The following is a 111,388-nucleotide window of genomic DNA, read 5'->3' on the forward strand; positions in this document are numbered from 1 at the left end:
ATGCAGCAGGAGTTTTATTGCAACTGCGTTACGGTCGGCAGCCGGCAGTCATATCGGCCGGCACGATGCCGGGGGAAATGTTGCATACCAGATACAGACCATTGTCACCTGTTCAGCGACGGAGCGCCGCCGGGTGGCGCGGCGTCGGCAGCAAGCCCTGGCTCAGCAGGTGCCAGATCAGCCATAGCAGCGCCAGCGCGCCGATGACGGCGGCGGCGCCGACCAGCAGTTTCAGCAGCGGGCCCAGGCCGGCGCCGCCGTCGGTCGAGATTTCGGCGGCCGGCGTTTCGGCCGGCGGCGGGGGCGTCGATGGGGGCTCGGCGTGCGCCGTCGCCGGGACGGCTTCGGCCGGGCTTGGGGCGGGGATGGCCGAGCCGTCGCCCGACGGCGGCGCGCTGGCGGCGATGCCGGCCTCGCCCAGCAGCGCCAGACGGCGGACCAGCGGGGCGAACGGGCGCAGCGGCGGCAGCGGCGGCAGCTTGCGCCGCTGCTCGCGTATGATGCGGCTCTCCAGCAGCACGAAGACGGCGCCCAGCAGCGGTGCGAGCAGCGGCAGCGCCGGCGCCTGCGCGGCCACCCAGTCCCCCCACAGCGCGTCGCCGACGGCGAGGCCGCCGGCCAGCCAGCCCAGCGCCGCGGCGCCGGCCGGAATCAGCAGCGGATAGCCGTCCATCAGCCGCGCCAACAGCAGGCTGCCGTACATCAGCAGCGGCACGCTGAGCAAGAGGCCCAGCAGCAGGAAGGCCAGGCTGCCCTGGGCGGCGGCGGCCAGCGCCACCACATTGTCCAGGCTCAGCGCCAGATCGGCGCCGACGACCAGCATCACGGCGTTCCACAATTGCCGGCTGTGGCCGGCCTGTTCGGACAAGCGCGCGGCGTCCGGCTCGCCGTGTTCTTCCAGCAAAAGCTGGATGGCGATGGCGAACAGCACGGCGGCGCCGGCCAGCTTCAACAGCGGCACCGACAGCAGCGCGCCGGTGACGGCGGCCAGCAGCAGCCGCAGCAGGATGGCGAAGCCGGTACCCCACAGCACGGCGCGGCGGCGCAGTTCCGGCGGCAGCGAGCGGCAGGCCAGCGCGATCACCAGCGCGTTGTCGCCGCTGAGGATCAGGTCGAGAAAGGAGACCTGAAAGGTCAGGCCGAAGGCGCGGGCGAGGCTGTCGGGTTCCATGGCGATTCCTGCGTGTCAGTCCAGGCTGCCGGCGATGCCGGCGTACAGGCTGAAGCCGGCCGCCAGCAACAGCAGCGGCGCCAGCATCATTTTGTAGCGGCGGCTCAGCCGCAGCGGCGGGGGCAGCGCGTCGCCGCCGGCCAGCCAATACAGGCCGGCCAGCATCGCCGGCAGCAGCAGCGCGTTGGCGACCGAGGTGGCGATGGACAGCTTGACCAGATTGACGCCGGACGAGACCAGCGCGCCGGCTCCGGCCAGCATCGCGGCGAAGCCGCCGTAGAACCACGGCGCCTGCAGCGGATGTTTTTCCAGCGAGTCGCGCTGTCCCGCCAGCTCGCCCAGCGTCCAGGCGCTGCTGAGGCAGACCACGATGGTGGCGACCAGCGCGCCGCCGGACAGCGCCAGCGCGAACAGCAGCCGGCCGCCGGTCGGGCCGAGCAGGCGGTCGAAGCCGCCGGCGATCTCGGGTATGGTGTCCAGGCTTTGCCCGCCGGCGCCGTTGCCGAAGGCCACCGCGGCGGCGATCAGGATGCCGGCGGTGATCGCCTGGCACAGTATCGCTCCCAGCAGCGTGTCCAGCCGCGCCGGCCGCAGATCGTCCAGCGTCAGGCCCTTGTCCAGCAGCGCCGACTGCTGGTAGCAGATGGTCCACGGCATCACGCAGGTGCCGATATTGGCGGCGGCCAAGAGCAGGAAGTCGTGATTGCCCATCGGCAGGCTGGACAGCTGGGCCAGCATCTGGCCGGGATCGGGCTTCGCCAGCCAGGCTTCGGCCAGGAAGGCCAGCTCGAACACGCCGAGGGCGATGGCGACGCGCTCGACCGAGCGGTAGCCGCCGCTGCAGACCATGGCCAGGATCAGCGCGCACAGCAGCGTCATCGTCCGCCAGGCGGGGATGCCGAACATCTGTCCGACGCCGGCCAGACCGCTGAGCTGGGTGGCCAGCGCGCCTAGGCAGCTGAACAGCAGCAGCGCCGCCGAGGCCTGTTCCGCGCGGCGGCCCCAGCGCCGCCGGACCAGCTCGCCGTAGCTCAGGCCGGTGCCCAGCGCCAGCCGTATCGTCAATTCCTGCACCAGGTAGAGGAAGGGGATCAGCAGCAGCAGCAGCGGCAGCATCCGATAGCCCCAGTGGGCGCCGCTCTGCGCGGCGGCGATGACGCTGCCGGTCTCGGTGTCGGCCAGCATCACCACCAGACCGGGTCCGACCGCGGCCAGCAGGTGGCGCAGCCGACGCAGCGGCGGCAAGGGCATGTCGGCTCCGTTCATGGCCTGGCCCCGGACGGGCCGTTCCTCAGGTCGCGCAGCAGCGCCGAATCCGGGGACAGCAGCAGCGTCGGGGCCGAGTCGGCCAGCGACTGGCGGTAGGTCTGCAGCGAGCGATAGAACTTGTAGAACTTCGGATCCTTGCCGAAGGCCTGCGCCAGCACGCGGCCGGCCTCGGCGTCGGCCTCGCCGTGGGCGATGGCGCTCTGGCGCTGCGCCTCGGACAGTATGACGGTGCGGTCGCGGTCGGCCTTGGCCTGGATCTGTTGCGCCCATTCGGCGCCCTGGGCGCGCAATTCCTTGGCCTCCTGCTGGCGCGCCGACTTCATCCGGTCGTAGATGGCCTGGCTGGTTTCCAGCGGCAGGTCGGCGCGGTGCAGCTGCACCTCGGTCACCTCCAGGCCCATCGGCCGGGCGCGTTCCATCACTTCCTGCTGGATGCGCTCGACGATGCTGCGTCGGCGTGGCGACAGCAGGTCGGACAGCGGCACCTTGCCCAGCTCGCGCCTGAGCGAGGTGCCGACCAGTTGCGCCAGCTGCGCGCGCGCCTGCTCTTCGGTGCGCAGCGCCTGGTAGAAGCGCAGCGTGTCGGCGATGCGGTAGCGGGTGTAGGTTTCCACCTCCAGCCGCTTCTCGTCGCCGAGTATCACCTGCTCCGGCGGCGGCGCCAGCATCTGCAGCCGGGTGTCGTAGTACTGCACGCTGTCGACCAGCGGCAGCTTGAATTTCAGCCCCGGTTCGCCGTCGACGTCGACCGGCGCGCCCAGCCTGACCACCAGCGCCTTCTGTCCCTCGTTCAGCGTGTATTGCGCCGACAGCGCCAGCCAGACGACGGCGATGCCCGCCGCCCAGCCGATTCCCCGCCATTGCCTGTCCATCAGCGGTTCTCCCTGGCGGTTTTCGGTTTGTCCTGCAGTTGCAGCAGCGGCAACACCCCGGCGCCATTTTTGCCGCTGCCGTCTATCACCACCTTGCTGGCCTTCTTCAGCATGTCGTCCATGCTCTCCAGGTACAGCCTCCAGGCGGTGACGTCCTTGGCCTGGACATAGGTCCGGTACACCGAGTCGAAGCGCTTGGCCTCGCCCTGGGCCAGGTTGACCACCTGGCTGCGGTAGGCCTCCGCCTCCTGGCGTATCCGCTCGGCCTCGCCGCGCGCCTTCGGCAGGATGTCGTTGCTGTAGGCCTGGGCCTCGTTGCGGGCGCGTTCCTGGTCGGCGCGGGCGCGCTGCACGTCGTTGAAGGCGTCGATCACCGCCGCCGGCGGATCGACGCGCTGCAGCTGAACCTGGGTGATCAGGATGCCGGCCTGCTGGGCGTCCAGCCTCTGCTGTATCAGGCCGCGGGTCTCCTCGGCCACCTGCTGGCGGCGGTTGGACATCGCCGCCTGTATCGGCGTGCGGGAGACCACTTCGCGCAGCGCGCCCTCGGCGGTGACCCGCAGCGCCTCCTCGGGCTTGCTGGCGCGGAACAGGAAGCGGCCGGCGTCCTTGATGCGCCAGAACACCGCACAGTCTGCCTCGACGATGTTCTCGTCGCCGGTCAGCATCTGCTTCTCGCGCGGATCGGCGGCGTCGGGCGGCCCGCTTTCGTACAGATTGGCCAGTTTCAGCTGTTTGATCTGGGTGACCTTGGGCAGCTGTATCGTTTCCACCGGCCAAGGCAGGTGGTAGTGCAGGCCGGCCGAGGTGGTGTCGGTCCAGCGGCCGAAGCGCTGCACCACGCCCTGTTCGTCGGGCTCCACCCGGTAGACGCCCGAAGCCAGCCACAGCAGCGCGGCGCCGGCGCTCAGGAGCGCCAGCCCCTTGCCGCGCATGCCCAGCAGCTCCAGCGTGTGGTCCAGCCGGCGGCGCAGCGGGAGGTGGGGCGGCTCGGAATGGGGGGGAAGCTGGCTGCTCATGGCGGACTGGTCCTGGTTTTAACCATACTGTTAGTTGGGTTTAACGCAGCGGCGCTCAAGCGGATGACATCCATTGCGGATTTCGCGCATGGCGAAGCGTTTTCCGCAGCGAGTGTCCGTGATGAAGGATATCCCAATTGCATGAATGCTCGCCGCAGGACTATGCTGACCGCGGGCAGATGGCCGGCGGAGCGCCGCGTCACCGTTGCCGATCACGAGGACATGCCGCGATGCAGCCGCTGACGCGATTGTTGCTGAAAATCGGAGGCGCCGCGCTGGCGCTGGTTCTGCTGTTCAATCTGCTGGAAAAGACTGTGCTGAGCTGGACGGTGATCAATCCCGGCTACACCGGCATCAAGATCAACCGCCTGATAGACCGGGGCATCAGCAAGGAAGACGTCGTCACCGGCTTTGTATTCTTCAATCCTATCCAGAGCGTGGTCGTGGTCTATCCGACCTTCGTGCAGCGCGAGGTATGGACCCGGTCGGCGGCCGAGGGCGGCGCTGCCAACGAGGAGCTGAGCTTCAACACCAAGGACTCGGTGCCGGTGACGATAGACGTGGCGGTGTCCTATCTGTTGGACGCGCGCAAGGTGCCGGATTTCTACACCCGTTTTCGCGCCGACGACATTTCCGGCTGGACCCACGGTTATCTGCGCGATACCGCGCGCAACATCGTGGTGGCCACGGGCTCGGAATACAGCTTCGACGACGTCAACGGCGTCAAGAAGGAGGAGTTCCTCGGCCGGGTGGCGGCCGAGCTGAACCGGCGCACCCAGCCTATAGGCGTGACGATCCAGCAGTTCGGCCTGGTCGGGGCGCTGCGGCCGCCGCCGGAGCTGGCCAATGCCGTCAACGCCAAGACCAAGGCCATCCAGGATTCGATCCGCGCCGAGAACGAGGTCAGGGCGGCCCAGGCCGAGGCCAGGAAGAAAGTGGCGATCGCCGAGGGGGAGGCCGCCGCCAACCGCGCGCTGGCCTCGTCGCTGGACGACAGGCTGCTGGCCTGGGAGCGGCTGAAGCTGCAGCGCGCCTACATCGACAAGTGGAACGGCCAGACGCCCAGCGTGGTCAGCGGCGAGGGCGGCGGCATGTTGCTGAATATTCCGGTTCCGGCCGGACAGAAGTGAGGAAGCTGAGGCAGATCAAGCGGCGCGGCCGGCTACGTGGCTAGCATGGAGGCATGGACCGGCGCGGCCGGTCCGGACACCCCACCGAAGGAGGCCGACGATGTTTCCCGAATACCGCGATCTGATCACCAGGCTGAAAACCGAAGATTCGCATTTTTCCAAATTGTTCGATCTGCACAATCGGCTCGACCAGCGCATCCGCAATATGGAGGCGCGCATCGTGCCGGCCGGCCCGCAGGAAATCGAGACGCTGAAAAAGGAAAAGCTCAGGTTGAAGGACGAGTTGTACGCCTTGTTGAGGACGCACGTCAGCTAGGCGCGCGCCGCGGCGGCCCGGCCAGGGCGCCGGACTTTTGCGCCGGTCGTCGATTCCGGGCTGCATCCCGCGACAGTTGCGACTAAAACTAAAAAACGACTTGAGCAACCATGCCGACGGGGAAACCTTCCATGCATTTCGATGAAGTCCACAGCAAGCATTTTGTCACTCTCAGCCGCACGCCGCTGCCGCACACCTTGATGGAGCAGGCGCTGGTGTCCATGGGCGGCGGCGGCAACGACGGCATGAATTTCCGCAAGCAGGCGCTGGCCGCGGCCGGCTGGTCCTATGACGGCTTGGTGCCGTTCGCCAAGCATCCGGACAAGGCGGCCGAGGCCTTCAACCGATTGCGCGAGGCGTTTGCCGGCGCGAACGGCCCGGAGGCGCTGCTGCAGGCGCTGGAGAAATACGCCAACTGAGCGCCATTGCCCGCCGGCGTTCCGCCGCGCGGCCCGATCAAACGCTCCCCTCGGCGAACGACGCCGCGGCGGAGCGTTTTCGCGTCCGGCATCCTGCGGAAGCGGCCGATGCCGCAGTTGCATCTCAGACCGACGGCTCTTCCAGCAGACGGTGGCCGTAGGCGTTGTCTATCGCGCAGCGCCAGGCGCCGTCCTGGTCCTGGGCGAAGACGTAGGTGGCGTCGCGGCAGGCCTCGTCCAGCGTGTCGGCCCGCAGCCGGGTTCGCGCCAGCGCCAGCGCGGTGGCGCCGTTGTGCAGGATGTGCAAGGCGTCCTGGCTGACCTGCAGGCTGTGGTTGAAGTGTGCCGAGACGGCGGAGAAGGCCTGGCGGATCTGAGCCTTGCCGCAGGCGTTCAGGCCGGGGCGCACCACCAGCACCGCGTCCTCGGCATAGAAATCCATCAGCCGGTCGAAGTCCCCGGCATTGATGGCGTCATCGGCGGCGGCGATCAGTCGGGCTACGGGATGGTCTTGCATCGCATCCTCCTGAGGGAGAAACAGTTGTTACTGTACACCGCAGGAGGGAGAGGCGACAGCTGGTAGAACACCTGAGCGGAGCGCGGGGCAGGGGCGGGTTTCGATCGGCATGGCCGGGCGCCGAGTGTCAGTCGTCGCGATAGTGGCGGCGTATCGCCTGCAATCTGCCGTCGGCGCCGACGCGCTCCAGCGCCGCTTGCAGCTTCTTGGCCCAATCGGGCGGCGAGCGCGGATTCAGCGCGAACCAGTATTGCTGCTTGCCGTCCAGCAGCCAGGCCGGCTCCAGCGTCGAGGCGGGCAGGCCCTGCTGGCGCAACTGCCATTGCATCGACCAGTCCAGCATCGCCACCAGGTCCACCCGGCCCAGTTGCAGCTTTTTCAGATCGGCGTCGTCGCTGCGGCCGAGGTCCAGCTGTTCGCCCAGGCCCAGTCCGGCCAGTTGGCCGGCGGCGGCCGAGCCGGCCAGTGCGCCGTTGCGGTAGCGGGCCAGGTCGGCCAGAGAGGAGACGCGGATGTCGCGGCGCTCTCTCAGTCGGTACAGGTAGATGCGGCGCGGGCTGATCGGGCCGACCCATTGGAACTGCGACTCCCGCTCCGGCGTGCGCACCAGGGTATAGAGCAGCGTGCCGGGCGTGTCCTTCACCTTGGCGTAGGCGCGCAGCCACGGCAGCACCTCTATCTTCACTTCCAGGCCGGCCTCACGGGCCAGCAAGCGCAGCAGCTCGGTGGAGAAGCCCTTGACCTGTCCATTCTCCTGATAGTTCAGCGGCGGCACATCCTCGGTGTAGGCCAGGATGGGCGCAGCGGCGGCGGCGGCGGACAGGCAGCAGCATATCGCGGCCAGCAGATGGCTGTAGTTGAGCACTGTGTTCCCGTTTCACGATGCCGTTACCATGTCTTGATAGCGTACAGGATTCCTGTTGTCGGATAATGATGGAACGAGAAAAATATTTGCGAGGACGCGAACGGGCTCTCAGCCCCTGCGGAAGCTCAGCAACAGCACGTCGCGGCTGCCTTCGCGGCCGGGGTCCAGCTGGGCGATCGGCGTGACGCCGTGCAACACCCGCTCGTCGTTGACCAGCGCGATGTCCAGCGGGTCGCTCAGCGTGAATTCGGCCAGCGGTTCGTGCTCCAGATCGTATAGCTCGGTGGCGCCGTTGACCAGATTGTGCCGCTTGACCAGCATCATCAGCAGGAAATGGACGCCGTCGCGGTGTATGCCTTCCGGCGTCGGCTTGCCCTGTTCCCGGTTGCGCGCCTCGATGCGGAACTGGTGCGCCTCGATGTGCCAGCGGGTGTACGGCGCCAGCTTGCCGAACACGGTGCAGGCCAGGCCAAGCACCGCCTGCATCGTCGGGCCGTGCAGTATCGGGTTGGGTATCGGTTCGAAGTGGCGGGGTACGCCGCCGTTCAGCGGATTGTAGCGGCGGCTCTGGTAGTGCGGCCGGTGGGCCTCGGGACGGGCGCTGCGCGCCGACGGCGCGGCGCTGAGGGTGGCGTGCAGACGCTTGCGGTAGCGGCCGCCGTCGGCCATGAACCGGTCCAGCTGCAGATGGTTCCAGCTGTCCTGGAAGGCGGTCCAGTCGTCCAGCGCCGCCGGGTCCCGCAGCAACAGCAGGCGGCGGGCCTGTTCCGCCGGCAGCAGGCAGAAGTCCTGGCTTGCCAGCTGCCGGCAGGCCGGCTCCAGCAGCGCGTCGTAGTCGGCGGCTGCGGTGGGCGTCGAAGCGGTTGCCGAAGTCATGCACTCTCCCCCTTTGATTTTTATGCTTTGGATTCTGTGATATTTGTCATATGAATGCAAACGTATTTATTCATATTGAATTTATGGGCGACAGGCCGCGCCGGCGGCGAGCTTGGCGGCGGCCGGGCGATGCGGCAAGATGGCGCTGCTTCCCGCCTGCCGGGATTTCATGCAACAGATCGCAAGAGGAGTGCATTCGTCCCATGACCCTGTTTTCCATCGCCCGTCGCTCTTTCGTGCTGCGCATGCTGCTGGCCCGGCCCAGGCTGGTGTGTTCGGCGCTGTTCGGCGCGCTGCTGATCGTCTGCCTGCCGTTGCTGGCCACCATGCACGACGTGACCCGCTACATCATCGGCTGGAACGCCGGCGCCGGCCTGTACCTGGTTCTGGTCGCCTGGATGATGTTCGGTCCGGGTCGGCAGCAGATACGCCATTGGGCGAGGCTGGAGGACGAAGGACAGTGGCTGGTGCTGCTGCTGGTGGTGCTGGCGGCGGCGGCCAGCCTGGCCGCCATCGTGATGGAGCTGGCGGTGGTCAAGGACATGCACGGCTGGTTCAGGGCGGCCCACATCGCGCTGGCCATCCTGACCCTGCTGTCGTCGTGGGCCTTCACCCATGTGATGTTCGCGCTGCACTACGCGCGGATCTTCTATTCGCAGGAGGCGCGCGGCCTGCCCGGCGGACTGGAGTTTCCCGGCACCCGGCAGCCGGAATACAGCGATTTCCTGTACTTCGCCTTCATCATTGGCACATCGGGCCAGACCGCCGACATCAGCTTCACCGACAGCCGGCTGCGCCGCACCGGCACCGTGCACTGCGTGCTGGCCTTCTTCTTCAACGCCACGGTGCTGGCGCTGATGATCAATATCGCCGCCGGGCTGATCTGAGGTCGCCGGCGCAGACGCGAAAACGCCACCGTTTCCGGTGGCGTTCTGCCGTCGAGATCAGGCCTGCGGCGGCTCGGTGTCGATGAAGGACTGCCGCGCGGCGAGCCGCTGCAGCAGCGCGTCCAGATTGGGGTGGGCGGCGCGCCAGTCCAGGTCCGGCGCGCGGAAATCCAGATAACCCAGGCAGCAGCCGACGGCGATGTCGGCCAGGCTGTAGCCGTGGTTGGTGCACCATGGCTTTTCGCCCAGGTCCTCCGACAGCGTGGCGAGGCCGCGCGTGATCTTGCCGCGCTGGCGGGCCACCACTTCCTCCATCTGCTTCTCCGGCGGCCGCCGGCGTTCCAGCACGATGGCCACCATCGCGTCTATGATGCCGTCGGCCAGCGCTTCCCAGCGGCGGGTGAGGATGATCTGTCGATTGTCCTGCGGCAGCAGCCGGGATACCGGCGAGCTGTTCTCGAGGTATTCGACGATGACGCGGGAATCGTACAGCGTGGAGCCGTCGTCCAGCTCCAGCACCGGCACCTTGCCCAGCGGATTGTACTCGGCGACGCGGGTATCCGCGTTCCAGGGCACGTCCTCCTCGAGCGGGCAGTCGATTTTCTTTTCAGCCAGCACGATGCGCACCTTGCGGGCGTAGGGACTGGTCAAAGAGGCGATCAGTTTCATGTTCGAAGCGATGGAGATATGGAGTAGAGGGGGCGGCCGACGCGGCCGGCAGTGCTTACTTTAGCGCAAGCCGGCCGGTGCCGAAAGCCTTACTTGAGTTCCACCTTGCCGCTGACCTGCAGTTGCAGCTGGCTTTGTCCCGGCTGCAGATCGGGCTGGCTGACATTGGCCTCGGCGCCGGCCATCGCCGCCTTCATCATCATCACCGGCGGACGGAAGCCGTGACTCTGTTGGCCGATGTCCAGCTGCTGGATGCTGACCACGTTCTTGCCCAGCGCGCGCGCGGCCACTTCGGCCTGGCCCTTCAGATTGGCGATCGCTTCCGGAATCATGTCCTGCTCGGCCCGGCGGCGCGCCTGGTCGGACACGCCGTATTGCACGCCTTCCAACAGCATCGTCTGTTGCAATTTGGCGATCAGCTCGGCGGCCTGGGTGAAGTCCTTGCTCTTCAGCAGGATTTCCGAACGGCCCTGCCAGCCGCTGATCTTGCCGTTCTTGTCGTAGCTGGGCCAGGTGCTGTAGCTGCCGCTGGACAGTTCGACATGGTTGTAGGCGCGGCCCTGGGCCAGGCCGCTGGCGGTGATCCGGTTCAGGCGGTCGGCCAGCGTCGCGGCCTGGCTGTTGCTTTGCTGCACGTACAGCGTGGCGGTGATCTGGTCGTTGGCGATGTCGCGCTGGGCGTTGGCCGACAGATTCAGCTGTATGCCCTCCGCGGCGGCGAGCGGGGCGGCGCCGGCCAGCAGGCAGCACAGCAGGGCGGGCTTCAGGCGGGATGATTTCATTTCGGCTCCTTGGCTGGATATCGCAGAGAGTAGACTCCGCTTCGATCCGCTTGGCAAGCCGGGGTTCCATGCCGTTCGGTCTGGTCTGTACGGGTAAAAATGCCAAACGGCCCGCGAAGGGCCGTCCGGATCGGGCGCGAAGGAGGGTCAGTCCAGGTATTCGTAGCCCGGCAGCGTCAGGAACTCGACGAAGTCGTCCGAGGTGGTCAGCAGGTCGAACATCCTGGCCGCGTCCTCGTATTGCTGGGTCCAGCGGACGCCGTACTCGCTCTTCAGCTTGGCCACTTCGGCCGCCTGCAGTTCGCGGAACAGCGCCTCCGTCACCTTGCGGCCGTCGTCGAGCACGCCCTTGGGCGAGCGTATCCACTGCCAGATCTGCGAGCGCGAGATTTCGGCGGTGGCGGCGTCCTCCATCAGATTGTGTATCGGCACGCAGCCGTTGCCGGAGATCCAGGCGCCCAGGTACTGGATGCCGACATTGATGTTCATCGCCAGGCCGGCCTCGGTGATCGGCGCTTCCGGCTGGAAGTTCAGCAGGTCGGCGGCCGCCACCTGCACGTCCGGGCGCTGCTTGGCGATCTGGTTCGGCCTGTCGCCGAGCACCGCGCTGAACGCCGCCTCGGCGATGGGCACCAGGCCGGGGTGGGCCACCCAGCCGCCGTCGTAGCCGTCGGTGGCGTCGCGGTCCTTGTCGGCCTTGACGCCGGCCAGCGCCTTTTCATTGGCGGCGGCGTCGTTCTTGATCGGGATCAGCGCCGCCATGCCGCCGATGGCCGGCGCGTTGCGGTGGTGGCAGGTCTTCAGCAGCAACAGCGCGTAGGCCCGCATGAAGGGCACCGTCATCGTGATCAGCGCGCGGTTGGCCAGGCAGAAGTCGCGGTTCTGCTTGAACTTCTTGATGCAGCTGAAGATGTAGTCCCAGCGGCCGGCGTTCAGGCCGGCCGAGTGCTCGCGCAGCTCGTACAGGATTTCGTCCATTTCGAAGGCGGCGAGTATGGTCTCGATCAGCACCGTGGCCTTGATCGTGCCCTGGGGCACGTCCAGCTCGTCCTGGGCGAAAACGAAGACCTCGTTCCACAGCCGCGCCTCCAGATGGCTTTCCATCTTGGGCAGGTAGTAGTAGGTGGCGCTGCCCCTCTCGCGCAGATAGCGGATGTTGTGGAAGAACGACAGGCCGAAGTCGAACAGGCTGCCGGACACGATGTCGCCGTCCACCTTGACGTGCTTTTCCATCAGATGCCAGCCGCGCGGGCGCAGCAGCAGGGTGGCGACGGTATCGTTCAGCCGGTACTGCTTGCCTTCCGGGCTCTGGTAGGAAATGGTCTTGCGGTAGGCGTCGCGGACATTGATCTGGCCGGCGATCTGGTTGTCCCAGCTCGGGCAGTTGGAGTCCTCGAAGTCGGCCATGAAGCTCTTGGCGCCGGAATTCAGCGCGTTGATCATCATCTTGCGCTCGACCGGGCCGGTGATCTCGACGCGGCGGTCCAGCAGATCGTCCGGTAGCGGCGAAATCTTCCAGTCGCCGGCGCGCACGGCGGCGGTTTCGGCCAGGAAGTCCGGCAGCCTGCCGGCGTCCAGCTCGGCCTGGCGCGCGGCGCGTGCGGCGATGCGCGCCCGGCGGGCCGGTTCGAAGCGGCGGTGCAGCTTGGCGATGAATTCCAGCGCCTCGGGCGTGAGGATTTCGGCGTAGGCCGGCGTGATGTCGGCGAGGATCTCCACGCCCTGCGGAAGCGAGACTGCCATGTGCGTGCTCCTTTGTAGAAGAGGGGATGACATGATGCTGCAATGCAATGTTTGACAGTCTATTCGCCATCCTAGTAAAAAGGAATGGCATGAATTGCATAACATTTTTTACTTTTGAGTAGCTAATGAGCGAGTTGAAGCAGCTGGAGACCTTCGTCGCGGTGGCCGGGCTGGGCAGCCTGTCGGCGGCGGCGCGGCAGCTGGGCGTCGTGCCGGCGATGGTGGGACGGCGTCTGGACGCGCTGGAGGAGAGGCTGGGCGTGCGTCTTCTGGTGCGCACCACCCGCAGCGTGACGCCGACGCAGGAGGGCGAGGCCTTCTACGACGATTGCCAGCGGATACTGGCCGATCTGACAGAGGCCGAGGCCGCCATCGCCTCCGGCCGCGGCAAGGCGCGCGGCCATCTGCGGCTGTCGGCGCCGGCCGGTTTCGGCCGCCGCCACGTCGCGCCGCACGTCGCCGCCTTCCAGAGCCTGCATCCGGAGGTCAAGGTGACGCTGGACCTGTCCGACCGGCTGGTGGACCTGCAGCGCGACCGCGTCGATTGCGCGATCCGCATCTCGGACCTGTCCGACTCCAGCCTGGTGGCGATACGCCTGGCCGAGAACCGCAGGGTGGTGGTGGCGGCGCCGGCCTATCTGGCCGCCCATGGCACGCCGCGCGCGTTGGACGATCTGCAGCATCACCAGTGCCTGTCGCTGGGCGAGAGCCAGAGCCGCGGCTGGAGCTTCGTCGTCGACGGCCGGCCGCTGAACCTGAAGGTGGCCGGCGCGCTGGAATGCAACGACGGCGCGGTGCTGCACGACTGGGCGCTGCAGGGCCTGGGCCTGGCCTGGCGCTCCTTGTGGGAGGTCAAGGACGATCTGTCCGAAGGCCGGCTGGCGACGGTGCTCGACGATTTCTCGTCGCCGGATTACCCGGTGTACGCGGTGGTGCCGCAGCGCAAGCTGCTGCCGGCCAGGGTGCGGCACTTCATCGACTATCTGCGCGCGGCGTATGCCGCGCCGGGCTACTGGGATTGAGCGCGGCGCCGGTTTGCCGCGCCGGTCGCGGCTTGCTAAGGTAGGGCCTCGCCGCGCAGGGGCCGCGCGCACAAGAAGACGAACAACGTGAACAAATACCATCAAATCTATTCCGACATCGTCGCCGACATCGACAACCGGCGCTACGCCCAGGGCGAGCGCATCCCGTCAGAATCCGAGCTGATGCACAGTTACGACGCCAGCCGCGGCACCGTGCGCAAGGCGGTGGACATGCTGCAGGAGCGCGGCTATGTGCAGAAAATCCACGGCAAGGGCATGTTCGTGCTCAAGCCGGGCAATATCGAATTCCAGCTCAGCGGCATCGTCAGCTTCCAGGAAATGAACGAGCGCATGGGGTGCAAGGTGGTGTCGCGGGTGGCGGAGCTGGCGCAGCTGCCCGCCGACGCGGTGCTGGCCCAGGCCACCGGCCTGGCCGAGGGCACCTCCATGGTCAAGATCAAGCGGGTGCGCAATATCGACGGCGAGAACGTGATCCTGGACATCAACCACTTCGTCGCCGGCCTGATCCCCGGCCTGACCGAAGACATCGCCGCCGGCTCCATCTACCGCTACATCGAGCAGGATCTGGGGCTGACCATCAGCTACGCCCAGCGCATCATCGAAGCCCAGCCCTGCAGCGACGACGATCGCCGCTACCTGGACCTGAACGGCATGGACCACGTGATCGTGGTCAAGAACCTGACCCACCTCTATGACGGCCGGCTGTTCGAATACACCGAGTCGCGCCACCGCTTGGACAAGTTCTACTTCACGGATATTGCGAGGCGTTAGCTTTTGCCATCAGGGCTTGCGCAATTGGAGTCATCATGGCGTAAGCCCAAGAAGCCGGGCTTACACATCATCATTCCAAGTCGCAGCCTTGCATTTGCAAGCAAGTGAACCGCCTTCAGCTAGGTATGACGCATGCGCATCTATCACGCGTATGACTTTGCCTAATGTTTGAAGTGATGGAAGACCGTAGCGAGGAGAGAGCCGAAAGTAGCCAGCTCGTCAGCTACTTTGGGCGTCAGACTGGAACACTCAGTTAGGATGTTTTGCCAAACGATGCATCCATTACCTCTCTGTCATATCCAAACAGAAACACACTATATTTTCTGTACAGCGCAGACAAAATAGCAAAATCACCTATGATGTCCATGCCTCTATCATCGTATGGGTGCGCCAAGACACCATCCGTCAAACTGTAAATATAAATCGATCCGCGCATTGATGGCTTGATTCCAAGGTCCATCGCCACAGCACCCCAAATGAACTTTCTGATGTCGGATTTTGAAATTGAAAAAATAACGAACACTCGATACGATCGATCTGGTTCAGTTGATACCCAATAGTCACGTTCACACGGAATGGATATTTCGCACGTCTTCAATTCTCGCAGCACGGCTCTCAATTCAAATGGAGAGTACGAATAGTATGAACTTACACAAACTTGCAGGTCATTTGAAGCGGAAAAGATATCATTGACTATTAGTTCTGCTTTCGATAGGGCTTCAATAAACATATCCATGTATGAGCCCCCAGTTGAAAGTTCAAATCTGATTGCATCTTGATATTTATAAAATAGTGCGTGTTCAAAGGCGTTGAGCCCGAATTTTTCAAATACGTCATTTCGTAACAGCGACATGGTTAAAAAGTATCCTAACGTTCAAATTTAGAGGCCCTGAGGGGGGGCGCTGGAATGCACCACGTACCTCGGATACTGCCATGATTTCGGCGACTAGGCTGAAGTCCCGGCCTCGCCGGGATTCCGCCCTACAGCAGGCGGTTTTGTAGGGTGGATGCCCCGCAGGGGCGATCCACCGTTGATTGCAAAGCAGATCAATGAGTCAGGCCCGGCGCGGAGTGATCCGCCCGGGCCTTCTCTTTGCCGCTGTTGCGAAATGGCGGCAGTCGGTTTGACTTTTCGCAAACTCGTACAGACGAGTGTTGACCAACTTGTATGTACGAGTTAACTTGCCCTCGGTTGCCATGCAGACAATCACCACAAACAGGCGGATTTCGGGCATCGTGAATTGACGCTGACCCGCCGCCGCAACAAGGGACAGGGAGGGACGATGAGTCAGAACTATCAAGCGATCGCCGAGCGGATACTGGAAAACATCGGCGGCGCGGCCAATATCCGCCAAGCTGCGCACTGCCTCACCCGGCTGCGCATTTCATTGCTCGACGAATCCAAGGTCAACGGCGACGCGCTGCGGCAGGTGGCGCTGGTGAAGGGCCACTTCAGCAATGCCGGCGTGTTCCAGATCGTCATCGGCGCCGGCGACGTGGACCGCGTCTACGCCGAGATGGTGAAGCAGGGCGGCGTGGCCCGCGCCACCATCGCCGACGTCAAGGCCAGCGGCGACGCCAAGCAGAATCGGCTGCAGCAACTGGTCAAGGTGTTCTCCGACGTGTTCATGCCGATATTGCCGGCCATCGTCATCGCCGGCCTGCTGATGGGCGCCAATAATCTGCTGGGCGCCAAGGGCATGTTCATCGCGGGCCAGAGCCTGCTGGACGCCTATCCGGGCCTGTCCGGGCTGTGGGGCCTGATCAATATGATGGCCAACACCTCCTTCGTGTTCCTGCCGGCGCTGGTGGGCTGGTCTGCCGCCAAGCGCTTCGGCGGCAGCGAGATTCTCGGCATCGTGCTGGGCCTGCTGCTGGTGCATCCGGACTTGCTCAACGCCTGGAACTACGGCAAGGCGGCGGCCGGGCTGGACGGCGCCTCGGTGCCTTACTTTGATCTCTTTGGCCTGCATATCGAGAAGGTGGGCTACCAGGGCCAGATCCTGCCCATCCTGGCCGCCGCCTGGGTGATGTGCCGCGTCGAGCTGTGGCTGAAGCCGCGGGTGCCCAACGCGGTGCAGCTCTTGGTGGTGCCCATCGTCACCATCGCGGTCAGCGGCTTCCTGGCGCTGGCGGTGATCGGTCCCTTGGCGCGCCACCTGGGCATTGCCGTCACCGACGCGCTGGTTTACGTGTTCAACCTGGCGCCGTGGCTGGGCGCGGCGCTGTTCGGCGCGCTGTACGCGCCGCTGGTGCTGACCGGCATGCACCATATGTTCATCGCGGTGGACCTGCAGCTGATTTCCAGCCAGGGCGGCACCTTCATCTGGCCGATGATCGCACTGTCCAATATCGCCCAAGGCAGCGCCGCGCTGGCGATGTTCTGGCTGGCCAGGAACGCCAACGACAAGAACATGGCGTCCACCTCGGCGGTGTCGGCCTTCTTCGGCATCACCGAGCCGGCGATGTTCGGCGTCAATCTGCGCTACAAGCTGCCGTTCTACGCGGCGCTGGCCGGCTCCGCCTGCGCGGCGGTGCTGATCAGCCTGGGCCACGTCAAGGCGTCGGCGATCGGCGTCGGCGGCCTGCCGGCCTTCATCTCCATCATTCCGCAGCACATCCCGCTGTTTCTGGCGGGCACCGTGACGGCGCTGGCGCTGCCCTTCGGCCTGACCTGGCTGCTGGCGTGCCGCCAGTCGGCCGCGGCCGCTCAAGAGGAGGCCGCGCAAAATGTCTAAGGACATGAAACAGGCGGTGGTGTACCAGATCTATCCCAAGAGCTTCAGCAGCCATCGCAATCAGGCGACGGGCGATCTCCTGGGCGTGGTGGACCGGCTGGACTACCTGGCCTGGCTGGGCGTCGACTACCTGTGGCTGACGCCGTTCTACCGCTCGCCGCAGCGTGACAACGGCTACGACGTCAGCGACTACTACAGCATCGACCCGGCTTATGGCGAGATGGAAGACTTCGAATTGCTGCTGGCCGAGGCCAAGCGGCGCGGCATCGGCGTGATGCTGGACATCGTGGTCAACCACACCTCCACCGCGCACGCCTGGTTCCAGGAGGCTCGCAAGGGCAGGGACAATCCCTACCGCGACTTCTACATCTGGCGCGACGCGCCGAACAACTGGCAGTCCAAGTTCGGTGGCAGCGCCTGGGAGTGGGACGAGGCCAGCGGCCAGTACTACCTGCACCTGTTCGACAAGACCCAGGCCGACCTCAACTGGGAGAATCCGGCGGTGCGGGCCGAGGTGTACAAGATGATGCGCTTCTGGCGCGACAAGGGCGTGGCCGGTTTCCGCCTGGACGTGATCAACCTGATCTCCAAGGACCCGGCCTTCTCCGAGGACGACAGCGACGGCCGCCACTTCTACACCGACGGTCCGCGCGTGCACCAGCATCTGCAGGAGATGCACCGCGAGGTGTTCGACGGCCATGACTTGCTGACCGTGGGCGAGATGTCGTCCACCTCGCTGGAGCACTGCATCGCCTACAGCCGGCCGGACCGGCGCGAGCTGGGCATGACCTTCAATTTCCACCACCTGAAGGTGGATTACCCGGATGGCGAGAAATGGCGGCCGGGGGCGGTGGACTTCATCGCGCTCAAGCGCATCCTGTCCGACTGGCAAACCGGCATGCATGCCGGCGGCGGCTGGAACGCGCTGTTCTGGTGCAACCACGACCAGCCGCGCGCGCTGTCCCGCTTCGGCGACGACGGCCGCTGGCGGACCGAATCCGCCAAGATGCTGGCCTCCGCGCTGCACGGCCTGCAGGGCACGCCCTATATCTACCAGGGTGAGGAGATCGCCATGGCCAATCCCGGCTTCGCCGACATCGGCCAGCTGCGCGACGTGGAAAGCCTGAACGCCTATCGCCAGTTGCTGGCCGATGGCTTCACCGCCGCCGACGCGATGGCGGTGATACGCCAGCGCTCGCGCGACAACGCCCGCACGCCGATGCAGTGGGATGACGGCCCGAACGCCGGCTTCAGCGCCGCCGAGCCCTGGATAGGCGTGGCGGCGGACGCCGGCAGCGTCAATGTCGCCACGGCCATCGGCGACCCCAACTCCACGGCGCACCACTACCGCCGCCTGATCCAGCTGCGCAAGCAATACCGGGTGTTCGCCGACGGCGACTACCGCTGCCTGACGCCCGATCATCCCAGCCTGTGGATTTACACCCGCCGCTGCGCCGACGAAATGCTGCTGGCCATCAGCCACTTCGGCGCCGACGACAGCCATTACGCGCTGCCGGCCGACGCGATGCCCGAGGGCTGGACGATGGAACTGCTGCTGTCCAACTACCCGCCGCAGCCCCCTGGCCGATTGCGGCCCTGGCATTCGCTGCTGTACCGGGCGACGCCGCCGGCCGCGACCTAAACGCGCCCATACCCGAACACCTCCTCATGCCGGTCGACAGGCCGGCAGGGCGGAGCTTTGCCTGCGCGACGGGCGTGAACATGCATTGGGACAAGGAGACAAGAATGAGGACGAAAACGATAAGCTGGCTGTGCGTGCTGCTGCCGCTGGGGACCGGCCTGCCGGCCTGGGCCGACGAGACGCCGGCCGCCGCGCCGGCGCCGCAGCTCAGCGGCGAGCAGTTGAGCGGCGCGGTGAAAAAGGCGCTGGACGAGATGGGCTTCCAGTTCGACGGCTATCTGCGCAGCGGCTTCTACGCCAGCGCCGGCGACAATCTGCCCAAGGGCCAGTACCAGCTGGGCGGCGATCTGCAGCACTTCCGCCTGGGCAACGAAGGCGACACCTATATCGAGTTCGGCGTCGGCAAGAAATGGACGCTGGGCAACGGCGTCAGCTGGGGCGCTTACGCGATGCCTACCATTTACAATGGCAAGACCAGCGCCTCCCAGGTCTACGGCTACATCAGCGGGCTGGCGTTCGCGCCCAACCTGACGCTGTGGGCCGGCCAGCGCTACCACCGCATCCAGGACATCCACATCCTGGACAACTGGCTGATGCAGGACGGCGACAACTACGGCGCCGGCGTGGACGGCATCGCCGTCGGCCAGGCCAGGCTGAACCTGTCCATCTCCTCGTCCGGCAGCTACGCCAACGACAACGCCACGCCCAACAACGCGCGCCGAGCCAACTTCCAGCTGACCGGCATAGAGACCAATCCCGGCGGCAAGCTGACGCTGACCGGCGCGGCGATAGGCGGCGACTTCGCCATCGGCAAGCCCGGCGCGGCGCTGGGCCTGTTGCACAATCAGAAGGACTTCCTGGCCCAGGGCGTCAACAACTCGCTGTTCCTGCAAACGTCCACCGGCCACGCGTCGCTGTCCGGCCAGTTCTACAACCTGGACAGCAAGGGCGCGGCGCAGGCCGGCGCGCGGCAGAGCCGCGTCGCCGACGTGGTGGACTGGCAGCGCGGGCGCTTCGGCGGCCAGGCGGTGCTGGGCTGGCAGAGCGTGGCGCCGGACAACGCCGGCAAATACCGCGATGCCACCCTGGGCGGCAGGCTGTCCTACGGCGTGGCGGCCAACGTCAAATTGCTGACCGAGATCGGCCTGACCCGGCGCAATGCCGACGATCAGCCGGCGCAGCAGCTGAACAAGGCGACGCTGGCGGTGGCGTTCGCGCCGAACGCCGATTTCTGGACCCGGCCCGAGCTGCGGGTGTACGCCAGCCACTATAACTGGAACAACGCGGCGGCCCAGGCCAATCTGAGCACCTTCGCCGCCGGCGGCCGCACCCACGCCAACACCTTCGGCGTGCAAATAGAGGCGTGGTGGTAGGAATTTTCCTGCTTCCGTCTTTTTAAAAGTGCCGCGACTGCCATCGCGGCACTTTGTCGTTTGGAGGCAGTCTGTTCGGGTATCGGATAGAAAAGGAGAGGGCGATGAGCGGTTTGCTGACGGGCGGCCTGGCCGCGCTGCTGCTGGTTTCCGGCTTGGCCTGGGCGGACATCGGCGATTCCGCGGCATCGGCGCCCCGCGTCCGGCTGGAGTGCCTGCCCGACGGCGACGGCGCCGACTGGCATGGCTGGCTGTCCGCCCGGCTGGCGCTGCGCGGCCTGGAAGAGGGGCCGCCGCCGGGCTGGCGCCTGTGTTTCGCCGAGGAGCAGCGTCAGCAGTGGGTGGACCAGCCTGTGGATTGGCGCTATGACGGTTACTGGCGTCGGCCGCCGTACCGGCTTGAGCAGTGGATCGAGTTGAGCCTGACGGTGAAGGGCGAAGACGGAACCGTATTGTGGAGCGGGCGCGAGCGGCTGGGCGACGGCGACAACCGGCGCGCCAGGTTGGAACAGGCGGCGCGCAGGCTGGTGGACAGGATGCCGCTGCCGTAATCGGTCCTTGTTATGACTATTGATTATTTGCTTGTAAGCTATTGGTGTTTTCCCGTATTGTGACCGTGGCTTCCTACGGTAGTATCGATGGCCTCCGCGAGCATGGCCTGCACATGGCAGACAAGACAGGACAGCCGCAGAGGGACAAATCAGATCACAACAGCCGAATCCGAGTATGAGGCGCCCGCCTGGACAGCGGGCGTCTCGTCGTTTCAGCGCCGCCGCCATGCACGGCGGCGCGGGCCGGTGCCGGCGATATACGGGATAGTAGACAATGAGTTTGATGCGCAAGAAGAGCGTGCAGGGCATGTTGGCCACCGCTCAGACTTCGCGCGGGTTGCGAAAAGAGCTCTCCGCGTTCGACCTGACCATGCTGGGCATAGGCGCCATCATCGGCACCGGGATTTTCGTGCTGACCGGCACCGGCGCCACCATCGCCGGCCCCGGCCTGGTGCTGTCCTTCGTCATCAGCGCCTTCGCCTGCGGCTTCGCGGCGCTGTGTTATGCCGAATTCGCCTCCATGCTGCCGATTTCCGGCTCCACCTACACCTATGCCTACGCGACGCTCGGCGAATTGATCGCCTGGATCATAGGCTGGGACCTGTTGCTGGAATACCTGCTCGCCTCGTCGGCGGTGTCGGTCGGCTGGTCCGGCTACTTCCAGAGCCTGCTGTCCGGCTTCGGCGTCAAGCTGCCCGAGGCCTTGACCGCCGCCGCCGGCTCGGCGCCGGGCAAGGACACGCTGTTCAATCTGCCGGCCTTCTGCATCGCGATGATCATCACCGCGCTCTTGGCCTTCGGCATCAAGGAATCGAAGCGCGTCAACAATGTGGTGGTGCTGATCAAGGTGGCCGTGGTGCTGCTGTTCATCGCCATCGGCGTCTGGCACGTCAAGCCGGCCAACTGGCAGCCGGCGCTGCCCTTCGGCTTCTCCGGCGTGTTCCACGGTGCCGCCATCGTCTTCTTCAGCTTCATCGGCTTCGACGCCGTCACCTGTGCCGCCGAGGAAGTGAAGAACCCGGCCAAGGACATTCCGCGCGGCGTGATCTGGTCGCTGGCCGTGTGCTCCATCCTGTACGTGGTGGTGGCCGCCATCATGACCGGCATCGTGCCCTATATGAATTTCGCCGGCGTGGACCACCCGGTGTCGCTGGCGCTGCAAGTGGCCAAGCTGGACTGGTTCGCCGGCTTCGTCGATCTGGGCGCCATCCTCGGCATGATGACGGTGATCCTGGTGATGACCTATGGCCAGACCCGCATCCTGCTGGCGATGTCGCGCGACGGCCTGCTGCCGAAGATCTTCTCCGACATCAACCCGAAATACGGCACGCCGTACAAGGCCACCTGGCTGATCGGCACCATCATCGCGCTGCTGGCCGGCTTCGTGCCGCTGCACACGCTGGCCGAGCTGGTCAATATCGGCACGCTGGCCGCGTTCACGCTGATCGCGCTGTCGGTGATCGTGCTGAGGAAACGCGAACCGGACCTGCCGCGCAAATTCGTCTGCCCGGCGGTGCCGACCATTCCGGCTTTGGCCATCCTGTGCTGCGGCTTCCTGATGACCCAGCTGTCGCTGCTGACCTGGACCTGCTTCGCCGCCTGGCTGGTGATAGGCCTGCTGGTCTACTTCGGCTACTCGCGGCGCAACTCGCTGCTGCACAAGCCGGCCTGATCGGCGGTAGCGAACGGCAAAGGCGGAGCCCATGGGCTCCGCCTTTTTGCTTTTTGCCCGCCGTGGAGAGGCTCAGACCGGCGCGCCGCGGCGGCGCAGCAGCAGATGGCAGGCCCTTTCGCCTGCGATCTGCTCCACGCATTCGTAGCCCAGCGCCGGCAGGTCCAGGCCGGTGAACAGCGCCTCGCCGTCGCCGAGCAGAGCCGGCGCGACGGCGAGGTGCAGTTCGTCTATCAGTCCGGCGCGCAGATACTGCCGTACGGTGTCGACGCCGCCGCCCAGTCTGACGTCCCGGCCGCCGGCCGCCTCCCAGGCCCGCTCCAGCGCCGCGTGGATGCCGTCTGTCACGAAGTGGAAGACCGTGCCGCCCTTCATTTCGAGCGAGGGACGCGGATGGCGGGTCAGCACGAAAACCGGGGTGTGGTAAGGCGGCTCGTCCCCCCACCATCCCTTCCATTCCAGGTCCGGCCACGGGCCGCGTATCGGGCCGAACATATTGCGTCCCAGTATCCAGGCGCCGACATGGTCGAAGCCCCGTTCGATGAAGCCGTTGTCGACCCCGGCCTCGCCGCCGTCGCCGCCGAACAGGCGCTGGAAGGCGGCGGTGGCGAACGCCCAGCGGTGCAGCGCCTCGCCGCCTACGCCAAGCGGCTGCGCCAGGCTCTGGCCGGGGCCGGCGCCGAAACCGTCTATCGACAGGGAAAAGCAGGCTACGCGCAGTTTGCTCATCGCATTCTCCGGCTGTAGGGGCATGACGCCATGCTCGATTTATAGATGAGGACGTCTGGCGGTTTCTTGCGTACAGTGCCGTCTGGCACTTTCTCAAATGACGGAATGACGCTTTGTCCATGAAAAAACTATTGGCGCTTTTAATCCTGATGACCGTTCCCGCTCTGGCGACCGCCGACGGATTGCCTAAGTATAACTATGGGGTGTTGGAGACCAAGGGATCGGATCCCTTCATTTTTGTCGGCGTGGATTTGCCCGATGGCGACGGCTTTGCCCTTTATCCGGCGCCGTCCGGTGAGGGCGTCGACCAGGCGGGAATTGACGCACTGATACCGTATCTGGGACAGCGGGTGCGTTTTACCGTCAAGGAGGAGCGCTCGACCTATATACGGGGGCGGGCGATGATATTGAAGGACATCGAGGTGCTGCCGGCCAGGTGAGGCCGCAGCAGCGCCGGCGCATGAAAAACGCCGCCTCTCCGGTTGGAGGGGCGGCGTTTGATTTGGCGCGGCGGCGGCTCAGTCGGTGCGCAGCGCGATGTAGAGCACCGCGTCGCCGCGCTTGACCAGCAGCGCGGCATGGCCGCCGGCGCCGGCCAGCGCCTTCTCGAAGGCGGTGATGCTGGTGATGTCGCTCTGCAGGCCAGCCTTGGCCGCTGGGCCCTTGGGATCGATGCGCGCCACCAGCGTACCGCCCGAACACGGCAGGTCGAACGAATGCACCAGTTTCTGTGCCACTTCCCGAATATTGATGCCGCAGCTGGCTGCGGCTGGCTTGGATCTACTTTGCTGTCTGGTTGGTGATCGGCCTGCTGGTCTATTTCGGCTACTCGCAGCGTAACTCGCTGCTGGACAAGCTGGCCTGACGGACTGGCCAACTTGCTCCGGTGGATTTAGAGAGGAGGCAAAACCGATGTAGGTTTCGCTTTCTTGGGGCATGGGCTTGAGAGGTCATGTTTTTAGTCATTTCAATAAGGGTATTATCTCTTGTGAGAGTTTTACGAACGACTCCATTTAGTACCAATGGAAATTATACATATAAGTATTGATAGTTGTTTTACAGGTGCTTTAGTATAGGATTGTGTGGTAATTATTCACGGTGACATTTTTTTTGTGATTTTTTTGTATATTGAGAATATAATTGCGCTGGTTAATTTTTTTGTGGCTCTGTGTGATGAGAAGTAAGTGTGTAGTCTTGTTGTTAGTTGGTATTTTGAGCGGCTGTGGTGGTGGAGGCAGTGGTGGAGACGGTTATTTTCCTGCTGATAAGCAGAGCGGAGGAGGCTTTTCAGCCAATCGAAAGCAGGTGGAAAGTCAAATTATACCTGAAGATCTGAACTGTGAAAGGCGGTTGATATATCCGATACGGCAATGGCGGATAGTATGTTCTTTACCTGAAAGTCAGTCAGCTAGTGGCCCAGAAATTTATCAGCTAATCAATCCTATTTCTCCAAAAGGGATGTCACTACCTCCACTTGCTGATGTGATGGGGTGGCAACAGTTCTCAATTTATAATTCTGAGCAAGAGTTGTTTGTTATTCAGACTAGAATAAATATTGAAAAAGATGGTGCGGGAGATATTGAAAAAATAGCGTCGATTGGTATGGCTGAGTTGGCCAAGACGAAAAGAGAAGAAATCGACCTGGAAGATCGAATGGTTTTACGCGCATTTCAGAATGCAGAGAGATATGGCCGGTTGCAGAAAGTATTGAAGAAAAGTACCTCGACCAATGTTGATGGGTTGAGTGAGGTAAAGCGATATGCTGTTGGCGATAAGCGAGTTTGGCATGACTTGCTTGGTGATAGTGATACCACTCTTTTGGCGATAAGAGCATTGCCGGGTGGGAAGGGAAGTGCTTACGTTTGGGCTCAAGATGGTTTGAAAAGTAATCTGTCAAATATAAAAATATCAACCAAACAGGCTGATGCGTTTGCTGAGAGGTTTGTCAATAGTGTATATCCTATTGAGTCAGCTTTGGTGGGAGAGCCTTGGGGGGAGGTTGATACTAGTTGGGGTTCTTATGTTATGCCACCAGATTCGTCGGATATTAATATAGTTATTAGCCGGCTTAATAGCTTTGGAGGTAAAACGCTCGGGTATACTAGATGGATTAATATGCTATTGCCTGGTGCGGAAAGGGTTGTGTGTGTTAATGAGCCAGAGCAATGCAATGCTGTTGTTAGAAACTCAAATCAAGCATTGGCATTGTTTGTTGATATTGATAACTTTATAGATGTAGGTAGTTCTGATTGGACAGTTCAGGGGAAGGGCCCGAGTTTGGCACTGTCTACGATGGCTCATGAATATTTACATCTTATATATAGCTATAATAAAACTTTACGACGTCCAGTAGGCGCGCTCCCTCCATCTGTGTGGGAAGGGGAAGTGGCTGCGCAAACGATGGCATATTTGGTATCTGCGGATACTTTCACTGGAGGGCGGGGAGATGAGGATAATTCACATCCAGACTTACGGCCAAACGGAGATTTTAGCAGTTTTATTAGTCAGCGGCCACGATGTATTTTGCGTCGATGGGGGATAGGTGGGGCTTGTTATCCCTTTGCTTTAGGTCTTGGTATGATGATGTTGCATCAGTATGGTGAAGGTGTATTGAAACCATGGATCGTCGGGAGTAAAATAAAGCAGGAGGCTATCGATGATGGAATATATCTGTCTGGTGGGAAGAATTTTGCTGATTTAAGACAGCAGCTTGCAATTGCGTGGTTCTATGGAGTTTTTGGTAGTGGATACACATTTCCTGCGAAATCTATTTCGTTACCTACTAGTCATTATCTGCCTAATGGTAAAGTAATAAATCTACCAGCGGTAAGAATAGGAAAAGGGGAGGTGAGTTTAAACAAAAATCAAATAGATAGCCCGGCGTATGATGAAGATTCTTGGCAGTTTCTGTTGCGGGGAGTGCCTCGAGGTGAGTCGGTTTTTCAAATGAATGGAAACTACTCTGTAGTTATTGTAAAGCCATGAATAAATTATTGGTGTTTTTAATTTTGATGGCAACTTCTGCCTTGGCGGTAGCTGGTGAGTTGCCAAAATATAATCACGGCGTGCTGGGCACAATGGGAGCGGAGCCTTTCATCTATATTGGAGTGGATTTGCCCGATGGCGACGGCTTTGTCCTTTATCCGGCGCCGTCCGGTGAGGGCGTCGACCAGGCGGGAATTGACGCGCTGATACCGTATCTGGGACAGCGGGTGCGTTTTACCGTCAAGGAGGAGCGCTCGACCTATATACGGGGGCGGGCGATGATATTGAAGGATATCGAGGTGCTGCCGGCCAGGTGAGGCCGCAGCAACGCCGGCGCATGAAAAACGCCGCCTCTCCGGTTGGAGGGGCGGCGTTTGATTTGGCGCGGCGGCGGCTCAGTCGGTGCGCAGCGCGATGTAGAGCACTGCGTCGCCGCGCTTGACCAGCAGCGCGGCATGGCCGCCGGCGCCGGCCAGCGCCTTCTCGAAGGCGGTGATGCTGGTGACGTCGCTCTGGTTCAGGCCGATGATGATGTCGCCGCTCTGCAGGCCGGAGCGGGCGGCCGGGCCCTGCGCCTTCTGGATCAGCAGGCCGCCGCGTATGCCGAGGTCGGCGCGCTGGTCCGGCGTCAGCTCGGACAGCGTCAGGCCCAGCTTGCCGAACTGGTAGCCCTGCGGCGTGTTGTCGCTGGACGGTTTGGCGGCGGCGCCGGCGTCGGGCGCCTGCTCGACCAGCGTGGCCTCCAGCGTCTTCTCGAAGCCCTTGCGCCATACGACCAGCTTGATCTTGGTGCCGGGGCCGAGCGCGCCGACCAGCATCGGCAGGTCCTTGGAGCTGTCTATCGCCTGGCTGTTCAGCTTCAGGATGATGTCGCCGGCCTGCAGGCCGGCCTTGGCCGCCGGGCCCTTGGGATCGACGCGCACGACCAGCGCGCCGGCCGGACGCGGCAGGCCGAACGATTGCGCCAGCTCCTGCGTCACTTCCTGGATATTGATGCCCAGCTGGCCGCGGCTGACCTTGCCCTTGGTCTTCAACTGGTCGGCCACCTGCATCGCCAGATCGATCGGAATCGCGAAGGAGATGCCCATGAAGCCGCCGGAGCGGCTGTAGATCTGCGAGTTGATGCCGACCACTTCGCCGCGCAGATTGAACAGCGGGCCGCCGGAGTTGCCGGGGTTGATCGCCACATCGGTCTGGATGAAGGGCACCAGCGTCTCGTCCGGCAGGCTGCGGCCCTTGGCCGAGACGATGCCGGCGGTGACGGTGTTGTCGAAGCCGAACGGCGCGCCGATCGCGGCCACCCATTCGCCGACCTTCAGGTCGGCCGGATTGCCTATCTTGGCCACCGGCAGATCGGCGGCCGCCACTTTCAGCAGCGCGACGTCGCTGCGCTTGTCCAGGCCGACCAGCTTGGCGCGCAATTCTCGCTTGTCGGTCAGCGTGACGCGGATCTGGCCGCCGTCGGCGACGACGTGGGCATTGGTCAGGATGAAGCCGTCGCTGCTGATGATGAAGCCGGAGCCGTAGGACACGCTTTCCTCGGGACCCTGCTGGTCCTGCTGAGGCGGCTGGTTAGGCATGAAGCGGCGGAAGAAGTCGTACAGCGGATCGTCTTCCGGCACCGGGAAGGGCATATTGTTGCTGCTCTGCTGCGGGGTGGCGCTTTCGCGGCTGGCCTGGATGTTCACCACCGCCGGGCCGTCGCGGCTGACCAGCTGGGTGAAGTCGGGCAGCAGCATGGCGACGCGGCCGTCCTGCTGCGCGGGAATGGCGACTGGAGCCGGCTGGTTGCCGCCCTTGACGAACTGCTCGATCCTGTCGCAGCCGGACAGTAACGACGCCGCGAGCAGCGCGCCGGCCATGATGCGAAAACTCGTTGTCACTGGCGATCCTTTAAGCTGGCTGATTTTCGAAGGTAGGTGGGGGCGCGCTCTGATTTTGCAAGCGTTTTCTTTTGATTGAAGCCCGGTTTCCCTCTGAGTTTTCATCATAACGGTTTTGCCGGGTATTCGCAGAGGTCGGCGATGGCGCAGCGCGGACACTCCGGTTTTCTGGCCTTGCACACATAGCGGCCGTGCAGGATCAGCCAGTGGTGCGCGTCCAGCCTGAATTCGGCCGGCACCATCCTGACCAGCTTGTCCTCGACCTCGCGGACGTCCTTGCCCGGCGCGATGCGGGTGCGGTTGGCGACGCGGAAGATATGGGTGTCCACCGCAATCGTCGGCTGGCCGAAGGCGGTGTTCAGCACCACGTTGGCGGTCTTGCGGCCGACGCCGGGCAGCGCCTCCAGCGCCTCGCGCGTCTGCGGCACCTCGCCGCCGTGCTTTTCCAGCAGCAGCCTGCAGGTGGCGATCACGTTCTTGGCCTTGGTCTTGTACAGGCCTATGGTCTTGATGCATTCGGCCAGGTTTTCCTCGCCCAGCGCCAGCATCGCCGCCGGGGTGTTGGCCACCGGGTAGAGCCGGCGGGTGGCCTTGTTGACGCCGACGTCGGTGGCCTGTGCCGACAGCAGCACCGAGATCAGCAGCTCGAACGGCGTCGAGTACTCCAGCTCGGTGGTCGGGTGGGGCGTGGCTTCGCGCAGCCGCTCGAAGATCTGTTGGCGTTTGGCGGCGTTCACTGTTGGTCCTCGTCGGTGTCCTGTTGGGCGGCGCGCATCGCGGCGGCGCGCTCCATCGCCGCGCGTATCACCGCCATCTTGTCGGACGAGGCGGTGGCGGCCACCGGCGCCTGCTGCTTGGCGCGCTCCATCGCCTTGCGTATCAATTCGTTCTTGTCGACTGCTGCCGACGGGGCGGACGGAGCCGCCGCCGTGCCGGCCGAGGGCGCGGGCGCGGGCACCGCGGCCCGTTCGGCCAGTCGTCTGGCCTTGTCGGCCGCGTCGCGCGTCTTGCGCGCCTGGCGGGCGTCGTGGCGTTTGCGCGCCAGCGCGGCGCGGGCCATCACCTGTTCGCGGCTGCCGTCGTCGGGGCGGTCCACCGGCACCAGGTCTATGCAGTCGACCGGACAGGGCGCCAGGCACAGCTCGCAGCCGGTGCATTCGTCGGCGATCACCGTGTGCATCTGCTTGGCCGCGCCGACGATGGCGTCGACCGGGCAGGCCTGGATGCACAGCGTACAGCCTATGCAGCTGTCTTCGCGTATCACCGCCAGCGCGCGCGGCTTAGGCTGCGGGCGGTCCGGCTCGAACGGCAGCGCCGGCAGGTCCAGCAATTGCGCGAGCGCCCGCACGCCGTCCTCGCCGCCGGGCGGACAGCGGTTGATCGGGTCTCGGCCCGCCGCCAGCGCCTCGGCGTACGGACGGCAGCCGGCGTGGCCGCACTGACCGCACTGGGTCTGGGGCAGGAGGGCGTCGATCCGTTCGACGAGTGTGATGACGGCCATGCTGTCGGATTCCGCTTCAAAAACCGCTAATTATCGTCTTTAGCCGTATCGGCTTCAACCGCGATCTGGGTGGACGCGCCGTCCAACAGGATGTGACGCAATCGTTCCGCGGCATCCGGCAGCGGCGTCTGCGCCCGCCACAGCGCCAGTTCCAGCCTGGGCAGCGGCGGCAGGCCGGCTGCGGCAGGGTCCAGCGGCCGCAGGTCCGGCGGCAGGCCCAGGGTCGCGCGGGCGCTGATGCCCAGGCCGGCCCGCACCGCCGACCACAGTCCGGCCAGGCTGCTGCCGCTGACCGCCACCCGCCACGGCTGCCCGGCCTGGTCCAACGCGTCGCAGGCCTGGCGCCGCACCAGGCACGGCGCATCGAACATCGCCAACGGCAGCGGCCGGTCGGCCGACGGACGAGGCGAGGCGGCGCCGGCGATCCAGTACAGCGGCACCTGGCCCAGCTGGTCCTGGTGCGGCCATGGCGAGCCGTCGCCCCACAGCAGGGCCAGATCGAGCTCGCCCTGGCGCAGCGCCCGCTGCAAGTCCAGGCTGCGGCCCACCCGCACTTCCACATGGACGTCCGGACAGGCGCGGGCGAAACGGCCCAGCGCGTCGGGCAGCAGGCCCTCGCCGAAGTCCTCGGCCAGCCCCAGACGCACGCTGCCGGCGAGGAAGGTGCCGCGCACCGCCTGCACCGCCTCGTCGTTCAGTTCCAGCAGCCGACGGGCGTAGGACAGCAGGATTTCGCCGGCCGGCGTCGGCTCGAGGCCGCGGCCGCTTTTCTGCAGTATCGGCGCGCCGGCCTGCTGTTCCAGCTTTTTCAATTGGGCGCTGACGGCGGAGGTCGAGCGGTTCAGCCGCTCGGCGGCGCGGGCGAAACCGCCCAGTTCGACGCCGCAGGCGAAGCTGCGCAGCGCGTCGAGGTCCAGCAAGGTGCGACGCATGATAATAGTCCTGATTTTTGGGATGGTTTGTGAAAATATATCCGATATTCAGTATCAATTGCCAGCGCTACAGTACAGGCACCGATACCCGACCCGTCAGGAGCCCACGATGTTTTCCGCAAACGAAGCCTTGCCCCGGCTGACGCCGAAGCTGGACCGACTGACCCGCGACGTGCTGTTCGGCGATGTCTGGCAGGGCGCGGCGCTGACGCCGCGCGAACGCAGCCTGATCACCATCGCCGCGGTGCTGGCCCAGTCCCGGCCGGCCGCGTTGGATTTCCATCTGCGGCGCGGCCTGGACAACGGCCTCGTCGCCGAAGAGCTGGCCGAGGTGCTGACCCACCTGGCCTTCTATGTCGGCTGGCCGGCTGCCACCGCCGCGTTGGAGCAACTGGACGCCGCACTGGCCGACTCATCGATATAAAAAGGAGCGCACCATGCCTTACGCCCGTATTTCTCTGCACCGGGGCAAGTCGCCGCAGTATCTGCGCGCGCTGGCCGACGGCATCCACCAGGCGATGGTGGAGTGTTTCGCCGTGCCGTCGGCCGACCGTTTCCAATTGATCCACCAGCACGAGCCCGGCGAGATGATTTTCGACCGCGATTACGCCGGCGGCCCGCGCTCCGATGATTTCACGCTGGTGGCGATACAGACCGGCCGGCCGCGCAGCGCGGAGGCCAAGGCCGCGCTGTACGCCAGGATGGCCGAGCTGCTGGAGGCGTCGCCGGGCCTGGCGCCGGCCGACCTGCTGGTGGTGGTCGTAGACGGCAAGATGGAGGACTGGTCGTTCAGCCACGGCCGCCAGGCGTCCCAACTGCCGCCGGAGGCGCTGCGACCATGATCGCGATGCGATACCGGATCGCGCTGCCGGCCGATTACCCGATGGAAATCATAGAGCGGCGCATCGCCGAGCGCGGTCATCTGACCGACGGCCTGCCGGACCTGGGCTTGAAGGCTTATCTCTATTGCCGCGCCGGCGAGCATGGCGCGACGGCGAACGCCTACGCGCCGTTCTACCTGTGGCGGCGCGCCGAAGGCCTGCGGGATTTCCTGTCCGGGCCCGGTTTCGCCGCGCTGTGCGCATCGTTCGGCCGGCCGGCGGTGGAGAGCGCCGCGGTCTGCTTCGGCGATTGGCGGGACGAGGTGGCCGAGGCCCGTTACGCGACGGTGGAGACGCTGCCGATCGAGGCGGGAACGGAAATGGACGCGTTGCGGCGGGAGCAGGAGGGTTGGCGTGCCGGTCAATGGGACGAGGGCGGGGCGCTGGCCGTCGCCGCCGCTTTCGATCCGGCGAACTGGACCCTGCGCCGCCTGGTCCTGTCGCGGCTGGCGCCTGAGTCGCGAAAGCACGGCGCCGTCGAGTGCTATCGGGTCGGGAGGGTTTCCATCGGCGCGTCGATCTGAGCGGAAGATTGTAAAAAATGGACAAGGCGGTTTGGCCAAATGCACAGGTGCTCTATGGTAAAAAGACCTAAGTTATATCGAGAGCCGCCGTCATGAAGATCGCCCATAAAGCCGGCCTGATTTCCGCCTTGGTGCTGGCCGCCACCTTGTCCACCTTGTCGTGGCTGCAATATCTGAGCGTTGCCAACAGCATACGCACCGGCAAGGAGCAGGAGGTGGTCCAGAGCAGCCAGGTGCTGGCCGGACAGATCGCCAACTGGTTGAACGGCAAGCTGGCGCAGATCCAGCTGATGTCGGAAACGATAGACGCCAATTTCAGCGGGGAACGCATCCTGGAGGTATTCCAGCGGCCGATGCTGAAGAACGAGTTCAAGCTGGTGTTCGGCGGCCTGGACAGCGACGGCAAGAAAATCTCCAACGACCCGTCGTGGAATCCGCCACCGACCTGGGATGCCCGCAAGCGGCCGTGGTACCCGGTGGCCAAGGCGGCGGCCGGCGTCGGCCTGACCGATCCGTATCCGGACGCCGCGTCCGGCGAAATCCTGATCTCGGTGGTGGCCAAACTGACCGACAAGGGCGCGTTCAAGGGCGCTTTCGGCGGCGACCTCAGCCTGAAGACGGTGTCGGAGGCGCTGAATACCGCCACCTTCAACGGGGCCGGCTACGCCTTCCTGTTGTCGGCCGACGGCAAGATCATCAGCCATCCGGACGCCAAGCTGAACGGCAAGAGCATCGCCGAGTTGTTCGGCGGCACGGCGCCGGCGCTGGACGACAAGGTGCAGGAAGTGGAAGTCAACGGCCAGCGGCTGATGGTGGCCTTCCATCCGCTGGAACATCTGCAGGCGGCCAAGTGGCTGGTCGGCGTGGTGCTGGACGAGGACAAGGTGATGGCCGAAGCGCGGCAGATAGGCTGGCGCGGCTTCTGGGGCGCGGTGATAGGCGTGGTGCTGAGCATGGCGATACTGAGCACGCTGATGCAGCAGATCCTGCGGCGGCCGCTGCAGCAATTGAAGCATTCGCTGGCCGAGCTCAATAGCGGCAACGGCGACCTGACCCGCCGCGTCGACGAGTCGTCCAATGACGAGTTCGGCGAGGTGGCGCGCGAGCTGAACCGCTTCATCGCCTATCTGCAGCGGCTGATCGGCGACATCCGCCAGATCGCGACGCGGGTGTCGCAGGGCACCGAGCAGAGCGCCGGCGAGGCGCGGCAGAGCAGCGGCGAGGCCAGCCGCCTGCAGCAGGAACTGGAGCAACTGGTGACGGCGATCCGCCAGATGGCCGAGGCAGCCGGCGAGATGACGTCGAACGCCGGCGCGGTGGCCGAGGCCGCGCGGCTGGCGCACGAGGAGACCGGCAGCCGCGTGGCGCTGGTGACCCAGTCCAGCCAGGCGATACGCCGGCTGGCCGACACGCTGGACGAGACCTCGCACTCGATGAATGAGCTGGCCGAGTTCAGCAAGAACATCGAATCCATCGTCCGGGTGATCACCGGCGTCGCCGAGCAGACCAATCTGTTGGCGCTGAACGCGGCGATCGAGGCGGCGCGGGCCGGCGAGATGGGACGCGGCTTCGCCGTCGTCGCCGACGAGGTGCGCAAGCTGGCGTCGCAGACCCAGGAGGCGACGCAGGAGATTCGCACGATGATAGAGCAGCTGCAGCGCGGCGTCGGCGAGGCGCGGCAGAAGATGGACGAAAGCCGCGAGCGCGCCAGCAGCACGGTCAAGGACGCCGAGCAGATAAGCGACATGCTGTTGCGCATCCAGGACGTGATCTCCGACATCAACGCCAAGAACGGCGAGATCGCCGGCGCCGTCGACCGCCAGAGCCGGATGACGCAGGAAATCAACGACAGCGCCGGCAATATCCAGCACATAGGCCAGCGTGTCAGCGACGCGGCCCAGGTGCAGTTGCAGCACTGCAACGATACCGCCGCCGACGTCGCCGAGCAGGACAAGATGATAGGACGGTTCCGGCTGGAGTGAGCCGTTCCGCTGCCGCCATGCCAAGCCGGGACGGATGTCCCGGCTTTTGCTTTCTGGACGGCGCGGCGGGAAGGCGGCTCAGATCGGCACGAACAGCGACAGCCAGGCGTTCCAGCCGGCCGTGCGGTTCTTCGCGTCGAATTCGTCGTAGGCCTTCAGATTGGCGTACCACTTCTTCTTGCCGACCGGGAAGAAATAGCCGATCTGCGGGCCCAGGCCGGCCACCCGCGATTTCAGGTCCTGCCGGCCCAGGCCGGGGCCGGTGTCGTTGTCCAGCTGGTGGTAGGCGTAGCCGACCAGGCCGATGTGGAAGTCCTCGTTCAGGAACTGCGACAGCGACACGTCCAGATGGGCGTCGGTGCCGTTGCGGTAGCCGGTGTCCGGGTTCTTCTGGTTGAAGGTCAGCCCGAGCACGGCGGAAAACTCCAGGCCGGACGCGGTGTTCAGATAGCTGTAGCCGCCGCCGGCGTCGTAGGACCAGTGGTTCAGGCCCAGATTGGCGGCGCGGTTCGGGTCGTAGGCGCCGACCGGCACCCCCATCGTCGCGTAGGCCAGATAGTTGTGCTTGCCGCGGTTCCATTTCAGCGTCGCCATCGGATACAGATCGCCGAAGCCGTCCCGGCGGTCGTCGCTGCTGGCCGAACGCGTCCGGCCGCGCGCCGACGTGGTGGCTACGCTGTCGTAGACGTCGGTGCGCCCGTACAGGCCGGTCAGCGATATCGCCGCCTGCGCGCCGGCGACCGGCGTCGCGAAGGTATAGGTCGGCGCGATGAACAGCGTGTCGCTGGGCGTGCTCAGCTGGGTGTCGGTCACCCGGCCGCGGCGGTTCCGGCTGCGGGTCTCCGAGTTGGCGTAGGCGTGGTAGCCGCTGAAGGTCCAGGACCAGGCGGGGTCGTTGGCGACGGCGGCGAAAGTGCCGAGCTGGCCGGGCAGCCAGAAACTCAGGCCGCCTTCGTCGGCTTGGGCCTCGGCGGCGGGCAGGGCGGCCGCCAGGCAGAGCAGGGCGGAGACGGTCTTTTTCATGGCGGGGACTCTGGTATGGCAGGGTGGCATGCTATTCGAGTGTCGCACAATATCGCGGCAGCGAGTAGCGGTCGGAGGGCGTGAAAAAGCCGGAGTCGCGTCGCGACTCCGGCCCGATGGCAGCCGGCTTACAGCGTCTGCTGCAGCTGTTGCAGGATCTGCGGGTTTTCCAGCGTGGAGACGTCCTGGGTGATGGCCTCGCCCTTGGCGATCGAGCGCAGCAGACGGCGCATGATCTTGCCGGAGCGGGTCTTGGGCAGGTTGTCGCCGAAGCGGATGTCGTCCGGCTGGGCGATCTTGCCGATCTCGTGGGCTACCCAGTTCTTCAGCTCGGCCGCCACCGTCTTGGCATTGTCGCCTTCCGGACGCGCGCCCTTCAGCACGACGAAGGCGACGACGGCCTCGCCCTTGACGTCGTGCGGCTTGCCGACCACGGCCGCCTCGGCCACCAGAGGGTTGGCCACCAGCGCCGATTCGATCTCCATCGTGCCCAGCCGGTGGCCGGACACGTTCAGCACATCGTCGATGCGGCCCATGATCCAGAAGTAGCCGTTCTCATCGCGGTGGGCGGAGTCGCCGGCCAGGTAGTAGCGGCCGTTGAACTCTTCCGGGAAATAGGTCTTTTTGAAGCGCTCCGGATCGTTCCAGATCGTGCGGACCAGGCTGGGGAACGGCTTCTTGATCACCAGGAAGCCGCCGCGGCCCGGCTCCACCTGGGCGCCGGACTCGTCGACGATGTCGGCGATCACGCCCGGCAGCGGCAGCGTGCACGAGCCGGGCTTGGTGGCGACGGCGCCCGGCAGCGGCGCGATCATCGCCGAGCCGGTCTCGGTCTGCCACCAGGTGTCGACGATGGGGCAGCGGCCGCCGCCGACGGTTTCGTAATACCAGATCCAGGCCTCGGGGTTGATCGGTTCGCCGACGGTGCCGAGCACGCGCAAGGACGACAGGTCGAACTGCTTCGGCAGCTCGGCGCCCAGCTTGATCAGCGAGCGTATCGCCGTCGGCGCGGTGTAGAAGATCGACACCTTGTGCTGTTCTATCATCCGCCAGAAGCGGCCGGCGTCGGGGTAGGTCGGCACGCCCTCGAAGATCACCTGGGTGGCGCCGTTGGCCAGCGGGCCGTAGCAGACATAGCTGTGGCCGGTGATCCAGCCGACGTCGGCGGTGCACCAGTAGACGTCGTTGGGCTTGTAGTCGAACACCCAGCGGAAACTGTTGATCGCGCCGAGCAGGTAGCCGGCGGTGCTGTGCTGTATGCCCTTGGGCTTGCCGGTGGAGCCGGAGGTGTACAGGATGAACAGCGGGTCCTCGGCGCTCATCCATTCCGGCTCGCAGGTCTCGCTCTGGCCCTCGATCAGCTTGTGCCACCACACGTCGCGGCCGTCCACCCAGGCGGCGCCGGCGTTGGTGCGCTGATAGACCACCACGTGCTTGATCGATTCGGTGCCTTCCAGCGCCAGCGCCTCGTCGACGGTGGACTTCAGCGCCACGCTCTTGCCGCCGCGCAGGCCCTCGTTGGCGGTGATCACCACGCTGGCGCCGGCGTCCTGGATGCGGTCGCGCACCGCGCCGGCGGAGAAACCGCCGAACACCACCGAGTGGATGGCGCCGATGCGGGCGCAGGCCTGCATCGCCACCACCGCCTCTATGCCCATAGGCATGTAGACGACGACGCGGTCGCCCTTGCCGACGCCGAGCTCCTTCAGGCCGTTGGCGAACTGGCAGACGCGGCGGTGCAGCTCGGCGTAGGTGATGCGGACGACTTCGCCGTCGTCGGCCTCGAAGATGATGGCGATCTTGTTGGCGTCGGTGGCCAGGTGACGGTCCAGGCAGTTGTACGACGCGTTCAGCACGCCGTCGTCGAACCACTTGAAGAACGGCGCCGCGCTGTCGTCCAGTACGCGGGAGAACGGTTTTTTCCAGCTGATCAGTTCGCGCGCCAGATCCCCCCAGAACGACAGGTAGTGGTCGTCCGCCTGTTCGCACAATGCGTGGTAGGCCTCGATGCCGCTGATGGACGCCTTGCGGCGGAACTCTTCCGACGGGGCGAAGCTGCGGGTTTCCTTGAGGATGGAATCTAGCGTCGACATGCGTTTCTCCAAAGTCTTTGATGTTGTCGCCGCGCGTGCTCGGCCGCGCGGCGCGTCAATGATGATGACATTTAATGTTTGTTGGCGCCACTGGCCCCGATGCCGGTCATCGCCCTGACGTACTGGGCGTCGAACTTGGCTTTTGCCTCCGAGGCCTGGCGCGAGGTGTCGAGGACCGAGACCAGCCAGGTGACGACGAAGGCCAGCGTCATCGAGAAGATGGCCGGGTTCTTGTACGGGAACACCGCGTGCTCGTGTTTCAGCACCTCGACCCATACCGCCGGTCCGAGCACGATCAGCACCACCGCGGTCAGCAGGCCCACCAGGCCGCCGACCACCGCGCCGCGGGTCGTCAGGCCCCGCCAGAACATCGACAGGAACAGCACCGGGAAGTTGGCGGAGGCGGCGATGGAGAAGGCCAGGCCGACCATGAAGGCGATGTTCTGCTTCTCGAACACCAGGCCCAGCACGATGGCCACGACGCCCAGCACCACGGTGGTGATCTTGGAGACGCGGATTTCGTCGGCCTCGTTGGCGTGGCCATGCTTGATCACGCTGGCGTACAGGTCGTGCGACACTGCGGAGGCGCCGGACAGCGCCAGGCCGGCCACCACCGCCAGGATGGTGGCGAAGGCCACGGCGGAGATGAAGCCGAGGAAGATGTCGCCGCCGACGGCGTTGGCCAGATGGACGGCCGCCATATTGCTGCCGCCGACCAGCTGGTGCACTTCCTTGCCGTCCTTCATCACCGTCTCCATCATGCCCGGCTGGTTCAGCACCAGCATGATGGCGCCGAAGCCGATGATGAAGGTCAGGATGTAGAAGTAGCCGATGAAGCCGGTGGCGAAGAACACCGACTTGCGGGCCTCCTTGGCGTCGGCGACGGTGAAGAAGCGCATCAGGATGTGAGGCAGGCCGGCGGTGCCGAACATCAGCGCCAGGCCCAGCGAGATCGAGTCTATCGGGTCGGCCTTGCCCGGCGCCATGATGGCGGCGCCCTTGCTGTGCGCGGCCACCGCCTTCTCGAACATCACCTCGGGATTGAAGCCGACGGTGGCCAGCACCATGATGGCCATGAAGGTGGCGCCGGACAGCAGCAGCACCGCCTTGATGATCTGCACCCAGGTAGTGGCCAGCATGCCGCCGAACAGCACGTAGCAGACCATCAGCACGCCGACCAGCAGCACCGCCGAGCCGTAGCTCATGCCGAACAGCAGTTGGATCAGCTTGCCGGCGCCGACCATCTGCGCGATCAGGTAGATGGACACCACGACCAGCGTCGACAGCGCGGCGAAGCTGCGCACCGGAGCCTGGCCCAGCCGGTAGGAGGCGACGTCGGCGAAGGTGTACTTGCCGAGGTTGCGCAGCCGTTCGGCCACCAGGAACAGGATGATGGGCCAGCCGACCAGGAAGCCCATCGAGTAGATCAGGCCGTCGTAGCCCTTGTCGAAGACCAGCGCGGAAATCCCGAGGAAGGACGCCGCCGACATGTAGTCGCCGGCGATGGCCAGACCGTTCTGGAAGCCGGTGATGCCGCCCCCGGCGGCGTAGAAATCCTTGGCCGACTTGGTCCGGCGCGCCGCCCAGTAGGTCACGCCCAGCGTCAGCGCGACGAAGAGGAAGAACATGATGACGGCGTGCCAGTTGGTCGGCTGTCGCTTGACGTCGCCTTCGATCGCGCCGGCCGCCCAGCAAAGCGCCGGCGTCAGCGCCGCCATGCCGGCGGCCAGTTGCAGTTTGAGCTGTCGCATCATTTGGACTCCTCGACGATCTGCTGGGTCAGCGGGTCGAACTCGCGGTTGGCGCGGCGGACATAGATGCCGGTCAGCACGAAGGCCGACAGGATGATGCCGACGCCGATCGGAATCCCCACCGTCATCGTGGCGCCGTCGTACAGCGGCTTGCCCAGCAGCGACGGGTCGAAGGCCAGCACCAGAATGTAGCCGTAGTAGATGACCAGCATCGCGATGGCCAGCGTCCAGCCCAGGCCGGTCTTTTTGTGGACCAGTTCCAGATACTTCGGATTGGACTGGATTTTCTTCAGCATCTCCTCGTTCATGACGTCCTCCTCCTTTTATTGTCGGGTACGTGCGCGTGTGACGGCGCTGCTTACACGATACGAGGGCGGCGGCGGACGATCTAATCGTATTTTTTGATGCGGCGAATTCGTCGTGGCTATGGTTTGTTGTTAAAAACTATTCATATCAATGGTTTGCATTGGAATTTTTGCTCGAAAAAATCGTGGAATATCGAAATGGACGGTGCTGGCGCTATTCAATCCCGGCAACCGTGTCGCGCTGCAACATAATGACATTGGGAAAGTCGGCGGATGAGCGGGGGACTGCATGCAAACCCTTTATCGGCGCGGCTTTGCGCGCGCTCCTACGGCGGGGCGGGGTTGTCGGATTGCGCGCGCCGGCGGTCAGGCCGGCTTGTCCGGCTTTGCCTGAAAGCGCATGCAGGGCTGGCCGGAGGCCTCCAGCACGTCGAGGCAGGGCGCGCGCTTGCTGGAAAAACCCATCGCCCGGCAGCCGTAGGGAAAGTTCGGGTCGTAGGTGACGAAGTGGTGCAGGCAGCGGCGGCACAAGGGCGCGCCGCGCCGCGGGGACGGGTCTGCTGGCATGGCGATGGCGGATGCGGAAACTCCCGCCAGCTTAGCAGCGGCGGGAGCGGAGCGGCGGGAAAATCGCCGGGTCAGGCGATGGCGGGCGCCGGTGCCAGGAACAGCGCCTGTTCGGCCTGCCGGCGTTTGAGCAGGCCCGGCAGCGCCTGGCCGCCGGCCTTGTCCCACAGCGGGAACTGGCCGGCGGCGCCGCGGTAGTCGCCGGCATTGAGCAGGCGCAGCAGCGTCGAGTTTCGCAGATTGCCCAGGCCGAGGTTGTAGCTGAAGCTGACCAGCGCGTCGAACTGGTTCTGGTTGACGGCCACCGCCACCAGCCCGGAGACGCCTTGTTCGAAGCGGGCCAGATCGTCGCGCAGCAACTGATCGGCCTGCTGCCGATCTATGGTCAGGCCGGCATGCACGTCGGCGCCGGTGTGGCCGTAGCCTATGGTCCAGACGCCGACGACGTCCTGGTAGGCGGCAAGACGCAGGCCTTCGAATTGCTGGATCAGATTGATGCCGTTCTGGCTGGTTTGCATGGGGGCTCCTGTCGGGAATGGGGCCGCCGCAGCCGGACGGCGGCGTGGCGTTGGAAGGCATTAGGCCTGTTATTTGGTGCAGTTTTGATTGCCGCTTCGGACGATAGCGTTTGACTTTGGTATTTTTATCGCAGCATGGAGGCGTGAGCGCAGGTTTTCGCCAGTCTATCGACGGACAGCGATGTTTGTTTACTAATGTGAAATAATAAATTTGTTGAAGCGGGCTATTTCAGGCAAGGAAAACCGCTTACAGTCAGCCTACCCGGTTGCGCCTGCCGCGCGCGGCCGGACGATTCCCGAACACCGCTTACCAGGGGCCGCCCATGCCGCAAACGCGTTACACCGCCACCGCCATCTTCCTGCACTGGCTGATGGCCATCGCGCTCGTCTGTCTGTTCTGTGTCGGCTTCTACATGCACGGCATGTCGCTGTCGCCGCTGAAGCTGAAGATCTATTCCTGGCACAAGTGGTCGGGCGTCACGGTGTTTCTGCTGGTGTGGCTGCGGCTGGTCTGGCGCTTCGGCCACCGGCCGCCGGCGCTGCCGGCCGGCATGGGCGCCCTGATGCGCGCGCTGGCGCACGCCGGCCATGCGATGCTTTATCTGCTGATGATCGCGATCCCGCTGTCCGGCTGGCTGATGAGTTCGGCCAAGGGCGTGCAGACCGTGTACTTCGGCGTGCTGCCGTTGCCGGACCTGATCGCGCCGAATCCCGAGCTGGGCCACCGGCTGGCTTCGCTGCACTCGGCGCTGAATTATCTGCTGGCCGCGGTGGTGCTGGGCCATGTCGGCGCCGCGCTGAAACATCATCTGATAGACCGCGACGACGTGCTGACCCGCATGCTGCCCTGGCGCGTCCGTTCCTGAACCCCATTGATCCGGAGAGACGAACAATGAACATCAAACGCATCGCGCCGCTGTTGCTGGCCGCCGCCCTGGCCGCGCCGCTGACGGCCCAGGCCGTCGAGTACACGGCTATCCAGCAGGACAAGAGCAATATCGCCTTCGGCTACAAGCAGATGGGCGTCGGCATGCTGGGCCATTTCAAGAAGTTTTCCGCCCAGCTGAATTTCGACCCCGCCAAACCGGCCGCCGCGAAGGCGCAGCTGGATGTCAGCCTGGCCAGCATCGATACCGGCTCGGCCGAGGCCAACGAGCAGGTGGCCGACAAGGACTGGTTCAATACCAAGCAGTATCCGAACGCCCGTTTCGTATCGAGCGCGATCAAGCCCTTGGGCGGCAACCGCTTCCAGGTGGACGGCAAGCTGACGATCAAGGGCCGCACCCAGGCGGTCAGCACCCTGGCCACGATGACGCCGCAGGGCGCGCAGGCCGCCTTCGACGGCGCTTTCACGATCAAGCGCGCCGACTTCGCGATCGGCGAGGGCGACTGGAAGGACTTCGGCACCGTCGCCAATGAAATCCAGATCAAGTTCCATCTGCTGGCGCGCGCCAAATAAGCGCTGCCGCGTTCAACCAAGGAAAGAAGCCATGAACAAACTGACCCGCCTCACCCTGGCCGCCGTGGCCGTCGCCGGTTTCAGCAGCGCCGCGCTGGCCAAGCCGGAAACCTATGTGATCGACGGCACCCACACCTTCCCGCGCTTCTCGTACAGCCACCTGGGCTTCTCCACCCAGCTGAGCCGCTTCGACAAGACCAGCGGCAAGATCGTGCTGGACAAGGAAGCCAAGACGGGCTCGGTCGACGTGACCATAGACATGAAGTCGGTCGACACCGGCTACCCGGTGTTCAACGGCCACATCCAGGGCGCGGACTTCTTCGACACCGCCAAGTACCCGACCGCCACCTTCAAGTCGACCAAGGTGTTGTTCGACGGCGACAAGCCGACCGCGGTCGAGGGCAATCTGACGATCAAGGGCGTGACCAAGCCGGTGACGCTGACGCTGTCCAGCTTCCTGCAGCAGCCGCATCCGATGCTGAAGAAGGACGCGATCGGCGCCAACGCCAGCACCAAGATCAAGCGCACCGAGTTCAACGCCGGCAAGTACGCGCCGTATGTCGGCGACGACGTCACCATCGACATCGCGGTGGAAGCCATCCACGAATAAGCCGCAGGGCTCAGCCCGCGCGGGAAGCCGTCGTCCGAAGGGGCGGCGGCTTTTTCGCGTCCGGCGGAACGATCCGGCGGCGCGCGAATGTGTATCCAATGTAAATTGAATATTAATTTTTAAGTAATTAACCATAGTGCAAGAAAACTGATCCAGCCTTTGCCGCTTCCTTCACCCACCAAAGGATGTCCGATGAAAGCCTGGCGTTTTCTGCTGTGCGCGGCGGCGCTGCTGCCCGTCGTCTCCCATGCCGCCTATCCCGACGATCTGAAACTCTCCACCTGGAACGCGATGCTGTTGCCGCAGGCGCTGTATCCGAACTACGGCCAGATGCGCCGCGTCGAGCTGATGGCGGCCTCGTCGGTGGCGCAGCGCCAGGACGTGATGGTGTTCCAGGAACTGCAGGACAATGCGGCGTCGGAGCATCTGCTGGCGCTGCTGAAGCCGCGATTCCCGTACCAGACGCCGGTGATAGGCCGCACGCAGCAGGGCTGGGACGGCACCGAGGGCTGGAACGGCATGAAGCCCGAGGACGGCGGCGTCGCCATCGTCAGCCGCTGGCCCATCGTCGAGCGGCGCCAGTATCTGTTCCAGACGCCCGGCTGCAGCTGGGACGGCCAGGCGCTCAAAGGCTTCGCCTATGCCAGGATCGCCGCCGACGGCGGCTTCTACCATGTGATCGCCACCCATCTGCAGTCGGAGGACAGCGGCTGCGCCAATCATGCCGACATCGCCGTGCGCCAAGCGCAGCTGCGCGAAATGTCGGCCTGGATCCGCTCGCGCCAGCTGCCGGCCGACGAGCCGGTGATCGTCGCCGGCGACATGAACATCGACCGCAACAAGAGCGCCGAGTACCGCGCGCTGCTGGACATCCTCGGCGCGAGCGAGCCCCGCTACGCCGGCGCGGCTTACAGCTTCGACACCGCGGCCAACGGCATCGCGCTGGAGCGCTACGGCGCGCGCAGCGGCGACGCGCCGGAGTACCTGGACTACATCCTGGCCCTGAAGGGCCACCGCCAGCCGGCGATGTGGCACAACCAGGCGCTGGACGCGCCGGCGCCGCAGTGGACGGTCCAGTCGGCGGTGGCCAGGCAGACCTACGCCTATGCCGATTTCAGCGACCACTACCCGGTGCAGGCCTTCGCCTGGGCCGACGCCTCGACGCCGACCCGCTCGCTGACGGCGCCGGCCGGCAGCTACCGCGGCCTGACGCTGCAGAATGTCGGCAACGGCCGCTATGTCCAGGCGGCGGACGCCAATGACGGCTGGCTGAAGACCGACGCCGCGGCGCCCGGCGTCCGGGCCCGTTTCAATCTGTCGAACAATTTCGCCATGCGCGACAACGGCTGCGTCCGCTCCGGCGAATACGTGCGCCTGGAACGAGCCGACCGGCCCGGCTGGTTCTGGACCTGGTCGGGGACGGTCGGCGGCAACCAGTACGCCTACCACACCGTCCAGGGGCCGCTGAACCGCTCTCCGGAGCTGCGGCTGCTCAACCACAGCCGGCCGGACGGCTGCCTGCAGGACGGGGACGTGGTGTCGTTCAAGGATTGGGCGCGCGCCGCCGACTACTATGTCACCGCCTGGAGCGGCGGCAGCCATGCCGAGCAGCTGTATCTGTGGCAACCGGTGGCCGGCGACGGCGAGCGTTTCCGGGTCCGGTTGGGCGCGGCGCCGCAATACCAGGACTGGTCCTCGCAGCTGGTCTACGCCAAGCGGCGCTAGCGCCGTTCATGATCTTGCTCGGGCATCCCGCGGCCGAAGCCGGCGGATTGGGGACGCGAATTTGTAAAAACTCCTTTCCAAACAGTTATTTCTGTCAGTGTCTCGGTGTTTTTGACCGGGATTGTCGAGCATAAGATAAGAAGGCGCCGCACAAGGCGCCGTTTCTTTTTTTGCGAGCGAAAGGAGTGGCAAATGCAAGCCAGCGTGCAAGAAGCGGTTGTGGTGGTCAAGCCCCGTAACCCGCGTCCGGTCCTGGTACCGGTTCACCTGTAAGCCGACCTGGCAGGGACCGCCGTTCGCGGCGGAGTGCCCTGACTGAGCCGGGGCCGAGCCGCCGGGATTTCCGGCGGCCGGCGCGACTTGCGAGGAGGATGTGCGATGCCCCAGCACGAGCAGCTGCGCTATTGCCTGAACGGAGACGTGATTTCGAATCAGCCGCTGGTGGTGAGGACCGCCGGCGAGGAGGAGTTGGAGCTTTCCGCCGGCCAGGCCACCGAGGCCGAAGTGGCGGAGCTGGTGCGGCGGCTGGCCGCCGGCTGCACCCAGCCTGAGGTGGAGAACGCCCTGCCGCGGCAATCGTCCGAAAGCGTGCGCCGCCTGCTGGCCAGCCTGGAGAACTACGGCGTGATCCGCCCGCTGGCGCCGGCCGAAGGGCAGACCGGCATGCAGACGCTGCTGGAGATCGAGGACCTGTCGAACCAGCTGCTGTACCGGACGCTGTACCGCAACGAATTCTGGGTGCGATGCCAGAACGCCGCCGGACCCGGCGACATTCCGGAACGGGTGTTCCACGGCATGGTGATAGAGAACTACCACTTCCTGTTCCGCGAAAGCTATTTCGACGCGCCGGTGCTGTCCTACGTGCCCAACACCCGGGTGAGGCTGGCGATGAACGCCTTCTTCGCCGAGGAGTACGGCCACGACGAATTGCTGCTGCAGGCGCTGAACCGCATAGGCGTCAGCCGCGAGGACCTGGCGCACACGGTGCCGCTGCCGCAGACGATGGCGCTGTGCAACGCGCTGGCCTACTGGTCGCACAACGACCCGCTGTTCTTCTTCACCACGCTGGGCATTCTGGAAGGCAAGGACATCCGGCAGGATTCCTTCCTGGACGCGGCCTACCGGCTCGGCGTCGACGAGGCTTTCCTGAAGCCGGTCAAGGCGCATTCCGACATCAATCTGAAGGGCGAGCATGGCAGCCTGACCCGGCAGATCTTCTCGCAGATCGACGTGGTGGATCTGGAAACCGTCCGCAGGCTGCGCGCGCAGACCCATCTGTTCGTCGAATTGTACGACGCCTTCTACAGCGCGGTATGGCGCCATTATTCCGGCGACGGTCCGCTGCTGAGGCGCATCGAGAACTATTGAGCGAGGAGGGACGACATGCATGCCCCAGCCACCCAAGACCTGTTCCGCCGCCCCGCGCTGCGGCCCGGCGTGGAGATCGAGGAGCAGCGGGACGGCATCGCGCTGCTGTACCGCGAGCAGTCCTGCGATCTGGACGTGTCCGACGCCGGCCGGCGCGAATTGCTGGCGCTGCTGCGCGATCTGCAGAGCGCGCCGGCCAGCGTAGTCGAACTGAGCGCCGCGCATCCGTCGATGGCGGCCAGCCTGCCGGGCCTGCTGGAAGAGCTGGACAGGCTGGGCCTGGTCACCGAAGCCGGTTTCGAGCTGCCGGCCGACGCCGTGTCGGGCCGGGAATTCAACGCCCGCCTGCGCAATCTTGCGCAACGGACGCTGCGCAAGAGCTCCCGTTCGCGGCTGTTCGGCCTGCTCAGCGACTGCGCCGCGCCGCGCAATGTGCTGATCGGCTACGCGCTGGAATACTACTGCCTGGTGCGCGCCGCGCCCGGGCTGATCGCGTCGGCGCTGTCCCATGCCGACAGCCGGCAGAACCAGCGTTCGCTGCAGCGTTTCCTGATGTCGGAGCTCGACCACGACCTGATGCTGGCCGAGAGCCTGGCCAGCGTCGACATGGAGGTGGACGGGCTGGACCATCTGCTGCCGCTGCCGTCGACCTTCTCGCTGTGCTCGGCGCTGGGCGTGTTCGCCCGCCAGCATCTGCTGTCGTTCAAGAGCGTGCTCTTCCTGTTCGAGATGCCGGGCGAACAGTTCAACCAGGCGCTGGTGCGCTGTTGCGAGGCCCAGGGCCTGTCGAAGGCGTTCTGGGAGCCGCTGCTGCGCCACGCCCACATCAACGATGCGATGGGCCACGATGACATCAGCGGCGAGCTGCTGGAGGACATCAGCGCCATCGGCCGAGAGGAACAGCTGGTGGTGGAAAAGAACCTGGTGCTGATGATGGAGACCATGGCGCTGCAGGACGAGGAAATCGTCGACTACTACAGCCGCGAAGACGCCTTGATTCCGCGGCTGCACCTGTGAGAGGAGGCCGGACATGGAAGCCTGGGGCATCAGCCACTACCGTTCGCCGCATCTGGTGCCGTTCCACGCCCACCTGGCGCAGGACGGCCAGACCGTGGTGCTGGCGGCCGACGAGAACGAGTACGAGATCAATTTCAGCGGCGTGGACGGCGGCCACGTGCTGGACAGCGTCTTGGCGATGGCCAATCCCGGCGCCGAAATCTGGTTCGACATCCACGAGGGATCGGCCCAGCCGTGGCAGCTGTCGCTGGCGCGGCAGCTGGACGAGCTGTCGCTGATCCGCGACGCGCCGGCTGACGGCTCGGCTTTGGAGCTGCGGCGGCTGGAGCTGGAGAGCCTGGTCCGCCGCTGCGTCGACAAGCTGCTGGCCGCGACCGCCGCCGACCGCGAAGGGCACGCTTCCATCGTGCTGGCGATGCAGAAGCTGCTGGACGAGCCGGCGCCGCAGGCCGACGCCTTCACGGTGGACGACGTCGCCGCGCCGCAGTGGGCCGGCAATTTCGCGCTGCAAACCTTCTATCTGCAAAAGATCTATCTGGCCGACAATCTGCCGCAACTGCTGCCGCTGTGGCGGCGGGTGCTGCAGGATTTCGCCGACGAGGCCGGCTACGCCGGCCTGGGCCGCCGCGCCGCCGAATCGCCGCGGCTGGCGCGGCCGGACAGCCTGGGCTTTTATTGCCCGGCCCAGGTCGAGGCCTATCTGCTGTGCCTGGTGGACTTGCTGCTGCAGGCCGCGCGTCCCGAGGCGCGGCGGCGTCTGAAGCGTCCGACGCTGGTGGCGGAGCCGGATAGCGGCGTCAATTTCATGCGCCGCGCCGAACAGTTCGCGCTGGCGGGGCTGGCCGAGCTGGGCGAGTCGCGCTACGTCGGCCGGGTCAACGCCGACGGCGCCGGATTCGGTCCGGTGGTGCAGGGCCTGTTCATCGAGCAGTACCATGTCACCCAGCGCTTCGTCGAAATCATCGCGCCGTTGATGACCAAGCGGCTGCGCACGCCGCTGAAGCAGCGCGTCTACCGCTATTTCCAGGAGGAACTGGGGCACGAGGCCTTCGAGCGCGCCACCTGCGAGGCGCTGGGCGTGCAGGCCGCCTGGCTGGACCAGGCGCTGCCGCTGCCGCTGTTCCAGGCCTATGTCGACGCCTTCACCGTGCTGGGCCGCTACGATCCGATAGGCTATCTCGGCTCCATCATGGTCACCGAGGGCATGCCGGGCATGGACAATCCGGTGCATGCGCGGCTGGAGGCGCTGGTCGAGGACCGCGCCGAATACCGCCGGGTGGCCAAGCGGCATGACGATCTGAACGTCGAGCTGAACCACGCCGCGTTGTCGCGGCTGTTCTTCCGCGAGATATCGGTGCTGACGCCGCACGCCCAGCAGCGGGCGCTGGCCAATCTGTCCTATCTGCTGGAGCTGAACGTGCGGGCGATGGACCAGGTGGCCGATTTCTACGGCGCGCAGACCGAGCTGCGGATCTGCGCGCTGGACAGCTATCCGGCCGGCCATGTCTGAGGACGAGGAGCGCTACGACCGCTGCGTCAACCCGGCCTGGCGCCAGGTCTTGGGCCTGTGCGGACTGGACGAGCAGCCGGTGGCGGCCGACGGCTGCTGGCTGCGCTTCGCCGACGGCCGGCGCATGCTGGACTTCGTCTGCGGCTACGGCGCGGCGGCGCTGGGCCACAATCCGCCGCCGCTGCTGGCCGCGCTGGCCGGGGCGCTCGGCGAGCCGGAACCGAATCTGCATCCGCTGGGCCTGTCCAGGCACGCCGGCCTGCTGGCCGAGCGGCTGCTGGCGCTGGCCGGCTTCGCCGACGGCAAGGCCGTGTTCGCCAGCGGCGGCGCCGAGGCGGTCGAGGGCGCGCTGAAGCTGGCGCGCATGGCCGGCGGCAAGACGCGGCTGATCGCCTTCGACGGCGGTTTCCACGGGCTGACCCAGACCGCCACCCAGTTGGCCGGCGCCGAATTCTGGCGCCTGGGCCTGGCCGACGATCCCGCCTGCCTGAGGCTGCCCTGGGGCGAGCTGGAGCCGGTGGCCGCGCAACTGGAGGCCGGCGACGTGGCGGCGGTGCTGCTGGAGCCGGTGCAGGGCACGGCCGGCGCGCGCGCCTGGCGCGGCGACCGCCTGGCGGCGCTGTCGGCGCTGTGCCGTCGCCACGGCGCCTGGCTGGTGTACGACGAGGTCCAGTCCGGCCTCGGGCGCTGCGGCGCATGGTTCGCCTACCAGGCGCTGGGCGCGCCGCCGCCGGACATGCTGGTGCTGGCCAAGGGGCTCAGCGGCGGCATGCTGCCGGTGTCGGCGCTGCTGTGCCGAGACGCCGTCCACCAGGCGGTGTTCGGCCGGCCCGGCTGCGCCAAGATCCACGGCTCCACCTTCGGCGGCAACCGGCTGGCGCTGCAATGCGGGCTGGCGATGCTGCGGCTGCTCGGCGAGATGGACGCGCCGGCGCGGGCCGCCGCGCAGGGCGAGGCGCTGCGCCGGATGCTGCCGCCCGGACCGTTCGCGCTGGAGGGAACGGGCCTGATGCTGGCGCTGCGCGCGACGCCGCAGGCGCATCGGCTGTATGGCGAACAGGCCGCCGGCGCGCTGTGGCTGCAATTGCTTGAACAGGGCGTGTTGACGGCGCCGGCGGCCCACGACGCGGACGCGTTGAGGCTGCTGCCGCCGCTGACGGCGGGCGCCGACGAGCTGGACTTTTTCGTGCAGGCATACCGGCGCGCATTGGCGGCGCTGCAAACGGAGGCGACGACGGCATGAAGATACGACACGTGTTGCTGGCCATCCTGGTGGCCGCGATCTGGGGCCTGAGCTTCATCGTGGTCAAGATAGGCCTGACCCAGTGTCCGCCGCTGTTGCTGGCGGCGCTGCGCTTCGTCGTGGTGTTCGCGGCGGGGGCGCTGCTGTTTCCGCCGCCGCCGCTGCCTTGGCGCTTGTATCTGCGCGCCGGCCTGTGCCTGGGCGTGATCCAGTTCGCCGGGCTGTTTTCCGCCATCCATCTGGGCATGCCGGCCGGCATCGTGTCGGTGCTGGCCCAGGTGCAGGTCTTCGTCACGCTGTTGCTGGCCAGCCTGGTGCTGGGCGAGACGCGCAGCGTCCTGCAGAAGGCGGTGATGGCGCTGGCGCTGGCCGGCGTGCTGCTATTGGGCTACGCCCGCTATCAGGACGCCTTGCCCTTGTGGCCGCTGCTGCTGGCGCTGCTGGGCACCGCCGGCTTCGCCTGGGGCAATATCGAGCTGAAGCGCGCCGGCAAGGTGGACATGTTCGCCTTCACCGTGTGGATGAGCGTGGTGCCGCCGCTGCCGTTGCTGCTGCTGTCGTTCGCGCTGGAGGGCGGGCCGGCGGCGGCGTGGAACGCGCTGACGCACTTCTCCCTGACGGCGCTGGCGGCGCTGCTGTTCCTGGCGCTGGTCGGCACGCTGTTCGCGCTGGGCAGCTGGGGCAAGCTGCTGACCTTGTATCCGGCCACGCTGGTGGCGCCGTTCTCGCTGCTGAGTCCGGTGTTCGGCCTGCTGGGCGGCTACTTCATCCTGAACGAGCGTTACGACACGCTCAGCATCGCGGCTTCGCTGCTGATCGTGACGGCGCTGGCCGTCAACACCTATGCCGGAAAACTGGCGGCGCTGCTGCCGAAGCCGCCGCGTGCCGACCTGAGAGCCAAGGGACCCGCCCGACGATGAACGAAGACACGCTGAGCCTCTCCACCGACAAGAGCCTGCTGGACATCGGCCTGATCCACGCCTTTCTGCACGACCACGCCGCCTGGGCCAAGGGCATTTCGCGCGACACGGTGGAGCGGGCGATAGCCGGCTCGCTGTGTTTCGGCGCCTATCTGGGCGGACGCCAGGTCGGATTCGCACGGGTCGTCACCGATATGGCGACCTTCGGCTATCTGTGCGACGTGTTCGTGGTGCCGGAATGCCGGGGCCGCGGCTACGCGCGCCGGCTGATGGAGCGCGTGGCCGAGGAGCCGGCGCTGGGCAGGCTCAGGCGCATCGTGCTGGTCACCTCGAACGCCCACGGCGTCTACCTGCCGTTCGGCTTCGCCGCGCTGGAGCATCCGGAGCGCTATATGGAGCTGCACCGGCCCGACATCTACCGCGCCGGCTGAGGGCGGCGGCGTCGCTGTCCGCAGGCGCGTCACGCGGCGCGGCCGCTGGCGTTCATCCGATGGCGGCGCGGGCCTGTCGGCGTCGGCCCGCCGGCGGCTTCCTTTTTCCGAACAATCCTGTCGTTGAAAATACTTATAAGTATTTTGTGCGGCTCGCCGCGCCGAATTCGCCGCTAGTGTGAAAGAGTGGTTCGCCAATTGACGCGCCGCATCGGTACGCTATGGAGAACGCGATGGCGAATCCCGGAAACAGTCCGGTACTGGACGACGGCTACATGGTGGCGGACCGCGAGGCGCCCGCCGCCGCCGGCGGCAAGGGCAATCCGGTGATCGGATGGTGGATGGGAGCGGCCATCGCCGGCTGCTGCGCGTTGGGCTCCTACGGTCTGGCGGTAGGCCTGAAGCTGCCGTTTCTGCTGGGGGCCATCGCCGGCGGCGTGACGCTGTTCGCGGTGCTGCTGGCGGCGACGCCGTACTTGCGCTTCGTCGATCATGGCTGGTGGACGCGCTACGACGAGTTCCGCAACCAGCTGTGGGGCGAGGCGCTGTCCAAATACCTTTGGCATTTCCGGCACCGCCGCGCCGAGGCGGCCGGCGCGCTGGAGTCCTGGGGCCAGCCTGCCGCCGAGCCGCAGCGCGAGCGCGCGGCCTGCCTGTTCCGCACCATCTACAGCGAGCAGTACGGCCGCTACGCTTTCGTGCCGCCGCTGCTGCTGTTGCTGGCGGTGGTGTTCTTCGAGAGCAATTACATCGTGCTGGTGCCGTTGCGGCAGGTGTTGCCGGGCGGGAATCTGCTGTCCGGCTATCTGTCGCAGTTCGTCCATTTCGATCTGCAGATCAGCGCGATGTGCGGCGCCTATATGTTCGTCGTCGGCGACACGGTCAACAATGTGCGCAAGCGCTGTCTGAACGTCGCGGACGTGTACTGGTACGCGCTGCGGATGGCGCTGGCGGTGCCTATCGCCTATGCCCTCACGCAGGTACTGCCGAAGGATGCGGCGGTCAGCGTGGCCTTCGCGCTGGGGGCCTTGCCGATAGACACCATCATCAAGATGCTGCGGCGGCTGGTGAACGCCAAGCTGAATACCGGCGAGGCCGAGCAGCCGGACCAGCTGGTGAAGCTGGACGGCGTCACCACCGCCGTCGCCGCCCAGCTTGAGGCCGAGGGCGTGTCGTCGATAGATCAGCTGCTCGGCATCGATCCGGTGTTGCTGGCGGTCAATACCGGCCTGTCGTTCAAGTTCGTCCTGCGGCTGGTCGGACAGGCCATCGTCCGGCGGCATCTGGGCGACGCCGCCTTCTCGCTGTCGGCCATCGGCCTGGCCGACGCCACCTCGGTCTATTGCCTGATGCAGGATTTGAAGCGGGCGCGGCAGCAGGGGAGCGTCGACAGCCCGGCGGACGCCATCATGGCCGACGCCTGCCGGCTGCTGCAGTCGGTGTCGAAGAACGCCTGGCCGGACCGGCAGACGGTGGAGTTCGCCTTCGGCAATATCGCCGACTACGCCTACACCGGCCTGCTGATGTCGGCCGGTTTCGAGCGCGCGGAAAAGCCGGCGCGCTGAGGCGGGCGCCGATTGCGCATCCGCTTCTAGCCCCGCGCGGCGGCCGGACAGGGCGCGTGGACCTGCATCCGCAACTGACGCGGGCTCAGCCCCAGCATCTGCCTGCATAGCCGGGTCAGCGCGCTCTGGTCGGAAAAGCCGCAGCCGGCGGCGATGTCGGCCAGCGGGCGGCGGCTATGCAGGATGGCGTGGCTGGCGGCCTCCATCCGGGTGCGGCGGATGAAGTCGCCGACGCTCTGGCTGAACACCCGCTTCATCCTCCTGTCCAGCTGGCCCGTGCTGAGGCCGGACAGATCGCATAGCTCCTCCAGCCGCAGCGGCCTGTGGTAGTGCGCCTGTATGTGGTCCACGCAGGCGGCGAAGCGCGCGTCCAGCAGTCTTTCTCGGGTCAGCTCGGCGAGGTCGCGCGAGATGCAGACCAGGCCCAGCAGCCGTCCGTCGGTATCGTGCAGCGCCTGCTTTCCGGTCAGGCACCAGCCGGGCGCGCCATCCGGGTAGACGGTCAGGTCCAGCCGGTCGCGCAACGGCCGCCGCTCGGCGAACAGCGTCTGGTCCTGCTGGCGGTAGCGGTCGGCCATCGCGCCGGGAAACAGCTCGTGCGCGGTGCGTCCTTCGGCCTGCAGGCGGTTGCGCAGCGCGCAGCGGCGCACGCAGCCCTCGCTGATCGCCAGGTAGCGGCCGTCCGTGTCCTTGACCGCGAACACCACGTCCGGAAGATGATCGAACAAGGCCGCCATCGCCCGCGCGGCGGACAGGTCGCTGACGATGTGGGGTTGCAGCAGCTGCGTCAACATGGCGCGGGTCCTTTGATTGTTCATCAAATTGACTGATTTATTACATTGTCATTTGTTGAAAACAACATGGACCATGCCGATGTTTTTGGCAAGGGCGCGACGGCGTTCGGCGGTCGCGCCGGACGTTTCGGCTAGTCGTAGCTGGCGCTGAGCGTCACATTGGCGTACGGCTGCCTGGCCTGCAGCGTCAGGTAGTACCAGTGGCCGGCCTGCGGCGCGGCGACGGTCACCGACTCCTCGTTGCCGGCACTGGCCGACGAATAGTCGTAGCTGGCGCTGCTCGGGTAGCGGTCCATCGCCACGTAGAGATCGACGTCGCCGCTGCCGCCGCCGGTCCACAGCTTCAGATTGCGCGCGCCGGCCGGCATCCAGATCGCGGCGTAGTAGGCGCCGGACGAGGACAAGCCCGTGATCGAGCAATTCTTGCCCAGGCGGTTCGGATAACCCTCGTTGCAGGCAGGCAGACCGGAGGCCGGCGGCAGCGGCGGCTGGCCGGCGGTGGTGGCGCTCTGCGCCCAGTTGGCGAACTCCGCGTCGTAGCGGCTGCCGATCTGCCGCATCATGCCCATGTAGCCGCCCGCATAGTCTCCCTTGCGGAACAGCGGCAGCATGGCGTCCACGTCGGCGCGGTGGCGCTCGAACATGAAGCGGGTGGCCATATAGCCCCAGCGGTAGGCGCGGGTGACGTAGTCCGGCATGTCGTAGGTGTTGCCGAAGATCTGGCTCAGCTTGTAGTTGCCGGTCTTGGCGACGTCGATGGCGGTCTGGTTGTCGTTGCGCAGCGACAGGTATTCGGCCAGACCCTCTATCCACCACACCGTCGGCTGCTGGGTGGCGGCGGCGAAGTCGCCGTACATGTCGAAGCGGCCGTCCAGGTAATGGATGTATTCATGCTCCAGGTTCCATACCTTGAACACCGGGCGCAGCCAGGAGGCCTCGTGGGCGATGAAGCGGGCCTGGTTGTTCGGATCGGCCGGATTGCCTTCCAGATACATGCCGCCGTTGTCGGTGGAGATGCCGTAGATCACGCCTGCGTACTTGGAATAATTGTTGTAGTCGTCGAACACCACCACTTCCAGCGAGGTGTTGTTGTCGTTGGCCACCGGCTGTTTGCGCGTCTGCAGCATCTGGTGGAAGTAGGATTCCTCGTTCTGCAGCAGCGCGCAGGAGGACTGCATCTGCTCGGTGCTCATTTCCTGGGCACGGATATGAATGGTGGGGCTGCAGGTGTAGCGGTTGACCAGGATGGCGTCGGCGAGCCGGGTTTCGAAGTTGCAGGTGCCGTACTCGGCGCAGCTGGCGTTGTCGTAATACTTCACGGCTTCCGCCGCCGCCAGCCACAGCTCGTTGTCGGCGCCGGTCATGCTGCTGCCGGCCAGGATGGCCTTGGCCTGCGGCTTGATCGCCGGCTTCAGCGCAGGGTACTGCATGAAGCGCAGGCCCTCGCGGGTGGCGTCGCCGAGCTGGAAGGCGGTCTCGGTGCCCAGCAAGCCGGCCTTGTCGGCCTGGACGAACTGGGTCAGCGCGGCGGAGTAGCTGCCGTCGTTCTGCAGCAGCGGCGCGGCGTTGGCGCGGCCGTGGGCGTAGAAGAACACGGTCAGCGCGCCGGTGAAGCCCTGGCTGGCCGTCGTCTCGCGCAAGGCCTGCGCCGCGTTCGGGCTGGCCGCGGTATTGGTGTAGCGCTGGACGATGGCGCGCATCGACGGCAGGTAGTAGGCCTCGTCCGCCATATTGGTGATCAGGGTCATCACCTCGCCCGCGGTGGTCGGCGCCTGGGCGTTGGCGGCGAACAGCGCCGTTCCGTCCGCCAATTGCTTGATGCCGGGGCGCAGCACGGTCTGCAGATTGGCGTCCAGCGCCGGCAGCGTGCCGCTGCTGGCCAGGTAGTAGCCGGCGCGCAGGTATAGCGTCAGATTGACCAGCGCCATCGACGAGGCGTTGTAGCCGGCGGCCTCCTGGGCGAAGCGGCCGGCGACGGCGTTGAGGTTGCCGGCGCTGTAGATGGTGGACGCCAGTTTCTTGTCCAGCGAGAACAGCCCGTAGGTGCAGGTGTAGTCGGGCAGCGTGGCCAGGTAGTTGGCGAGGTCGGCGCCGCTGTGGCCGGCCATCGCGTTCATGTCCTGGCACTGCGGCGTGGCGGCGTGGCGGATCAGCTTCTTCAGCGGCCGGCCTATCTGCGCCTGGCCGTCCTGCAGCCGGTAGCGGGCCTGGAAGTCGCTAGGCGGGCGGAGGCGCCACAGCCGCGGCGCCGATGGCTGCTTCGGCCGGGCCTGAGCCTGGTGCGGGGCCTTGTACAGTTTGGGCGCGGCGGGAGCGGCCGGCGCCAACAGCGCCGCGCCTATGGCCAGGCACAGCGCGGCGAGAGAGGTTTTGCGCATGATTCGTCTCCGGATGCCAGGATCATTCCTGGTGGAGAAAATCATGCCGATGACGAGACGGGATTTCTTGGCGCGCCTCGCCGCCGGCGCGCGCAGATTTGCCAAATCCCGCGCTTGGATTGCCCGGCCGTCCATCAGGTGGCGTGGCTGGCCCTGAACGTCGGCAGCCTGGCGGTGGCCGGCGCGGAGACGCCGGGATCGCCCGCCTGGGCGACGAGCTGCGGCGGTGAGGGCCTAGCCTTCGTTCTCCTCCTGGCCGGCCCGCACCACCTGGTTGCGTCCCTGCCGCTTGGCGGCGTACAGCGCGTGATCGGCCGCCTGTAGCAGGCTGTGCAGCGTGCGGTGGGTGTCGTCCAGCGCGGCGACGCCGAAACTGGCGGTCAGCGCCAGCGTCTGGCCGGATGCCAGTCGCAGCGGCGATTCGGCGATGCCGGCGCGCAGCCGCTCAGCCAGCACGGCGCCGGCCGCTTCGCCGCCGCTGCCGGTCAGCATCACGAATTCCTCGCCGCCGTAGCGGCCGGCCAGGTCGCCCTCCCGGCAGGCACGCGCGATCAGGGAGGCGACGTGCGTCAGCGCCGCGTCGCCGACATCGTGGCCGTGGCGGTCGTTGACCTGCTTGAAGTGGTCGATGTCGAACAGGATCAGCGCCGCCGGCGCGCCGTCGCGCACGGCGCGGGAGATTTCCGCCTCGGCCGCCTCGGTGAAGGCGCGCCGGTTGGCGATGCCGGTCAGAAAGTCTATGCGGGAGATTTCCGTCAACTCGTCTATCAAGCGCTGCCGCTCCTGTTCCAGCGTGCGCTTCTCCAGACTGCTGCGCCTCAGCGCGGCGATGGCGCGCAGCACCTCGCCGATCTCATTGTCGCGGCGAGGTTCCGGCACCGCGGCCTCCAGCCGTCCCTGGGCGATGTCGGTCAGCAGCCTGGACGCCGACAGCAGCGGCTGCACCAGTTGCCGGCGTATGTAGAAGAACAGCGCCAGCTGGGCCAGCAGCGCGATCACGCCCAGGGCGACCGCGGACAGCAGGTGATGCAGCGCGGCGCGGTGCTGTTGCAGCGCCTCGGTTGCGGCCGCTGACAGCATGGTGTCGCGCAGGGTGATGATGGTGGCCATCGTCGGCACATAGCGGGCGGCGAAGCCGGCGGTATCCACCGGGTAGGCGCGGCCCTGTTCTCCGGCGCGCACCACCGCGTCCACCAGCGCCATGCCGGCGCCGAAATAGCGCTGTTCCATCAGGCGGGCCGCCTGACGGGTCGCCGGCGGGGTGGCCGGCACGCTGAGACGCAGCCTGATGGTGCTGTGCAGCTGTTCGATGCGGCCGCGCAGCACGTCGACTTCCTGTTTCTCGTCGGCGGTCAACGGGCGGCCCAGCGCCAGCGCCGCGGTCAGCTGGGAGCCCAGCCGGCCGGCGTATTCGCGCAGTTCGGTCGCCAGCCGGGCGCCGCTGAGCGGGTTCGCCAACTGCGGGTGGACGGCGCTGGCGTGGGCCGACAGCGCCGTGACCGCCTCCAGCAGAGGCGGAATCACGTCGAACATCTGGCGCACCGCGCCCATCATCCGGGCGGTGGTGCGCGACGGCGTCGCGGCGGCGGCGTCCACCGCGTCTCGGGCCCGGTTCAGCTGCCGCCGCGCCTGCTGCGCGGACTGGTTCGCCTGACGGTGGTCTGAGGAGGCGCCAGGCGACAAGGCCGCCAACAGCGTGCGCAGCGCGACGTCGCTGTCCCGTCTGACCTGGCTCATCCGCTTCAGCTTGTCCTGGTCCGGGGCGGTGCCCAGCAAAGCGTTGGCGGGGCCGCGCTCATAGGCCACGCGTTCCGCCGCCACCATGGCCAGGCGGGCGATGCGTATGGCCTCCAGACCGTCGTCGGTGGCGCGGTACAGCGACCATTCGCTGCTGATGATCCATGCCAGCGGCAGGCAGACCAGCACGAACAGGAGGGCGGTGGCGATGATGAATATTCTGGACAGGCGCATCGGACGATCAGGGTTGGGGCGCCATCGCGGTGGGCGCAGGCGCGGTGCTCGATTGAGTATATGCGCTGCGGTGGCCGCCCCGCGAGTGCGATTTGCCCGGCGGCGGTTTGAGCGCCGACGGCGCGGCCCCGCGTTCCGGCCCGGAGACGCAGGCCGGCGGCGGCTATCGTAGCGATGGGGAGCGCCGCGGCCGTCGTTCGGCGAACTGACCGGTGGGTCAGCCGCCGGAGGCCGGGGTCGGTCCCGTTCAAGCCGCTTGAGAAGCTGTTCACGATCTTTATTGCGAGCATCGCCGCTCGGCCGGCAGGCCAGATGCAAGGCCCGGCCTGACAACGCGGCAGATGGCCTGCCGGCTGGACGGCCCCGGCTGCGGTCTGAGCCGTGCTATGCTGCTGCGGGGCGTGGCGGCATGCCGCGGCCCGCGACCGTGCCCGCGCAACCGGCACGCGCATTCTGGATACTCCGCATGAGCAAAAGCATCATTTCCGACATGGATGGCGTGATCTACCGCGGCAAGCAGCTGATTCCGGGCGCCCGCGAATTCATCCAGCGCCTGGTCGATTCCGGCACGCCCTTCCTGTTTCTGACCAATAACGCCGAACAGACGCCGCTGGACCTGAGGCTGAAGCTGGAAGGCCTGGGCATAGGCGGTCTCAGCGAAGACAACTTCATCACCAGCGCGATGGCGACGGCGATGTTCCTGAGAAGCCAGACCAGGAAGGCGATGCCGACCGCCTACGTGGTCGGCGGCGCCGGTCTGATCAACGAGCTGTACAAGGTCGGTTTCTCCATTTCGGAGTCGCGGCCCGATTACGTGGTGGTCGCCAAGTCGCAGACCTTCAGCTTCGAGCAGATCAAGAAGGCGGTGCGCTTCATAGACCAGGGCGCCAAGTTCATCGGCACCAATCCGGACATGATCGATCCGATCGAGGGCGGCGGCTACGAGCCGGCGGCCGGCACGCTGCTGGCGGCGATAGAGGCCGCCACCGGCCACAAGCCCTACATCGTCGGCAAACCCAATTCACTGATGATGATGCTGGCCACCCGCAAGCTGGGCGTGCATCCGGAAGAGGCGGTGATGATAGGCGACAGGATGGACACCGACATCGTTGGCGGCCTGGAGGCCGGCATGTGCACGGCGCTGGTGCTGTCCGGCGTGTCCAGCCGCGAATCGATGGAGCGCTTCCCCTACCAGCCGGACTTCGTGTTCGACAGCGTGGCCGACATCGACCCGCGGGCGCTGTGAGACCGGCGGTCGATGGCGTCAGGCGCCGGTGCCGACGCCATCCTGTTGAGGCCCCGAGCCGCGCCGGAACGCCCGGGGACTGATCCAGGCGCCGGCCAGCGCCAGCAGCGCCGACAGCGCGAGGATGGGCTGCGCGTCCGGCGGCGCGGCCGGTCGGGCCAGCGCGTGCATCAGCATGCCGGCCAAGGCCAGCGCGACGCTGGAGGACAGCGCGTCGCTCAGTTGCAACGCCGATGCGTTGCTGCCTTGCTCGTCCGGCCTGGACAGCTTCATCGTCAGCACCGACAGCATGGGGAAGCTCAGGCCTATGCCCAGTCCGTTCAAGGCCCAGCCCGCCACCACCCAGGCCGGGTGCAGAGACAGGCCGGCCGCGGCCAGCGCGCCGGACAGGCCGACTGTCATCGCGACGAAGCCGGCGGTGAGCCCGCGGCGGCGGGCCGTTTCGGCGCGCAATCGCGCCTGGGTGGCGCTGCCGACGCTCCACATCAGCGCGCCGGCGGTCAGCGCCAGCCCTGCCTCGGCCAGGCTCCAGCGATAGCGTGTGGTCAGGATCAGCGGGACGAAGGCCTCGCTGGCGAAGAAGGCGGCGGCGATCAGGCCGCGCATCGCCACCACCGCCGGCAGGCCCTCGGCGGCGCGCAGGCTGCCGGCCGGCAGCAGGCGGCGCGCCGCGAAGACGGCGACGGCGAAACCGATGGCGAGGAGCGCCGGCATCAGCTGCGCTTGCGGCAGATGGCTGCCGCCATGCAGGGCCAGCGCGCCGCAGGCGGCCAGCACGCTCCAGCCCAGCCGCCGCCAGCGCATCGGCTCGGCGGCGCCGGCCGGGGCCGCCTGCCGGCTCAATGCCGGCAGCAGCAGCGCGCCGGCCACCGGGGCCACCGCCGCCACAGCCAGGAACACCGCGCGCCAGCCGAAGGCGTGGACCAGGCCGGCGGCGATGCCGGGGCCGACCAGTGCCGGCACCACCCAGGCGCCGGCGAACATCGCGAACAGCTTGGGGTGCAGCGCAGACGGCACCGCGCGCGACATGCCCACGTAGATGGCCACGCCCAGCAGGCCGGAACCCAGGCCCTGCAGCAGCCGGCCCAGCACCAGCGTGTACATGTCGGATGCCGCGCCCGCCGCCAGCAGGCCCGCGATGAAGGCGGCCAGGCCCAGCCAGGCCGAGCGGGACGCGCCGTGGCGATCGCAGAGCTCGCCGCCCAGCGCCATGCCGACCACCGAGGTGGCCAGCGTGCCGCCGAAGGCGATCGCGTAGAAATCCAGGCCGCCGAGCGCGGCGGCGACGGCCGGCATCGCCGCGGCGACGGCGATGGCTTCGAAGGCCAGCAGCGAGATCAGCGCGATGCCGCCTATGCAGGCGGCGGTTCGGCCCTGGCTGAACAGACTTTCATTTTTGACGGGGGCTTGCATCGGAGAAAGGCTCTTGTGGCGATAGAAGCCTTGATGATGAAAGTTCAAGTTAACTTCAAGTCAATAGGCATCCGATTGATAGGTTTCGCCGCTTAATCGCCCGGACACGCGGCCGGCAGGTCGTCCAGGCCCTGCCGGTCGACGCGGAAGCTGGCCGCCGGCCGGCCCTTGTCGTAATCGACGGTGATCACGTACAGGCTGTCGAAATCGTTCTTGTCCCAGACCGGCACCTGGTCGGCGCCGTTCTTGCCGCCGTAGCGGCGCATGATGTCGGAGGCCAGCTGCTGCAGCTGTTTGTGCTCCCAGGCGATGTAGATCGTCTTGCCGTGGCTCAGCGGGTTGAGCAGCTGTTGCCGCAGACCGTCTATCGCCAGCATGTCGAACGTCGTGTCGACCGGCAGCCCCTGGGAGACGGCGGTCGGTTCTATCGTCGCCAGCGGGCGGATGTAGTTGAAGGTGCCGGCCGGATCGCGCTTCTGGCTGGCGGTGGACGGCGCGTAGATCCGGTCTGCCTTGCCGAATTTGGCCGGCAGCGTCTTGATCAGCGCCAGCGAGCGGTTCAGCCCCTTGCAGCTGAGCTGGCCGTAGCCGCCGTCCGGCTTTTCGCCGTGGCGCAGCATCACCAGTGTTTGGCTATCGGCGAAGGCGGGCGCGGCGGTGAGCAGGGCGAGGCAGAGCAGGGTGGTTTTCATTCGAGCGAATCCGTCGGCGGTAAAACGCCCATTTCGCGCCAGCGCCGCGCCGGATGCAAGCGAAATCGCAAATTCGCGCGACCGGCATCTCGGCGGCTGCGCGCTTACTCGTACCAGAGGGACACGTGGTTCAGTTCCGCCAGCGCGCGAGGGGCGATCTTCAGCGTCCTGAGAGGGTCGCCGGCGCCGCCGTAGACGAAGTCGTGGGCCAGCAGCAGGCGGTCCATCACGCAGGGCAGGTCCAGGCCCAACAGCGGCACCGCGCCGGCGTCGCAGCCGGTGATGTCGCGGACGCGGCGGCGGTCGGCCAGGCGGGCGTGGCCGCGTCCGAGCAGTCGCGCCAGCTTGGCCCAGTCCACGCCGTCCCGTCCGCCGGACAGGATGCAGGCGAAGATGTCGCCGTCCGCTTCCACGATCAGCGTGGGGGCGGTCTGCGCCGGCGCGATGCCGAAGTGGGCCGCGCCTTCCCGGGCCGAGCGCAGCGGCGCGTCATGCTCCAGCAGCTCGCCGCCGTGGCGCGCGGCCAATGCGGCGAAAGTGTGAGGATTCCATTTCATCGCGCTCTCCCGCAGCGTCACACCACCAGGATGCGCAGGCCCAACAGCAGCATCAGCGCGCCGCCGCAGCCGTCTATCCATCGGCTCTTGCGGTGCAGGCCGCGCAGGACCGGAGGATGCGAGATCAGCACGGTCAGCAGCGCGTACCAGCCGAAGTCCAGTCCGATCGCCGTGGCGATCAGCAAGAGCTGGCCGCCCAGCGGCATGTCGGCGGTGACGAACTGGCTGAGCAGGGCGACGAACATCACCGCCAGATGCGGATTGGACAGCGACACGGCCAGGCCGGTGCGGGCGGCGCGCCAGGCGGAAGTCGGCGCGCCGGCCGCGGCTTCGCCGCCGGCGGCCTGTGCCGGGCGGGACGCCGCGCGCAGGCCCTGCACGCCCAGCCAGACCAGGTAGGCCGCGCCTAGGCAGGATATGATTTTGAACAGCAGCGGATGCGCCGCCATCACCATCGCCAGTCCTTTGGCGGCGGCCAGCGCGTACAGGCCCACGCCCAGCGCATGTCCCATCGCGGCGGCCAGACCGCCGCCGCGCCCGCCGCGGGCGGTCTGCTGCAATACCATCGCCAGGCTGGGGCCGGGCGACATCGCGCCCAGCAGGCACACGGCGGCGAATTGCAGCCAGGTCGTCCAGGTCATGGCTTTCTCCTTGTTTGATGACAATCCGGACAAAGTCTACGAGCTGGGCGCGGCGGACAGAACCGCCATCGGCGGATAGCCGCTATGCGTCTCCCGCATACTTGCTGACGCCGTGGATGGAGTGGTACAGCACGTCGAACACCTGGCCGCGGAACCAGCGGTGCGCCGGGTCCTTGTCCGTCCGGCCGTGCCACAGCAGCCAGTAGCGGTAGGTGTGGTCGATGAAGGGCATGGGCTTGGCGCATACCGGAAACTGGCGCTGGAAGCGGACGGCCAGATGTTCCGGCAGCGTCAGCAGCAGCCGGCTGCGGGAGACGATGCTCAGCGCCGACACGAAGTAGGGCGTGGCGATGCGGACGCTGCGGCTCAAGCCCTTGCCCGCCAGCTGGACATCGACGAAACCGTCCTTGTCGCTGGCGGAACTGACGCGCGCGTGCGACCAGGCCAGGTAGTCGTCCAGCGCCAGCGCCGGCTGCTTGCTCAGCGGGTGGTCGTCGGCCATCACGCACATCGGGCGGTCCCGGCCCAGCGACTTGCCGTAGATATTGTCCGGCACCTCGTCGGCGATGGTGGAAATCAGGTCCGCCGTTCCGTCCGACAGCATGTCGAAACGGCCCGCCTGCCAGGGGAGGAATTTCAGCCGCATGTCCGGCGCCTGCGGCAGCACCCGGTCCAGGATGTCCGGCAGCATGTATTCGGCCAGGTAGTCCGAGCCGGCGAAGGAGAATTCCCGCTCGCAGGCGGAAGGGTCGAACCGCGGCGGCTGGTACAGCTGTTCCACCTGCTCCAGCACCGTCTTCAGCCCCTGGCGCAACTCCTCCGCCCGCTCGGTCAGCACGAAGCGCTGCCCCTCGCGCAGCAGCAGCGGGTCCTGGAACTGCGCGCGCAATTGCACCAGGTGGCGGCTCATCGCCGATTGGGTCAGTCCCAGCCGGGCGGCCGAGCGGGTCAGATTCCGCGTCTCCAGCAGCGCCTCCAGCGAGCGCAGCAGATTCAGATTCAGGGGCGGGGACATGGGCGCATCCAGTGCTTGAGGGGAGGTTCAAATCCTTCGATTGTCGGTCGGGAACGGAATTTATGGAACCCTTGCGCGGTTTCGACGGCTCGAGGCGGGTAGGTGTCCATATGGGAAACGGATCCGGCCCGGACCGCTTCGCCGCGGTCCGGGCCGCGCGCTTGCCATGTTTTGGTTCTCTGGTTTTGAGGGTAGTCCGTTTAATGCATTTATAATATTGCGCTGGGTGAAATATTCCTATGGGGTAAGCGTTCGCTTGCCGATGATGCCGGCCGCGAGCGGACACGCCGCGGCCGGCGGGCTCAACGCGGCAGGCAGCCCAGGCCGCGCAAGGTCGCCTCCACCGCCTGCTCCAGCGGCGTCAGCCATTCCCGACCCTGCGCCTCCAGCAGCCGGCGGTTGTCCATCCGCACCGGCCTGCGCCACAGATAGCGCATCTCCATCAGTTCGCGCAGCGTGGCGTTGAACGGCGCGATCAGCCGGATCAGCCACCACGGGAAGGCCGTCACCGTCGCGTCCAGGCCGTGTTTTTGCAGCACGCGGCGTATCGCCTGCGCCATCTCGGTGCCGTCCTGGTCCCAATGGCCGCCGAGATGAAAGGTGGCGAAAGGCTCCAGCGACTCGCGCCGCGCCAGCAGATCGACGATATTGCGCGCTACGTCCGGCAGGTAGGCCCATTGATGCCCGACGCCGGGCGCGGCCGGATTCTGGATGCGGCCGGACGTCTTGCCGGGCTGGATCAGGCCTTGCGAGAACCAGTTGTTGCCTGCGCCGGGACCGAAGAAGTCGCCGGCGCGCACGATCAGCGCCCGGCCGCCGCAGGCCGCGTAGGCGCGCAGTCGGGCCTCCATTTCCACCCGTATCGCGCCTTTGCGCGTCAGCGGACGTTGAGGGGCGTCCTCGGCGATGACGGGGAAGGCGTCCGGCCCGTAGTTGTAGACCGTTCCCGGCAGCACGACGGTCGCGCCCAGCCGCCGCGCCGCGGCTATCGTGTTGTCCAGCATCGGCAGCACCAGCTCGGCCCAGAGCCGGTAGCCGGGCGGGTTCACCGCGTGGACGATCACCGCGCATCCCCGGGCCGCCTTCGCCACGTCGTCGGGCTGCATCGCGTCGCCGCGTACCCAGGCTATGCCGTCGCGGGACAATTCGGGTTGTTCCAGCCTGCGCACCAGGCCGCGAACCCGCCAGCCCGCGTCGCGCAGCTGGCGCGCCAGCTCGCCGCCGATGCCGCCTGCCGCCCCTATCACCAGAACTTGTTGCTGCGCCGTCATGATCCTGCTCCTCCTCCGTTTGCGATGGCCCATCTTATGGCGCTCCGAAGCAATACGGAATTGACTAAAACAGTAGATCATCAATACATTTATGTATGGATAAGACGATAGACTGGCAGCTGTATCGATCCTTCCTGGCGGTGCTGCGCGAGGGTTCGCTGTCTGCTGCGGCGCGCGTGCTGGGCCTGGCCCAGCCCACGCTGGGCCGACATGTCGACGCGCTGGAGGCCGCGCTGGGCATTTCGCTGTTCACCCGCTGGCAGGGCGGCTTGCTGCCGACCGACGCGGCCAGGTCGCTGGGCCGCTACGCCGAGGCGATGGCCAGCAACGCCGCGGCGCTGGAGCGGATGGCGGCGGGCCGGAGCGACGCGCCCAGCGGCGTGGTGAGGGTGACGGCCAGCGAAGTGGTGGGCGTGGAGGCGCTGCCGGCGATGCTGGCCGAGCTGCGTCTGAGTCATCCGGGCATCGTGGTGGAGCTGGTCTTGAGCAACCGCGCGCAGGACCTGCTGCAGCGCGAGGCCGACATCGCGGTACGGATGATGCGCCCGCAGCAGGCGCAGCTGATCGCCCGTCCGATAGGCGAGATCGAGATCGGCCTGCACGCGGCGCCGGCCTATCTCGCGGCGCGCGGCGAACCGGCCGAGGTGGCGGAGCTGGACGGCCACAGCCTGATAGGTTTCGACCGGCCCAGCGCCTTCGTGCGGGAGGCGGCCAAGCGGATGCCGGGCCTGAGCCGGGAAAGATTCGGCCTGCGCAGCGACAGCGACCTGGCCCAGCTCGCGCTATTGCGGGCCGGCGCCGGCATCGGCTTCTGCCAGCTGCCGCTGGCGCGGCGCTACGGCCTGCGCCGCGTGCTGCCCGAGCATTATGGCCTGTCGATGGACACCTGGATCACCATGCACGAGGACCTGCGCCACAATCCCGCCTGCAAGGCGGTGTTCGACGCGCTGGTCGACGGCATGCGGCGTTACGCCGACGCTTAGCGTCCGCGGTTTTCCGCCGGGACGCGCGATGCGGCGGGGAGGGACAATGGCCGTCCGGCCGATCGAACGGATTCGACAGCGATCGATCATCGTCCCGGCATCACCGGATAATTCGGCTTGCCGGCGCCGACGACGATGTTGTCGACCACCAGCTGCACGTCGGACGTCCGCTTGATGAAGGAGACGATGCCCGAGGCCGTTCTCCGGCTGCCGACGCAGCCTTCCACATAGACGAAGCGGCGCTGCACGGTGATCCACAGGCTGGCGTCGGCGAAGCGGCGGCTGCCGGCGAAGCGACGCCGCAGATCGGCGGCGATATCTTCGTCATACATATAGGCATTGGGTTTCCTGCATTGCCCGGCCATCCAGCAGCTGGTGCCGCGTTCGATTCGCGAATGCGCCTGCTGCCTCATCTCGGCCTCGGTGGCGAACGGCCCCTGCGGCATCGGGCAGGCGGCCATCCTGTCGCGGACCTGGAAGAACGGGTCGTTGAACCAGTTCTTCAGCGGCGGGGCGGCCAGCGCCGCGGTCACGGCCAGCAACAGGCAAGCGCCCAGGCTCCAGGCGGCGGGGACGCCGTCGGGAGGCAAAGTGAATGAAAACCGCCGTCCTTGGGGCATAAGGCTTTTCCGCTTCCGTGTGCGTCGAGGTAGCGGCTTGTCCGCTCGCATCGATTGAGAATCGGCTGTTCCATAGCGTATAGCTGATTTATGCCTGTTTATCCTTTCGGCGAAAAAAAGCCCGCGCATAAGCGCGGGCCGATGAGGAAAGAGGACCAGACCGTCGGATCAGTAATCCAGCTCCGCCGGGGCCTTGGCCTTGCCGTCCTGCGCCGCCTCGGCCACGGTGGCGTCGGTGGTCAGGATCAGGCCGGCGATGGAGGCCGCGTTTTGCAGCGCGGTGCGCGTGACCTTGGTCGGGTCGATCACGCCCATTTCCACCAGGTCGCCGAACTGGCCGCTGGCGGCGTTGTAGCCGTGGCTGCCCTTGCCCTCCAGCACCTTGTTGACGATCACCGACGGCTCGTCGCCGGCATTGGCGGCGATGGCGCGCAGCGGCGCCTCCAGCGCGCGCAGCACGATCTGGATGCCGGCGTCCTGGTCGGCGTTGTCGCCTTTCAGCTCGCCGATGTGGGCGCGGGCGCGCAGCAGGGCCACGCCGCCGCCGGCGACGATGCCTTCCTCCACCGCGGCGCGGGTGGCGTGCAGCGCGTCGTCCACGCGGTCTTTCTTCTCTTTCATTTCCACTTCGGTGGCGGCGCCGATGCGGATCACCGCCACGCCGCCGGACAGCTTGGCCACGCGTTCCTGCAGCTTCTCGCGGTCATAGTCGCTGGTGGCGGCGTCGATCTGGGCGCGGATGGCCTGCACGCGCGCGTCGATCTTGGCCTTGTCGCCGGCGCCGTCGATGACGGTGGTGTTTTCCTTGCCGATTTCCACGCGCTTGGCGCTGCCCAGTTCGGCCAGGCCGGCTTTTTCCAGCGTGAGGCCGGTTTCCTCGGAGATGACGGTGCCGCCGGTCAGGATGGCGATGTCTTCCAGCATGGCCTTGCGGCGGTCGCCGAAGCCCGGAGCCTTGACGGCGGCCACCTTCAGGATGCCGCGCATGCTGTTCACCACCAGGGTGGCCAGCGCTTCGCCTTCCACGTCCTCGGCGACGATCAGCAGCGGCTTGCCGGCCTTGGCCACTTGCTCCAGCACCGGCAGCAGGTCGCGGATGGCGCTGATCTTCTTGTCGCAGAGCAGCACCAGCGGGTCTTCCAGCACGGCGGTCTGCTTTTCCGGGTCGGTGATGAAGTAGGGCGACAGGTAGCCGCGGTCGAACTGCATGCCCTCTACGACGGCCAGCTCGTTGTCCAGCGACTTGCCGTCCTCGACGGTGATCACGCCCTCCTTGCCCACCTTGTCCATCGCATCGGCGATGATCTTGCCTATGGACTCGTCGGAGTTGGCGGACAGCGCGGCCACCTGGGCGGTTTCCTTGCGGTTGGTCACCGGTTTGGACAGCGTCTGCAGCTCTTTGATTACGGCATGGACGGCCTTGTCGATGCCGCGCTTCAGGTCCATCGGGTTCATGCCGGAGGCGACGTATTTCATGCCTTCCTGCACGATGGCCTGGGCCAGCACGGTGGCGGTGGTGGTGCCGTCGCCCGCCACGTCGGCGGTCTTGGACGCCACTTCCTTCACCATCTGCGCGCCCATGTTCTCGAACGGATCCTTCAGTTCGATCTCCTTGGCGACCGACACGCCGTCCTTGGTGATGTGCGGCGCGCCGAAGCTGCGCGCCAGCAGCACGTTGCGGCCTTTCGGGCCCAGGGTGACTTTCACGGCGTCGGCCAGCACATTGACGCCGTTGACGATGCGCTCACGGGCGTTGTCGTGGAAGCGGACTTCTTTCGCAGCCATGGTTTAACTCCTGTGATGAATGTAGAAAATCAGGCAGCCTTGCGGCCGGACTCGGACGCGCCTTCGATCACGCCGAAGACGTCCTCTTCGCGCAGCACCAGGTATTCCTGGTCGTCCAGCTTGACGGTCTGGCCGCCGTATTTGCCGAACAGCACCAGATCGCCCACCTTCAGTTGCATCGGCAGCAAGGTGCCGTCCGGCAGGCGCTTGCCGGGACCGACCGCCAGCACTTCGCCTTGCTCGGGCTTTTCCGCGGCGCTGTCGGGGATGACGATGCCGGAAGCCGTCTGGCGGACCTTTTCGACCCGCTTGACGATAATCCGGTCGTGCAGAGGACGGATTTGCATATCAATCTCCTGTGCGATTCAGATCATTGGAAACGGTATTGAGACCGGCCGGCCGCAGGCGGGAAAAGGCCCGCGCTTGCCGGTCAAACTCAGCCTGGGCGGCTGACGAATGACGAAGTAAGGGCGGGCCAAAAACTTTTCAAGAGGTTTTTTTCAGAAAAAATCCGGCTAAAGAATGATGCGTTCGACGCGGCCGAAACGGTATTCGGTCCTGGCGGCCTTGCCGCCGTGACAGGCGCGCGGCGCGAGCGGGCAGGGGGGCTCGCGCCGGCCTTCCGCGCCCAGCGTGTCGTCTTCGGCCAGCTCGCGCCACAGTCCGCCGTGCACCGGACGGAACTGCCAGCAAACATAGCCGCGGCGGGCCGCCAGCCGCATCATCTCCGATGCGTCGGGCGCCTCGGCCACGACGCTTTCCTGGCCGTCGATAGGCGGCAAGTCCCCGAAAGCCTGGCGGCAGGCCAGCTCCTCGCCGGCGGCGGCGCCCATGGTGTTGCAGCCGCGCCGCTCGTCGCGCAACAGGCTCCAGGCGCCCAGCTGCCACGCCGCGTCCAGAATCTCTTCCTCCACCCGCGACAGCGCGTCCCAGCTGCGCGTCAGCTGCAAGGCCGACGCCGGCACTTGCCGCAGCATGCTGGGGGCCGTCCGCGCGCGGTCAGGGGCGGATTTGCGGAAGCCATGCCAATGCAGCATCAACAGCAGCGGCGTATCGGGAAAGGGAACCGCGCTGAGGCTGACCGCGAACAGCGGCAGGCGCATATGACGGATCTGGGCGGACAAGGTATCGAACAACTCCATGGCGACACTCCATGACGATGGATGCGAAGACATGCTTGGCGTGGCTGACAAAACCTCGCAAAGCACCTGAGCCAAGGCGCGCCGACGCAGACAGTACAGGCAGTACGGCAAGGAGGCGCAACGCAGGATCAGGGGTTTTGTCAGCGACTCTTAAACGATAAAAACATTGCCGGCGCGAGGCAAGCCCATGCTGTGCGGCGATGGCCAGGTTTTCATTGCCAACCTTGCAGCCATTGGTCCTCGTCGCGCAGCGCCTGCCACGCCATGGTTTGCCGACGCCGGCTATGCACCGCCTCCAGCGTGACCGTTTCCACCGGCATGTCCGGCGCAGGCCGGCCCAGCGCCACCACCAGGAAGTGCTTCTCCCGGTTTCGCGGCGCGGCGGCGGTCCATTTGCTCAGCAGCAATTTTTCCGGATTCAGCCGCCTAGTTGTCGCCACGGTCCTGCCTCACCCAGATCAGCTTGTCGGCCGGCACGCCCAGCCTGGCCGCCACCGCCAGCAAGGCCGGCCTGGCGTCGGCGGCGGGCTGCTTGTCGCGCGACAGCAGCCACAGATAGTCCTTGTCCGGTCCGACCACCACCGCCCAGCGGTAGCCGGGGTCCAGCGCCGCCACATGGTAGCCGCCGTAGAACGGGCCGAAGAACGAGACTTTCAGCGAGGCGACATCGGCAGGGCCGTTGAACCAGGCCTTGCCGACGGCTTCGCGCCAGCTCGCGGCGGCAGCGTCGTAGCCGCGGTTGAGCACGCGGATGCTGCCGTCGGCATTGCGGCTGTAGTCGGCGCTCACCGCCTGCAGGCCGCGTTCGAAGCGGTGGTCGAGGCGGGCGATTTCATACCAGCGGCCTTGGTAGCGTTCCAGTTGGAACCCCCGCACCGGGGCGATGCCGGGCGGCGGCGCGGTAGAGCAGCCGGTGAGCGGCAGCAGGACAACGACGAACAGCGCGAGCGTTTTGTTCAGCATGGCGGATCTCACAGTGCGTCTAGATCGGTTTGCAGTGCGGAGGCGCGCGCGGCGACGGCGGCGCGTTCGGCTTCCGGCAGCTTGTCCAGCTGGCGGTAGACCAGGGCCAGCCGCGGATTGGCGGCCAGCCGCGCGCGGTGGCGCTGGAAAAAGTCCCAGTACAAGGCATTGAACGGGCAGGCGTCGGCGCCGACGCGCTGCTTGGGCCGGTAGCGGCAGCCGGCGCAGTAGTCGCCCATGCGGCCGATATAGGCGGCGCTGCCGGCGTAAGGCTTGCTGCCCAGCAGCCCGCCGTCGGCGAACTGGCTCATGCCCAGCGTGTTGGGCAGCTCCACCCATTCGAAGGCGTCGATGTAGACGCCCAGATACCATTCGTGCAGCGCCTGCGGCGACAGGCCGGCGATCAGGCTGAAATTGCCTATCACCATCAGCCGCTGGATGTGGTGGGCGTAGGCGTCTTCCAGCGATTGGCCGATGGCGTGGGCGAGGCAGCGCATGCCGGTGTCGCCGTCCCAGAACCAGCGCGGCAGCGGCAGGCGGTGGTCCAGCGCGTTGCAGTCGCGGTAGCCGGGCATCCTGGCCCAGTAGACGCCACGTACGTATTCCCGCCAGCCCAGCAGCTGCCGGACGAAGCCTTCCACGGCGGCCAGCGGCGCGTCCCCCCGGCGCCAGGCGGCGACGGCGGCATCCACCGCCTCGCGCGGGTTCAGCATTTTCACATTGAGGGCGAAGGACAGCAGCGAATGGAACAGCCGCCGCGCGCGCGGGCTCATCGCGTCCTGGTAGGCGCCGAAATGGGGCAGAGCCTGGTCGACAAAGACGTCCAGCTGCGTCAGCGCCTCGGCGCGGTTGAGCGGCCAGCGCAGCGCGTCCGCCTGCGGCTGGCCGAAGCTGTCCACCCCGGCGTCGACGATGGTTTGCCACAGCCGGCTGTGATCATGGGCTGGCCGAGCATCGTCCGGTTCGGGCGGGTCGCCGGGCCAGCGCCGGCGGTTGTCTGCGTCGAAATTCCAGCGCCCGCCGGCCGGCTCGCCGTTCTCGTCCATCAAAATGCCGTGCCGGCGTCGCAGGTGGCGGTATAGGGTCTCCTGCCGCCATTGCCGCCGCGCGCCGAAAAACGCCGCCGCCTCGCCGCGCGCGGTGTAGAAGTGTTCGCTGTCCGCCATGCGGCAGGGTATGGGCAGGCCGGCCGCCCATTCCGCCAACTGGCGGTCCAGCCGCCACTCGTCCGGGGCCTGGTATTCCACCGCCGCCGCGCGGTAATGGGCGATCAGCGCGTCCAGATTGCCGGTCAGCGACTGGCGGTTGCTGGCGTCGTCTATGGCGACGTAGCGCACGCGGTGGCCTTGCGCTTTCAGCTGGGAGGCGAAGTCGCGCATCGCGGCGAAGATGGCCAGGATTTTCTGCGCGTGGTGGCGCACGTAATCGGTTTCCTGGCGGATTTCCATCATCACATGCACCACGTTGGCGTCGGGCTCGGCGAACCAGCTGTGGGAGGGATTGAGCTGGTCGCCCAGGATCAGCCGCAGGATGGTCATGGCGCCTTGCCTTTCCTGCGGCGGCAGCGCTCGGAACAATACTGGACGGCGTCCCAGCCGGCGCGCCATTTCTTGCGCCAGCTCATGGTCCGGCCGCAGGCGGCGCAGGGTTTGGACGGCAACGCCGCCTTGTTGCCCTTGAATGCCGTAGCCGCCATCAGACAACCCTCAGCTTCTTGCGCAGCCATGCCACGGGCAGGCCGAGCAGCGGAATTTTCTCGAACAGCTCTTCCGCCGCGTCCCAGTAGTCGCGGTGCAGCGTGATCTTGCCGTCGGCGTCGAACTGCAGATGGCTGCCGCCGTGAATGCTGATCCGACGGCCGGCGTAGACGAAATGGAAATCCCAGGTGATGAAGGCCTGGTCGCCGTCGCGCAGCGCGTGGATAACGGTGAAGCGCGGGTGTTCCAGCGTCTTGAACATGTGGCGGAACACCGCCTGGATCCTGGCCACGCCGCGCGCGTCGTTGAACGGGTCCTTGAAGCGGGCCTCTTCGGCGTAATAGCGGCCGATGTCAGGCAGCGTGTCCGGCGTCAGCGTCTGGTACCAGTCGAGCAGGGCCTGCCATTCGGTTTGGGTAGGAATGCGTTTCATGGTCTTGCCAACCTCGCGAGCAAGGGCAGCCGCAGCCGGTAGGGCAGCAGCCGCAACAGTTTGAGCCATACGGTGAAGCGCAGCGGGAAGTGGATTTCAAACGCGCCGCGTTCGAGTCCGCGCATGATGTGCCGGGCCGCCTGGCGCGGCGTCAGCAGCGCCGGCATGGCGAAGTCGTTCTTGGCGGTGAGCGGCGTGGCGACGAAGCCGGGATTGATCAGGTAAACCGCGACCCCGCGCGGCCTGAGCTCGGTGTAGAGGATTTCCGCCAGATTGATCAGCGCCGCCTTGCCGGGGCCGTAGACCGCGGCGCCGGGCAGGCCGGCGTAACCGGCCACGCTGGCGATCAGGGCCACGCCGCCGCGGCCTTGCCGCGCCATCGCCGGCAGGATGAGCTCCAGACCGTGATAGACCCCCAGCAGATTGGTGTCGAGCAGGCGGCGGGTTTCCTCGGCGCACAGGTCCAGGCAGGTTTGCGGCCGGTAGTCGGCCGCGCAGAACACCACGAAATCGGGCAGCGCGCCGGCGGCCTCCAGATGCGACCAGGCGGTCTGCCAGGCGGCCGGATCGGTCACGTCCAGCGTTTCCACCCGCGCGCCTGGCCAGCCCGCCGCCAGCATGCGCATCGGCTCGGTGCGGCGCGCCGACAGGATGACTTCGGCGCCGGCTGTCAGCAGCTCGCCGGCCAAGGCCGCGCCGATGCCGCTGGACGCGCCTATCACCCACACCCGGCGCGCGCGCCAGTCCGCTATGACCGGATTGAGGCGCGGCATCATGGCCTGGGCTCCGGCTTGCGGAAGAACAGCGTGACTTCGCCCAGGCGGAAGCCGAATTTGCTCATCTGCGCGCGGTTGAGCAGGCTGCGCTCGTCCTGCAGGAACATCCAGTCGTCGAACTGCACCTGGTATGTCTTGCCGTCCACCGGCAGCTTCAGCGTGTAGCGCCAGCGCAGCGCGTTGCCGGCCGTCTCGCCGACGGCCTCGCCCGCCACGTCGTCGGCCAGGCCGCGCCAGCGGCCGCCGCCTATGGGCTTGAGCCGCCATACCCGCTGCTGGCGGCTGCCGTCGCTGTAATGGAAGCGCTCGGTCAGCACCAGCTCCTCGCCCCGTCGTTCGCCGTCCATGTCGACGGTGAAGCGCTTGGCCACGCGGCCTTGCCGGTCCTGGAACATGCCCCAGGCCTCGGTCTTGCCGAGGAAGAACCGACCGGGATCCAGCAGCGGTCGATCGGCGGCGTAATCGCCGACGGCGGGACCGGCACAGCCTGCGAGCGCGGCCAGGGCGGCAAGCCAGGCGGGGGCGCGCATGATCACGGCCTTTGCAGCAGAAATTGCGAAACGCCGATGCGGCCTTCGTCGAAACCGGCTTCGCAGTAGCACAGATACAGCCGCCACAGCCGGATGAAGGCCTCGTCGAAGCCCTGGCCGCGGACGGCGGTGAGATTGGCCTCGAAGGCCTGGCGCCAGCGGCGCAGCGTTTCCGCGTAGTCGGCGCCGAAGTCCAGCCGCGTGCCGCATGCGAGGCTGCTTTGCTGCGCGGCCCGCTGGAAGCGCTCGCGGCTGGGCAGCATGCCGCCCGGGAAGATGAAGGTCTGGATGAAGTCGGCGCCGGCGCGGTAAGCCTCGAAGCGGGACTCCTCTATGGTGATGCTCTGCGCCAGCGCCTGGCCGCCCGGTTTCAGGCAGCGGCGCACGGTGTCGAAATAGCCGCGCCAGTAGCGCTCGCCCACCGCCTCGAACATCTCGATCGACACGATGGCGTCGTATTGGCCGGAGAGGTCGCGATAGTCGCGGTGTTCCAGCCTGACCAGCGCTTCGTCGGCCAGGCGGCGGCGGGCGAAGTCCAGCTGGGCGTCCGAGATGGTGATGCCGTGCACCGCCACGCCGAGGCGGGCGGCATGCTCGGCGAAGCCGCCCCAGCCGCAGCCGATTTCCAGCACGCGCATGCCGGGGCGCAGCCGCAACTGCTCGCAGATGCGCTGGTACTTGCGCGCTTGCGCGTCGGCCAAGGACAGGCCGTAGTCGCCGTCGAACCAGGCGCTGGAGTAGGTCCAGCTCGGGTCCAGCCACAGCCGGTAAAAATCGTTGCCGATATCGTAATGGGCATGGATGTTGCGGCGGCTGCCGCGACGGCTGTTGACGCGCAGCAGGTGGTGCAGCCTGTGCCACAGCCGAGCGGCCCAGCGGCCCAGTTCGCCCAGCCGCAAGGCATCCTCGTTGCGCAGCGCCAGCCGCAGCAGCGCCGTCAGGTCGGGGCTGTCCAGCCAGCCGTCGCGATAGGCCTCGGCAAAGCCGATATCGCCGCCGGCCAGGATGCGGCCGCAGGCGCGCCAGTCGCGCAGCTGCAGCTCGGCGTCGGCCTCGTCGTGAGGGGCGCCGAACCACAACGTTTCGCCATCCGGAGTGCAAACTTTAAGGCTGCCCTGGCGCAACTTGGCCAGCAAGGCCAGCAAGGCCCGTCCGCTTGCAGGCAGGCCGGGACGAGACAGGTTGATCGGTTGGCTCGCGCTCATGGTTTCAACTCCTGGCCGCGGCTGAGCGCGGCGGCGGGGGGATGCGGTTTACGGGAAAGGGGGACGCGTTTGAGCCAGAGCTTCAGCGCCTGCCAGTGGATGCGGGCGATGACGCCCAGCGTCAGCAGCGGCTGGTGCAACAAGGCGGCGGCGGCGGCCGCCGCCGTCAAGGCTTGCAGGCGGCCGGCTATCGAGGTGTGCAGCAAGGCGCCCGCGGCGTCGTGATAGTCGATGCGCACCAGCGCGCGGCCCGGCTGTTCGGCGAAGCGGAAGCGATAATGGCCTTCCACGCGGCAAAAAGGCGAAACATGCAGCAGCTTGCGGCAGGCGAGCTGGCTGGAGGCGGTGATCTCGCCGCCCCGGGGCGGACTGAGCAGATAGCCGTGATGCTCGCCGAAGGTGTTGTTCACTTCGGCCAGCACGGCGATCAAGCGGCCGGCAGCATCGTGGCAATACCAGAAACTGACCGGGTTGAAGGCATAGCCGAACACGCGCGGAAAGGTTTGCAGCCAGATTTCGCCGTCGGCCGGCAGGCCGGCTTCCGCCAGCCGCGCGCGCGCCCACGGCAGCAGCGGCGAGCCGTCGCGCGGGCCGTAGTCGCGCGTGCGCAGCGACAGCGGCCGCCAGCGGTTCACGCCGAACCAGAAGCCATGCGCCTCCTCCAGCGCCGACAACTTCAGGCGCAGGCAGAACACCGGATAGACAAAGCGGTTGGCGGCCGGGCGCAGGCGACGGTGCATCACCTGTCCGGTCAGCAGATAGGCGCCGCTCATCTTTCCATCCTCGCCCAGGCCGGGGCCAGTCCAAAAGCCTGCGCGACGCGCAGTGCGGACTTCAGCCCATCCTCGTGGAAGCCGTAGCCGGTCCAGGCGCCGGCGAACCAGCAGCCGTGGCTGCCCTGGATGCTGGGCAAAGCCTTTTGCGCGGCGATGGCCGCCGCATCGAGCAAAGGATGTTCGTAGCGGAAGCGGCCCAGCACCTTGGCGGGATCGGGCGGGCGCGGCGGATTCAAGGTCACGGCCACCGGAGTCCTGACAGGCAATGGCTGCAGTTGGTTGAGCAGATAGCTGACGCCCACCGCCCGGCTGTCGTCCGGCTCGTCCGCCAGGAAGTTCCAGGCCGACCAGGCGGCTTCGCGCCGGGGCAAGAGCGCGGCGTCGGTGTGCAGCACGGCTTCGTTTGCCTGGTAGCGGACCGCGGACAATATCCTGCGTTCCAGCTCGTTCGCGTCGGCCAGCATGCCCAGGGTTTGCGGCGCATGGGTGGCGAACACGGCCGCGTCGAAGGTTTCCTCGCTGCTGGCGGTGAGCAGGCGCAGGCGGCCGTCGACGCGGCTCACGCGCAGCACCGGCGTCGACAGCCGGACATCGGCCAGTCCGGCGGCGATTTTATCGACATATTGCCGGGCGCCGCCCGGCACGGTGCGCCATTGCGGCCGGTCGCGCAGCTGCAGCAGGCCATGGTTCAGGCAGAAGCGCAGGAAAGTCTCGGCCGGAAAGGACAGGATGTCGCGGCAGGGGCTGGACCAGATCGCCGCGGCCATCGGCAGCAGATAGTGGTGGCGAAAGCGCGCGCCGTATCCATCGGTTTCCAGCAGGCGTCCCAGGCTCTGCGGGGCCTCGATCGCGCGGCGAAGATTGCGCTCCGCCTCGCGGTTGAAGCGCAGGATGTCGGACAGCATGCCCCAGAAGCCGGGCGACAGCAGATTGCCGCGCTGGACGAACACGCTGTCCAGATTGCGTCCCGCCCATTCCAGCCGGCCGTGGCCCAGGGAGACGCTGAACGACATGTCGCTGGGATGGCTGGGGATGCCCAGCTCCTGGAACAGGGCGATCAGATTGGGATAGGTGCGATCGTTGAAGACCAGGAAGCCGGTATCGACGGCGAAGTCGCGGCCGTCGACCGTGACATCGACGGTGTGGGTATGGCCGCCCAGATAGTCGGCGGCTTCGAACAGCGTCACCGCGTGGCGCTGGGAGAGAAAGTGGGCCGTGGCAAGGCCGGCGATGCCGCCGCCTATCACGGCGATGCGTTGTGGCGATGAGGCGTTCACCATGTCGTCCTGTCGCGAGGTAGGAAATCCACCGGCTTGGCAGTACGCCGGCGCTGCTTTATATTCAGGATAAAACCGATTTGAAAAAAATGCTACTGATCAGTAAAAGGTGTTACCGATGGGTATATTAGGCAGGCTCAGCTTCAAGGACCAGGCCTTCAAGCTGCGCGAGCAAGCCGTACTGGACGCAACGACGCGGATGCTGGCGAGCAAGGGTTTCGACCTGATGACCATGGACGATGTGGCCGGCGAAGCGGGGATTTCCAAGCCCAGCCTGTACAAGCATTTCAAATCCAAGGATGAACTGGCGACCGAGGTGATGATCCGCTTGCTGGACGATGCCCAGGATTTTCTGGCGCGGCAGGCGTCGGAGCTGAGCCCGCTTGCCCGCCTGCGCGACCTCTTGGCCTGGGCGTTGCGGGTGCGCCTCGACGGGGGGCTGCCGTTCCTGCCTTCGACCAGTCCTCAGGTGCGCGCCATGCTGACGCGCAGCCTGCGTTACGTCAGCCGGGCGATCAAGCTGCACAAAATGCTGCAGGGCATCGTCGAACAGGCCAAGCGGCAGGGGGAATTACGGGCGGATATGCCGACCGACGTGATCCTGTACAGCTACTACTCCCGGACCTGCGATCCGGCGGTGGAGTATTTGCGGGTGTATGGGAAATACCCGGACGAAGACATCGTCGGGCATATGCTTGAGGTCTGTTTCGACGGCATGTCGACCGGCCATCGCCGCGCTGACGGAGAATCCTGAAGCCGCGGATCAGGGGATGGCCAGGCTCAGCGCCTGATCGGCTACCGCCATGCGCAGCAAGGCTTGCAGCAGCGGCGGCAGATACTGGCGCTGCACGGTGATGGCGTAGAAGGTCTCCTCGACGCGCGGCACCACGCAGTATTGCTGCAGCAAGCCCTTGCCCAGCTCGTCGCGCACGACGATGGCCGGCAGCAGCGCCACGCAGCCGGCATCCCGCGCCAACAGGCGCAGCATGGCCATATCGTCCACTTCGGCGCGGATGGCCGGCTGCAGCGCCAACTCCTCGCACAGCAGGTCGAAGCGCAGGCGGATCTCGCTGTTGCGGCTGGGCACCAGCAGCGGCAGCGCCGGCAGATCGCGTTCGAACTGGAAGGTCCGCCCCTCGGGCAGAGGCGGCCCCACCAGCACCACCGGCTGACGCGCCAGCGTGCGGCAGCGCCAGGATTGCTTGTCGTCGCCCAGGGCGGGGCGGTTGGACAGCACCACGTCCAGTTCGTGCGCCTTGAGCCGCTGCAGCAGCTCGTCCAGGCTGCCGGACTCCAGCACCAGCCTGACATCGGCTTCTTTCAGCACCGGCTGCAAAAACCACTCCTGGAAATTGCGCGACAGCGTGGCCACGCTGCCTATGCGCAAGGTGCCGCGTCCTTGGCCGGAGGCGGCGGTGGCCAACAGCTCGTTGCCCAGCGCGAAAATCTCCTCGGCATAGCGCATCGCCACCGCGCCCAGCTCGGTCAGCTGCAGCTTGCGGCCTTCGCGCAGGAACAATGGCTGGCCCAATTGCTGTTCCAGCTGGCGGATTTGCGCCGACAGCGCAGATTGCGAGACATGCAGCCTCTCGGCCGCGCGCGTCAGGTGGCCCTCGCTGGCGACCGCCCAGAAATAGTGCAGATGGTGGTAGTTGAGCCGGCTCATCGTTCTTAAATATAGAATGAAAACTAATATTTAATCTATTTTACTGAACATACTCGATCAGGCAAAGTTCGCGCAGGAAAACAACGGAGCCCATCATGCCCCAAACCCTGCTCGCCGCGCTGCCATACGCCATCGCGCTGGCCTGGTTGCTGCCTGCCTTGTGGCCGGGCCGCGCGCTGCCGCGCCACTGGCAGGCAGCCGAAGTCGCCGCGATGGCCGGCGGCCTGCCGCTGCTTGCTCTGATCTTCCTGCCCACGGCCGCGCCGTGGTTCGCCGCCGCCTGGCTGATGCAGGCGCTGATCCAGTTGCTGGGCTGGATGGTGTTGCGCTACTCGCGCCGCTATATGCAAGGCGAGCCCGGCCAGGCGCGTTTTTTGCGCGCCATCGGCTGCCTGCTGGCGGCGGTGACGGTGGTGGTGCAAGCCAGCCATCTGTTGCTGATGGCGCTGGCCTGGATCGCCTGCAGCCTGGCCTTGCAGACGCTGCTCACCTTTTATCCCGGCCGCCCGGCGGCGCAACTTGCGGCCCGGCGCGAATGGCGCGCCAGCCGCCTGGCCGAATGCTTGTTGCTGGGCGCGCTGCCGTTGTGGGTCCTGGCCGGAGGCAGCCTCGGCCTGCAGTCCGGCGCGCCGCAGGCGCTGGCCGACGGCGCGCAGGGCTATGCGGCGGCGGCCGGCCTGCTGCTGGCGGCGGCAGTGGCGATCAAGACCGCCCAACTGCCTTTTCACGGCTGGCTGACCCAGGTGATGGAAGCGCCGACGCCGATTTCCGCGCTGCTGCACGCCGGGGTGGTCAATCTGGGCGGCATGGTGCTGATCAAGGCCGCGCCGCTGCTGCAAGCCGCGCCGCCGGCCAATATCCTGCTGATGCTGTGGGGCGGCGCCAGCGCGCTGCTGTGCTGCGTGGTGATGCTGACGCGCATCAGCATCAAGCTGCGCCTGGCCTGGTCCACTTGCGCGCAGATGGGCTTCATGCTGCTGGAAATCGGCATGGGCTGGTATTCGTTGGCCCTGCTGCATCTGCTGGCCCACTCCTTCTACAAGGCCCACGCCTTCCTGCTCGCCGGCGAAACGGCGCGCGACGGCGCGGCGCGGCGCATGCTGGGCGGGGAAGCGGCCGATGGCGTCCTCCCTCATCTGGCGCGCGGCCTGATCGCGGCCGCGCTGCTGGCCGCCTCGCAATGGCTGTGGCAGCGCTGGATCCCCGCTGCGGCCTTGCCGCCGCTGTTCTGGCTGGCGCTGGGCCTGGGCCTCGGCGCGCTGCTGCGCGGCGGGGCCGGCTGGCTGGCCGCGCTGGCCCTGAGCCAGTCCTATCTGCTGCTGCACGCGCTGGCGGCCCATATCCTGCCGCTGCATGGCCCGACGCCGCCGGACTGGGCGCAGGCCTTGCTGGCCGCGCTGTTTCTTCTCGTTTTTCTGCTGCAAGGCTGGCTGCTGCGCCATCCGCAAGGGGCGCTGGCGCGCCGGATCTATCCGCATGCCTTCGCCGGCTTCCACCTTGACGAATGGTGGTGCATGTTGGGCCGCCGTCTCCCGCGGCCGGCCGTTCCCCTGGCCCTGAATTGGCCTCGATTGCAGGAGAGCCGCCGTGACTGACAGCAAGGCCATAGACCAAGCGCTGGCCGCCATCGCCCCGGCCTGGCCGCTGGACAGCCTGGTGGCCAGCTCGCCCTACTGGGGCCTGCGCGAGCAGCGCTTCAGCGATGCCGCCGACACGCTGCGCCTGGTGGCGGATAGCCCGCTGCACCTGCCGCGCAGCGAATATCTGGCTGCCTGGCGCCGTGGCGAAATCAGCGCCGCGGCGCTGGAGACCGCGCTGTCGGAAACGGGCTGGACCGGCGGCGCGCAGGCCTGGCTGGACGCCGAGCCGCGCGATGTCGATCCTGTCCCGCCGCCGCGGCTGCTGGCCGCCTGCCATCGCGAAGCGGCGGGCCCGCTCGGCGCGCAAAGCTGGACCGATGTCGTCATCCAGCAGATCAGCCAGTATTGCGCGGCCTGGTTCGACCGCGACCAGGCCAACTGGCACCTCGACCATGAGCGCGGTTTTTACGCCGCCTGGCTGGAGCAGATGCGCCATCCTTACGGCCTGAGCGCCTTGCCGGAGCGGCGCGAACAGCTGCGCCTGCGCGCCGAGCGGCTGCCCGGCGACGCGGAGGCCATGCTGGCCGCCGGGCTGGCGCAGCTGCAAGCGGAAGCGGAGTGGCTGCGGCCCTGGCTGCAGGCGCTGCTGATGCGCAATAACGGCTGGGCGGCCTGGTGCGCCTATCTCGGCTGGCAGGCCGGGCTGAAAGGCGAAACCGACGCCCACCTGCGCCAGCTGCTGGCCATCCAGATGGCCTGGGAATGCCTGCTCGACGACGGCGCGCGCGGGCCGGACAGCGCCTGGGCGGCCTGGCGCCGCGATTGGGGGCTGCGCCTGCATGGCCGCGCCGACGCGCGCGCGCTGATCTGGCAGCGCGCGCATGAGCTGTCCTTGCATGCGCCGCTGGCCCAGGCGTTGTGCCGCGAATCCGCCGCCGAAGACGGTACCCGTCCGGCGATGCAAGCGGTGTTCTGCATAGACGTGCGTTCCGAACCGCTGCGCCGCGCGCTGGAGCAAACCGTTCCGGACAGCCGCACCTGCGGCTTCGCCGGCTTTTTCGGCCTGCCGCTGGCCTACCGCGTGCCGGGCAGCGATGTCGCCCAGCCGCGACTGCCGGTACTGCTGGCGCCGGGCTGGGAAGCGAGTGCGGCGCCCGCGTCCAAGCCATCTGCCGCGCGGCGAGGCTGGCGGGCCTTCCAGCGCTCGCCGCTGTCTGGGTTCGCCCTGGTGGAAAGCGCCGGCCTCGCCAAGCTGGCGGCGCTGGCCGGGCGCAGCAAGGCGCGCGGCCGTCAAGCCGCGCTGCCGCAGCTCGACCCCTGGCTGACGCCGGATAGCGCCAAGCCTGTGCCCCGGGACGGCCTGGGCCTGGATAAGCGCGCGGAAATCGTCTCCGGCCTGCTGCCGGCCATGGGCCTGGCCGGCGCGCTGGCCCCCTGGGTGTTGCTGGTCGGCCATGCCAGCCACGTCAGCAACAATCCGCAGGCGGCGGCGCTGCAATGCGGCGCCTGCGGCGGGCATGGCGGCCACCAGCATGTGCGCTTGCTGGCCGGCTGGCTCAATGATCCGGCGCTGCGCGAGCGGCTGGCGGCGTTGGGCCGGCCCATTCCCGCCGACACGGTATTCCTGCCCGCGCTGCATCTGACGCACAGCGACGAAATCCTGTTGCTGGACGCCGACACCCTGAGCGCGGACGCGCGCGCCCGTCTGCAGGGTCTGCAGGCGCAATTGCGGGCGGCGTCGGCGCTGGCGCGGCGGCGACGCGCGCCGCTGGTCGGCCTCGCGCCGGCAGCGGACGACGCCATCCTTCTGAAAAAAATGCGGCAGAAGGGAGACGACTGGGCGGAAACCCGGCCCGAATGGGGGCTGGCCGGCAATGCGCTGTTCATCGCCGCGCCGCGCGCCAAGACGCGCAAGCTGGACCTGGGCGGCCGCGCCTTCCTGCATGAATACGACTGGCGCGCCGACCCGGACGGCAAAGGGCTGCAGGCCATACTCGCCGCGCCCATGGTGGTGGCGCACTGGATCAATATGCAGTACTTCGCCTCCACGGCGGACCCGCGCCGCTTCGGCAGCGGCAACAAGCTGCTGCACAATGTGGTGGGCGGCCGCATCGGCGTGTTCGAAGGCAATAGCGGCGATTTGCGCATCGGCCTGGCCTGGCAGTCGCTGCACGACGGCCAACGCCTGCGCCACGCTCCGCTGCGGCTGGCCGCCTGCATAGACGCGCCGCCGGACAGGCTGGCGGAGGCGCTGGCGGCGCAGCCCGTCCCGCGCCAGCTGGCGGAAAACGGCTGGCTGCACCTGTATTGCGTGCACGGCGACAGACCGCTGCGCTGGCATGCCGATGGCGGGTGGCGACATGACTGAGCGCCGCGCCGCCTTGCTGACCCGTCACGGCAAGCATGCCGCCATTACGCCCGCGCTGGCCGGCATAGGCTGGGACCTGGCGCTGGTGGACAGCTTCGATACCGACAGCCTGGGCGCTTTCACCGGCGAGACGCCGCGCGCCGGCAGCCAGCTCGACGCCGCGCTGGCCAAGGCCAGGCTGGCTTGCGAACTCAGCGGCTTGCGCTATGGGCTGGGCAGCGAAGGCAGCTTCGGCGGCGACCCGTGGCTGGGCCGCTGCGGCTGGGCCACCGAACTATTGCTGTGCTGGGACGCGGAACGCCAATACGCGGTGGAGGCTTGGACGCGCGGACCGGAAACCAATTTCCGCCACTGGACGCTGAGCGATCTGGCGGCCTTGCCGGACATCCTGCGCCTGTCAGGCTTCCCGGCGCACGGCCTGATCGTCGGCCGGCCCGGCGAGGACGCCTTCCACAAGGAGCTGACCGGCGAAGCCGCGCTGCGCGCGCATCTGGCGCGGCATCTGGCAGACGACCCGCTGCATCTGGAGTGCGATATGCGCGCCCATCGCAATCCCACGCGGATGGCGATGATAGCGCGCTGCGCCGCCGCGCTGGCGGAACGGCTGGCCAGCGCCTGCCCGGATTGCGGCGCGCCCGGTTTCGGCGAGATCGCGCCGCTCCCCGGCGCGCCGTGCGAAGACTGCGGCGCGCCGACGCGCCAGGCCAGCGCGCGCCGCTGGCAATGCCCGTGCTGCCAGGCCACGCGCGAACAAACCTTGCAGGCGGCCGCCTCACCGCAATACTGCGATTACTGCAATCCCTGAACCTTGGAAAACCATGAAGTCGCTTAGCCCCACCCCCGAAGGACTGGATCAGGCCGCCGCGCTGCTGCGCGCCGGCGAGCTGGTCGCCGTGCCCACCGAAACCGTCTACGGACTGGCGGCCGACGCCACCCAGCCCGACGCCGTGGCCGCCATTTTCCGCGCCAAGAACCGGCCGGCCGATCACCCGTTGATCGTGCACCTGCCGGGCCTCGAGCAGCTGAACGAATGGGCGGCGCGCGTCCCCGACTGCGCCTGGCCGGTGATGGAGCGCTTCTGGCCCGGTCCGCTGACCCTGGTGCTGTCGGCAAGCGAAAAGGTGCCGGCCATCGTCAACGCCGGACAAGAAACGGTGGCGCTGCGCTGGTCCAGCCATCCGTTGCTGCAAGCGTTGTTGGACCGGCTGCAGCGGCCGGTGGCGGCGCCGTCGGCCAACCCGTTCTGCCGCATCAGCCCCACCACCGCCGACCATGTGCGCGCCAATATGGAAGGCCGCATCGCCGCCGTGGTGGACGGCGGCCCGTGCGCGGTGGGCATAGAATCCACCATTCTCGATCTCAGCGGCGCACGGCCGGCCATCCTGCGTCCCGGCGCCGTCACCGCCGCGATGCTGGCGCCTTACCTCGACCTGGCGGAAACCGCCGCGCCCGACGCGCCGCGCGTGCCGGGCAATCTGGCTTCGCATTACGCGCCGCGCCAGCCCTGCTACCGGCTGGAGGCCGCCGAAGCGGAGGAGAGGGCCGACGACGCCGGCTGGCGGCAGGCTGCGGTGCTGGCCATCGACGCGCCCGCCGCGCGCTGCGGCTGGTTCAAGCGCATGCCGAGCACACCGGAGGGCTATGCCCAGGGGCTGTACGCCGCGCTGCACGAGGCGGACGCCAGCGGTTGCCCATCGGTCTGGATCGTGCTGCCGCCCGACGAACCGGCCTGGCGCGCCGTGCGCGACCGGCTGCAACGCGCTGCGCGGCCGTTGGATGGCCGGCATGGCAGCTAAGGGCGTAGGCGCCGCTAGTAGGCGGTTTGTTGACGGCTGAAGGCGAGTTGCAATTTATTTGCCTCGAGTCGTCAATGACTTTGCCTCCCTACATACATGACCTGTAGGGAAGCAAAGTTAGTGAAAAAAGCCTTCCTTGTCTGGTAAGGCTTTTTTCATTTATGTATGAGTTGGCAGGGCTGTCTCCGTCGCAAATTTCCTGAAAAATTCTGACTTTTCAGCGCTGTTAGTGAAAAATCCTTGTGTGCGCCGTACTGCCGGTGTAGCAAACTTGATTGCCGCAGTCCAGGCTAGCGCTGCGCGTGTGCGCCCATCGCTATAGCTTTAGCCTCAAGCTTGTCTGAGCCTGCGGCAGAGCTAATGGTGCGTATTCTGGCGATCTTTAGCGGTTAACGAATAAAATGGAATCGCCAGGTGTAATAAAGAATTTACTAGCTTTTTTTGCCTGGTACAGTTTTTTCAGTTTTGCCATAAATGGATAAAACTGATCAAAGTAACTTATCGCATCAATGTCTAAGCGCTTCGGCATAGCGATAGGCGTGAAGTCCTCATTCAGAATGGCATCCATTAGTGTCAAGTCACTGAGGCTTAGCAAACCAACTGGAGAATTCTCCAATAAGGCCATGTTTGCGGCAATGCTGGCCGAAACAATCTCAAAGTCGGGCAGGTCGTGTCGTCGATTTTGAAGTAACCCAAGGTAGCAATTACGTTCGATTTGGGCCATGGCATCCATGAATTTAACATTGTCATCTTCCCAAAGTTGCCGAATTGCTTTGTTTGGTCTCGTTTTGAGCATGTTGATGTTTTCGGAATTTTCCATGGGGGTGCCCTTGCTGATCCACTCATGCATAAACAAGAGAGTTTTGAAAGCCACAACCGCTCGTGATGTCCCACGTTTCATGTCTAAGCTCAAAGCATCCCCTGCCTCTGTGGGAAGAAATCGCATCCGATCGCTTAATATGCTCAAGCTCAAGGCGTCTTGATTCATGGTGAATCGTGCCAATGCGGAGAAGAACACTAATAGCTCCCGCAGCGATAGCTCGGGAAAATGGAGCTTAGCTAGGTTAAGCAGAAGGGTGTATTCCGTTAGTGCCGGGTCGTGCAAATGTTCGTTGAACTCTTGATTTACATGCGCGTGGGCAACGATGCGTTCATTTTCATCTGGTATCTGGTCAATATCGCGAATTTTAGAAAGCACTTCATTGGCGGTTGCGTGGGCTTCGAACAAAGCCAGCATGCTCAATGGAATTTTGTGGCATTCAACCCCGTCACGATAGTAAATGACCACGATAATCGGGCCATAATCCGGGTGGATCATGAGGCCGTGGTTCATTGTGCATCCGGCCAAGCTTTCCCCATCCCTAACCAACAATGCCTTGTGCATTTCCAGCTCGGATGTGTTCAGCATGAATACGTTTAACGCCTGCTCGTGATCCTCTCCTAGATGAATCTTGTCGAGCAAAGCTGACTTACGAGCTGTGTATTCAAGCCCCCACAATGTCGTTGTAAGGTCTAGGAAGTGGGTAACTTCATGCACGAATAACGACTTAAGATCCCTAGCATTGATCCCTTCTTGTCCGCAAAAATCACTATGGTCGTTCAAGCAGTCCTCAATCCAGGTTTGGTGCGCCTGGGTGTACCGATTTATGCAAATTTGGTGTGAGAAGTAATCGAAATTGCCTTGTTCTTCATGGCTTGCGTTCAGAAGTGTTGTCGTATTTTTCATGTTGGCCGCTGTCGCGAATGCTTTGGACTTAACTAAGTAAGGTGTGGAGTTGACCCAATGCCATGGACGGTTGGTGGTTTGATTTTCAAATCATTTCAGGCTCTGCTGTCAGCTCTGCATGGACCTCATCTGTCGCATCAAACAGAGCGGCGTAACTCCTTTCGAAATTCATCGGCGAGAGATACCCCAGACCACTATAGCGGCGTCTGGGGTTGTACCGATGTCCCCCGCAGACAATCCTGCCCTATGAGTCGCCCCCGCTTTACTCGATTTCGTGTGGGCGGCAAGGCATCTAGAAAATGGCGATTCAGTAGGCAATATTCTACTTTATACCGAAACACATTCTACAGTCCCGGGAGTGTGAGCTGTCCAAATTAATTTCGACAAGTCGACCTGTAGCAGAGGCTAGCACTTATGTTTCAGACAGGCTATTTAATACGCTGCGAGAACTGGATTTAGACCAAGTTGTTGTTTACAGTACGACACAGTCTTTGGCAGACCATTGGGAAAAGACTCGATGAATGTGCCCGTAAGCCTGAAAAACTTGTTGTCTATCCTTGTTCGGAAGTACGTTGTACCCACTCATCTTCGTTAACCAGTCACGTTCGCCCCAGTTGCACCAGACAAGAACCTGTCTGGTTTCCTTGAGGTAGCGGCGAAGCAAGTCGGCTCGGATGTAGAGCAGCTTGTGCTTATCTCCGGACAAGCCTTCGCCCGCTTGTCTATAGAGCGTTGCCGGATGGCCGCTTGGATCGAAGAAGTCGATTTCGCGTTTGCAGCAGGAGAGACCAAGACGTTGGATCAGGCTTGGAGCGGGAATGTCAAAACCTGAGAAGGTGTTTTGCTCCGAGTGGTAGGATTCCCACCCAAAATGGATAGACGGCAGCTCAGCCCTAATACCGGGAATATGGCGGGTGGCAGGAATGACGAATTCACGGGCAGATGCTTCTTGGTTACCTATTGCCTCGCCTAACATTGAAGCTATCTCGACTACCAGAGATTGTTTTTCACCTGCACTGTAGTCACGCACGTACTCATCGAATGCCTCCGCCGTCTGGCGGCGGTATTCACCATTGCGTTTGAGAAGATGCCGGGCGAAGTTATGGCGGTGGCCCGGTTCTCCTGCGAACAGATAGTGCTCATCGCCTCCCCCTGGGATCTTATGATTTCCCGGATAGTCAATCGACAGGAATTTCGACCGGAGCGTGTCCACATCCTTCTTGGCCACGAACATCCCTCGTAGGAAGGCGAAAAGCTTGCGATCATGTTCTCTGTCTGTCCCTTGGACAAATCCTTCAACAAGTATCCATTCACCTGGGTGCCCGTTGATCTCGGGAACCACCAGTAGTGGGTGCCAGTTCGGAGTGAACCCGCCGGCAACCCAATCTTTCGTGTTTGCAGCAGGTGGGCCGAAGAGGTCAGGTAAGGGGGGCATCCAATCGGGGGGCACCTTGGGAAAAGTGGGATCTACACCGCAGTCGGCCGTCCGGTTACTCTGACGCCAATCCGGTAGTCTCCTGTTCGCATCGCGCTCTCCCCACATCTCGAAGTACGCGATCCAGGAGTACTTTTTCCCATAACGATCAACCTTGTGTTCGTCACGAGCATTCCAGGAGCTCTGGCCAATCTCGGACTCGATGTGCTTGAACCGATCACTCCTGTAGCCCAGATCGAAAATACGCCGCTCAATCTTCGCCCGAGTTCTTACATAGTCTGGTTTGCTTCCATCGTAGTTCGCTCTGTTTGGTATTAGGCCACCGATGGTGTAGTTACCGAAATCCATCTGGATGGAACCCTCAATGGCATTTGTGACCGAGTCATCAGGCGTTCCGTTGCTGGTAAATGGCGACGGGGTATTCGAGAATGGTCGACTGAGGTGGCCGACTGCCGTCTTCGGCAGTTTTACACACCCCGCTCGCTGGGCAACCTCAATGATGCCAAGCGCGTAGTCTCGCATGAGTGTGTGGTGCGTCGCGTGGCGAGCATGAGGTGCGAACATTTTCCGGTAAACCTTCTGAGCCAGATCTCCAAGTAGCGGCTGGAACGAAGCTGCATTTTTCGAATCGACCAGCGACAGTGCTGTGCCATAGGCGGCGGCAAGAACCCGCTCCGGTAGATATGGGTCGTTGAAGTCTAGGCATGTCACAACGTGCGAGAACAGCACGTCAGGGTGTTGCTCTCCAATCAGTACGAGAGCTTTGGTCGCGAGGTCTCGATCACTGCGAACGACTGTGGTCAGGACCAGGGAGAACAACACCACAAGTTCGGCTGCCGCATCGCGAGTCATGTTCACGGTGTCTAGTTTTTCTGCCCATGTCAGCAGCCGATGGATAGTGGGCGATGCGTATCTTCTTCGCAGATATTCGGACCAGTACAGGTCTCGGTCGACCATCGAGTAACTGGACAAATACTTGTATAGCCGTTGAGCATGGTAGGGATGGCTGGGTTTAGTCGCGACAGCCGCCAGCGCATCCACGACCCGCTCCCAAGACTCGGAACCGGCGTCCAAGTACTTGTTGATGACTGTCCGCGTGCCTTCTGTGAACGAGGTCGGATTTCTCCAGAACAAGCCCTCAATTAATGGCTCGAAGTACGCATTCAGATCTTGGGCGCCGGGTGGCAACGCAAAGAAGAGCTCACGGTGTCCGGGAGGCAGCTTATTTCCTACGCGTTCGGGGAATTCTGTAATCAAAGCTTGAGCCCAACCTGGCTCCGCATAATGGCCGAAGTTCCGATTGGTTAGCTGGAAGATGCTGCCGAGTGGGGATGAGTCAGCAAAGCTTCCCTTTATTGCCGCTGGCGACGACACATCTAGGTATGCCCTCAGCAGGTGCCTAGCTATCAAGTGATCGCTGAACCGCTGATAGGGTAAGCGGTACACTACTCGGGATCTGTACTGTTTAGATTTCGTCGAATACCAGATGACATCCTCTTCAATGAGCCCACTCGTGCGCATCGTCTCCAGAAGCTTACGTCGTTGAGCAGGTCGCAGTGCGGGGTAGCTCGCGGCGACGATTCGGTCCGCCTCTGCCGGGAAGACATAGCTGCGGAGTTTCGTTGCCATGCAAGGAGCGAAACCGGCAATCTGCTTGTCGGAGAACTGGTCACCCCCCTTTAGTAAGATCCAGCATCCCTTGTTATGCAGCCCGAACTCTTTCTCGATCGGCTGCCCAATGCGCTTGATAAATGACTCCAAGACGAACGTCATGCCACGTTGCCCAGAGGCGATACCTGCGAAGCCTTTTGCCAGCTTCTCGCCCGACAGGCTTTGCAACGATTGGCAAATGAGCTTCAGTGTGAGAGGGCGCGAGAACTCGTGATCCAACAGTGGAACTTCCGGCAGTGGCAACTTGTAGTATTCAAAGAAGGCAGCCTGCGCATCAAATTCCTGATCGTCGAAACCGTGGTGTTGAAGACGATGAAACTTCCCCAAGTCCGACTTGCCGACGGCTATGGCCTCGAATGGAGTCCGGCATGTTACGACCAACCCTATATTCGGATGCTTGGCGACGAGCGAGAGTAGGGTAGCAATCGCCAGTTGCCATTCGCGTCGACGTCCCTCATTGACGCCATCAACGATAAAAACAGTTCGTCCCCGTACCCCTTGACCGATATCCTCCAGCCCCGCGAACGTGTCTTCAACCGAAGTCACCTCTCCGAGGCGTGCGCAAATATCTGCAAGCACGTTGCCTTCGAAGTTCTTCGCGAGGACTAAGGCTGTGGGGGCTTCACGGGTAAGACGTTCACTGGTGACATCGCATAGCAGATGCGTCTTGCCTGTTCCCCACTCACCACTAATCAGAAGGACCGGATCGAAGAGTAACTTGAATGAGGAGCTGGCCGCGTATTCAGCCTCATCGCGGACAACACGTGTACAACGGTTAAGCGAATTTATGTTTCCGCGCACGGAGCTGCGTGCAGAAGAGTAGCCCCCAGCGTCGGGGCCAAGCTTGGCTTCCTCTGCTCGCCAATAGGCGACATCATCGATCAAGTAGGCGTCGATTTGTGACAGCCTAGCTATCCATTCATCGGCTGCAGCGGCATCGCGAGAACGCAGACGGTTCATCATCACCGGCAATGATGCACTCGCAGCGACAACCAACTGCTCGATTTCTGCCGATCTTTGGCTATGTTGTTTGGCATTCTGCCAAGCTTCGGTGAATTCGTTGAGGACAGAAAGGAAGCGTGTTCGCGCTTCATCACCACATGCGATGTTGTTGATGGCAATGGACAAGTCTGCAATTCGAAGATTTGGCGCGCTAGGGTCAATACCGGGCGTATACCTTTGCCCTGCCTGATATATTTGATCGCGGCAAAGGTTGGTCAGCAAGACTAAAAGTGTTTTCGGATCAAAGGACATGGATTGCAATTTAGAAACTGAAATTTATAACTATTGAGGTCAGATTGAATCGCTCTCGCCCCCTAGAGCTCGTGAGGACTGACAAGGTATCTAGGAAAGCGGGGGTGATTTGACGTTCCCCGTTATTGAGTAGCACTCGCCCATTGCGCGAGAAAGCCATCAATCTTTTCTTCGATGTGGCTTTCTACGGTCCGCAGGCGCAGGATGGGAATATTGCTCTTTGTCAGGATGCTGTTCTTCAAGGCATCGCGCATCGCCTGCTCTGGCCTGTCGTGAGAGCCACCGTCCACTTCAATCACCCCCAGCGGGGTTTTACCCACCTTGAAATACACTACGAAATCGCAGCTGGCGCGGTTGCGCATGAACGCCAGCTCGCGCTTCGTTAAAGCCGGGTTGATCGAAGAGGTGACCTGGTTCAGCCGGACTTGGGCGTGGTATGTCAATGTTCGGTATGGCTCCTCGGATAGAGCCTCTCGCAACAGTTGCGCCACGATTTGCTCGGATTGGAAGCGCGAGTCTTCGGGGCGCAGCCTGGCCTGGAGTCGCGCCAGGGACTGGTCAAATTCCCGGTACAGCAGATCAAACGCTGATACCACCGGGGCCCGCGCAATTTGTCCATCCTCCGCGTAATACTCCACATAGCGAATCAAGGCCGCGATATGGCCGTTGTTTGCCGTGAAAACCTCATCACCGGTCACCAGGGTGAATCGGCTCTTGGCCCGCGACACTGCTACATTGACCATGCGCGGGTCATCGACAAAATCCAGTCGTTCCTGATTGTGGCGCTTCTTGTCCAGCACGGTGGAGAAGACGATTTCGTCACACTCCCTGCCCTGGAACTTGTGAACGGTATCTTTGACGAAATCCGCGGGCAGGCAGGAGCCGGAGAGCTTGACCTGTGCCCTGAAGGGGGAAATGAAACCGCGGCCGTCCTTGTCCAGCTCGATGGGCTCGCCTTCGCCGTCCAACACCTTGAGCAAGGAATCTAGTTCTCGCTGATTGGTGTTTTTCCGGGTGTGGTTGCCCTTGGCGGTCAGCACCAGCCGCAGGGGAGCTTCGCTCTTGTCCTGGGTCATTGGGATCAATTCATTGTCATAGAATTGCTGGTTGCAGAACTGGATGATCCTGGGATGGCAGCGGTAGTGCTCTTTTAGCAAAGTCCTGGGTACCGCATCCTGGAACACTGCGATGCAGGAATCCAGCAGGCTGTATCGCTCGCAATCATAGGCGTCGGCGGGGGCTGGCAGGTCCAGCTTCACGGGAATGTGCGCCAGCTGTCGACTGTCGCCGACGACTATCAGGTTTTTTGCACAACCCAGCGCCAGAATGCCAGGCACGATGTCCTGCTGTGAGGCCTCGTCGATGATCACGTAATCGAGGATCGCTCCTGGCGCGATCGAGTTGACGATGGAGTGCGTGCCGCTGCCGATAATCGGAAAGCGCTTCACGAAGTCATCGAAATGATTCCGGTATGTTTTTGTGTCGAAGGTATCTGATGCTCGGTCTGGAGTATGCAGATGCTGCTTCAGATAGCACATTGAATTTACCGTCAATGCTTGCAGCAGGGCAGTGAAATTCCCGCGCGCCAGCGATTCGCGGCAGGTCTGCAAAGCCGCTTCCTTGTCTCTTAGCGCCTTGTCGTAGTAATGCATCTGCAGGGCATGAAAGAAGGACAGGCGAGCATCGCGCTGGGCGAAGGGCTTGCTGCGGAAAATCTTGAAGTTGAATAGCAATTCAAAGCGGTCCCTGAGCCGGACGCGCTGTTCGCCAAGATGGGATAGATAAGCCATCAGGTCCGCCGTTTTGCGCGGGGACAAGCCGTATTTGTCCAAGGGGACTGATATGGGGACTCCGCTGTCTTCCTGCCATTGTTGCAGATAGCGCCGCTCGATGTTCAGCTCGTCGATTTCCGCCTGTAGCTGGGCCGCCCGGTTGTGATCGTGCAAGTGTTGTTTCAAGCGCGCCAGCATCTCCTGGATCTCGGCCATCTCCGGTGCAGCCTCGGGTTCAGCTGACGGCCAGGGAGGCAGCTTGGTAAAGAAGTTGTCCCGGTTCTCCTGACTGCCGAGTTTGGCAACCAGGTGGTCAAGGCTGAACTTTTCCAGCTTGTTGTAGACGTTTTCCACCGCCGCATTATTGTTGGACAGCACCGCGACTGTTTTTCCGCGCAGCAGGATATTGGCGAGAATGTTGAGGATGGTTTGCGTCTTGCCGGTACCAGGCGGGCCCTCGATCACGCTGATCTGGGCGCTGAAAGCCTGTTCAACCGCCGCGAGCTGGCTTTCATTCACACCAAACGGATAGATCAGTCCTTCGCCCGGCACCTGTTTCCCATTCTGCCTCGTGCAATAGGCATACAAGGCGGTATCGGCGCAGGCGGGCAGCTTTTCCAGTTGGCGCACGACATTGGCCGCGATGGATTGTTGGTCCGATGAGCTGGCGCGGTCCCGCCGGGCATTCGCAACGGTTGCAAAGTAGCGAAAGACCGAGCTTTCCTTTATCGCGGTCTGTGCGACAAAGCTGATGCTGTCCAACTTGTGCAGATAGGGCTTGGCCGTGCCCGGATAGTAGACAAGGACATAGCGCTCGCCGTAGATCATCGCTTTTTCTATAGGCTTGACGATGCTACCGTTGCGCTTCTTCAGCAGCATCTCGCCCAGCTCCCGGGTAGGCACTATGCGGCAATCGCTGAGCGGGCGTGTGTAGGTTTTCTTGGATGGAAAATGGCAGGTCAACTGCAGAGCTTCGTCTTTTTTACTCCAGGCAATTGTCCAGTCGCTGATTTGAGCGGTCTTGTCCTCGCCATCTACATGGATAGAAACCATACGTCCCTTATTCATCTTCGAACGGTCTCTAAATTTGTCCTAGTGTCAAACATCGAGTACCGCTATGCCTTGAATAAGGTATTATGATGGAATTAATGCCAATTGAGTTTAATTGTCTGTTGCCTGCCAGGCACCATCAGTGATGTGCTACTCAATACCGGGGGGACATCGGAACGTTCATTAGCGGCCTGCGGCGGGCGTTAGCCAAGGCGTCGAAGAACAAACTACGACTCGCCTTGCACCTCGCGTGAGAGCCACGTAGAGGTGCTGCGCAGTCATGCGCTCGGGTTCAAGAATGACCGCGACGTCAGCTTCGAGCCCTTTCAGGAGCAGCGTGCTTCCAACAGCGCGCCGGCCCAACGGTCGCCCCAAATGACGGTTTCGTTCGCGGGCCTGCATCGCTGCACCAACGAACCCACCTTCCCCCCCGGCAGCCCTTAGCGCTGAGATACAACAATGCAGAACTTCCGGTCGGTAGATACGCGCACCGTTTTGGTCTGCGAGTGACTGGAGTAGGTCAATTGAGGTCGTGTGGCTGGGAGCTGCCACGAACGCCACGGCAGCGGCTTCAGCAGGTGTTACGGGCGTGCGGGCTCGGCCGCCTCGTATCGTTTCGACTCGCGTGAGCAAGTTTGCAGTACCCACCCCGGTCATCAGTGAAGTCGCGAACTCGGCAAGTTGTCGCAGTGCGTTGGGACTCGCCAAATCGAATTGGCGGGCAAAATTCACCAGGTCTTTAAGGTCGACCGCCTCGACGGAAGTGGCGCCCGGCGTCTGCATGGTGAGTTGATGGCGGCCATTGACATTCATGGAGTCGCCAATGATGAGAACGTGGCCGTCTCGGTTTGGCGCTTCCGTCCGGGCGGCCACGAGTCGCTGCTGTACTTCCATGCCTTGGGTCAGTTGAACCCACTGGACACCCTCTGGTGCTCCGCGCAGGTCCAAAGACCGACCCGCCTGCAATGATGCTCGGGCTTGAAGTAGCCAGGCACCCAGTGCGTCCATGCCTGAGAGGCACCATCGCCAAGGGGTCTGCAGCGCACCGATGGGCGGGAACGCAGCCTGTGCGTCACGCTCCCAGTGGACCAGTGGGTCGCGGAAGCCGAATATCGCCTGCATCGGGTCCCCAAGGATGCAAGTGGGCAGTGTCTGCGCGATGGAACAGACGATGGCGTGCTGCGCGATGTTGCAGTCCTGATACTCGTCCACCAGCAAGCGCGAATAAGTCGAGGCAATAGGGTCTGCGATGTGACCTGCCTGTAGGAGCCCGTGTACGGCGCTTCGAATGGCCGGGTAGTCGGCGTTCGGGTTGGCCAGTTCGAGAACGCGCGCGTTGAGGCCCGCGCGCAGCGGAAACTTGGCCGCTAGCCGCATCGCGAAACCGTCGATGGTCGACACCCTGTACGCTGAACTCGGGACGCCACCACGCTGGAGCCTCGCGCGTAGAGCCGTGACTCCAGCGTTGGTGTGCGTCAGCACCAAGACTGGCTTGTTGTCGGTGTGCTGACTCAGGGAGTCCGCGATGAGCTGGGTCTTGCCACATCCAGCTGGGGCGGTAACTGAGCCTAGGCGCGCCTGAAAGATGTCGATTTCAGGCGGTGGCACTCGTCCACCTCCAGAGTTGGTTCGTGATTTCGACGAAACCCGGCTCTGCATTCGCAATGTGAGGGCCAACGATGTCCCTAGCGATTTCTTGGAAGCAGCTCACTGACTTGAACCAGCCGTTTCTGTTATTGCGAGCGACGAGTCCGAGCAATGCGCGACTTTCAGGTGTGTAACCGCCAATCAACTCTTCGGCCTCTATGGCATCCAAGGTGACTTGTCCGTTCGACTTCGACTTGATGTGCTCAGCCATGAGCTCGCGGCCGACCATCGCGTCCGCCTTGTTCAGCAGTGCGTGCACCGCGTCATTGCTTGAATAGCGGAATAGCTCGTCCTCGAGTGCCAAGCCGGGCCGCCACGTAACGTATTGGCCACCGGCTGCAACAAATCTTTCTACGAGACCAGCGGTCGAAATAGGCTTGTCCGCATCGACGAAGACGAGGACACGGTAGCCCAACTTGAGAAACGCCTCTCCCCTCGTGAAGCATTGGTCGGGACTTCCTCCGCCTGCATCCACGTATGAGCCCCCGTGGGCCAAGAATGATATCGCGCCACATTGGACCCACCATTGATCCATCCCGCGAGCGAAGCCGACCTCGCTGGCACCTTCACAGACGATGACGGACTTGGAGAGGAATGCCTCGGGTGCCTTGCGCAAAGTACCCTGAATGTCATCAACAATATGAGCGCATGTCGCTGAGTGGATACCCGAATGTTGACGCACGACGAAAAGTTGGTTGGCATTCAGCTCCTTGAGAGTTACCGGTGAGTGCGTGGTCATGAAGACTTGCAGCGGCTGGGTCGTGTCCTTCGCCCCAAGTGAGTCGAGCAGTCGCATGAGCCGGTGAGGCTCAAGTCCGTACTCGACTTCATCCACTAAGGCGACGGTGGCCGCCGCCGCCGCCGCCCTTTGCAACCCTGCGACAAGGAGCCGCCCCGAGCCGGTACCTAGCGACCGCAGAGGGATACCGGCTTCGCTGTGGAGCGCAATAGCACCATCGCTAATCGATACCGAGTGAGCATCAAGTAGCGCCTGAGCTCTTACACCGACGGCTACGCCCAGATTGGTAGCTGTCTGGGTGACTACTTGCAGGGTTTGGGTGAGTTGAGGGCCCGCTTGCTCTCCAAAGGTGGCCCGGGCGGCGCGTGCCGCACCGGCCAGTTCCGAGCCAAGGTTCGCGTGCTCTTCCGTGAGCCGGTTCAACACTGAGCCCCTTGCCCAGGAAAGACTCGTGTTCGCGTAGGTGCCAATACGGGCAGGTGCCAGGAGACTGCGATCCTTCCAGGCCAGAGACCGTTCCAGTTGTAGCTGGGCAGCTCGCTCGGAATAAAGCACCCAACTTGGCTCGAGGTCATCCTTGACTTCGAGCTTCAGTGTCAAAACCGTTTCTATGCCTGTGCGCGGCTCGTCTTCCAGCAACCCGGTACCTAGGTCAAATCCGCGAAGGAACTCTCCGTAGGTGTCGATGTTCTTCAGCGCGTCGGGTAGTGCGCCGAGCGTGACCGCAATCACGATGGTCCGGGTGACGTCCAAACCGAAGAAATCTGTGTCGCCGAAAGGTGCGCTCCTCCGCGCACCAAGGCACAGGTCGATGGCATCGAGGATGGTTGACTTACCGCTGTCCCCCGGGCCAATAAGGCAGTTCACGCCATTGGATGGTGTCCAATCAAGTGTCTGTATTGAGCGGAAATTGCGAATTTCAAGGCGACGAATACGCGTCATTTTCCCTCTCAAGTCATCCCGGTAAATATCTCAAAGTGATGGAAAGCTGCCGAAGGTATGCCCAGACACTTGTCGGACAGGCAACGCGACCGAGTGGGCAATAAAGCTAGACAGCAACTAACTCGGCGATTTTTGCCGCGACCACCAACATTGAATCTTCCGCAGTGTCCAGGCCGCTGCGAGAGGCGAGCAAAGGGCTGACATTGCGGAGGGCTTCATACGTCGTGTTGTGCACGATGGGAACGAGTTGGTTGCCTGCGAGGAGTGCCGAAAGTTCTTTGTCGGCGACTCCCTCTTTTGGGAGGCGAGCCAACAGCGCAGGGGTCACCAGCACAAGCCCGATTCGTGAATTCGCTAAGCCCTTGTCGATAGCGCGCATCATCGGCACACCGAGGCCAAGGTCCTTCTCGCTGAACCAAACTTTGACACCTGCCGCCTCGAGCAAATCGTGTAGGTCCTTGGCTGGTCCCTGACGGTCATCCCAGGCGTGGCACAGAAAGACGTCACGAAGGTCAGGTTGTGCCGCTGCTCGCGTCTCAACGGTTTGGCGGATTGGTGTGAGGGACTGTACTTGGGCAAGCGTGTACAACACAGACGAACCTGCTTTCGACCAGCGTGGCTTTGAACTGCTGCTGGACCTACCACTACTGGCTCCACCACTGCTGCTATAGCGGCCCCCTGACGAGGAGTAGGACGGACTGTAGCCGCCATAGCTTCTTCTGTGACGGCATGCAGGGCAGGCTGCGGCCGCGGCCGCTGAGCTGTGTCCACGTACTGGAGCTGTGCATTGAGCCATGTCGCAATCCTTAAGTTTGTAATTGTTACTTCAAGTGGAGGGTCGTTAAGCAGCCGCTTAAAGCTTATCGTGGCTTGCACGAAATCACAACATATAGCTTATTAATCAATGAGCAACGCAAATTATAGTATTGCGGCACATCAACAACAAGTCTTGACGCCGAGCCAATAACGCGAAAACCCCGCCGCTATTAGCTTAGCGGGGCAAAGAAAAAAAATGTGCAAATTGGGACAGCCGTCGCCGGTAAGGCTGCAAGCCTGATGTGGCAGGGGTTCGAAGCTAGAGTGGATTTGCCACAAGATATTGTGTCTGGTGGTCTGTTGCGTGGTTACGACACTTGCATGGCTGATAGAAAATAGCTGTCACTGGTGACAGCGCAATTGAGTGGCGAGTCAAAACATTTTGATTATCGACCGCATTTATTGCCCTCCAATGAGCTCGTCGAATAGTTCCTTCACTTTCGCTTTTGCCTCCGCCAGGGCAATCTAATCTTGTTCCGTGCTCTCATACTCTCTGGATGCCTTGCGCCAGATCTTCGTCAATGTACTTGGCGAGGACTTTTTCAGGTAGCTGGTGGCGTATTCGAAGTGCAGGTGATGAGGCCGGGACATAGGTGCTGGGCGTAGTGAATCAGGTCATACAGCCAGGATGATCAGGAGCAATGCTCAATGGCTACTCTACCGTAGCGGGTACGAGAGAAATATTTCAGCGCCTATCTGCGCGGCTATGCGAATGGGTATATCGTTGGGTACCAAAAAGGTATGAAGGCAACGATTCGAAAAGTAGCGTTGGCTATGGTGAAAGAAGGTATTGATCAAGAGCGTATTATCAAATATACCGGGCTCAGCAAGGATGAGCTGGATAAGCTTGTCTAGATGGGAGGCTGAGATTCATGAGGTGTCCTGGTATACAGGGGCGATTCAGTCTTAGACTGGCAAACCATGCTCAATGGACGCAAGAATTCGTCGCGCCAGTCCGCCTCCTAATTCCGTATCCATTAGGGAGAGCGGGGATGCGCTCAGCGTGATGTTGTGTTGCTGGAGCCAGATTCCGGCCAGTTTCTTGTTTCCCAGAATGCCTTCAGCTACGCGGGCAATCCTCATGGTGCGAAGCAGTTTTTCGCTGGTCGGTGGGTCTAGCAGGCGCTGCCGGCTGATCCGGTGCCAGGCTCGTTGTGGCGATAGACCGAGTACCAAGCATAGATGTTCGATGGGGATGCCAAATTCCTGGCTGACGGCGTGCATGGCTGTGGCGGGTAGTCCTTGACGGATCATCTTGATTTGGGTGTTCGTGGAGAGATCCAGCCACGCCGTGGTCGCTGCGGCACTTGTTGAAGGGTATCCCATGTTCCTTTCCTCTTTCGGGCCGCTAACTAGATCACTGATCCTATGTTGCGTCACCATGCTGTACTACTTGTACTATCTGTATCGGCGTGCCTTGGCTCAGGTACTTGGCGAGGTTTTGTTAGTGGCTCTTACTTTGGGTGTCGAGCGCTGCAGCAGAGTGGCGCGTTTGAGGGCAAAGTAGCGCTTGGCCTCTTCATGTGGGGTATCGGGACGGGGATCATCCAGAGCCGCCTGGACGGCTTGGCGAACGTACTCGTTATAAGCAGTCGCAGACTTGAGCGTGGGAAAGATGGGTTCAAGTTTGGGCATGGCGTCTTCTCATTACTCTCCATTTTGAGTGTATTCCAAAAGGGGTCTTGCATGGCAGCGTAAATCAAATTTACAGCGCATCGCAGGGCTTGTGGCGTAGATATTGAGCATATATGTCATTTTTGATTGGACTGTTCTAGTCCAAGTGGGAAGACCATTGCCCACTTGAGTTGGGTTGGTCGAACTCGTGCAGCTGTGTGACTATGGAAAATTATGGTAATTCCATAATTATTGGTTTCCCATAATTTTCATAATCCGCTCAAGTCTGACTGGCTGCTACATCCGCGCGCCAAAACACATACTCGTCCCCGTCGTCCACCGTTGGTCCGCTGAGGGGGTGTAGTCCTTGTTTGATCAAGTGTCTGGCTGCCTTGCGCACGGGTTGACCGACCTTTTTCGCCAGGCGTTCTCCCCAGATATAGTCGTTGGTCAACCGTTCTAGCTCCTTGGCCTCCAAACCCAGCAGCATCCGCTTCTCATAACCATACTGCTGTTGGCTGGCGTGGGCATGGTCAATGTGAATCAGGTGATAGAGCAGGTTCACGTCCATCTGGATGGCTGCTGCGGCCTCCCTGACCGTAAAAAAACCGCGGGAGCGACGGTATTGCTCATGCCAGAGCGTGAACTGCTGTCGGGAAACCAGTAGCGCGCGGAGGCCATGGTCGGCCGGGGTGCGGCCTACAACCTCCAGCGAACCATCTTGCAGGGCGCGGATCACCGCCAAGAAGGGTTGGCTGCCTTGCATCCACCGCTTGGTGATTTCCCACACCGATAGCAGTTCTGGATTGTCCGGTTCTGAGCTGATCCGGCCATGGTTCAACTGCTCCAGGAAGGCGTTGATGGTTTCCAGCTGAAAGCACCACCGGGTGCGTTTCTTATCGTGAGGCAACGGCTGTAGCAGGCCGCTTTCGATCAGCAAACGGATCCGTTTTGGGGTGATGCGCAGCATGCGTTCCACCTCCGAAATTGTCAGCGTGCCATGCTCATTGCGGGCGTAGGCATCCAGCGAGCTTCGCTCCACCATCCAAGTGGCTTTCCCTTTAGCCGATGAGGATTGGCAGCCTTTGATGGTGCCGCTTTCGATCAGCTTGTGTACGGCGCCTCTTGAGAGATTGAGCTGTTCCGCTGCCTTGGCCAAGCTGATGATGGGATGGGCCTGGCGCAGGTCCTGCTGCAGGATCAGTTTGTCCGGCCAGCGTGCATGGACATAACGCTCGAATTCTTCCCGTACAAATAGCAGCTCTGGATGGATCAGCAGCCGGTAGAGAGCCTGGTGTATTTCCCGCAAGTACACCCGCAGCGATGCCGTGTTGCCGGATATGGGCAGCGTGTACTCCTCCAGCAATTGATGGAAACGTTGCGGCCAGTGCTGGGCGATCTGCATGGCCAACTGCAGATAGGGCTGAATGATTTCGATCCGGCCATGATCTGCTATTTTTTGTGGTCGGGTATTGGGCCGGTGCGAGGCATAGGCGCCAAAGAACCAGAGCAGGTCGCATAGCTGTGCCGGGTGTAGATGATCTAATTCCGGCGGCGTGGGAATGTTGCTGACAGCGAGGTCGGGCAGGCCGACCAGCGGCCGGATGGCCTGGGCAATCAGTTTGGCGAGTGCCAGCTCGGCTGCGGTGCCTGGGCGTGTGGCGGCATGGCGCAAGTCGGCGCCGCAGCTGCAAGTAAACATGGTGCCTTGATGCCAGCGGATGAGCTTGTCGCAGCCGGGGCATTTTTCTCGCAGCAGCAGACGATGAGTTGGGCAGGCTATTTGCAGGGTCAGCAGCCATTCCGTTTGCCAGATGCCGTGCTCGGCCAGACAGACGGGGCACCAGCGGCGGTGGTGGTGGTTCCAGTACGTCACCTTGAGCCCGAGTCGATGGTGACTGTGATGGCCCAGGCTGGCCGGCGCCGGGCCTGTCAGGCAAGCCAGGCTAGTCTGATCGTGGCCTGTTAGCCAGGTTAGATTCTGCCCGGCGGAGTCGTGCTTTTTGACGAATAACGGTAGCCAAGTCTGTCCGGGGTAGCCGTTGGCGTGTCCCAGACGTAGGCAATAGCCCAGCAGACTTTCACCCGCCTGCGGCTTGGGGCGGATCTGCAGTAGTGGGGAGGTCATGGTGTGTTCCGTTGGAGGATCGCCAGGGTGGCGATCCTCATGGGGTTACAACGCGGGGATGGCGGCTTTTGGAGCATTCCTCCGGGAGAACCGTGTCGGCTCGAATGGCTCGTCAGGCTGATTCAGGCGTCGGAAGACAAAGTTGGCATCGAAGGGATTCAGCTCAGGCGGGCTGTCTCGCCAGATATAGTTGGAGAAAGCCATAGCCAAGACGCTTTGGTCGAGATCTTGCTGCTCCTGTTCGATCAAACATTCCAATGCCCCCAGGATCACCTTGGAGAGATAGCCGAGCAGGCCATTGCTGGCATAGTGCAGGCGCTTGACGCAGTCCCACTCGGCGAGTCCCCAGATTGGGCGCCCCTGATTGATCTGCGTGTCCCAGGCATGGACAACGTCGCGGAACAAGGACTTGTCCTCGTTGCAGGAGAAACCGATCGGCGTCAGCGCCACGCGGGCGGCGAAGCGACGGCGCAACTGCTCGTTGGAGCGCAGGATCCACTCGCACTCTGGCAGGCCGGACAGTACCGTGGGAATGGCGATTTGATCGATCAGGGTCTTCAGCCACTCGGTGACCTCCTCGAAGGTTCTACGGCCGGCGTCGACGAAGTGATGGAACTCATCCAGCAGCAAGGCTTCGGTTTTACCGCCGCGGATTAGCTGCACGATCTGGTTGGTCTTCTCCGCGGTGCTGCCCCGGAGCTGAACGCCGGCCCCTAGCGCGATCAGAATGGCCTCTGCCAGACCGCGGATGGTGGGGTGGGCGGGCACTTGGACATAGACCACTGGGCGTATCGTCGCCTCCTCCGTTTCGTAGCTGGGGTGCTGTTTGGCAAAGCTGTGCAGCACAGAGGTCTTGCCTGTACCGGATGCGCCAACCAGCAGCAGATGCCTGGCCGCGGCGCCTTGGCGCGACAGGGCATGGCTGTGCGACAGCCTTTCCAGCGCTGTGCTGAATTGTGGATGCAGGATCTGGATCCGCTCCGCGCGTCTAAGATCGGCCAACGTGTAGCGCTCACTCATGGCCATCTCCTTCTAGATCGTGCGCGAGCACGGGCAACGTACTGGGCGGTGACCAGCTGTCTGTCGGGGGGAGTTCTGTGTCTTCTGAAATCGCAGGAGGCTGCTTGCCGGTGGTCATCACCTTGCTTGAGTGCGCGCCTTTGGCTCGCGCGGCGCGTTTGCGGTCGGCCAGTTTACGGCTTTGCAGCAATTGGCCGACCACCTCTTGCATGCGTACTTTGGCCCGAGCCAGCGATAGCGGATCGGCGGATGCCAGGCCTTCTTTGCGTAGCGCCGCCTGAATCAGCTTGTGCTGGTGCAGTTGCAGTCCTTCGGCGTAGTCCGGGGTGAGGCAAGGCACGGGCATGGCTTCTTTGGTCTGCGGGTGGAGGGCGAATATCGAACCCAGATTGTCCGGGTCGAAGCGGACCTGCACTTTTATGCGGTCGCCGAGTTGTTTGCGCCAAGGGAGCAGATCTTTGCAGTTGTAGCGCAGGCCATGTAGCTCGATGCCGGCATGGCCCAGTACCCGTTCAGCCTGCTTGGAGAGCACCAACCGCAAGCGCTCGGGATCGATGGTGCGAGGCGTGACAATTTCCGCCGCGCGCTGCCATGCGGTATACGGTGTCTGCTTCAGGCCTCGATGGTAAGTCTGGGAGTAGATGTCGATGATCCAGATGTGCAGAGCATGGACCAGCTCTGACAAGGTGACGATCGACTCCTTCAATGGGTCATAGCCATAGCGGTCGAACCAGTTGGCAAAGCTGGTGCCGGGCAACTGGTGGGCGAACTGTTCCGCCAGCGTCCGCAGTGATCGCTCGACCATGGGTTTGAACCACGGCGTGCGGGGCGGGCAGAACTGATAGTTGATGCCCAGTTCGAAAGTGGCGCGCAGCAGGTCCTGGGAGTGAAACTCCAATCCGTTGTCGACGACAGCAGTGGTGGGAATGCCATGGCATGGCCAGTCATGCTGGATGTCGGGATACCGCTCCTTCACATAGTCTTTGCTGCCGATGGCGTGCTGCAAGCAACGCAGCACCGCCTCGATGCTGGGTGGTGAGAACGACAAGTAGAAGCCCAGAATCATGCGGGTGTGGCAATCGATGATCACCGTGATGTACGGGCGCCCCAGCACCAGCATCGACTCCTCATCGATGACGAAGATGTTGAATGGTGTATGGTCAATTTCGACGCGTTCCAGCAGGTACATCGTGGCGGGCGTGATGCTGCTATGCCGGTACTTTTTGCGGGCGTACTCGCGTCCGTAGCGGGCAAGATCGACCTCATACTGGGGTTGATTGCGAACCAACCGTCGGAAGGTGTCGTAGCAGGGGACTTTGAGTTGTTTATCCGCAGGTGCTTGATCGTTGTGAGCAGCAATCTGGATAAGCAGCTTTTCATAGGTGACGCGGATGGATGGGCGCTTCAAGGTCAAATAGGTTGTTTGAATTGCGGCCTCTGCCAAGAGGAGCAACTCTCCTTCCATTCGTGGGCCTTTCCCTCCGCAACGGTCAAAATTGGGCACGAGCGCTAAGGGGTTGCCTCCGCTGTTCTGTAGGCGCGTATGCCATCGATATAGCGTACTGCTAGAGGGTGGGTTGCGATCCCCGATGCGTTGGGCAATGTCTTGGATGAACGCTTCCAGCTTATGTTTGGTGTAGCAAGGGCTACGCTGGGCATTGAAGGCGTCAGTATAGGCCAGCCGCCGTAAAGCCGCGGTTTGAGCAAGAGAGGAGTGGCTGTCGAATGGGCGCTGTTGAGCACTGGCCAGTGGTTCTTGGTCGGAAAGCCCTTTCGGGCTTTCCAGAATGATCTGGAGTGACATGATCATATCCTCCGGATCAAGGTACTGGGACGAAGCGGCTTGTAGAGGCTGACTGCAAGCCATTCCTGGCCAATGGCGGCATAGACCAGCCGGATATCTCCTGCTGCGCTACCGAGGGCTTCCAGTGAGGCGGGGCCCTCACTGAGGATTTGAAGCATTGCAGTCTTGGCTGTTAGTGGGATATGTCGATGACGCTGGCCTTCAACCAACCCAAGGTTGTGCAGTAAGACCTTGTCCCGCAGCGTTTTTTCGGTCACGACCGCGAAAAGCCCACCTGCGGATTCGATCAGTGGCGCGATCGCTTGGAAACGGCGTTGGTTCTCTGGGGTGTTGGCTTCTGCCTGATACTTGATCTCTACAACAGCGCGTCTACCGTCGCGTAGTTGCAACAAAAAATCTGGCGTATAGCTACGGGCCTCACCGTCGAGCTCATAGTCCAGAACGAACGGCTCCGGGATGATGAGCATGACCTCGGGCGCTAAGTTGTAAAGCCTGATCGCGTCGCGGGCTAGCCCGGATTCATAGGGGATGCAGCCATCAATCCCTTTGTTTGACGGGCTCACACCGCGATAGGAACCATTTCCGTGCTTGTGGAATGCATCACGGACAGGGTGAGTGGAATTAAGCAGTTTGCAAACTGCGGCAACTAAAACTTCATAGTTTCGACTGGTCATGTCGATCTCCTAAGATTTTTAGGACGCACGTTTCCATCTCGAGGCTCGAGACAGGGAAAAAAGACGTGCGGGGAGCTTGACCAGTGTGAGGTGTTCGACGATACTGAACCTGCCAAGGTTTTCAAAGTATCGTGCGGTTTCTCAGCACTGGCTAAGGGGGCACTTCTCTATGTGGGTGGTGTCCTTTTTGCTATTTGGCCATAGGTTTTCCTGTTACGTTTTCTCGTAATGTTCTCGTTGCATTTTCTCTAAATTCTAGCTGCTGACTGCTTGGTGTGACAGCAATTTCTCTACGTAACGTGCTGTTTTTTCGTGGGAACTATATTCTACGAAAAATTATGACATTAGAATTTTCGTGGTTGGGTAATAAGGCTAGCTCCGAGGATGAACTTAAGCCAATTTTTGTCGTGGATGCTTCTTCGGGTCCCGGGATTTTTATCCGAAGGAGATTTCGGATTTGCGAAGGGATAGCAGGTAATTTTCAATGAGTTACTGAGGTGTAAATCGGAGATCAGATATCGGGGGAATTGGCAGGCTTTGCTTTTTATTCTGCTGTTTCATTGAAATGAAAACACAGAACAGATGAAATCTATTCTGTGTTGTATTTTTGATACTATATGCGCAATAGCTTGCTAATGTAATTCTGGTTTGGAGTCGTCTGCGTTGGTTGCAATGTATTTTCGCTGAGATCTCAACAATACTCAGTCCCTACATGACCGGTCTTACTCCGCCTTGAAATCCAGGCACACCGAGTTGATGCAGTAGCGCTCGCCGGTCGGTTCCGGGCCGTCCGGGAACACGTGGCCGAGGTGGGCGTCGCAGTGGGAGCAGCGCACTTCGACGCGCACCATGCCGTGCGAGGTGTCGGTGATTCGGGCGATGTTTGCGCCGGCGGCTTCGGCCCAGAAGCTGGGCCAGCCGCAGCCGGCGTCGAACTTGGTGTCGCTGTGGAACAGCAGCGTGCCGCAGCAGACGCAGAAGTAGTCGCCCTGCCGGTTGTGGAAGTAGTGTTCGCCGCTGAACGGGCGCTCGGTGCCCGATTGACGGGCCACGCGGTATTGCTCCGGTGTCAGCTGGGCGCGCCATTCGGCGTCGGTTTTTTCTATGGTCATGACGGTTTTCCTGGTGTCGCCCGGTCCGGCGGACCGGGTGCTTGATCGTTGGTCGCCGCGCGGGCGATTCGCTTACCGGAGACTAACACGCCGTCCCGTCCTACTGGATTTCGTCCAGTGCGCTGCTCAGGTGCGATTCGTCCGCCCAGCGCCGCAGCGTCCAGTTGCCGTCCTGATGGTCCAGCCAGTTCAGCGCGGCGTTGGGGATGGGGAAGTCGCGCTTGTCGACCAGCGGCTTGCCGGTGGCGGCGCGGTACATGATGTCCAGCACGCCGCCGTGGGTGACCACCAGCACGCTCTGGTCCGGATGCAGCGCGGCGATGCTGGCCATGCCGTCCAGGATGCGGGCGCGGAAGCGGTGCAGGCTCTCGCCGCCGTCCAGATCATAGTCCGGGTCGCGCGTCTGGTGCAGGCGGTAGACTTCGGGGATGCGCTCCGCGGCCTCGGCGTAGCTCAGGCCCTGCAGCGCGCCCATATGGCGTTCGCGCAGCTGGGCGCTGTAGCGGGCGTCCAGCAGCAGCCGGGTCTGCAGCGGGGCCGCCGTCTGGCGGGTGCGGATCAGGTCGCTGACGTAGAGCGCGTCGAAGCGGTCGCGTCCAGGCTGGAAGGCATGGGCCAGTTGGCTGGCCTGTTCCAGGCCGGTGTGGTTCAGCGGGATGTCGGTGTGGCCTTGCAGCCGGTGTTCGCGGTTCCAGTCGGTTTCGCCATGGCGGACCAGGCAGAAACGGGTGACGGACAGGGTCATTGTCGCCTTTCGCTATCCATTACAGGATGCCGACGCCGGACAGTTCGCGCGCCAGGTTGGCGGCGTAGTTGTCGGTCATGGCGCCGACGAAGTCCAGGACCTGCATATAGGCCTGGTACAGGCTGTCGCCGGTTTGAATATGGCCTTCCAGCAGTCCCATCGCCAGGTGTTCGCGCGGCGTCAGCTCCTTGCTTTCCCGGGTGACGAAGGCGTGCACGGCCGGCACCAGCGCGTTCAGTATCGTGGCGATGCAGGGGTAGGAGGCCAGCTCGGTCACCAGTTTGGTGCGGTGGCGGTACACCTTGGTGCTGGCCAGCTCCTTCGCCCGCAGCAGCGCGTCCTGCACCGCCGGCTCGCACAGCGTGATCAGGTCCTTGGCCGGGAATTCGCCGCGCAGCAGCGATGGGTGGTGCATCATGAATTTCTCGGCCACCTCGGTCACGCAGCGGCCTATGGCCACGCCGCGCAGCGTGCCGCATTTCTGGCGGATGTCGTGCACGCCCCAGACGCGTTCGTGCTCGGAGAAGCCGGAGAACAGCGTCTCGAACTCCTTGAAGTCCAGAATGCCGATCTCGACCGCGTCTTCCAGATCCAGTATCGCGTAGCAGATGTCGTCGGCCGCCTCCATCAGATAGGACAGCGGATGGCGGCTCCATTGCAACGGCCCCTGGCGCAGCAGGCCCAGTTCCTCGGCCACCCGCTCGAAGTAGGGAAGCTCGGTGCGATACAGGTTGAACTTGTCGCGTTCGTAGGCTGGAGGCGCGTCGGCTGTCCACGGGTATTTGATCAGCGTGCCGAGCGCGGCCGAGGTCAGGCGCATGCCGCCCTCGCCGCTGTACATCTCCAGCGTCGCCAGCATCCTGAGGCCGTGGGCGTTGCCCTCGTAGGTCTGCACGTCGCGGATTTCGGCGTCGCTGAGCCCGGCCAGCCAGCGGGCGTTGCGTTCGTCGCGGAACCAGTCGCGCAACGCGTCCTCGCCGGTATGGCCGAACGGCGGGTTGCCTATGTCGTGCGCCAGGCAGGCCACCTGCACCACGGCGCCGATGTCGTGCGGCGTGTAGCCGGCCGGCAGCTGGCCGTCGTGCTCCAGCATCACGCCGACGCGGTTGCCCAGGCTGCGGCCGACGCTGGCCACCTCCACGCTGTGGGTCAGGCGATTGTGGGTGTGGTCGTGGCGCGCCAGCGGGTGCACCTGGGTCTTGCGGCCCAGACGGCGGAAGGCGCTGGAAAACACCACGCGGTCGTGGTCGATGTGAAAATCGGTGCGCAGCCCGGAACCGCCCTCCTGGGTGGCCGGCGTGCGGGTTTCCTTGACTTCGCCCTGGATGATCTTGAAGCGGCGGGTGGAGAGCAGGCTCTCCCAGTTCATGGACGCGGTCATGACATGGCCTGGTTGGGAAGGATGCCGACGATGATAGGGGCGGCCGCCGCAAAACAAAAGAGCCAGCGCTGGGCTGGCTCTGATGGGCGGCGGGACTTAGCGCTTGCCGGTCTGGTGGCCGATCACGCCGCCGACGGCCGCGCCGCCTATGGTGCCGATGGCGTCGCCGCCGGTCAGGACGGAGCCGAGCACCGCGCCGCCGACCGCGCCGATGGCGGTGTTCTGCTGACGATGGGACATATTGGCGCAACCGGACAACAAGGCGAGAGCGGCGAGTCCGGCGACGGCCAGCCTGCGGCTGGACTTGCTGGTATTCGTATTCATGTTCGGTCCTACGGGCATGTGTGGAACATAGGGCTTGGGCAAGGATCGATGGCGACAGTTCCGCTTGCTATGTTACCGATTGTTATGTTTGGCGCGGCCGGGGAGAATAAGCTTTACTGTTAATATTGTATTTAGTACATTCAGCGCTTTCCACGAGTTTGGCGCCAGCCCCGACCGCTGGGGCGCGCCGAGCGTCCGCGCGTGCGGGAACGGCGCTGTTGCCAGGGCCGCCATGCACTTCACCATTTTCGACACACCCATCATCCGCGACCTGTTCCGCTGCCTGTCCATCGTCTTGCTGAAATTGAGCGGCTGGAAGCTGAAGGGCGAATTCCCTTCGCTGGACAAGTACGTGATGATAGGCGCGCCGCATACCAGCAACTGGGATTTCCCTATCACGCTGGGCCTGTGCTTCGCCGCGCGCGCCAAGATTTACTGGATGGGCAAGCACACCTTGTTCAAGGGGCCGATGGGGCCGGTGATGCGCTGGCTGGGCGGCATCCCGGTGGTGCGTCACCAGAACAATTCTCTGGTGCAGCAGATGGTGACGCGATTCCAGGACAGCGAGCGGCTGGTGGTGGCGATTCCGCCGGAGGGCACGCGCAAGGCGGTGACGGAGTGGAAGACCGGTTTCTACCACATCGCCAGTGGGGCCGGCGTGCCGATCGCGCTGGCCTATCTGGACTATGGTCGCAAGGAAGGCGGTTTCGGCCCGATGTTCGAGCCGACCGGCGACATCGAGGCCGACATGCCGAGGATACGCGCCTTCTACGCCGACAAACGCGGCCGATACCCGCGCTGAACCGGACGGGGAGGCAAGAAAAAAGCGCAGCCGGCAGCTGCGCTTTTTTTACGCGTCCGGCGGTCCGTCATTCCGGCTTCGGCGCGAACATCGCCTTCCAGCCGGCCAGGCCCAGCTTCTGCAGCGTCTCGATATTGCGCTCGTAGATGGCCTCGGCCTCGGGGAACGCCTCCACCGCGCGGTCTATGCTGGCTTCGCGGATCAGGTGCAGCGTCGGGTACGGCGAACGGTTGGTATAGTTGTCGATGTCGTTGACGCCGGTGCCTTCGAACTGGAACTTCGGGTGGAAGCTCGCCACCTGGATCACGCCATCCAGTTCCAGTTCGTCGATCAGGGTGTCGGCGATGTCGAGGAATTCGTTGAAGTCGAGGAAGCGGGTCAGCGTGCCCGGATGCACCAGCAACGTGGTGTCGATCTCCTGCGGGTCGGTGTCGGCCAGCAGTTTCAATTCGATGGCCAGCTCCTTGGCCAGCTGTTGCGGGTCGGCGGCCTCGCTGATCTGGATGCGCACCTGATTCTTCACGTACACCGATTTGGCGAACGGGCACAGGTTGAGGCCGATCACGGCTTTCTCCACCCATTCGCGGGTGGCGGCGATCACGGTTTCATGGTTGTCGGACATTGGCGGCTTCGCTGGGAATGGGGCGGCGGCTCGGGGGCCGGAATGCAAAAAACCCGGACGAGTCCGGGTTTTCATCGTGTCGATGGTCTCGCTGGGAGATTACATCGGCTGGATGTTGGAGGCTTGCTTGCCTTTCGGGCCATCGACGATGTCGAAGCTCACGCGCTGGTTTTCAGCCAGGGTGCGGAAGCCTTTGGCGTTGATCTGGGAGAAGTGAGCAAAAACGTCGTCGCCGCCTTCGTCCGGGGTGATGAAGCCAAAACCTTTGGAGTCGTTAAACCACTTAACGGTACCGGTTGCCATTTTGTTAAATCCTCAAAACGAGCAGTTGAATAAAAGGCACGAAGATCAAGGGAAATGGCGACTGAGGTACGGCCTATGCCACTACGACAACTACACATCCACAACTTGAGCATCCTGCGGGAGGCATAGTGCCTCTAGTTGCGGCCCATGGCAAGCGTTTTCTGTAGGAATTGGCTGTTTTTACGAATCTTTAATACCTTTGGTCAGGACATTTACATTTCAGGGTCCGAAGACCGAATACGCGCGGGACGATGCGTCGACGGCGTGCGGACGACTGCGGGTTGCATATACTGTGAGCATGGACAGCCGACGGAGAACGCCATCATGGTTACGCAGCCGATAGTGCCGGAAATCATAGATTCGATGGGATTCCAGGATTTCCGCGACGCGATGTCCGATTATGCGCCGCAGCTCGAACAGCTGGTATGCCATATGGGCGACGGTGGCGGCGATACCGAGAAGGTCGCCCAGCTGTTCCGCATCCTGCACAGCATCAAGGGCGACGCCAGCCTGTGCCAGGTGTTTTTCGTCGAGCCGTACGCCCATGCGCTGGAGACGTTGCTGGATAGGATCCGCAAGAAGGAGCTGCGCTACCAGGAAGTGATAGGCGATGTGCTGCTCTTGGTGCTGGACCGGCTGGTGCTGGTGCTGGACGCGCTGGCCTACGGCGAGCCGCTGGACGATCTGCAGCTGGACTCGCTGCGGACGGCGCTGGAGAAGCTGCCGGAGCTGCCGGCCGACGAGGTGCCGGCGGCCTGTGCGCGGCTGGTGGCGAGGATGATGGGCACGTCGACGGCGCCGCCGGCGCCGTCCGTCGGCTCGGCCCAGGGCCTGGGCGGGCACCGCTTCGCCGACCTGCAGTTCTTCCGCTCGCTGGCGATGCAGCTCGAGTACCGGCTGCCGGGCTTCGGCGGCCGCACCGAGCGCAATCTGGCGCTGGCGCTGGACATCAACCGGCTGGCGGAGCGGCCGGTCAACGTCGATCAGCTGGCCGCCGCGGTGTATATGCACGATATCGGCATGATGCTGCTGCCGGAGGCGCTGTGGCTGCGCGCCGGCCGGCTGGGCGACGAGGAGCGGCGCCAGATGGCCGCGCATCCCGGCTGGGCCGGCGGGCTGCTGGCGCGGATGCCGGGCTGGGAGGAGGCCGCGCGCATGGTGTTGCAGCATCACGAGGCGCAGGACGGCAGCGGCTATCCGGACGGCCTGCGCAGCGAGGCGATCTGCGACGGCGCCTGCGTGCTGGCGCTGGTCGACGCTTTCGAGGCGGTGACGCTGAAGCACGCGCAGCAGGGGCAGCGTCGCTCGATGCTGCGCGCGGTGGCGGAACTTAACGCTTCGGAGCGCCAGTTCCATCCGGAATGGCTGCAGCTGTTCAACCAGGTGGCGCGGGCCAGGCTTGAGGTGAGGGAAATGGTGGGCGGCCGTTGAAGGGCCGCCTGCGCTCAGCGCGCGCCGTGGCGGGCGAACCAGTCCAGCATCTTCTGCCAGGCGTCGACGGCGTCGCGCGCGTTGTAGCCCGGACGATAGTCGGCATTGAAGCCGTGGCCGGCGTCCGGATAGATCAGGATGTCGTCGTCGCCGCCGGCCTTCTGCAGCGCCGCCTTCATCTTTTCCAGCGAGGCCAGCGGAATGCTCTGGTCCTGCGCGCCGTACAGGCCCAGCACCGGCACCGTCAGCTCGGCGGCGATGTCCAGCGGGTGGCGGGGCGTGATGGCGTTGACCGGGCCCTCCACCTTGCCGTACCAGGCGGCGGCGGCCTTCAGCTGCCGGTTGCGGGCGGCGTACAGCCAGGTCTGGCGGCCGCCCCAGCAGAAGCCGGTGACGGCGGCGCGCGCGAGGTCGGCGCCATGGGCGCCGGCCCAGCGCCAGGTGGCGTCGAGGTCGTCCTGCACCTCGCTGTCCGGCACCTTGGACACCAGGTCGCGGATCAGGGTGTCGATGTCGGCGATCCTGGCCGGGTCGCCGTGGCGGAAATAAAGCTCGGGCGCCACCGCCAGATAGCCTTGCTTGGCCAGCCGGCGGCACAGGTCGCGGATGTGCTCGTGCACGCCGAAGATTTCCTGGATCACGATCACCAGCGGCAGCGGGCCATCGGCCTTGGCCGGCCTGGCGTAGTAGCCGGGCATCGCGCCGTTGCCGGTGTCGATCGCGGGCGTGCCGGTTTCGAGCGACTGGCTGTCGGTGATGATGGTGCCGGCTGCAATGGGCTGCACGGCGAGGGCGAAGCCGATGCTGCCGGCGCCGGCCAGGAAATGGCGGCGGTTCATCGCTGGGCTGCTGTCGGACATGTCGGGGCTCTCCAAGTGGTTGGGGCGCGGCCTGGTGGCGGGCGCCATCTGTGCAATACTTGAATGAATCGCGAAGGCTGCGATAAGCGAGATT

General features: G+C 64.3%; 105 protein-coding genes. 39 read left to right on the plus strand and 66 right to left on the minus strand.

What is annotated here, in order from left to right; translation table 11 throughout:
- Positions 1-112: 112 nt before the first annotated feature.
- Genes WNM05_RS07800 through hflK form a run of 4 tightly spaced genes read right to left on the minus strand, consistent with a single transcriptional unit; the run spans position 113 to position 4,331 of the window.
- On the minus strand, positions 113-1,171 hold the full coding sequence (locus tag WNM05_RS07800) for a YjbE family putative metal transport protein (RefSeq protein ID WP_434633944.1): 1,059 nt from the start codon (positions 1,169-1,171) through the stop codon (positions 113-115).
- Between the two features lie 15 nt (positions 1,172-1,186).
- Complete coding sequence (locus tag WNM05_RS07805; RefSeq protein ID WP_434633946.1) at positions 1,187-2,437, minus strand: NRAMP family divalent metal transporter; 1,251 nt, start codon at positions 2,435-2,437, stop codon at positions 1,187-1,189.
- Positions 2,434-3,312, minus strand: a complete 879-nt coding sequence (gene hflC / locus WNM05_RS07810) for a protease modulator HflC (RefSeq protein WP_434633948.1) — start codon at positions 3,310-3,312, stop codon at positions 2,434-2,436. Before hflC ends, WNM05_RS07805 begins: the two co-directional genes overlap by 4 nt.
- A complete protein-coding gene (gene hflK, locus WNM05_RS07815; protein ID WP_434633950.1) occupies positions 3,312-4,331 on the minus strand; it encodes an FtsH protease activity modulator HflK in 1,020 nt (339 codons plus the stop codon). The genes hflC and hflK overlap by 1 nt, the downstream gene beginning before the upstream one ends.
- A gap of 230 nt (positions 4,332-4,561) precedes the next feature.
- Between hflK and WNM05_RS07820 the strand changes: the two genes are divergently transcribed.
- From WNM05_RS07820 to WNM05_RS07830, 3 genes are all read left to right on the plus strand, one after another.
- Positions 4,562-5,461: a prohibitin family protein gene (locus tag WNM05_RS07820; protein ID WP_434633953.1), complete on the plus strand. Its 900-nt coding sequence runs from the start codon at positions 4,562-4,564 to the stop codon at positions 5,459-5,461.
- Positions 5,462-5,561: 100 nt separating this feature from the next.
- Entirely contained in the window at positions 5,562-5,777 is a 216-nt protein-coding gene (locus tag WNM05_RS07825) for a YdcH family protein (RefSeq protein WP_434633954.1), read from the plus strand.
- 131 nt (positions 5,778-5,908) lie between these two features.
- The gene (locus WNM05_RS07830; protein WP_434633955.1) at positions 5,909-6,196 is read left to right on the plus strand and encodes a hypothetical protein; all 288 of its coding nucleotides are present in this window, start codon (positions 5,909-5,911) and stop codon (positions 6,194-6,196) included.
- Between the two features lie 124 nt (positions 6,197-6,320).
- Here WNM05_RS07830 and WNM05_RS07835 read toward each other — a convergent pair whose 3' ends face one another.
- The 3 genes from WNM05_RS07835 to WNM05_RS07845 all read right to left on the minus strand — a co-directional run bounded on the left by WNM05_RS07835 (position 6,321) and on the right by WNM05_RS07845 (position 8,454).
- Positions 6,321-6,713: a YybH family protein gene (locus WNM05_RS07835; protein WP_434633956.1), complete on the minus strand. Its 393-nt coding sequence runs from the start codon at positions 6,711-6,713 to the stop codon at positions 6,321-6,323.
- 127 nt (positions 6,714-6,840) lie between these two features.
- Positions 6,841-7,578: a substrate-binding periplasmic protein gene (locus tag WNM05_RS07840; RefSeq protein WP_434633958.1), complete on the minus strand. Its 738-nt coding sequence runs from the start codon at positions 7,576-7,578 to the stop codon at positions 6,841-6,843.
- Positions 7,579-7,686: 108 nt separating this feature from the next.
- A complete protein-coding gene (locus tag WNM05_RS07845) occupies positions 7,687-8,454 on the minus strand; it encodes a 2OG-Fe dioxygenase family protein (protein WP_434633960.1) in 768 nt (255 codons plus the stop codon).
- Positions 8,455-8,657: 203 nt separating this feature from the next.
- Between WNM05_RS07845 and WNM05_RS07850 the strand changes: the two genes are divergently transcribed.
- Positions 8,658-9,341: a DUF1345 domain-containing protein gene (locus WNM05_RS07850; protein ID WP_434633961.1), complete on the plus strand. Its 684-nt coding sequence runs from the start codon at positions 8,658-8,660 to the stop codon at positions 9,339-9,341.
- A 57-nt stretch (positions 9,342-9,398) separates the two neighbouring features.
- Here the strand turns inward: WNM05_RS07850 and WNM05_RS07855 are convergent, their stop codons facing one another.
- The 3 genes from WNM05_RS07855 to aceB form a co-directional block, all read right to left on the minus strand.
- Complete coding sequence (locus WNM05_RS07855) at positions 9,399-10,010, minus strand: glutathione S-transferase (protein ID WP_434633962.1); 612 nt, start codon at positions 10,008-10,010, stop codon at positions 9,399-9,401.
- 89 nt (positions 10,011-10,099) lie between these two features.
- Positions 10,100-10,792 carry an SIMPL domain-containing protein gene (locus WNM05_RS07860; RefSeq protein WP_434633963.1) on the minus strand — a complete coding sequence of 231 codons (693 nt, stop codon included), beginning with the start codon at positions 10,790-10,792 and terminating at the stop codon, positions 10,100-10,102.
- A gap of 147 nt (positions 10,793-10,939) precedes the next feature.
- A complete protein-coding gene (gene aceB, locus WNM05_RS07865) occupies positions 10,940-12,535 on the minus strand; it encodes a malate synthase A (RefSeq protein WP_434633965.1) in 1,596 nt (531 codons plus the stop codon).
- A 125-nt stretch (positions 12,536-12,660) separates the two neighbouring features.
- Here aceB and WNM05_RS07870 point away from each other — a divergent pair, with 125 nt between their 5' ends.
- Positions 12,661-13,557 (plus strand): LysR family transcriptional regulator, encoded by an 897-nt coding sequence (locus WNM05_RS07870; RefSeq protein WP_434633966.1) that lies wholly within the window; start codon positions 12,661-12,663, stop codon positions 13,555-13,557.
- Between the two features lie 87 nt (positions 13,558-13,644).
- Positions 13,645-14,349, plus strand: a complete 705-nt coding sequence (gene treR / locus WNM05_RS07875; RefSeq protein WP_434633967.1) for a trehalose operon repressor — start codon at positions 13,645-13,647, stop codon at positions 14,347-14,349.
- A 253-nt stretch (positions 14,350-14,602) separates the two neighbouring features.
- On the opposite strand, the gene WNM05_RS07880 is transcribed toward treR, so the two are convergent.
- Positions 14,603-15,202: a DUF3885 domain-containing protein gene (locus tag WNM05_RS07880; RefSeq protein ID WP_434633968.1), complete on the minus strand. Its 600-nt coding sequence runs from the start codon at positions 15,200-15,202 to the stop codon at positions 14,603-14,605.
- Between the two features lie 430 nt (positions 15,203-15,632).
- On the opposite strand from WNM05_RS07880, the gene treP reads away from it, so the two are divergent.
- The 5 genes from treP (at position 15,633) to WNM05_RS07905 (ending at position 22,325) form a co-directional block, all read left to right on the plus strand.
- On the plus strand, positions 15,633-17,087 hold the full coding sequence (treP, locus tag WNM05_RS07885) for a PTS system trehalose-specific EIIBC component (protein ID WP_434633969.1): 1,455 nt from the start codon (positions 15,633-15,635) through the stop codon (positions 17,085-17,087).
- Positions 17,080-18,729, plus strand: a complete 1,650-nt coding sequence (gene treC / locus WNM05_RS07890) for an alpha,alpha-phosphotrehalase (RefSeq protein ID WP_434633970.1) — start codon at positions 17,080-17,082, stop codon at positions 18,727-18,729. Before treP ends, treC begins: the two co-directional genes overlap by 8 nt.
- 104 nt (positions 18,730-18,833) lie before the next feature.
- Positions 18,834-20,102 (plus strand): carbohydrate porin, encoded by a 1,269-nt coding sequence (locus tag WNM05_RS07895; protein ID WP_434633972.1) that lies wholly within the window; start codon positions 18,834-18,836, stop codon positions 20,100-20,102.
- A gap of 104 nt (positions 20,103-20,206) precedes the next feature.
- Entirely contained in the window at positions 20,207-20,653 is a 447-nt protein-coding gene (locus WNM05_RS07900; RefSeq protein ID WP_434633975.1) for a hypothetical protein, read from the plus strand.
- A gap of 274 nt (positions 20,654-20,927) precedes the next feature.
- Positions 20,928-22,325: an amino acid permease gene (locus WNM05_RS07905; protein WP_434633977.1), complete on the plus strand. Its 1,398-nt coding sequence runs from the start codon at positions 20,928-20,930 to the stop codon at positions 22,323-22,325.
- A 72-nt stretch (positions 22,326-22,397) separates the two neighbouring features.
- Here WNM05_RS07905 and WNM05_RS07910 read toward each other — a convergent pair whose 3' ends face one another.
- On the minus strand, positions 22,398-23,054 hold the full coding sequence (locus WNM05_RS07910; protein WP_434633979.1) for a dihydrofolate reductase family protein: 657 nt from the start codon (positions 23,052-23,054) through the stop codon (positions 22,398-22,400).
- 119 nt (positions 23,055-23,173) lie between these two features.
- Between WNM05_RS07910 and WNM05_RS07915 the strand changes: the two genes are divergently transcribed.
- A complete protein-coding gene (locus tag WNM05_RS07915) occupies positions 23,174-23,494 on the plus strand; it encodes a hypothetical protein (RefSeq protein WP_434633982.1) in 321 nt (106 codons plus the stop codon).
- Between the two features lie 78 nt (positions 23,495-23,572).
- On the opposite strand, the gene WNM05_RS07920 is transcribed toward WNM05_RS07915, so the two are convergent.
- A complete protein-coding gene (locus tag WNM05_RS07920; protein WP_434633984.1) occupies positions 23,573-23,791 on the minus strand; it encodes a hypothetical protein in 219 nt (72 codons plus the stop codon).
- A 62-nt stretch (positions 23,792-23,853) separates the two neighbouring features.
- Between WNM05_RS07920 and WNM05_RS07925 the strand changes: the two genes are divergently transcribed.
- The 3 genes from WNM05_RS07925 (at position 23,854) to WNM05_RS07935 (ending at position 26,356) form a co-directional block, all read left to right on the plus strand.
- Positions 23,854-23,919, plus strand: a complete 66-nt coding sequence (locus tag WNM05_RS07925) for a hypothetical protein (protein WP_434635134.1) — start codon at positions 23,854-23,856, stop codon at positions 23,917-23,919.
- 275 nt (positions 23,920-24,194) lie between these two features.
- Entirely contained in the window at positions 24,195-26,039 is a 1,845-nt protein-coding gene (locus tag WNM05_RS07930) for a hypothetical protein (RefSeq protein ID WP_434633986.1), read from the plus strand.
- A complete protein-coding gene (locus tag WNM05_RS07935; protein ID WP_434633987.1) occupies positions 26,036-26,356 on the plus strand; it encodes a hypothetical protein in 321 nt (106 codons plus the stop codon). Before WNM05_RS07930 ends, WNM05_RS07935 begins: the two co-directional genes overlap by 4 nt.
- 78 nt (positions 26,357-26,434) lie before the next feature.
- Here WNM05_RS07935 and WNM05_RS07940 read toward each other — a convergent pair whose 3' ends face one another.
- The 4 genes from WNM05_RS07940 to WNM05_RS07955 all read right to left on the minus strand — a co-directional run bounded on the left by WNM05_RS07940 (position 26,435) and on the right by WNM05_RS07955 (position 30,355).
- Positions 26,435-27,901, minus strand: coding sequence for a DegQ family serine endoprotease (locus tag WNM05_RS07940; protein ID WP_434635135.1), 1,467 nt, complete (start codon positions 27,899-27,901; stop codon positions 26,435-26,437).
- Positions 27,902-28,026: 125 nt separating this feature from the next.
- Complete coding sequence (gene nth / locus WNM05_RS07945) at positions 28,027-28,659, minus strand: endonuclease III (protein WP_434633988.1); 633 nt, start codon at positions 28,657-28,659, stop codon at positions 28,027-28,029.
- Positions 28,656-29,423, minus strand: a complete 768-nt coding sequence (gene rsxB, locus WNM05_RS07950) for an electron transport complex subunit RsxB (protein WP_434633989.1) — start codon at positions 29,421-29,423, stop codon at positions 28,656-28,658. Before rsxB ends, nth begins: the two co-directional genes overlap by 4 nt.
- 26 nt (positions 29,424-29,449) lie before the next feature.
- Complete coding sequence (locus tag WNM05_RS07955) at positions 29,450-30,355, minus strand: LysR substrate-binding domain-containing protein (RefSeq protein ID WP_434633990.1); 906 nt, start codon at positions 30,353-30,355, stop codon at positions 29,450-29,452.
- A 109-nt stretch (positions 30,356-30,464) separates the two neighbouring features.
- On the opposite strand from WNM05_RS07955, the gene WNM05_RS07960 reads away from it, so the two are divergent.
- The 4 genes from WNM05_RS07960 (at position 30,465) to WNM05_RS07975 (ending at position 33,742) form a co-directional block, all read left to right on the plus strand.
- Positions 30,465-30,779, plus strand: a complete 315-nt coding sequence (locus tag WNM05_RS07960) for a carboxymuconolactone decarboxylase family protein (protein WP_434633991.1) — start codon at positions 30,465-30,467, stop codon at positions 30,777-30,779.
- 13 nt (positions 30,780-30,792) lie between these two features.
- Entirely contained in the window at positions 30,793-31,197 is a 405-nt protein-coding gene (locus WNM05_RS07965) for a tautomerase family protein (protein ID WP_434633992.1), read from the plus strand.
- A complete protein-coding gene (locus WNM05_RS07970; RefSeq protein ID WP_434633993.1) occupies positions 31,194-31,760 on the plus strand; it encodes a DUF4865 family protein in 567 nt (188 codons plus the stop codon). Before WNM05_RS07965 ends, WNM05_RS07970 begins: the two co-directional genes overlap by 4 nt.
- A gap of 92 nt (positions 31,761-31,852) precedes the next feature.
- The gene (locus WNM05_RS07975; protein WP_434633994.1) at positions 31,853-33,742 is read left to right on the plus strand and encodes a methyl-accepting chemotaxis protein; all 1,890 of its coding nucleotides are present in this window, start codon (positions 31,853-31,855) and stop codon (positions 33,740-33,742) included.
- A 78-nt stretch (positions 33,743-33,820) separates the two neighbouring features.
- On the opposite strand, the gene WNM05_RS07980 is transcribed toward WNM05_RS07975, so the two are convergent.
- From WNM05_RS07980 to WNM05_RS08005, 6 genes are all read right to left on the minus strand, one after another.
- Entirely contained in the window at positions 33,821-34,765 is a 945-nt protein-coding gene (locus WNM05_RS07980; protein ID WP_434633995.1) for a SphA family protein, read from the minus strand.
- A gap of 128 nt (positions 34,766-34,893) precedes the next feature.
- Positions 34,894-36,858, minus strand: a complete 1,965-nt coding sequence (acs, locus tag WNM05_RS07985; protein ID WP_434633996.1) for an acetate--CoA ligase — start codon at positions 36,856-36,858, stop codon at positions 34,894-34,896.
- Positions 36,859-36,929: 71 nt separating this feature from the next.
- Positions 36,930-38,609, minus strand: a complete 1,680-nt coding sequence (locus WNM05_RS07990; protein WP_434635136.1) for a cation acetate symporter — start codon at positions 38,607-38,609, stop codon at positions 36,930-36,932.
- Positions 38,609-38,917: a DUF485 domain-containing protein gene (locus WNM05_RS07995; protein ID WP_434633997.1), complete on the minus strand. Its 309-nt coding sequence runs from the start codon at positions 38,915-38,917 to the stop codon at positions 38,609-38,611. Before WNM05_RS07995 ends, WNM05_RS07990 begins: the two co-directional genes overlap by 1 nt.
- A gap of 363 nt (positions 38,918-39,280) precedes the next feature.
- Positions 39,281-39,481: a hypothetical protein gene (locus tag WNM05_RS08000; protein WP_434633999.1), complete on the minus strand. Its 201-nt coding sequence runs from the start codon at positions 39,479-39,481 to the stop codon at positions 39,281-39,283.
- 71 nt (positions 39,482-39,552) lie between these two features.
- Positions 39,553-39,999 carry a lysozyme gene (locus tag WNM05_RS08005; protein WP_434634000.1) on the minus strand — a complete coding sequence of 149 codons (447 nt, stop codon included), beginning with the start codon at positions 39,997-39,999 and terminating at the stop codon, positions 39,553-39,555.
- Positions 40,000-40,322: 323 nt separating this feature from the next.
- Between WNM05_RS08005 and WNM05_RS08010 the strand changes: the two genes are divergently transcribed.
- From WNM05_RS08010 to WNM05_RS08060, 11 genes are all read left to right on the plus strand, one after another.
- The gene (locus WNM05_RS08010; protein ID WP_434634003.1) at positions 40,323-40,865 is read left to right on the plus strand and encodes a cytochrome b; all 543 of its coding nucleotides are present in this window, start codon (positions 40,323-40,325) and stop codon (positions 40,863-40,865) included.
- A gap of 26 nt (positions 40,866-40,891) precedes the next feature.
- Positions 40,892-41,458 carry a YceI family protein gene (locus WNM05_RS08015; protein WP_434634005.1) on the plus strand — a complete coding sequence of 189 codons (567 nt, stop codon included), beginning with the start codon at positions 40,892-40,894 and terminating at the stop codon, positions 41,456-41,458.
- Positions 41,459-41,489: 31 nt separating this feature from the next.
- Entirely contained in the window at positions 41,490-42,068 is a 579-nt protein-coding gene (locus tag WNM05_RS08020) for a YceI family protein (RefSeq protein WP_101707413.1), read from the plus strand.
- Positions 42,069-42,260: 192 nt separating this feature from the next.
- Positions 42,261-43,793, plus strand: a complete 1,533-nt coding sequence (gene sph / locus WNM05_RS08025; protein WP_434634008.1) for a sphingomyelin phosphodiesterase — start codon at positions 42,261-42,263, stop codon at positions 43,791-43,793.
- Positions 43,794-44,171: 378 nt separating this feature from the next.
- Positions 44,172-45,161 (plus strand): iron-containing redox enzyme family protein, encoded by a 990-nt coding sequence (locus WNM05_RS08030; protein WP_434634010.1) that lies wholly within the window; start codon positions 44,172-44,174, stop codon positions 45,159-45,161.
- Between the two features lie 15 nt (positions 45,162-45,176).
- Complete coding sequence (locus WNM05_RS08035; RefSeq protein WP_434634012.1) at positions 45,177-46,178, plus strand: hypothetical protein; 1,002 nt, start codon at positions 45,177-45,179, stop codon at positions 46,176-46,178.
- A 13-nt stretch (positions 46,179-46,191) separates the two neighbouring features.
- Positions 46,192-47,688: a hypothetical protein gene (locus WNM05_RS08040; RefSeq protein WP_434634013.1), complete on the plus strand. Its 1,497-nt coding sequence runs from the start codon at positions 46,192-46,194 to the stop codon at positions 47,686-47,688.
- Positions 47,681-48,931, plus strand: coding sequence for an aspartate aminotransferase family protein (locus WNM05_RS08045; protein ID WP_434634015.1), 1,251 nt, complete (start codon positions 47,681-47,683; stop codon positions 48,929-48,931). Before WNM05_RS08040 ends, WNM05_RS08045 begins: the two co-directional genes overlap by 8 nt.
- A complete protein-coding gene (locus tag WNM05_RS08050) occupies positions 48,928-49,851 on the plus strand; it encodes an EamA family transporter (RefSeq protein WP_434634017.1) in 924 nt (307 codons plus the stop codon). Before WNM05_RS08045 ends, WNM05_RS08050 begins: the two co-directional genes overlap by 4 nt.
- Complete coding sequence (locus WNM05_RS08055) at positions 49,848-50,282, plus strand: GNAT family N-acetyltransferase (RefSeq protein WP_434634019.1); 435 nt, start codon at positions 49,848-49,850, stop codon at positions 50,280-50,282. The genes WNM05_RS08050 and WNM05_RS08055 overlap by 4 nt, the downstream gene beginning before the upstream one ends.
- A gap of 233 nt (positions 50,283-50,515) precedes the next feature.
- The gene (locus WNM05_RS08060) at positions 50,516-51,847 is read left to right on the plus strand and encodes a hypothetical protein (protein ID WP_434634021.1); all 1,332 of its coding nucleotides are present in this window, start codon (positions 50,516-50,518) and stop codon (positions 51,845-51,847) included.
- Positions 51,848-51,873: 26 nt separating this feature from the next.
- Here WNM05_RS08060 and WNM05_RS08065 read toward each other — a convergent pair whose 3' ends face one another.
- From WNM05_RS08065 to WNM05_RS08075, 3 genes are all read right to left on the minus strand, one after another.
- Entirely contained in the window at positions 51,874-52,641 is a 768-nt protein-coding gene (locus WNM05_RS08065) for a helix-turn-helix domain-containing protein (protein WP_434634022.1), read from the minus strand.
- 131 nt (positions 52,642-52,772) lie between these two features.
- Complete coding sequence (locus WNM05_RS08070; RefSeq protein ID WP_434634023.1) at positions 52,773-55,019, minus strand: collagenase; 2,247 nt, start codon at positions 55,017-55,019, stop codon at positions 52,773-52,775.
- 234 nt (positions 55,020-55,253) lie between these two features.
- Complete coding sequence (locus tag WNM05_RS08075) at positions 55,254-56,990, minus strand: diguanylate cyclase (RefSeq protein ID WP_434634024.1); 1,737 nt, start codon at positions 56,988-56,990, stop codon at positions 55,254-55,256.
- A gap of 466 nt (positions 56,991-57,456) precedes the next feature.
- Between WNM05_RS08075 and WNM05_RS08080 the strand changes: the two genes are divergently transcribed.
- Entirely contained in the window at positions 57,457-58,236 is a 780-nt protein-coding gene (locus WNM05_RS08080; RefSeq protein WP_434634025.1) for an HAD-IIA family hydrolase, read from the plus strand.
- 18 nt (positions 58,237-58,254) lie between these two features.
- Here WNM05_RS08080 and WNM05_RS08085 read toward each other — a convergent pair whose 3' ends face one another.
- From WNM05_RS08085 to WNM05_RS08110, 6 genes are all read right to left on the minus strand, one after another.
- The gene (locus WNM05_RS08085) at positions 58,255-59,649 is read right to left on the minus strand and encodes an MFS transporter (protein WP_434634026.1); all 1,395 of its coding nucleotides are present in this window, start codon (positions 59,647-59,649) and stop codon (positions 58,255-58,257) included.
- A gap of 92 nt (positions 59,650-59,741) precedes the next feature.
- Positions 59,742-60,341: a hypothetical protein gene (locus WNM05_RS08090; protein ID WP_434634027.1), complete on the minus strand. Its 600-nt coding sequence runs from the start codon at positions 60,339-60,341 to the stop codon at positions 59,742-59,744.
- A 104-nt stretch (positions 60,342-60,445) separates the two neighbouring features.
- The gene (locus tag WNM05_RS08095; protein WP_434634028.1) at positions 60,446-60,898 is read right to left on the minus strand and encodes an aminoacyl-tRNA deacylase; all 453 of its coding nucleotides are present in this window, start codon (positions 60,896-60,898) and stop codon (positions 60,446-60,448) included.
- Positions 60,899-60,915: 17 nt separating this feature from the next.
- The gene (locus WNM05_RS08100; RefSeq protein WP_434634030.1) at positions 60,916-61,539 is read right to left on the minus strand and encodes a LysE family translocator; all 624 of its coding nucleotides are present in this window, start codon (positions 61,537-61,539) and stop codon (positions 60,916-60,918) included.
- Positions 61,540-61,621: 82 nt separating this feature from the next.
- Positions 61,622-62,554: a LysR family transcriptional regulator gene (locus WNM05_RS08105; RefSeq protein WP_434634031.1), complete on the minus strand. Its 933-nt coding sequence runs from the start codon at positions 62,552-62,554 to the stop codon at positions 61,622-61,624.
- A 302-nt stretch (positions 62,555-62,856) separates the two neighbouring features.
- Positions 62,857-63,825, minus strand: a complete 969-nt coding sequence (locus tag WNM05_RS08110) for an NAD-dependent epimerase/dehydratase family protein (protein WP_434634032.1) — start codon at positions 63,823-63,825, stop codon at positions 62,857-62,859.
- A 95-nt stretch (positions 63,826-63,920) separates the two neighbouring features.
- Here WNM05_RS08110 and WNM05_RS08115 point away from each other — a divergent pair, with 95 nt between their 5' ends.
- Positions 63,921-64,808 carry a LysR family transcriptional regulator gene (locus WNM05_RS08115; RefSeq protein ID WP_434634033.1) on the plus strand — a complete coding sequence of 296 codons (888 nt, stop codon included), beginning with the start codon at positions 63,921-63,923 and terminating at the stop codon, positions 64,806-64,808.
- 86 nt (positions 64,809-64,894) lie between these two features.
- On the opposite strand, the gene WNM05_RS08120 is transcribed toward WNM05_RS08115, so the two are convergent.
- From WNM05_RS08120 to WNM05_RS08185, 14 genes are all read right to left on the minus strand, one after another.
- The gene (locus WNM05_RS08120) at positions 64,895-65,428 is read right to left on the minus strand and encodes a BON domain-containing protein (RefSeq protein WP_434634035.1); all 534 of its coding nucleotides are present in this window, start codon (positions 65,426-65,428) and stop codon (positions 64,895-64,897) included.
- Positions 65,429-65,596: 168 nt separating this feature from the next.
- Positions 65,597-67,213, minus strand: coding sequence for a chaperonin GroEL (gene groL / locus WNM05_RS08125; RefSeq protein ID WP_434634036.1), 1,617 nt, complete (start codon positions 67,211-67,213; stop codon positions 65,597-65,599).
- Between the two features lie 29 nt (positions 67,214-67,242).
- Complete coding sequence (locus tag WNM05_RS08130) at positions 67,243-67,560, minus strand: co-chaperone GroES (RefSeq protein WP_434634039.1); 318 nt, start codon at positions 67,558-67,560, stop codon at positions 67,243-67,245.
- 168 nt (positions 67,561-67,728) lie between these two features.
- Positions 67,729-68,355 carry a diguanylate cyclase gene (locus WNM05_RS08135; RefSeq protein WP_434634041.1) on the minus strand — a complete coding sequence of 209 codons (627 nt, stop codon included), beginning with the start codon at positions 68,353-68,355 and terminating at the stop codon, positions 67,729-67,731.
- A gap of 212 nt (positions 68,356-68,567) precedes the next feature.
- Positions 68,568-68,795 (minus strand): TIGR02450 family Trp-rich protein, encoded by a 228-nt coding sequence (locus WNM05_RS08140; protein ID WP_434634044.1) that lies wholly within the window; start codon positions 68,793-68,795, stop codon positions 68,568-68,570.
- On the minus strand, positions 68,782-69,318 hold the full coding sequence (locus WNM05_RS08145; protein ID WP_434634047.1) for a lipocalin family protein: 537 nt from the start codon (positions 69,316-69,318) through the stop codon (positions 68,782-68,784). Before WNM05_RS08145 ends, WNM05_RS08140 begins: the two co-directional genes overlap by 14 nt.
- A gap of 8 nt (positions 69,319-69,326) precedes the next feature.
- Positions 69,327-70,856: a cryptochrome/photolyase family protein gene (locus WNM05_RS08150; RefSeq protein WP_434634048.1), complete on the minus strand. Its 1,530-nt coding sequence runs from the start codon at positions 70,854-70,856 to the stop codon at positions 69,327-69,329.
- Positions 70,853-71,014 (minus strand): DUF2256 domain-containing protein, encoded by a 162-nt coding sequence (locus tag WNM05_RS08155; RefSeq protein ID WP_434634050.1) that lies wholly within the window; start codon positions 71,012-71,014, stop codon positions 70,853-70,855. Before WNM05_RS08155 ends, WNM05_RS08150 begins: the two co-directional genes overlap by 4 nt.
- Positions 71,014-71,448 (minus strand): nuclear transport factor 2 family protein, encoded by a 435-nt coding sequence (locus WNM05_RS08160; protein WP_434634052.1) that lies wholly within the window; start codon positions 71,446-71,448, stop codon positions 71,014-71,016. Before WNM05_RS08160 ends, WNM05_RS08155 begins: the two co-directional genes overlap by 1 nt.
- Positions 71,445-72,224, minus strand: coding sequence for an SDR family NAD(P)-dependent oxidoreductase (locus WNM05_RS08165; protein ID WP_434634053.1), 780 nt, complete (start codon positions 72,222-72,224; stop codon positions 71,445-71,447). The genes WNM05_RS08160 and WNM05_RS08165 overlap by 4 nt, the downstream gene beginning before the upstream one ends.
- Positions 72,221-72,754 (minus strand): DUF3833 domain-containing protein, encoded by a 534-nt coding sequence (locus WNM05_RS08170; RefSeq protein WP_434634055.1) that lies wholly within the window; start codon positions 72,752-72,754, stop codon positions 72,221-72,223. Before WNM05_RS08170 ends, WNM05_RS08165 begins: the two co-directional genes overlap by 4 nt.
- 2 nt (positions 72,755-72,756) lie before the next feature.
- Positions 72,757-73,959: a class I SAM-dependent methyltransferase gene (locus WNM05_RS08175; RefSeq protein ID WP_434634056.1), complete on the minus strand. Its 1,203-nt coding sequence runs from the start codon at positions 73,957-73,959 to the stop codon at positions 72,757-72,759.
- Positions 73,956-74,732 (minus strand): DUF1365 domain-containing protein, encoded by a 777-nt coding sequence (locus WNM05_RS08180; RefSeq protein ID WP_434634058.1) that lies wholly within the window; start codon positions 74,730-74,732, stop codon positions 73,956-73,958. The genes WNM05_RS08175 and WNM05_RS08180 overlap by 4 nt, the downstream gene beginning before the upstream one ends.
- Positions 74,729-76,015: an NAD(P)/FAD-dependent oxidoreductase gene (locus WNM05_RS08185; protein WP_434634059.1), complete on the minus strand. Its 1,287-nt coding sequence runs from the start codon at positions 76,013-76,015 to the stop codon at positions 74,729-74,731. The genes WNM05_RS08180 and WNM05_RS08185 overlap by 4 nt, the downstream gene beginning before the upstream one ends.
- A 115-nt stretch (positions 76,016-76,130) precedes the next feature.
- Between WNM05_RS08185 and WNM05_RS08190 the strand changes: the two genes are divergently transcribed.
- Entirely contained in the window at positions 76,131-76,766 is a 636-nt protein-coding gene (locus WNM05_RS08190; protein WP_434634061.1) for a TetR/AcrR family transcriptional regulator, read from the plus strand.
- Between the two features lie 9 nt (positions 76,767-76,775).
- Here the strand turns inward: WNM05_RS08190 and WNM05_RS08195 are convergent, their stop codons facing one another.
- A complete protein-coding gene (locus tag WNM05_RS08195; RefSeq protein WP_434634063.1) occupies positions 76,776-77,678 on the minus strand; it encodes a LysR family transcriptional regulator in 903 nt (300 codons plus the stop codon).
- A gap of 95 nt (positions 77,679-77,773) precedes the next feature.
- Here WNM05_RS08195 and WNM05_RS08200 point away from each other — a divergent pair, with 95 nt between their 5' ends.
- Genes WNM05_RS08200 through WNM05_RS08215 form a run of 4 tightly spaced genes read left to right on the plus strand, consistent with a single transcriptional unit; the run spans position 77,774 to position 83,422 of the window.
- The gene (locus tag WNM05_RS08200; RefSeq protein WP_434634064.1) at positions 77,774-79,273 is read left to right on the plus strand and encodes an NADH-quinone oxidoreductase subunit L; all 1,500 of its coding nucleotides are present in this window, start codon (positions 77,774-77,776) and stop codon (positions 79,271-79,273) included.
- On the plus strand, positions 79,266-81,626 hold the full coding sequence (locus WNM05_RS08205) for a YbcC family protein (RefSeq protein ID WP_434634065.1): 2,361 nt from the start codon (positions 79,266-79,268) through the stop codon (positions 81,624-81,626). Before WNM05_RS08200 ends, WNM05_RS08205 begins: the two co-directional genes overlap by 8 nt.
- Positions 81,619-82,431 (plus strand): DUF6671 family protein, encoded by an 813-nt coding sequence (locus WNM05_RS08210; protein ID WP_434634066.1) that lies wholly within the window; start codon positions 81,619-81,621, stop codon positions 82,429-82,431. Before WNM05_RS08205 ends, WNM05_RS08210 begins: the two co-directional genes overlap by 8 nt.
- 13 nt (positions 82,432-82,444) lie before the next feature.
- Positions 82,445-83,422 (plus strand): L-threonylcarbamoyladenylate synthase, encoded by a 978-nt coding sequence (locus tag WNM05_RS08215; protein ID WP_434634067.1) that lies wholly within the window; start codon positions 82,445-82,447, stop codon positions 83,420-83,422.
- Between the two features lie 382 nt (positions 83,423-83,804).
- Here WNM05_RS08215 and WNM05_RS08220 read toward each other — a convergent pair whose 3' ends face one another.
- From WNM05_RS08220 to WNM05_RS08295, 16 genes are all read right to left on the minus strand, one after another.
- The gene (locus WNM05_RS08220; RefSeq protein ID WP_434634068.1) at positions 83,805-85,148 is read right to left on the minus strand and encodes a hypothetical protein; all 1,344 of its coding nucleotides are present in this window, start codon (positions 85,146-85,148) and stop codon (positions 83,805-83,807) included.
- Positions 85,149-85,620: 472 nt separating this feature from the next.
- Positions 85,621-89,508 carry a hypothetical protein gene (locus WNM05_RS08225; RefSeq protein ID WP_434634070.1) on the minus strand — a complete coding sequence of 1,296 codons (3,888 nt, stop codon included), beginning with the start codon at positions 89,506-89,508 and terminating at the stop codon, positions 85,621-85,623.
- A 122-nt stretch (positions 89,509-89,630) separates the two neighbouring features.
- A complete protein-coding gene (locus WNM05_RS08230; RefSeq protein ID WP_434634072.1) occupies positions 89,631-92,348 on the minus strand; it encodes an AAA domain-containing protein in 2,718 nt (905 codons plus the stop codon).
- 165 nt (positions 92,349-92,513) lie between these two features.
- On the minus strand, positions 92,514-93,989 hold the full coding sequence (locus WNM05_RS08235; RefSeq protein WP_434634073.1) for a UvrD-helicase domain-containing protein: 1,476 nt from the start codon (positions 93,987-93,989) through the stop codon (positions 92,514-92,516).
- A complete protein-coding gene (locus tag WNM05_RS08240; RefSeq protein ID WP_434634075.1) occupies positions 93,925-95,658 on the minus strand; it encodes an ATP-dependent nuclease in 1,734 nt (577 codons plus the stop codon). Before WNM05_RS08240 ends, WNM05_RS08235 begins: the two co-directional genes overlap by 65 nt.
- A gap of 106 nt (positions 95,659-95,764) precedes the next feature.
- On the minus strand, positions 95,765-96,247 hold the full coding sequence (locus WNM05_RS08245; protein WP_434634076.1) for a toll/interleukin-1 receptor domain-containing protein: 483 nt from the start codon (positions 96,245-96,247) through the stop codon (positions 95,765-95,767).
- 1,133 nt (positions 96,248-97,380) lie between these two features.
- Positions 97,381-97,800, minus strand: a complete 420-nt coding sequence (locus tag WNM05_RS08250; RefSeq protein ID WP_434634078.1) for an antitoxin Xre-like helix-turn-helix domain-containing protein — start codon at positions 97,798-97,800, stop codon at positions 97,381-97,383.
- A 96-nt stretch (positions 97,801-97,896) separates the two neighbouring features.
- On the minus strand, positions 97,897-98,109 hold the full coding sequence (locus tag WNM05_RS08255) for a hypothetical protein (RefSeq protein ID WP_434634081.1): 213 nt from the start codon (positions 98,107-98,109) through the stop codon (positions 97,897-97,899).
- 259 nt (positions 98,110-98,368) lie between these two features.
- On the minus strand, positions 98,369-100,216 hold the full coding sequence (locus WNM05_RS08260) for a helix-turn-helix domain-containing protein (protein WP_434634084.1): 1,848 nt from the start codon (positions 100,214-100,216) through the stop codon (positions 98,369-98,371).
- Positions 100,217-100,261: 45 nt separating this feature from the next.
- Entirely contained in the window at positions 100,262-101,236 is a 975-nt protein-coding gene (locus WNM05_RS08265) for a TniB family NTP-binding protein (RefSeq protein ID WP_434634086.1), read from the minus strand.
- Positions 101,229-103,040 carry a Mu transposase C-terminal domain-containing protein gene (locus tag WNM05_RS08270; protein WP_434634088.1) on the minus strand — a complete coding sequence of 604 codons (1,812 nt, stop codon included), beginning with the start codon at positions 103,038-103,040 and terminating at the stop codon, positions 101,229-101,231. The genes WNM05_RS08265 and WNM05_RS08270 overlap by 8 nt, the downstream gene beginning before the upstream one ends.
- A gap of 2 nt (positions 103,041-103,042) precedes the next feature.
- Positions 103,043-103,714 carry a TnsA endonuclease N-terminal domain-containing protein gene (locus WNM05_RS08275; protein ID WP_434634091.1) on the minus strand — a complete coding sequence of 224 codons (672 nt, stop codon included), beginning with the start codon at positions 103,712-103,714 and terminating at the stop codon, positions 103,043-103,045.
- Between the two features lie 722 nt (positions 103,715-104,436).
- The gene (gene msrB, locus WNM05_RS08280; protein WP_434634094.1) at positions 104,437-104,826 is read right to left on the minus strand and encodes a peptide-methionine (R)-S-oxide reductase MsrB; all 390 of its coding nucleotides are present in this window, start codon (positions 104,824-104,826) and stop codon (positions 104,437-104,439) included.
- Positions 104,827-104,926: 100 nt separating this feature from the next.
- Positions 104,927-105,571, minus strand: a complete 645-nt coding sequence (locus WNM05_RS08285) for a histidine phosphatase family protein (protein WP_434634097.1) — start codon at positions 105,569-105,571, stop codon at positions 104,927-104,929.
- Between the two features lie 19 nt (positions 105,572-105,590).
- Positions 105,591-106,952: a deoxyguanosinetriphosphate triphosphohydrolase gene (locus WNM05_RS08290; protein WP_434634098.1), complete on the minus strand. Its 1,362-nt coding sequence runs from the start codon at positions 106,950-106,952 to the stop codon at positions 105,591-105,593.
- 96 nt (positions 106,953-107,048) lie between these two features.
- Positions 107,049-107,276 (minus strand): glycine zipper 2TM domain-containing protein, encoded by a 228-nt coding sequence (locus tag WNM05_RS08295; RefSeq protein ID WP_434634100.1) that lies wholly within the window; start codon positions 107,274-107,276, stop codon positions 107,049-107,051.
- 232 nt (positions 107,277-107,508) lie between these two features.
- On the opposite strand from WNM05_RS08295, the gene WNM05_RS08300 reads away from it, so the two are divergent.
- Positions 107,509-108,078 carry a lysophospholipid acyltransferase family protein gene (locus tag WNM05_RS08300; RefSeq protein WP_434634101.1) on the plus strand — a complete coding sequence of 190 codons (570 nt, stop codon included), beginning with the start codon at positions 107,509-107,511 and terminating at the stop codon, positions 108,076-108,078.
- Between the two features lie 67 nt (positions 108,079-108,145).
- On the opposite strand, the gene WNM05_RS08305 is transcribed toward WNM05_RS08300, so the two are convergent.
- On the minus strand, positions 108,146-108,700 hold the full coding sequence (locus tag WNM05_RS08305) for a DUF1415 domain-containing protein (RefSeq protein WP_434634102.1): 555 nt from the start codon (positions 108,698-108,700) through the stop codon (positions 108,146-108,148).
- Between the two features lie 99 nt (positions 108,701-108,799).
- Positions 108,800-109,003, minus strand: a complete 204-nt coding sequence (locus tag WNM05_RS08310) for a cold-shock protein (RefSeq protein WP_043574695.1) — start codon at positions 109,001-109,003, stop codon at positions 108,800-108,802.
- Positions 109,004-109,327: 324 nt separating this feature from the next.
- Here WNM05_RS08310 and WNM05_RS08315 point away from each other — a divergent pair, with 324 nt between their 5' ends.
- A complete protein-coding gene (locus WNM05_RS08315; RefSeq protein ID WP_434634104.1) occupies positions 109,328-110,434 on the plus strand; it encodes an HD domain-containing phosphohydrolase in 1,107 nt (368 codons plus the stop codon).
- A 14-nt stretch (positions 110,435-110,448) separates the two neighbouring features.
- Here the strand turns inward: WNM05_RS08315 and WNM05_RS08320 are convergent, their stop codons facing one another.
- Positions 110,449-111,294, minus strand: a complete 846-nt coding sequence (locus WNM05_RS08320) for a dienelactone hydrolase family protein (RefSeq protein ID WP_434634106.1) — start codon at positions 111,292-111,294, stop codon at positions 110,449-110,451.
- Positions 111,295-111,388 lie beyond the last annotated feature (94 nt).

Origin of the sequence: Chromobacterium sp. CV08, assembly GCF_051129845.1 — a bacterium.
In the GTDB taxonomy this organism is placed as follows: Bacteria; Pseudomonadota; Gammaproteobacteria; order Burkholderiales; family Chromobacteriaceae; genus Chromobacterium.

What these genes read in the sequence shown, in the direction of transcription:
- WNM05_RS07800 (WP_434633944.1), bottom strand. Translation starts at nt 1,171, where the DNA reads ATGGAACCCGACAGCCTCGCCCGCGCCTTCGGCCTGACCTTTCAGGTC.
- WNM05_RS07805 (WP_434633946.1), bottom strand. Translation starts at nt 2,437, where the DNA reads ATGAACGGAGCCGACATGCCCTTGCCGCCGCTGCGTCGGCTGCGCCAC.
- hflC (WP_434633948.1), bottom strand. Translation starts at nt 3,312, where the DNA reads ATGGACAGGCAATGGCGGGGAATCGGCTGGGCGGCGGGCATCGCCGTC.
- hflK (WP_434633950.1), bottom strand. Translation starts at nt 4,331, where the DNA reads ATGAGCAGCCAGCTTCCCCCCCATTCCGAGCCGCCCCACCTCCCGCTG.
- WNM05_RS07820 (WP_434633953.1), top strand. Translation starts at nt 4,562, where the DNA reads ATGCAGCCGCTGACGCGATTGTTGCTGAAAATCGGAGGCGCCGCGCTG.
- WNM05_RS07825 (WP_434633954.1), top strand. Translation starts at nt 5,562, where the DNA reads ATGTTTCCCGAATACCGCGATCTGATCACCAGGCTGAAAACCGAAGAT.
- WNM05_RS07830 (WP_434633955.1), top strand. Translation starts at nt 5,909, where the DNA reads ATGCATTTCGATGAAGTCCACAGCAAGCATTTTGTCACTCTCAGCCGC.
- WNM05_RS07835 (WP_434633956.1), bottom strand. Translation starts at nt 6,713, where the DNA reads ATGCAAGACCATCCCGTAGCCCGACTGATCGCCGCCGCCGATGACGCC.
- WNM05_RS07845 (WP_434633960.1), bottom strand. Translation starts at nt 8,454, where the DNA reads ATGACTTCGGCAACCGCTTCGACGCCCACCGCAGCCGCCGACTACGAC.
- WNM05_RS07850 (WP_434633961.1), top strand. Translation starts at nt 8,658, where the DNA reads ATGACCCTGTTTTCCATCGCCCGTCGCTCTTTCGTGCTGCGCATGCTG.
- WNM05_RS07855 (WP_434633962.1), bottom strand. Translation starts at nt 10,010, where the DNA reads ATGAAACTGATCGCCTCTTTGACCAGTCCCTACGCCCGCAAGGTGCGC.
- WNM05_RS07860 (WP_434633963.1), bottom strand. Translation starts at nt 10,792, where the DNA reads ATGAAATCATCCCGCCTGAAGCCCGCCCTGCTGTGCTGCCTGCTGGCC.
- aceB (WP_434633965.1), bottom strand. Translation starts at nt 12,535, where the DNA reads ATGGCAGTCTCGCTTCCGCAGGGCGTGGAGATCCTCGCCGACATCACG.
- WNM05_RS07870 (WP_434633966.1), top strand. Translation starts at nt 12,661, where the DNA reads ATGAGCGAGTTGAAGCAGCTGGAGACCTTCGTCGCGGTGGCCGGGCTG.
- WNM05_RS07880 (WP_434633968.1), bottom strand. Translation starts at nt 15,202, where the DNA reads ATGTCGCTGTTACGAAATGACGTATTTGAAAAATTCGGGCTCAACGCC.
- treP (WP_434633969.1), top strand. Translation starts at nt 15,633, where the DNA reads ATGAGTCAGAACTATCAAGCGATCGCCGAGCGGATACTGGAAAACATC.
- treC (WP_434633970.1), top strand. Translation starts at nt 17,080, where the DNA reads ATGTCTAAGGACATGAAACAGGCGGTGGTGTACCAGATCTATCCCAAG.
- WNM05_RS07895 (WP_434633972.1), top strand. Translation starts at nt 18,834, where the DNA reads ATGAGGACGAAAACGATAAGCTGGCTGTGCGTGCTGCTGCCGCTGGGG.
- WNM05_RS07900 (WP_434633975.1), top strand. Translation starts at nt 20,207, where the DNA reads ATGAGCGGTTTGCTGACGGGCGGCCTGGCCGCGCTGCTGCTGGTTTCC.
- WNM05_RS07905 (WP_434633977.1), top strand. Translation starts at nt 20,928, where the DNA reads ATGAGTTTGATGCGCAAGAAGAGCGTGCAGGGCATGTTGGCCACCGCT.
- WNM05_RS07910 (WP_434633979.1), bottom strand. Translation starts at nt 23,054, where the DNA reads ATGAGCAAACTGCGCGTAGCCTGCTTTTCCCTGTCGATAGACGGTTTC.
- WNM05_RS07915 (WP_434633982.1), top strand. Translation starts at nt 23,174, where the DNA reads ATGAAAAAACTATTGGCGCTTTTAATCCTGATGACCGTTCCCGCTCTG.
- WNM05_RS07935 (WP_434633987.1), top strand. Translation starts at nt 26,036, where the DNA reads ATGAATAAATTATTGGTGTTTTTAATTTTGATGGCAACTTCTGCCTTG.
- WNM05_RS07940 (WP_434635135.1), bottom strand. Translation starts at nt 27,901, where the DNA reads ATGGCCGGCGCGCTGCTCGCGGCGTCGTTACTGTCCGGCTGCGACAGG.
- rsxB (WP_434633989.1), bottom strand. Translation starts at nt 29,423, where the DNA reads ATGGCCGTCATCACACTCGTCGAACGGATCGACGCCCTCCTGCCCCAG.
- WNM05_RS07955 (WP_434633990.1), bottom strand. Translation starts at nt 30,355, where the DNA reads ATGCGTCGCACCTTGCTGGACCTCGACGCGCTGCGCAGCTTCGCCTGC.
- WNM05_RS07960 (WP_434633991.1), top strand. Translation starts at nt 30,465, where the DNA reads ATGTTTTCCGCAAACGAAGCCTTGCCCCGGCTGACGCCGAAGCTGGAC.
- WNM05_RS07965 (WP_434633992.1), top strand. Translation starts at nt 30,793, where the DNA reads ATGCCTTACGCCCGTATTTCTCTGCACCGGGGCAAGTCGCCGCAGTAT.
- WNM05_RS07970 (WP_434633993.1), top strand. Translation starts at nt 31,194, where the DNA reads ATGATCGCGATGCGATACCGGATCGCGCTGCCGGCCGATTACCCGATG.
- WNM05_RS07975 (WP_434633994.1), top strand. Translation starts at nt 31,853, where the DNA reads ATGAAGATCGCCCATAAAGCCGGCCTGATTTCCGCCTTGGTGCTGGCC.
- WNM05_RS07980 (WP_434633995.1), bottom strand. Translation starts at nt 34,765, where the DNA reads ATGAAAAAGACCGTCTCCGCCCTGCTCTGCCTGGCGGCCGCCCTGCCC.
- acs (WP_434633996.1), bottom strand. Translation starts at nt 36,858, where the DNA reads ATGTCGACGCTAGATTCCATCCTCAAGGAAACCCGCAGCTTCGCCCCG.
- WNM05_RS07990 (WP_434635136.1), bottom strand. Translation starts at nt 38,609, where the DNA reads ATGCGACAGCTCAAACTGCAACTGGCCGCCGGCATGGCGGCGCTGACG.
- WNM05_RS07995 (WP_434633997.1), bottom strand. Translation starts at nt 38,917, where the DNA reads ATGAACGAGGAGATGCTGAAGAAAATCCAGTCCAATCCGAAGTATCTG.
- WNM05_RS08000 (WP_434633999.1), bottom strand. Translation starts at nt 39,481, where the DNA reads ATGCCAGCAGACCCGTCCCCGCGGCGCGGCGCGCCCTTGTGCCGCCGC.
- WNM05_RS08005 (WP_434634000.1), bottom strand. Translation starts at nt 39,999, where the DNA reads ATGCAAACCAGCCAGAACGGCATCAATCTGATCCAGCAATTCGAAGGC.
- WNM05_RS08010 (WP_434634003.1), top strand. Translation starts at nt 40,323, where the DNA reads ATGCCGCAAACGCGTTACACCGCCACCGCCATCTTCCTGCACTGGCTG.
- WNM05_RS08015 (WP_434634005.1), top strand. Translation starts at nt 40,892, where the DNA reads ATGAACATCAAACGCATCGCGCCGCTGTTGCTGGCCGCCGCCCTGGCC.
- WNM05_RS08020 (WP_101707413.1), top strand. Translation starts at nt 41,490, where the DNA reads ATGAACAAACTGACCCGCCTCACCCTGGCCGCCGTGGCCGTCGCCGGT.
- sph (WP_434634008.1), top strand. Translation starts at nt 42,261, where the DNA reads ATGAAAGCCTGGCGTTTTCTGCTGTGCGCGGCGGCGCTGCTGCCCGTC.
- WNM05_RS08030 (WP_434634010.1), top strand. Translation starts at nt 44,172, where the DNA reads ATGCCCCAGCACGAGCAGCTGCGCTATTGCCTGAACGGAGACGTGATT.
- WNM05_RS08035 (WP_434634012.1), top strand. Translation starts at nt 45,177, where the DNA reads ATGCATGCCCCAGCCACCCAAGACCTGTTCCGCCGCCCCGCGCTGCGG.
- WNM05_RS08040 (WP_434634013.1), top strand. Translation starts at nt 46,192, where the DNA reads ATGGAAGCCTGGGGCATCAGCCACTACCGTTCGCCGCATCTGGTGCCG.
- WNM05_RS08045 (WP_434634015.1), top strand. Translation starts at nt 47,681, where the DNA reads ATGTCTGAGGACGAGGAGCGCTACGACCGCTGCGTCAACCCGGCCTGG.
- WNM05_RS08050 (WP_434634017.1), top strand. Translation starts at nt 48,928, where the DNA reads ATGAAGATACGACACGTGTTGCTGGCCATCCTGGTGGCCGCGATCTGG.
- WNM05_RS08055 (WP_434634019.1), top strand. Translation starts at nt 49,848, where the DNA reads ATGAACGAAGACACGCTGAGCCTCTCCACCGACAAGAGCCTGCTGGAC.
- WNM05_RS08060 (WP_434634021.1), top strand. Translation starts at nt 50,516, where the DNA reads ATGGCGAATCCCGGAAACAGTCCGGTACTGGACGACGGCTACATGGTG.
- WNM05_RS08065 (WP_434634022.1), bottom strand. Translation starts at nt 52,641, where the DNA reads ATGTTGACGCAGCTGCTGCAACCCCACATCGTCAGCGACCTGTCCGCC.
- WNM05_RS08070 (WP_434634023.1), bottom strand. Translation starts at nt 55,019, where the DNA reads ATGCGCAAAACCTCTCTCGCCGCGCTGTGCCTGGCCATAGGCGCGGCG.
- WNM05_RS08075 (WP_434634024.1), bottom strand. Translation starts at nt 56,990, where the DNA reads ATGCGCCTGTCCAGAATATTCATCATCGCCACCGCCCTCCTGTTCGTG.
- WNM05_RS08080 (WP_434634025.1), top strand. Translation starts at nt 57,457, where the DNA reads ATGAGCAAAAGCATCATTTCCGACATGGATGGCGTGATCTACCGCGGC.
- WNM05_RS08085 (WP_434634026.1), bottom strand. Translation starts at nt 59,649, where the DNA reads ATGCAAGCCCCCGTCAAAAATGAAAGTCTGTTCAGCCAGGGCCGAACC.
- WNM05_RS08090 (WP_434634027.1), bottom strand. Translation starts at nt 60,341, where the DNA reads ATGAAAACCACCCTGCTCTGCCTCGCCCTGCTCACCGCCGCGCCCGCC.
- WNM05_RS08095 (WP_434634028.1), bottom strand. Translation starts at nt 60,898, where the DNA reads ATGAAATGGAATCCTCACACTTTCGCCGCATTGGCCGCGCGCCACGGC.
- WNM05_RS08100 (WP_434634030.1), bottom strand. Translation starts at nt 61,539, where the DNA reads ATGACCTGGACGACCTGGCTGCAATTCGCCGCCGTGTGCCTGCTGGGC.
- WNM05_RS08105 (WP_434634031.1), bottom strand. Translation starts at nt 62,554, where the DNA reads ATGTCCCCGCCCCTGAATCTGAATCTGCTGCGCTCGCTGGAGGCGCTG.
- WNM05_RS08110 (WP_434634032.1), bottom strand. Translation starts at nt 63,825, where the DNA reads ATGACGGCGCAGCAACAAGTTCTGGTGATAGGGGCGGCAGGCGGCATC.
- WNM05_RS08115 (WP_434634033.1), top strand. Translation starts at nt 63,921, where the DNA reads ATGGATAAGACGATAGACTGGCAGCTGTATCGATCCTTCCTGGCGGTG.
- WNM05_RS08120 (WP_434634035.1), bottom strand. Translation starts at nt 65,428, where the DNA reads ATGCCCCAAGGACGGCGGTTTTCATTCACTTTGCCTCCCGACGGCGTC.
- groL (WP_434634036.1), bottom strand. Translation starts at nt 67,213, where the DNA reads ATGGCTGCGAAAGAAGTCCGCTTCCACGACAACGCCCGTGAGCGCATC.
- WNM05_RS08130 (WP_434634039.1), bottom strand. Translation starts at nt 67,560, where the DNA reads ATGCAAATCCGTCCTCTGCACGACCGGATTATCGTCAAGCGGGTCGAA.
- WNM05_RS08135 (WP_434634041.1), bottom strand. Translation starts at nt 68,355, where the DNA reads ATGGAGTTGTTCGATACCTTGTCCGCCCAGATCCGTCATATGCGCCTG.
- WNM05_RS08145 (WP_434634047.1), bottom strand. Translation starts at nt 69,318, where the DNA reads ATGCTGAACAAAACGCTCGCGCTGTTCGTCGTTGTCCTGCTGCCGCTC.
- WNM05_RS08150 (WP_434634048.1), bottom strand. Translation starts at nt 70,856, where the DNA reads ATGACCATCCTGCGGCTGATCCTGGGCGACCAGCTCAATCCCTCCCAC.
- WNM05_RS08155 (WP_434634050.1), bottom strand. Translation starts at nt 71,014, where the DNA reads ATGGCGGCTACGGCATTCAAGGGCAACAAGGCGGCGTTGCCGTCCAAA.
- WNM05_RS08160 (WP_434634052.1), bottom strand. Translation starts at nt 71,448, where the DNA reads ATGAAACGCATTCCTACCCAAACCGAATGGCAGGCCCTGCTCGACTGG.
- WNM05_RS08165 (WP_434634053.1), bottom strand. Translation starts at nt 72,224, where the DNA reads ATGATGCCGCGCCTCAATCCGGTCATAGCGGACTGGCGCGCGCGCCGG.
- WNM05_RS08170 (WP_434634055.1), bottom strand. Translation starts at nt 72,754, where the DNA reads ATGCGCGCCCCCGCCTGGCTTGCCGCCCTGGCCGCGCTCGCAGGCTGT.
- WNM05_RS08175 (WP_434634056.1), bottom strand. Translation starts at nt 73,959, where the DNA reads ATGAGCGCGAGCCAACCGATCAACCTGTCTCGTCCCGGCCTGCCTGCA.
- WNM05_RS08180 (WP_434634058.1), bottom strand. Translation starts at nt 74,732, where the DNA reads ATGAGCGGCGCCTATCTGCTGACCGGACAGGTGATGCACCGTCGCCTG.
- WNM05_RS08185 (WP_434634059.1), bottom strand. Translation starts at nt 76,015, where the DNA reads ATGGTGAACGCCTCATCGCCACAACGCATCGCCGTGATAGGCGGCGGC.
- WNM05_RS08190 (WP_434634061.1), top strand. Translation starts at nt 76,131, where the DNA reads ATGGGTATATTAGGCAGGCTCAGCTTCAAGGACCAGGCCTTCAAGCTG.
- WNM05_RS08195 (WP_434634063.1), bottom strand. Translation starts at nt 77,678, where the DNA reads ATGAGCCGGCTCAACTACCACCATCTGCACTATTTCTGGGCGGTCGCC.
- WNM05_RS08200 (WP_434634064.1), top strand. Translation starts at nt 77,774, where the DNA reads ATGCCCCAAACCCTGCTCGCCGCGCTGCCATACGCCATCGCGCTGGCC.
- WNM05_RS08210 (WP_434634066.1), top strand. Translation starts at nt 81,619, where the DNA reads ATGACTGAGCGCCGCGCCGCCTTGCTGACCCGTCACGGCAAGCATGCC.
- WNM05_RS08215 (WP_434634067.1), top strand. Translation starts at nt 82,445, where the DNA reads ATGAAGTCGCTTAGCCCCACCCCCGAAGGACTGGATCAGGCCGCCGCG.
- WNM05_RS08220 (WP_434634068.1), bottom strand. Translation starts at nt 85,148, where the DNA reads ATGAAAAATACGACAACACTTCTGAACGCAAGCCATGAAGAACAAGGC.
- WNM05_RS08225 (WP_434634070.1), bottom strand. Translation starts at nt 89,508, where the DNA reads ATGTCCTTTGATCCGAAAACACTTTTAGTCTTGCTGACCAACCTTTGC.
- WNM05_RS08230 (WP_434634072.1), bottom strand. Translation starts at nt 92,348, where the DNA reads ATGAATAAGGGACGTATGGTTTCTATCCATGTAGATGGCGAGGACAAG.
- WNM05_RS08235 (WP_434634073.1), bottom strand. Translation starts at nt 93,989, where the DNA reads ATGCAGAGCCGGGTTTCGTCGAAATCACGAACCAACTCTGGAGGTGGA.
- WNM05_RS08240 (WP_434634075.1), bottom strand. Translation starts at nt 95,658, where the DNA reads ATGACGCGTATTCGTCGCCTTGAAATTCGCAATTTCCGCTCAATACAG.
- WNM05_RS08250 (WP_434634078.1), bottom strand. Translation starts at nt 97,800, where the DNA reads ATGGGATACCCTTCAACAAGTGCCGCAGCGACCACGGCGTGGCTGGAT.
- WNM05_RS08255 (WP_434634081.1), bottom strand. Translation starts at nt 98,109, where the DNA reads ATGCCCAAACTTGAACCCATCTTTCCCACGCTCAAGTCTGCGACTGCT.
- WNM05_RS08260 (WP_434634084.1), bottom strand. Translation starts at nt 100,216, where the DNA reads ATGACCTCCCCACTACTGCAGATCCGCCCCAAGCCGCAGGCGGGTGAA.
- WNM05_RS08265 (WP_434634086.1), bottom strand. Translation starts at nt 101,236, where the DNA reads ATGAGTGAGCGCTACACGTTGGCCGATCTTAGACGCGCGGAGCGGATC.
- WNM05_RS08270 (WP_434634088.1), bottom strand. Translation starts at nt 103,040, where the DNA reads ATGTCACTCCAGATCATTCTGGAAAGCCCGAAAGGGCTTTCCGACCAA.
- WNM05_RS08275 (WP_434634091.1), bottom strand. Translation starts at nt 103,714, where the DNA reads ATGACCAGTCGAAACTATGAAGTTTTAGTTGCCGCAGTTTGCAAACTG.
- msrB (WP_434634094.1), bottom strand. Translation starts at nt 104,826, where the DNA reads ATGACCATAGAAAAAACCGACGCCGAATGGCGCGCCCAGCTGACACCG.
- WNM05_RS08285 (WP_434634097.1), bottom strand. Translation starts at nt 105,571, where the DNA reads ATGACCCTGTCCGTCACCCGTTTCTGCCTGGTCCGCCATGGCGAAACC.
- WNM05_RS08290 (WP_434634098.1), bottom strand. Translation starts at nt 106,952, where the DNA reads ATGACCGCGTCCATGAACTGGGAGAGCCTGCTCTCCACCCGCCGCTTC.
- WNM05_RS08295 (WP_434634100.1), bottom strand. Translation starts at nt 107,276, where the DNA reads ATGAATACGAATACCAGCAAGTCCAGCCGCAGGCTGGCCGTCGCCGGA.
- WNM05_RS08300 (WP_434634101.1), top strand. Translation starts at nt 107,509, where the DNA reads ATGCACTTCACCATTTTCGACACACCCATCATCCGCGACCTGTTCCGC.
- WNM05_RS08305 (WP_434634102.1), bottom strand. Translation starts at nt 108,700, where the DNA reads ATGTCCGACAACCATGAAACCGTGATCGCCGCCACCCGCGAATGGGTG.
- WNM05_RS08310 (WP_043574695.1), bottom strand. Translation starts at nt 109,003, where the DNA reads ATGGCAACCGGTACCGTTAAGTGGTTTAACGACTCCAAAGGTTTTGGC.
- WNM05_RS08315 (WP_434634104.1), top strand. Translation starts at nt 109,328, where the DNA reads ATGGTTACGCAGCCGATAGTGCCGGAAATCATAGATTCGATGGGATTC.
- WNM05_RS08320 (WP_434634106.1), bottom strand. Translation starts at nt 111,294, where the DNA reads ATGTCCGACAGCAGCCCAGCGATGAACCGCCGCCATTTCCTGGCCGGC.